Here is a 112100-nt window from a genome sequence, read left to right as displayed (position 1 = left end):
ATTTTTATTCCTTTTTGTAAAGCGCATTTTAGTTTATCACAATTTGAGTCGCAATTGATCGACTTTACCTTTTATGGTGGGTACTTTATCGGCTCATTAGGCTTGTATTTTGCTTCGGCTGCATCAAAAGTTGATATCCTTAACAAGATTGGTTACAAGAATGGTATCATTATAGGGCTCATCATTTCGGCTATCGGCGCATTGATCATGGTGCCTGCCATTAACTCTGGTTCGTTTGCCTTTATCCTGGCAACTTTCTTTGTTATTGCATTGGGTTTCTCGTTACAGCAAACTGCTGCCAACCCGTTTGTGGTTGCATTGGGCACGCCTGAAACCGGTTCAAACCGCTTAAACTTTACCGGTGGTGTAAATAACTTTGGCAGTATTATGGGCCCTGTTGTGGTAAGTATCGTGCTTTTCGGTTCGGCCAGTAAACTGATCAAACCCGAAGATGTACAAATATCATCAGTAAATAACCTATACTACATATTGGCGGGCTTATTCCTGGCAGTGGCATTGTTCTTTTGGTTATCAAAATTACCAAGCGTAACAAGTGATGAAAAGATAGAGGCAAGTAATAAAGCCAACCTGCCTTTAGGTATCATCTTTATTGCATTCCTTTTAATATTGATAGCAGGCCCTGCAAGTAAATCTACCGGCATCCCGCAATCATACTTTGTGTACGCATCATTAATTATCATCCTGGCATCGCTTATCGGCTCGGTTTCTGCAGCGGGTAAAAGTAAATCGGGATGGGGAGCTATGCAGTACCCTCAATTGGTTTACGGTATGATAGCCATCTTTACTTATGTAGGTACCGAAGTTACTATACAGAGCAATATGGGCGCATTATTAGAAACCCCGGCTTTTGGGGGCTACAAACCATCAGAGATAGCGCCTTTTATTTCTTTGTACTGGGGCAGTTTGATGATAGGCCGCTGGACGGGTGCCATCGGCGCGTTCAACCTGTCTAAAACAACCAAGATACTTTTAACTATTGTTGTGCCTTTTGTTGCATTTGGTGTGGTATTATTAGTTAACCACTTAAGCGGTACTAACGTAAGTAACCTTTATGTTTACGCAGTTTGCGTTGTGGTACTGATAGTAGGTTTCCTATACGGCGCACAAAAACCTATCCGCACACTGGCGGTATTTGGGATATTGGGTGTCATATTTATGATCGTAGGTTTAATGACCAGCGGTATGGTTGCCATCTTCGCCTTTATTAGCGGTGGCTTATGCTGCTCTATCATGTGGCCGTCTATATTCTCGCTATCGGTTACCGGTTTGGGCAAATACACCAGCCAGGGTTCGGCATTTTTGATCATGATGATCTTAGGTGGTTCCATCATCCCACCGGTGCAGGGTATCCTTGCCGATACCAGCGGTATTCACTTATCATACGTGGTGCCGGTTATTGGTTTTGCTTACCTGGCATTCTTTGCCTGGAAAGCAGGTTCGATCCTTCGCAAACAAGGCATCGATATCGATCATGTAGAAGTATCGGGCGGTCACTAATAATTTAAGTGATCAGGCATTCAGAGGTTAGAGATTAGGTAAACACTAATTTCTAACCTTTTTTGTTAAGACTAATCTCTAACCTCTAATCAACCAAAATGAAACCCACCTTCGATCATATTTTCATGAACCTGGCTACAGATCTGGCCAAGCGCTCACACTGCGTTAAGGCACAGGTAGGGGCGGTGCTGGCTAAAGATACGCGCATCATCTCGATAGGTTATAACGGGCCGCCTGCGGGTACGCACAATTGCGATGAGGAGTTCCCGGAGCATGGTTGCCCGCGCGACTCTAAAGGCAGCTGCTCACTGGCCCTCCATGCCGAAGAAAACGCGATATTATATGCTGTAAAAAATGGTGCTAATTTAGAAGGGGCTACACTTTACACAACGCTATCGCCGTGCCTGCCGTGCGCCAGGCTTATCTTTTCTGCAGGCATTAAACAAGTTTTTTACGATAAATCGTACGCCGAATACAAAGGCTTAACCAGCGACGAAGGGGTTGATTTTTTAAACAGGTTTGGCGTGAGCGCGATTAAGGCTGTTTGAATCAGGATTTTCAGAATTTTTAAATTAACAAGATGCTTAATGAATTCTGAAAATCCTTTAATGCTGTAAATTTTGATTCAGACCAACAACGGCTCTACCTTATCTAAAGCGAATTGTAGTTGCTGCTCAGGTGTCAGGTTGGTATTATCCAATATGATGGCGTCACTGGCCCTTACCAGCGGGCTTTCGGTACGGGTGGTATCCTGATAATCGCGATGGGCGATGTTCTCAAATATATCTTCCAGGGTGATATCGGGATTTTTTAGGTGGATCTCTTTGAAGCGGCGTTCGGCGCGTACTTTCGGGTCAGCAGTCATGAAGAGTTTTACGGGCGCATCGGGGAATACGGCGGTACCGATATCGCGGCCATCCATTACAATGTTTTTTAGCTTACCCATCCGCTGCTGCTGCTTCACCATTTCACGGCGTACTGCTTTAATGGCCGATACTTCACTCACCTTTTCAGATACCGGCATCAGGCGGATCTCGTCAGATACCTCCTCATCATTCAGCGTAATATGAGTTTCGTAATCACGTGAGTGGAAGTTGAGATGGATATTTTTTAATGCGTATTCTATCTGTTCAAGGTCTGTTGAGCTGATATTGTTGCGCAGAAAATACAGGGCAACAGCACGGTACATGGCGCCGCTATCCACATAAATAAAATGAAGTTTTTTTGCTAAGGCCTTGGCCAGTGTGCTTTTACCGCATGACGAGTAGCCGTCGATAGCTACCACAATATTTTTACCCATCAGGAAACGAAGTTACGGTTTTTAGTGATTAATTGAATGGCGATTAGTTGATTTGGTGAAAGGTTGACTCAGCTATTGATGACTATTAACCCATCAATAATAAATAAATCATTTACTATCTTCAACCCCATGAATTTAGATAAGGCCGCGCTGCAAAAAGAGATCTCGTACAAAACATCGCGCAGCGGTGGTGCAGGCGGGCAAAATGTTAATAAGGTATCTACCAAGGTGGAGCTGTTGTTTTCCATAAATGATTCGGCTTTGTTTGATAGCGAAGAAAAGCTTTTGCTGAATGAAAAGCTGCAAAACCGTTTTAATAAGGACGGCCTGGTGCAAGTGATCTGCGATGAGGAGCGCAGTCAGTTCCTGAACAAAGAGATAGCCGTGGAGCGTTTAATTGTCCTGCTGACCAAAGCCCTGCACAAACCCAAATTGCGAAAACCCAGTAAGGTTAGCCGCGCTGCCAAACTTGCCCGCCTGGGCGATAAAAAGATCCAGTCGGATAAAAAAGATAATCGTAAACGTAATTTTGATTACTAATCAAACCGGTACAGCAAAGTTAACGATCCCCACTGATGGGTGCTTTTTACCATTTGCTTCACCTCGCGGGTATTGATAAACACCGAAGCATCCAGCACAATGCGGCTGCTGGCCAAGCTTACGCCCAGTTTATTGCTGAATACAAAGTGGTTGATATCGCCCACTATTTCCTGCGTTCCAGGCTCCGGGTGGTCCTTGAAGATATTGCCCTGCGCGGTGGCATCATAAACCACTGCGTTTACCTGCGGTTTGTAATAGAAGAACAATTCTGTCTTGTGTAGCAGGTTGTTATTGACCTTGCTGGCCGTACTTTGTGTACTAACAGATTGATATAACTGATTAAAATTACCCAAGCGCAGCATAGGGCCTATACCTACGGCGTTAAAGCCGGTGCCCAAATTCAAATAACCGGAGAACGTAAGATCGGCGGCTGATGCGCGGGCGATCAACTTGTCTACATCAAGGTTCAGGTTTACTTGTGCGGCATTACGCACCTGGTATTGCCAGCTGTTGAGCTCATAAAAGCCAAAGGTATTATGAATGAATTTTTGAACGGTATAACCGCCGGCGGCAGGGCCAATAACGCCCACTTTAGCTCCTAACCTAACCGAAGTTTCGTTTTTGTAAAGCACATTGCCGGTCAAGCCTAAATACAAATAACCTGCAAATGGTCTATCCACATAATCTGCCGAGGGCAGGTTGCCCGATTGCGCATTATAGATCTTTTGCCCTAACTCGACCGTGAAAACTGAATTGGCAACCCTGTCCCGCATGCGCTTGCCCATGGTTAACGGATCTTTTGCGAAGCGATAGAACAGGAAAAAGCCGTTGGTGTAATACCGGTCAGACCCCTGGCCCAGGAAAGAATCGTTATCCGATTGAAAACCAATCTCATGACCGCGGTTTTGAGCAAACAGACTAACGCCGCTTAAAAGGCAAAGAGTTAAGGCAAGTAATTTTATTTTCATTCAAGGGGGCTTTTAAAATCGGTGTGCTAAAATAGAAAAAGCCCCGGTTTCTTGGGGCTTTTCTGTGTAATATTATTCTTTATGTCATCCCGATTTATTTTGGAATCTAACAGGACTGGCGGACATACGTAGTGCTTGCTTGCATGAGAGATGCTGAAATAAATTCAGCATGACCCGCGGTTACTCTACGACAACCGTCTGTTTTTCTTTCTCTTTAACGGTCAAATCTAAAGCATCCGTTACCTTTTCATCTAATAAAGCCAAGGTAACCACCTCGCGCATATCGGTTACGTAGTGAAATTGCAGATCGGTGATGTAATCCTCTTTTATCTCCAGGATATCTTTCTGGTTGGATTTGCAAAGGATGATCTCTTTAATATTTGCGCGTTTAGCCGCCAGGATCTTCTCCTTGATCCCGCCCACAGGCAACACGCGGCCGCGCAGCGTGATCTCGCCCGTCATGGCCAGGTGCGGTTTTATTTTGCGTTGGGTAAAGGCTGAAACCAATGCTGTAAGCATCGTAACGCCTGCCGATGGTCCGTCTTTTGGGGTTGCACCCGCTGGTACGTGCACGTGGACATCCCACTGCTCAAACAGCTTGGGGTTAATGTCAAAGAACCCGGCATGTGCCCTTAAATAAGCTAGGGCGATAGTAACAGATTCTTTCATGACATCTCCCAGGCTACCGGTTAGGGTAAGCTTGCCGTTACCGGGGCTTAAGCTGGCTTCAATAAACAAAATGTCGCCGCCTACAGATGTCCAGGCCAGGCCTGTTACCACACCCGCTGTGTCGTTACCCTCATACAGGTCCTTGTCGTAAATAGGGGCACCCAGTATCTTCTCTACCTCGTTTTTGCTCACGGTAGCATTGTAAGGCTCTTCCATGGCAATGTTCTTGGCCACGCCACGGATCACAGACCCTATCTTTTTCTCTAAAGCACGTACGCCCGACTCGCGGGTATAATCTTCAATGATCTTTTCAACCACATCGGGTTTTATCACCACATCTTTTGCGGTAAGCCCGTGCGCCTCGCGCTGTTTAGGCAACAAGTGCTTTTTAGCAATCTCTATTTTTTCTTCGATGGTGTAACCGTTTACTTCGATAATTTCCATACGGTCAAGCAGGGCAGGCTGGATGCTGCTCAATGAATTTGCTGTCGCGATGAACATCACGTTCGACAGGTCGAAATCCATCTCTACATAATTATCATAAAAGGTGCTGTTCTGCTCAGGGTCTAAAACCTCCAACAGGGCTGATGATGGATCCCCACGGAAATCTGTACTCACCTTATCTATCTCATCCAATATGAATACCGGGTTAGCTGCACCGGCTTTTTTTACCGACTGAATGATCCGGCCCGGCATAGCGCCGATATAGGTTTTACGGTGACCGCGAATTTCGGCTTCGTCGCGTACGCCGCCCAGGGCCATCCGTACATATTTGCGCCCCAATGCTTTGGCTATTGATTTTCCCAACGATGTTTTACCAACCCCCGGGGGGCCAACCAAACAAAGGATAGGGGCCTTCATGTTATGTTTTAGCTTCAGTACAGCCAGGTATTCGATAATACGCTGTTTCACTTTATCTAAACCGAAGTGGTCCTTATCCAGCACCTTTTGTGCGCGTTTAAGGTCAAAGTTATCTTTGGTAAATTCGTTCCACGGTAAATCCAGCAACAGCTCCAGGTAATTAATCTGTACCGAATAATCTGCCGCGGCAGGGTTGGTTCGGGTTAGCTTTTCCAGTTCTTTACCAAAATGTGCCTTCACCTCTTTATCCCATTTCTTTTTCAGGGCTCGCTGGCGCAGGTTCTCAATTTCCAGGTCGGGAGAGGTGCCGCCCAGTTCTTCCTGAATGGTTTTGATCTGCTGGTTCAGGAAATAATCGCGTTGCTGTTTATCCAAGTCGACCCTTACCTTGGTTTGGATCTGGTTTTTAAGTTCCAGCATTTGCAAGTCAAGCGTAAGGTGTTCCAGCACCATATTTATCCGGTCGCGAAGGCTTGCCGTTTGCAGTAAAACCTGCTTGGCAGCCATATCCGCATTCATATTTGATGATATGAAATTGATCAAAAACGAGGTGCTCTCGATATTGCGGATAGCGATACCGGCTTCGCTCGGGATATTTGGCGATAGCTGTATAATGTTCATGGCCATGTCTTTAACAGACGATACCATGGCTTTAAATTCTTTATCTTCTTTGGCCTTAATTTCTTTAAAAGGCTCTAAAGTGGCCTTAATATAGGGCTCGCTCTGTACTTCATCCTTTAACTTAAAACGTTTTTTGCCTTGCAGGATAACGGTAGTATTACCATCGGGCATTTGGAGCATTTTAATGATGAGGGCTATGGTACCAACCTGATGCAGCTGGCTGAATGAAGGGTCTTCAACACTCACATCCTGCTGGGCAACAACACCTATCAGGCGGCTGCCTTTATTGGCATCGCGGATCAGTTTGATTGACTTATCGCGACCTACCGTAATCGGGATCACCACACCCGGAAAAAGTACCGTGTTGCGAAGCGGCAGAATAGGCAGGATCTCAGGAACCTCCTCATTATTCATCTCGGCCTCGTCCTCTGATGACATCAGCGGGAAAAACTCCGAATCTTCGTTGATAGAGGGCATTGTATTTTTAAAATCGAACGGGTCGTAACTCATTAATCACCTTGTTATGCACAATAATAAAACGTCAAAATGTCAGCCGCTACAGCGAGCAGCATTGCCATTACATTAAATTACTATTAGTTATATATTCAAATATACTAATTCAAGAGCTATGCCAATATAAGGTAATCAAACGGACAAATTGCAGCATGATTGTAAACGCTTCATTATTTGCGTGTTAGTGCCGATTGGATAGGCGAGAAAGTTTTTATTGCTTTTGAAATAAGTGGAAAAAACGTCATGCCCCTGAGAGATAAGCTGTTCTGTTTGTAAATTCATTTAGATACATTAGATATATGAAAAATCGCTGTATAGTCTTGCTTGGATTAGCTTTATTGCTTGCATGCAAAAGGCGTGGGGAACAAAAGTCTGTGGCTTCAAAAAAAGATGTAATACATGTCCTAAATAAAGTCGTGATCAATTCGGACTCTGCAACCAAAATTATACATGAAAAACAAGAAGAAGAGGTTGACGAATTAGATAACAACCTAAAAATAATCTCTTTGGCAGAATATGATGCTATTGACAGTTTAAACAAGTCACGTTGTGGCTTAGACTCAAGTGGCTTTGTAAAAAACTTGGGGGTTACTTTAAAAAGTCGATGTGATCAAGTTTGCGAAACATATCTATATGAAATTAAAAGCGGCAAGACTATGCCTTTGCCCGCTGATTATGATGCCGGTCTTTTAGGATTATTGGTATCACCCCTATGCGATCGATTTGTAACTTACTCTTCCTATGATATGCCCGATTACGATAAATACTATAATCATCGCGCATTAATTGTTTTGTATTATATAAACAAGGGCGTTGGGATAAAAGTGATTACGGAAAAAATGAAGTTCGGCCTTAGGAAATGGTCTATCAACGAAGTTAAATGGCTTGATAATAAGTCAATTGCTTTGAAATTATATCAAGAAGCATATTCGGATAAAGTCAAATTTGCTTATTTTAAGGTTAGAATAGAAACAAGGTGAATTCCCCAAAATCTTATAATACGGGCTTTGGTTTCTCTTTATCCAGTTCTTCAAAATATTTTTTACGTACCACGCTGGTCATTTTATGATCGCCGGTATGGCTCCAGCCGGGGGGCATAAAAATATAAAGAAATTTATTTTTAATGCCTGGTGCACGGTAAACGTCTTTAGCAAGGGCAACGATCTCACCGAAATAGGCATCTAAAAAACTGTTCTTGATCATGGGCCTGCTGATACCATATTCTATCGGGATGTTCCGGTCTTCGGGGTAATAAGTGCCAAAGGCCCTATCCCATATATTAAGCAGGTTGCAAAAGTTCGTATCCATATACACCACATTACGGGCATGGTGCACCCTGTGGTGCGAGGGGGTAAGGATGATGTTATTTAAAAAGCCGAGCCTCCCGTCTTGAATAACATTTTCGCCTACATGGATCATAGCCCCCCAGGTACCATCAATAAACATGATCACAAACAGCATGGCAGGGTTTACGCCCAGCAAAATACAGATACTGGTGCGGATCAGATCGGCATAGGGTCCTTCCAGAAAGAAATGCGCATAGGTAACCGAAAGGTTCATGGTTTCGGGCGCATGATGGGTGGAGTGCAGGCACCACAGCAGGCGTACCTTGTGCGCCAGGTAGTGGTAAATAAAGTGGGCAAATTCCCATATAATGTACCCGTAAATAAACCAGTACCAGGTAAAGGTTGTTTTAAATATAGCAATGGGTAAAAACCATTTTATGCAAAGCCCTATCATCGCAATAGATATCACCCTGCCCACAAAGGCATTAAGCACATAAGTAAAAAACGAAATTTTGTAGTGGATAACCTTAAACCGCTTGTAAAAGGCGGCCCGGATGATCTCGAATAATAATAGGAGCGGGGTAAGCGGTACCAGCAAAGAAACCATACCCTCATAAGTCAAAAACTTGCCGTAATTGCCCGATCTGATGATTTCCAAGAACCCGCCAAGCCCCCAAAAGCCCGTAAATTCGTTGCCGATAGCCTTTAAAAAATCCATCTTAAAAATATAATTGGTTTACGCCCGTAGATAAGAATTAACGCAATTAACTCAACAATAGCGTAAAAAGCAAATCTAAATGGGTTGTGGGTGTTTCCTTTACCGCACAGAATTGTCATTATCCTAATTTGTTGTGCGCATTAAATAAATTATTAACAAATTGCGCGCAACGCATAATAATTTACCACATTGGTAGTTTATGTATTGTTTACGGTTAAACCCTTTAGTTACTAATGAGGCTGTCGGCTATAATTTCTTTGATTATCATTACCTCCCTTGAATCATCGGCGCAAAACGCCTATGTAAAAATGGGTCAGCAGGCCTTTATGGATGGTAATTTTAAGGCAGCAGTAATGCAGCTGGAGAAGGCATGCCTTATCGACTCAACCAATGCTAATGCTTATTGGATGCTGGGTTACTCTTATTATCACAGCGAAAACTATCGTAAATCCATCATCGCTTACACAAAGGCTATTTTTATTAACCCGGTTGACGCTACCGCTTATTATTACCGGGCAAGGGCAAAAGGTTACCTTGGTAAAGACCTGGCGCTATCGCCGCAGGAGCGTGAAAAGCACTTGTTAGGTGCTATATTTGACCTTACAAAAGCCATAGCCATTGATCCTTCTGAGCAAAACAAATCATACCAAACCCGTGGCATAGCTTACCGCGAATACGGGATGTTTAAGTTGCAGCCTAACCCGCATACCTATGATAAGGTGAGGGGTACCAACTCCCTGCGCGCATCTGTTACCGATTTAGAGAAGGTGCTGAACAGCAACCCCAACCGGTCGGATATCTCATCGTTATTGGAGCTTTCCAAAGAGAAGCTTGCATCTGCTGTTGGGCATCATTAATCTCTCTTTCCTGGAGGCCGGCTCGTTTGACAAGGGTATGCACTAACGCTAAATAACCTTTGTCTTAGAACTCGCCCTTGATCTTATAACTATTGCCGCCCATTACCTTTACATGCTGCATTTTCTCTATCTGGTAGAACGTACCCGGCAGGTAGGTTAATTTTTCGGTAGTGTTGTAAAGGATGTTTTGGGTATCGTTTTCTATTTCAATGGCAGTTACCTTGCCGTTTTCCCGGCAAATGGTGATGTATCGCGTTTTTAACTCCGGGTATTTGGCTTTATAGGTAATATTGGTTGCGGTAGAATCGACTGTGTAACTTTTGCTCCATGCGGGTTTGTTGATATCGCTTTCGGTAAACAGATTAAGCTCGCGCGCCCAGTTGCTAATCTTTACTTTCTTGCTTTCCTTATCACCATTATGGTCAACAGACTTGTTTACCTCATGATTGGGTTTGGTAAGCCTGGTGGTCTCGTGCTGAAAATATTCTTTGATATCGAAGAACTTTACCTGCGCGCCGGTTTCTTTAATAGCCGGTTTACAAGCATATCCGCAGCATAAAAGTGCAGCCATGCCTGTAAGTGAGCCATATTTTAAAAAGGGTTTATACCAATACATTCCCGGTCATTTCTGCAGGGATAGGTACGCCTATCATGTGCAATATGGTAGGGGCTATATCGCCCAGTTTACCGTCTTTAACCTGTTTAACATCACTGTCAATAATAATGCAGGGTACCAGGTTGGTGGTATGGGCAGTGTTAGGCGATCCATCCTCGTTGATCATATAATCTGCATTACCATGGTCGGCAATGATGATGAAAGAATACCCATGCTGTAAACCGGCCTCGACAACTGCCTTTGTGCAGGCGTCGGCTGTCTCGGCTGCCTTTACCACCGCGCTGAAAACGCCGGTGTGGCCAACCATATCGGTATTGGCAAAGTTAAGGCAAACAAAATCCGGCCATTCGGCAATCAACTCCGGGATGATCGCATCGCGGATCCCTTCGGCACTCATTTCGGGCTGCAGGTCGTATGTAGCTACCTTTGGTGATGGCACCAATAAACGTTTTTCGTTGATGAACTCTTTTTCGCGCCCGCCCGAGAAGAAGAAGGTGACGTGCGGATATTTTTCGGTCTCGGCTATCCTGATCTGGTTCTTTTGGGCGCCTTCCAATACTTCGCCCAGGGTTTTACTCAGGTCGTCCTTACGGAAAACCACCTTTACATTTTTAAAGGTTTCATCATACGATGTCATGGTCACATAGTCGATGTTCAGGGGCTTCATATCATACTCAGGGAACTCCTTTTGGGTAAGTGCCTGCGAAATTTCCCGGCCCCTGTCTGTACGGAAGTTAAAGCAGATCACTACATCGCCATCCTTTATAACGGCAACCGGTTGCCCGTCTTCGCCGGTTTTGATGATCGGCAAAATAAATTCATCGGTAATCCCTTCGGCATACGATTTTTTAATCGATGCTACGATATCGGCAGATGGCTCACCTATGCCTTTAACCATTACGTCGTATGCTTTTTTAACGCGCTCCCAGCGGTTGTCGCGGTCCATAGCGTAATAACGGCCAATAGCCGATGCCAGGGTAACAGCCGTATCGGCCATATGGTCTTCTAAACTCCTGATAAAACCTGCGCCCGAGTTAGGGTCGGTATCGCGGCCATCTAAAAACGCATGGATGAATACCTTTTGCAGGCCCAACGCTTCAGTAGCGTCAACCAAACCTTTTACGTGGTTAATGTGCGCGTGTACACCGCCATCACTTACCAAACCAATCAGGTGCACATCTTTATCATTATCCTTAGCATATTGAAATGTTTCGGCAAGTGTTTCATTTTGTACAAATTCTTTATCGGTAACGGCTTTGTTGATACGGCCCAGTTCCTGGTAAACCACGCGGCCCGCACCTAAATTCATGTGGCCCACTTCCGAGTTACCCATCTGCCCTTCGGGCAAACCTACCGCTACGCCCGAAGCTTCGAGCTTTGAGTTAGGGTATTGGGCAATCATCGAGTCAAAAAACGGGGTGTTGGCAGCCACAATGGCGTTCGATTGGTCGTTACGGCCGTAGCCCCAGCCGTCCAATATAATTAAAGCAACTTTTTTTCTGTTTTCCACAATGCAAATATAAAAGCAACGTTTAAACATTGTGGTTTAAAATTGGTTTATTTTTTGCTGCATCATTTCTTTAGTTTATTGGTCATATATGATAGCGATGAAACAAAGATATACGCCGTTACTTGTGTTGCTTTTGATGCTGCCTGCCATTTGCCATGCCGGCCCTATTGAAAAGATAACTGATTTGCTAAAGCAAGGCAACACGCACGAGTTAGCTAAGTATTTTGCTGCTAATGTAGATATGGCTGTTTTAGAGAACACCAATGTTTACTCCGCCACACAATCTGAACTCATTCTTGAGAAATTCTTTAAAGAAAATAAACCTACAGGGGCTAAAATTTTTCATCGCGTAAGTTCCAATGCTAACTACCAGTTTGGGGTGGTGATCCTTACTACTGATAAAGGTAAATTTCGCGTATCCTTTACCCTTAAGGAGGTGGGAGCCGAAACGACCATCATTGAACTGCGGATAGAAACCGAAAAAACCTAATCAGTCGTCAATTGTTCTTACTTTTGAAACTCAAAAAATCAAAGGTTTGGACAAGGAACTTATACATCAATTTATTACCGCATCATTAGCTGAGGACGTTGGCGACGGCGACCACACTTCATTAGCTACCATCGAGGCCGGTACACAAGGCAAAGCAAAATTATTAGTAAAAGATACGGGCATACTGGCAGGTGTTGAACTGGCGCTGGAAATATTTAGCGTTGTTGACCCAAACCTTAAAGTCACCGTGTTTTTGAATGACGGTGCCGAAGTTAAACCTAAAGACATTGCCCTTGAAGTTGAAGGCGATGCCCAAAGCATTTTGAAAGCCGAACGGCTGGTGCTTAACTGCATGCAGCGGATGAGCGGTATTGCAACCACAACCAATAATATCGTACGATTGCTAAAAGGCACCAATACCAAAGTATTAGATACACGTAAAACCACACCCGGCCTTCGCTACCTGGAGAAATGGGCAGTGCGCATCGGCGGCGGTGTAAACCACCGTATTGGCTTGTACGATATGATCCTGATTAAGGATAACCACGTTGATTATTCGGGCGGCATCCGCAGGGCTATCGAAAATGCAAACAACTATCTGAAAGAAACAGGCAGAAAGCTGGCAATAGAGATTGAGGTGCGTAACCTTGACGAATTAGAGCAGGTGTTGCAAACCGGTAATGTAAACCGCATTATGCTGGATAACTTCAATTTTGATGATCTGCGACAGGCCGTAAACATGATCGAGGGACGTTACATAACAGAAGCGTCGGGCGGTATCACTATCGATAACATTCGTGACTATGCCGATTGCGGTGTTGATTACGTATCGGTAGGGGCGCTTACCCATTCGGTAAAGAGTTTGGATCTTAGCCTCAAGGCTGTAAAATTATAACGATATATTGCGTAGTATAACATCAATTTAATATTATTGCATAGATGCTATCAGTCTACTCCATTGCAGCGCTTATTCTTGCATATCTCTTTGGCTCTATCCCTACAGCGGTTTGGATAGGACAGGCCTTCTATAATATTGATGTCAGGGAATACGGCAGTGGTAATGCGGGCGCTACCAACACTTTCAGGGTATTAGGCAAAAAAGCAGGAATACCTGTTATGCTGCTCGATATTTTAAAAGGATGGACGGCTACTAACCTTGCTTATGTAATAGGCGTAACTACCACCGGTCCTTACCATTCTGTAGCTTTTGTTAATTATGAACTGGCGCTGGGTATCGCCGCCGTAATGGGCCATTTGTTCCCGATATTTGCCGGTTTCAGGGGCGGAAAAGGTATTGCCACACTTTTTGGAATGATATTGGCTATTAACTTGCCGGCATCTTTACTTTGTGTTTGTATTTTTATTGTTACGTTGCTAATTACACGCTACGTGTCACTAAGCTCAATAATGGCGGGCTTTACTTATCCATTGGGGGTTACATTTATATTCCCGGTGTATATTAAATCGGTCATTATATACGGTATGTGTATATGTATTTTAATATTAGTTACGCATCAAAAAAATATTGAACGCTTATTAAAGGGTAAAGAGTCGAAAGTCAACTTATTTAAAAAGAAAACAACCGCCTAACTTACCATGAAAAAAATTAAACTTTTCGCTGCATTGGTTCTTGCCATTGCCTTCTACTCATGTTCTACAGTGCCGTTAACCGGCCGTTCACAATTAAGCTTAGTAAGCGACGACCAGGTGAACCCTGCGGCTGCTGCCAGCTATCAACAGTTATTATCAGACCCTAAAACGAAGGTTATTGCAACAGGTACAGATGCACAGCGCGTAAAGCGTATCGGCAGCCAGTTGGCAACTGCTATCCAACAATATTTGAATGCTAACGGGTACGCCAACCAATATAATTTTTCCTGGGAATTTAACCTGATACAAAGCCCTGAAGTAAACGCCTGGTGTATGCCGGGTGGTAAAGTGGCCGTTTATAGCGGTATTTTACCTATCACCCAAACAGACGCAGGCTTGGCAACAGTAATGGGTCATGAGATCGGCCATGCTATAGCCAAGCATTCGGCCGAGCGCATGTCACAGCAAATGTTATTACAGGCCGGTGGTGCCGCGGTTGGTGCTGCTACAGGCGGCAGATCGCAAATTACGCAGGCCGTGGTTAACCAGGCTTACGGTATAGGTGGCCAGGTTGCCTTGTTAAAATATTCGCGTAACCAGGAGTCGGAGGCAGACCGTTTGGGCCTCACCTTTATGGCAATGGCCGGTTATGACCCGCACCAGGCGGTTGCATTTTGGCAACGGATGGCTGCACAAAGCAAAGCCGGTGGCACACCTGAATTTTTGAGTACCCACCCAAGCGATGCGACCCGGATAGCCAACATACAGAGCCTGATACCCGAGGCGATGAAATATTATAAAGGAAGATAATATCGAATAAATAGATATTTAAAGGCTGCGAAGTTTATTCTCGCAGCCTTTTTTTATGTGATATTGGTGATAAACAAGACTTTGAATTAAACGTTCAACCTACATGGCCACATCTAAATCCCGCTTTCTTACCGCTCAATGGAAAAACCTGATCATGCTGAATTACGAGGTGCAACCAGAAATTTTGCGACCCTACCTGCCCGCCGGTACCGAATTAGACCTGTGGGAGGGCAAAGCACTGGTAAGCATGGTCGGCTTTATGTTTCAGGACACAAAAGTGCTGGGGATCAAATGGCCGTTCCATGTAAATTTTGAAGAAGTAAACCTGCGCTTTTACGTACGCCATTTTGATGGTAAGGAGTGGAAACGGGGCGCTGTTTTTGTTAGCGAAATAGTGCCAAAGCCAATCATAACGGTTATTGCCAATACGTTATATAAAGAGCATTACAGTTGGTATCCTATGCGGCATTCAACCTTTAAAGACGGCCCTAATCACACACAGTTTTTGTACGAGTGGAAAGTGAAAGGGAAATGGAATAAGATAGGCGCAACGGTGCGAAACAGTCTGGTAAAAATAGAACCCGGTAGCCCCGAAGAATTTATTTTTGAGCACTATTGGGGGTATAACCGCCTAACCGACTACAAGACAATGCAGTACCAGGTAGAGCATATATCCTGGCACGTTGCAGAAGTAACGGACTACGTATTTGAAGCAGATGTTGAAGAGTTATATGGAAAAGAATTTGTGCCTTATTTGAGTGGAAAACCCTACTCTGCTTTTTGGGCCAACGGATCTGATATAGGGGTGAGGATAGGGGATAAGTTAGTAGTGGAAAAGTAGAGAGAGACAATTACAATTCGTGCGGATTGAGTAATTCAAGATTTTTTATGCTCTTGAAATCATCCATGTTACGACTGATTAACGTATAACCATGAACTACTACAGTTGCTGCTATGATAGCATCTGGTAATTTTATTTTTTTAGTTCTGCATAACGCAATAGTTTGTTCGATAACTTCTTTATCTATCTGAATAACACCGGCAAGTTTTATGAAATTTTCCATTGCAGCTGTAGCCAACGGATACCCAAGAAACTCAATATAAGTTACGAATGAAATAGTAAAGGCCTGGTCGATAATATTTACCAGAAAACGTTTGCCATTTTGTGGCAGACGCTCCAGCTGAAAATCAATTAATACATTAGTATCAATCAGAAATTTCTTTCCAATTCATTTCTGCTTTGTTCTATATACTGTGAAAAAGTCTCGCCTTCTTCTTTGCTCATTGTTCCCGCGTAATCAGAAGGTTTTTTTGAAGTAGCTGGGTTTGCTTTTGGTGCTGTAAGTTCTTTAATATCTTCATGCCTGGCAGTTATTTCATTCCACTGGTTTATTGGAATCACAACAGCAGTTTGATTGCCAGCATCGTCAGAAATATATTGTAGTGCCATAATCGTTTGTGTTATGCGTAAAATTAAACAATTTAATAACGTTTGACAATTACATATTATTAGTTTGGCGAAGTTATACTATAAACTCAGTATTTAACTTTTGCGCGCTAAGACGCCAAGGAGCTATCCTTAAAATTGCGTCTTTGCGCCTTTGCGGGATATTTAATTCAACGAGGCTTTTAACTTTGGCTCGCAAAGGCGCTAAGACGCAAAGGAATTATTAAGTCGTTATATTCTTTTCGCGGTATCAATTTCTTGCTGTCCCAGTACTTCCAAAATAGCTTTTGCCTTTAATAAACACTCCTCATACTCCTGGGCTGCATTTGCGTGGTAAGTAATAGCGCTGCCTACCTGGAATGAAAGGTACTTATTTGATGAGTTATACAGTATCGTCCGGATCACTACATTAAAATCGAAATCACTATCGGGACTAAAATAACCGAACGCTCCGGAATACACGCCCCGCTTGCTGCGCTCATATTGTTCCATTAGCTGCATGGCGCTTACTTTGGGTGCGCCAGTCATGCTGCCCATAGGGAAGGTGTTCTTTAATGCTTGTACAGGTGTTACGTCATCTCTTATCTCACATACTACGGTAGATACCATTTGATGCACCTGCTTAAAGCTTTGTATCCCGAAGAGTTCCTCTGTCTTTACCGTACCCGGTTTGGCCGAATGGGTCAAATCGTTACGTACCAGGTCTACGATCATTACGTTTTCCTGCAGTTCTTTGGGGTGGTTGCGCAATTGTTTAATGATGTTTTGGTCTGTTTCCAGGTCAGCGTCACGGCGTGCGGTGCCTTTTATAGGTTGCGAGATCAGTTTATCGCCGCGTTTGGCCAAAAACCTTTCTGGCGATGCACAGATGATATAATTACCATCCCATTTAACAAAAGCGGAGAACGGGGTAGGCGAAAGCCCGTTTAAATTTTGGTAGATAAGTAGCGGATCTATCTTTGCGTGCTCTGCATAAAACTCCTGACAAAAATTGGTTACGTAGATATCGCCACGGTTGATGTGGTCTTTGATCCGATTAACCGTATCGATATATTCCGGGCGGGTGAAGCGCGATTTTAGATCAAGTTCATTGGCATTGTAAACCGTAGAGAGTTCGAGTCTCTCTATGGTCTTGAAAACGATATCTGCATCAGCGCCGGTTATTTCTACCGCATTACCCTTTATGCTGATAATTATCTCGGGCGCGAAAAAGTACAGGTCCGGGAAATTCAATCCGTAGTGATTGGATGATTGCAGATCTTCTATCTCATTCTTCAGATCGTAACCAAAAAAACCAAAGATAAACCCTGGATTATCCTCACGAAACTTTTCCAGTTGCTCAAAGGCGTTACCTGTGTTTGCAGTAATTTCTGCTTTTTTCCCAACAGCGATCAGGGTGTCAAACTTGCCGTAGGGGTCGGTGAAGTTGTTGCTGTCCAGGTAACAGGCCGTATCGAATTTGGCTGCCCATTGCAAAGCTTTCTGTTTAAATAGGGGGATGTTGATCACCTTGATATTCACCCGGTAAAGTTAAAACTATCTGTCCTTATCTAACTTCATGTTCTCGTCAATATCGCGGTTCTTATTGATCAGCCCGAAAGCCAGAAAAAAGCCCGGGAAAAGGCCTACCGAAAGATTGACGACCGCAAAAAGTACTACTAATACCAATATCACATAAATGTACCAGCCAATAACTTTAAAGTTGTTAGCGTATTGATGACGCCTTACGGCTTTGATTGCCTGATAGCTGGCCAGTGCCATCAACAAAGACGAAACCGGAGTGAAATAGTCTCGCCAGTCTTTCGATGGGTATAAAACATACATCCAATAGCCGAAACCTAAAACGCTTAATACTAAGCAGATGATAGCTATAACCAGGAGTGTTGCCGGCTTAAACATAGTTTATTTTGCTGTTTTAGTTAGCTAAAATACAAAAGGCCCCGTAAAACGAAGCCTTTGTAAAGTTATTTTTGAGGTTTTGCTTAGTGCAATACCAAAGTTTGCTTCCTGTCCGGGCCTACAGACAACCATTTGATAGGCACCTGCAACTCCGCTTCTAAAAATTCGATGTATGACTGCAACTTTTCAGGGATCTGATCTAATTCAGTAATGCCGGTAATATCTTCTTTCCAGCCGTCAATTTCTTTCAGTACAGGTACGGCATCAACAGAACAAATGTCGTAAGGCATATAGTCTATCTGCTCGCCTAAATAATTGTAGTGGGTACAAGCGTAGATCTTGTCGAACCCGCTCAATACGTCAGCCTTGGTCATTACCATTTGTGTGACGCCGTTAAGCATAATAGCGTATTTTAAAGCTGGCAGGTCTATCCAGCCCGTACGGCGTGGCCTGCCCGTGGTAGCACCAAATTCATGGCCTATCCGGCGTAATTCTTCGCCCAAGTCGTTATCTAACTCGGTAGGGAAGGGGCCGCCACCAACGCGGGTACAATACGCTTTAAATATACCTATCACATCGCCAATCTGGCGTGGGGCAATACCTAAACCTGTACAGGCACCTGCAGCAGTAGTATTTGATGAAGTTACAAAAGGGTATGAGCCAAAATCTATATCCAGCATAGCACCCTGCGCGCCTTCTGCCAATACCTTTTTGCCATCCTTAATGTAGTTGTTTACCAAATGCTCGCTATCTACCAGCGGGAATTGTTTAATCAGCTCTACCGCCTCAAAAAATGCAGTTTCACGCTCGCTAAAGTCGGCTACTTCGCCGTACATGGCTTGCAGCATCGAGGTGTGTTTATCAACCAGTTTCTGGTAACGCTCTTTAAAATCGGGCAGGGTAATATCGCCTATGCGTAAACCATTACGGCCGGTTTTATCCATGTAAGTTGGGCCGATACCCTTAAGGGTCGAACCAATTTTACCGTCGCCCATTTTCTTTTCAGAGGCAGCATCCAGCAGCTGGTGGGTAGGCAAGATCAAATGCGCTTTTTTAGCGATCATCAGGTTCTTTTTAGCCAACAGGTCGTGGCCGACATCCTTTAATTTATCCAGCTCTTTTTTGAGCGTGATTGGGTCAATCACCACACCATTACCAATCAGGTTCATGGTGTTGTCAAAGAAAATTCCCGACGGGATGGTATTCAGTACAAATTTTTTGCCTTCAAACTCCAAAGTGTGGCCGGCATTAGGGCCGCCCTGAAAACGCGCAATCAGATCGTACCCTGCGCTAAGCACGTCAACAATTTTACCTTTACCTTCGTCGCCCCACTGGAGGCCTAATAATACGTCAACAGCCATTAATAATATCTTGTAGTAAATGTTAAATGATTTTTTGATTGAATTTTTACGATACTTTTCGGTCACAAAAACCATCGCGCAGTTTTGCGCAGTTACCGTAAAGGTTTAACGAGTGGTGTTTGATCTCGAATTTAAGGATATCGCCCATCATGCTCTGAATCTGCTGGATGCGTGGGTCGCAAAACTCTACTACCTTGCCGCAATCGATGCAAATGATGTGATCATGCTGTTTGTAGCCATATGATTTTTCGAATTGGGCCATGTTCTTTCCAAACTGGTGTTTGGTAACCAGGTCGCATGATACCAGCAATTCTAAAGTGTTATATACCGTAGCGCGGCTAACCCTGTATTTTTTATTTTTCATGTGGATGTATAGCGATTCCACGTCAAAGTGATCAGTCCGGGAATAGATCTCCTCGAGTATGGCAAAACGCTCAGGCGTTTTTCTGAGGCTTTTATTTTCGAGGTAGGCCTCAAAAATCTTTTTTACCAGCGCAATAGTTTCCTGTACAGCCATAAAATTAAATTACCCACAAAGGTATTAATAAATATATAATTGCGCTAATTAAGATACAAGAGTAAGACGCAAGAAAGTAAGTTGAGGACAGTTACCAATTATACTTTTACTCTTACTGCCTGGCGTCTTGCTAAGAAGCCTTCTCCACCACCGAGTCAAACCTTACTACTGATGTGATGCCTTTGATCAGCAGGATCTTTTTGATCAGGTTATCCAGGTGCACGGTATCGTTAACGTAAACCATTATCGATCCTTCAAAAATACCGTTATCACTATCTACCGTTATCGAACGGATATTCACCTTAAAGTCGTTTGAGATTACGGTAGTCAGCTTGTTGATCAAACCCACCTCGTCAATCCCGCGGATGCGCAGGCCGGTTAAAAATGCCAGTTCCAGTTGTTTGGTCCACTTGGCCTTTACAATCCGGTAGCCATAGTTAGCCATTAGTTTGGCGGCATTAGGGCAGTTGGTACGGTGGATCTTGATGCCATCGCTCACGGTAACAAAACCAAACACGTCATCGCCCGGGATTGGGTTACAACAGTTAGAAAGCTTGTAATCTATCTTTTGCAGGTCCTCGCCAAACAGCAGCACATCGCTATCCTTGGTTTTAAGGTTACGGACGATGCTTTGCAATTGCTCGCTTTCTATCTTGTCTTGCGGTTTGTTCTCGATCACTTTTTCAGATGCCTGATACTCCTTCAGGTCTTTCATATCAATAAGCCCTTTAGCTACATTGTAAAAAAGGTCCTGCGTGGATGGCAGCTTGAAAAAGTAACTCAGCTTATGTATGTTCTCGGAGTTATAAGTGATCTTTAAAGATTTCAGCTTACGTTCCAATATTTCTTTGCCATCATCGGCAATCTTACGTTTTTCTTCCTTTAAGGCCGATTTGATCTTCGCCTTTGCTTTGGCCGTTACCACAAAGTTCAGCCAGTCTTCCTTAGGGCTTTGCTTGCTGGAGGTGATGATCTCCACCTGGTCGCCATTTTGTAGCTTATAGCTCAATGGCACCAGCTTGTGGTTCACCTTGGCGCCAATACAACTTGCGCCCACATCGGTGTGGATCTCGAAGGCAAAATCAAGCGCGGTAGCATTTAGCGGCAGCTGGATCAACGCACCCTTCGGCGTAAAAATGAAGATCTCGTCGCTAAACAGGTTCATCTTAAAATCATCCAGGAAGTCTAAAGCGTTCGAGTCGGGGTTTTTCAACATATCCCTCACTTTTTGCACCCAGTTATCCAACCCGTTATCGGTTGATGATTCTTTGTATTTCCAATGCGCGGCAAAGCCCTTTTCAGCAATTTCATTCATGCGCTTGGTACGGATCTGTACCTCTACCCATTGCCCGCGCGGGCCCATCACGGTGGTATGAAGCGATTCGTAACCGTTCGCTTTTGGCGATGAGATCCAGTCACGCAGCCTGTCAGGGTTAGGGCGATATAGATCGGTCACGATCGAGTAGGCCTTCCAGCAATCTGCCTTTTCTGATTCCGGCGTACTATCCAATATGATCCTGATAGCAAAAAGATCATATACTTCCTCAAAAGGTATCGACTTCTTTTTCATCTTATTCCAGATGGAGTGGATAGATTTTGGGCGGCCAAACAGCTCGGCATTTAGGCCTTGTTCTAAGATTACTTTATTAACAGGATCTATAAAATCCCGGATAAATTTCTCACGTTCGGCCTTCTTTTCGTTCAGCTTTACCTTGATGAACGAGTAGGTTTCGCGCTCCATGTATTTCATGGAAAGATCTTCCAGTTCAGACTTTATGGCATACAGGCCCAGGCGGTGTGCCAAAGGGGCGTATAAGTACACCGTTTCTGACGATAGTTTAAGCTGCTTATCGCGCGGCATAAATTCCATGGTGCGCATATTGTGCAACCTGTCTGCCAGTTTAATGAGTATCACCCTTACATCATCGGCAAGAGTAAGCAGCATCTTACGGAAATTCTCTGCCTGTAACGAGCTGTTCGTGTCAAATACGCCCGATATTTTGGTTAAGCCGTCAATGATCTTGGCCACTTTTTTGCCAAATTCCAGCTCGATGTCTTCCAGCGTAACGTCGGTATCTTCAACCACATCATGTAACAATGCGCATACAATTGATGTGGTACCCAGGCCTATCTCTTCGGCGGCTATCTGGGCAACGGCAATGGGGTGGTATATATAGGGCTCGCCGCTTTTACGGCGCATATCTTTGTGGCTCTCTAAAGCCATATCAAATGCCTTGCGTATCATGCGTTTATCTCCCTTTTGCAGGGTAGATTTACTTGCACGCAACAGGGTACGGTACCGCTTCAGTATCTCTTTCTTTTCAGCTTCCAGGTCAATCACTAAATCTTTCATGTATCAGCGTTAGTTCTCTCGTATATATCACTAACCTGCAACAATATTTATTATTGCGGGTTATTATAAAATAACAAAATAAAATGCGTTAATTTTGTATCAAGTAAAAATATGAAATTTATTGCCTTAATAGTGCTGTTTTGTTGTACGCTGGGTACTGCCAAAGCCCAGGACGATAAACCGGCACCTCCAGTACATCTTGGCAAAAATGATACCATCAAAACGTATATGACAAAGCTTGATGGCGAGCTGGTGCCCTGGATAGTTTTGCCGGACGTGGTTATTAGCGACACACGCATTTTTGCGAGTGCGCAAGACCGTGCAAACTACTTTAGATTAAGGTACAACGTAGTAAAGGTTTTGCCCTATGTGCGCTTTGCCGGCTCCCGCTACCAGAAACTGCAGCGCGACCTTGCACTTACCGGAGATAAGAAAAAACAAAAGGAACTCATCAAGGCCTGCGAAACCGAAATTAAGGACCTGTTTAATAAGGATATTAAAAACCTGACCATCACCCAGGGCGAGATACTGATCAAACTGATTAACCGGGAAACAGGTAATACCAGCTTTGAAATGTTAAAGGAATTGAAGGGCGGGTTTAAGGCCTTTGTTTTTCAATCTGTAGCGCAGGTGTTCGGGCATAATTTGAAGGAAACCTACGATAAGGATGAGCAGCGCGATATTGAAACAATACTGCAGCAGGTGGGTTATGTTTCCATGCAAAACTAATGATGGATACCAACAACATCTACCAATTTAACGTTGATAAAATAAGCGGCGAACAAATAAACCTGGCTGACTACAAAGATAAAGTACTGCTGATTGTAAATACTGCCTCGCAATGCGGCTTTACCCCACAACTCACCGACCTTGTACAACTTAAAAAGGAATTTACCGGGCAAGATTTCGAGATACTGGCCTTTCCGTCAAACGATTTTGGCGGGCAGGAGCCTTTGGAAGGTGCCGCTATTGAGCAGTTTTGTTCTAATTACGGTAACAACTTCCCGGTGTTTGAAAAGATTAGGGTGCGCGGCCCATACGCCGACCCATTGTATAAGTTTTTAAGCGATAAAAAAGAGAACGGAGTACTAAGCTGCACCCCACGCTGGAATTTTCACAAGTTTTTGATTGACCGCAACGGCACCGTGGTTGATTATTTTTACCCGTTCACTAAGCCCACTTCATCAAAAGTGAAGAAAAAAATTCAGCGGCTTTTGGGTGCCGATAAATAATTATCCTGTTTATGAAATTAGATATTTTAGTTTTACCGGTACACCCGGACGATGCCGAACTGGGCTGCGCGGGGGTTATCTTAAAACATGTAGCTTTGGGCCATAAGGTGGGCATAGCCGACCTTACCCGTGGTGAATTAGGTACCCGCGGCACTGCCGAAATAAGGGCGCAGGAAGCCGCCAAAGCCGCTGCCATTTTGGGACTAACGGTTAGGGATAACCTGGAACTGCCCGACGGCTTTTTTACCAATACGCAAGAGCATCAGTTGAAGGTAATTGCAGCCATCCGCAAGTATCAGCCGGAAATTATTATTACCAACGCTTATCATGACCGCCACCCCGATCATGGCCGCGCGAATGAGTTGGTAGAGGCTTCCACTTTTTTATCGGGTCTGCGCCGGATAGAAACTTTTGAGAACGGTGTATTGCAGGAGCCCTGGCGGCCAACCCAATTGCTCCATTTTATACAGGACAGATACATCCACCCTGATATTTTGGTTGATGTGACCGATTACTGGGATAAGAAAATAGAAAGTATTTACGCCTATGGATCCCAGTTTCATAACCCCGACTGGAATGAGGATGAACCGCAAACCTATATCTCATCGCCGGAGTTTATCCAGGTGGTTGAAGGCCGCGCCCGCGAATTCGGTAAAAGCCTTAACGTGAAATACGCGGAAGGGTTTACTTCAAGGAAGATATTGGGCGTAGATGATCTGTTTGATCTAAAATAAATTTTCCTGTCATTTCGAACCGAAGTACGAGGGAGAAATCTATTAGCATTTGGAAAACTATGCTGAACGCAGAAGATTCCTCGTCGCTTCGCTTCCCTCGGAATGACCAATTTATAGGTTTTTAATAACCTGCCTGTCATTTCGAACGATAGAGAGAAATCTTCTGCGACAGATGAGTTTACAACCTGGCAGGTTTAGGAGATTCCTCTTCGCTGCGCTTCCCTTGGAATAACTAAAAACAACAAAGGCCCCAAATTTCGGGGCCTTTGTTGTTAAACTGCTACGTATTCGAAGCGGTTGTTTTCGTTGCTTCGTTCGCGCTTCAACTTATTCTCTTTGGCAAGTTTTAGCAATATGCCCGATAGTTCGGAAGTCTTAAAGTCGGAGTCGAAGTTGTTTTTGCAATAATCCGCAATGGCAGATATAGAATGTGGCAGTGCGAAAAAGTCGCTGGCCATCAGCTGGTTAAGCACCTTGGTAGCGCCGGGTTTTTTACGCCCCGGTTCTGACGGGCGGCTTTCATCTTCACCTGCAAAACGTAAACGGCGGCTTCTTTTATTGAAAATTTCAGATCCTTCCGTTTCCACCCGCTCCCCATCCATAATCTCGTCTAATAAACGGTCCACAACTCGCACCTGCACCGCCTCAGACTGGAAAGAATTAACAACTTCAGCAATTTCTGTAAGCTGTTTTTTTAATTTTTCAATTTGTCTGTTCATTATAAATAAATACTCTTTTGGTATATGTAGAAAATTAATGTGTTACAACTATGTTTATTTAAAACAGCGTTTATTATATAACAAATAATATAATATATAACCGCCACTATGCAATTATAGTATACCTTATACCAAAAAAGCATCTGTTAGGTTTTAACACAGGTGCTTGTAGCAATATTATTACAATGATATTATAACTGAGGGAGTATTTTTTGCAGCATTTGCAGCCCTTCGTCAATATGCTGCTGCTCAATAATAAGTGCGGGCCTGAAACGGATGGTACGGTCGCCACAACCCAGGTACATGATGTTGTTTTCCAACCCTTTACTAATGAAGGTATCGCGGGTTTGCTTGTCCGGAAAATCAAACGCGGTGAGCAGGCCCTGGCCACGCACGTTAGCGATCATGCCATTTTCGGCGGCAATTGCTTTCAGTCCATCCTGCAAGTAACTACCTGTAGCGGCTGCTTTATCGCAAAGGTTATCCTCTTCAATTATCTCCAGTATTTTTGATGAACGTACCATATCTACCAAACTGCCGCCCCAGGTAGAATTGATACGCGATGATACTTTAAAAACGTTATTCTCCACCTCATCAACCTTTTTGCCGGCCAGGATACCGCACACCTGCATTTTTTTACCAAAGGCTAAAATGTCCGGTCGTGCTTTTTCACCAAAGTGCTGGTGCAGCCAAAATTTGCCGCTTAAGCCAACGCCGGTTTGTACCTCATCGTAAATCAGCATTACCTCATTTTCATCTGCTAACACACGTAATTGTTCTAAAAACTTCTGCCTTACGTGTTTGTCGCCACCCTCAGATAATACGGGTTCAATAATAATGGCGCAAATATCGTCCGGGTTATCGGCAAATGCTGTTTTGATCTCAGCAATAGATTTAGCCTCGCGGGCTATAAGGTCGCCCAGGTTAGTTTCAGTTAATGGGAAACGGATCTCGGGAGTAGAAACCCTTGGCCAGTCGAACTTTGCAAACCACTTTGTTTTAGCTGGTTGTGTATTGGTAAGGCTTAATGTATAGCCCGAGCGGCCATGAAAGGCATGCTCAAAATGAATCACCTTGAAACCTTTTTCGGTAGTATGCCCTTTAGCAAAGTTCTTTTGCACTTTCCAGTCCATAGCCGTTTTTAAAGCATTTTCTATAGCCAGCGTCCCGCCCGAGATAAAGAAAGCGTGGGGCAAATAATCGGGGATGCCTACGCGGGAAAATGTTTCTAAAAACTGGGCGTATTGCTCGGTATAAATATCAGAGTTAGATGGGTTGGTTAACGCGGCTAAAAGCAGGTTCTTTTTAAAAGCCTCATCATTTAGCATTTTAGGGTGATTGTAGCCTAAAGGGACAGATGCAAAGCAGGTAAAGAAATCTAAAAGCGTACGTCGGTTCTTCGCGTCGTAAATGTGCACGCCCTGGCTTTTTTCCATATCGAAAGTAAGGTCGAAACCATCGGCAAGGATGTGTTTACTCAGCGTGGCCTGGACGTTTTGTGGTGTTACCTGCAATTTGTACATAGGTGTATTGGTTTATACAAATCTAACAAAATGACCTCAAAAACAATAATTTAAAGGTTTTTGAACCGATTGGCAAAAAAGTAACTTTAAATTAACTAAACATGGTTTTTGAACTGACATGCGTTTTGGTATGAATTAAAAGCGGGAGTTTTGTTTGGCGCATCGGCGCTAAGAAGCGGTTTAAACACGATATCTGTTATTTGTAGAAATCCTAAAAATCGCAAACATCCGCTTAATCACGGTTAAATTTTTCCTTCATCCCCAATAACCCCCAAATGCCACCGGTATGGATGGCCAGGATCTTACTGCCGGGTTTAAAATGATCTTTTGCGGCAAGGTCGTATAAGGCATATAACATTTTGCCGGTATAAACCGGTTCGATGAGAATGCCGGTTCGGGAAATAAAGGCTTGGATAAATTGGATCAGTATGGGTGTGGTTTTGCCATAACCGCCAAAGTGATAGCCGGTATGCAGGTCATAATTTGCGGGGGCGGTGAGGTATCGGTCTATTTCCTCTTTAATAAACCCGCCATTCTTAAACACAGGTAGGGCATTAAATTGGGCGTTTAAACCTGCATCCATTAAGCCGTTAATAATCCCGGCTGCTGTGGTCCCTGTGCCGCAGGCGCAAAAGATGTGATCATAATTTTGTTCAAGTTCTGCAACTAATTCGCTGCAGCCTTTAGCCGCTAAGGCAGATGCACCTCCTTCATCTATAAAAAAGGCATCAGCATCACCGGCAAAATATCTATCAAATAAAGCCGGTTTGTCGCGATAGCTTTCGCGGTCGGTGAAGATCAGGTGCATGCCGTGCAAGCGGCATAAAAAAAGTGTGTCGTTCTGCATTTCTTCGCCGCGTACTATGCCGGTTGCCTTAAAGCCAAACCTTGCGGCGGCGGCAGCGGTGGCTAACAAGTGGTTAGAATATGCACCGCCAAAAGTTACCAGATGCGTTTTGCCTTCGGCTTGGGCCTGCAGTAAAACATATTTAAGCTTACGCCATTTGTTACCCGATATGATGGGGTGGATCATATCATCACGCTTGATAAAAACCTGCACCCCCTTATCTATAAATAACTGATCGTGGATTTGGTGAACCGGGCTGTAGATGTCGAGATGGATGTCCATACACGAAATTAAAATAATAACCTCTTGGTTGAGGCCTGTTTTCGGTATTAATAGATTAACCTTACTTTTGCGCCTGAAATGACAGAAGAAAACGACTTATTTGAGCAGGACGAGCAAGACCTGTATGAGCATTTACGGGTGGTGGTAGATAAGGGCCAGTCGTTATTGCGGATAGATAAGTTTTTGATGCACCGGGTAGAGAATGCCTCGCGTAACCGCATCCAAAATGCGATAGAACTGAACAACGTGCTGGTTAATGATAAGCCCATTAAGGCAAGTTACCGCGTTAAGCCGCATGATGTTATCTCTGTTGTTTTACCGCACCCCCCGCGCGATACCGAAGTATATCCCGAAAATATACCGATAGCCATTGCTTATGAAGATGATGATGTACTTATCGTAAACAAAGCCGCTGGTATGGTGGTGCATCCGGGTTTTAACAATTATCATGGTACGCTGGTGAACGCACTGGTATACCACTTCCAGCAATTGCCCACCTTGCCGGGCAATGACGGCAGGCCGGGGCTGGTACACAGGATCGATAAAGATACATCGGGCTTGTTGCTGATCAGCAAGAACGAGCGCAGCATGAGTTACCTTGCCCGCCAGTTTTTTGATCATACCATTAGCAGAAAGTATTTAGCATTGGTTTGGGGCGACCTGGAGCAGGATGGTACCGTGACGGGCTACATTGGCCGCAGCCCTAACGACAGGAGGGTAATGTCGATATACGATGACCCGGAGAAGGGTAAATGGGCGGTAACGCATTACCGGGTGTTGGAACGGATGGGTTATGTGACGCTGATAGAATGCAAACTGGAAACCGGCCGCACGCACCAGATCCGCGCACATATGCGGCATATTGGCCACCCGTTATTTAGCGATGCCATGTATGGCGGCGATAAAATATTAAAAGGTACTGTATTTAGTAAATACCGCCAGTTTGTTGATAATTGTTTTGAAATAATGCCGAGGCAGGCCCTGCACGCGCAGTCGCTTGGGTTTATGCACCCCTCATTAAAAAAGGTTTTACATTTTGAAGCACCACTACCGGCTGACTTTAAGGGTGTTTTAGAGAAATGGCAAAAATATACCAGCGCAAATGCACCCGGTCAGTTGCAAAATGACGAAGAAAAGATTTAAATTTTATCCGGCGACGGCAATCTTAATTAACAGATGTGCGTTAATAGCCTGTTAATATCGGAAGCAAATACGCAAATTTGCATAGTACTCAAATCTTTTAATGACGCCCAATTACATCAATTTTAACGGAGAGATAGTCCCAGCGGATACGCAGTTGCTTACCATTGCCAACAGGGCATTCCGGTATGGCGATGGCTTATTTGAAAGCATGCGCTTGATGAAGGGGAAACTTAAATTCCCCGAATTGCATGCCGACAGGCTACAGAAGGGGATGAAAGCCCTCAAGATAGACGGTTACTCGCAAGCCGATAGCTGGTTTTTGAAAGAAAAGGTAGAGGAATTGGCCCGCCGTAATAAAATTAAGCACGGCCGCCTGCGCTTAACCGTTTACCGCGACTCTGAGGGCTTATATACGCCTTCTCAAAATAAAATGGCCTACTGCCTGGAAGTTACCGAAGTGGATGAACCCCGCTATTTTATGAATGAGCGTGGCCTGATCATGGATGTGTACACAGAATTAACCAAGCCGGTTAGCTGGCTCTCTAATATCAAAAGCTGCAATTCGTTAATCTACACAATGGCGGGCATCTTTAAACAGCAAAATAAGCTGGACGAGGTTTTTTTGCTTAATCAAAACGGCTTTTTGTGTGAGGCGGGCAGTTCCAATTTGTTCGTTTTTTATCAAAACCATTTATATACCCCGGCGCTTAGCGAAGGTTGTGTGGAAGGGGTGATGCGGCAGGTAGTGATCAAATTAGCCCAGGAAAGCGGCATTTCCTTTACCGAAGCGCAGATCAACCCCGAAATATTAAACCAAGCTGATGAAGTATTTTTAACCAATGCCACCAAAGGCATCCAGTGGGTGATGGGTTACGGCGTAAAGCGTTATTTTAATCGAGTAAGTAAGGGGTTGATGGATGAGTTGAATAAGGCGTAGTTAAGATTGGTCGGGATGCTGCCTTGTATCAAATAATCTTAATACTATTAACCGATTGTCGTCAAACCGATAAAATACTTTGAGTCGACGATGTACTACAAATGCTCTCATTGAAGTATTATGCTCTTCCAAACTACCCATTTCGGGAAATACACCTATTAAATCTAAAAATTTAATTACCAAATTTTTGAAATTGATAGCATGCAAGCTACCAAAATCTTTCTTAATGTAGTTGAGAATATCATCGAAGTCTTTTTGAGCCCTTTTTGATAATACGACTTTAAGACCAGTTGGCATATTTGATTTTTAGTTCATCAAGTGTGATAAGCGTGTCGTCATTTTTGCTTTCCTCATAAGCGTCTATAACACTTTGCTGTTGGGCTGGTGTCAATGAATTCCACATAGCGCCGTCAGAATTAAACGACTGACTCATCGCATTATAAAATTGTTCAATTATTTCAGGGTCGTCTATCTGATCGATTAGATTGTGAAATTCTGATTTTAATTCTGCAAGGCTCATATTCTAAAATTAATGGATTGCATCCAGATTCGCAAATTCAAACTTACCCCTCTACACTCTCTGTCGCTTTAATTTTTGCTAAGATTCCATCCCATAAGGCTATCCTGGCGGTTAAGGCTTCTTTAACGGCTTGGGTCGCTTCGGCCCATTTGGCAGCGTCATCACCACAAAGTTCGGCGGTCATTTCATAAGCCAGGTTAGAGTGATGGTCGCCGTCTACCTCAATATGGCGCTCCATGTAATACAAGAAAACATCTACTGAGCCCGGTAATTGTTCGTTGGTCTTCTTAACCATCTCTATGAACATCCCGGGGATCAGATCCTCCCGGCCAAAGGTAAATACGGCAGCCTGCAAAAAACTTTTGCCGGTAGCAATTCCTTTAAAGGTGTGTTTAACAAATTCGCGCGCTGCGGTCGGGATCTCGGCATTCTCTAACGCTACGTTAAACTCCTTTACGGTGCTCAGTTGTTGAAATAACGATATGATACCCGATGCATCACAGTTTGCCTGGTCCATCGCTTTCAGGTACAGCTCAAAATGGCTGGTGCGTATACCGTTTTCGTCCACATCACTTTCTTCGCCGGTTACAATTTCATTGATCAGGTAGCGCGTATTGGCGGTGCCAACAGGCATCCAGGGTAGGGTGATACAGGTTAAGTTACGTTGTAACGCCTTTAATAACGACATGAAATCCCAAACGGCAAATACATGGTGCTGCATAAATATATGCAGGTCATCAAGGGTGTTAATATTATGGTATAAGGGGTGGGCAATTAACTGCCCGCGCAATGGTGCTATTTCGTTTTGCAGCTGCGCTAATCTTTCTGCACTATTCATTGTTTATAATTTATTTCCTCTTAAAAACTCTTCAATACTCATTCGTTTTTTGCCTTCTAACTGTACATCGGTAGGGCAAACGTAGCCGTCTTTTGTAGCAAATTTCAGGCTGGTTTTGTTGTTTGTTAAAAAACCGCCGGGTAAAATGCCGGGTTCTGTTTCCTGATATTCGGCGTTGTAGATCTTCAATACTTTACCGTTCAGTACAGTATATGCGGTTGGTGATGGGCTCAACCCGCGGATCATATTAAAAACAGCCCTTGCTGGCTGGTTAAAACTGATCAGGCAATCCGTCTTAAAGATCTTTGGCGCATGCTTTAATTCCATGCCCTCGGCCAGTTGCTCCTGCGGGTGCTCGTTGTATTTGTTGCCCTCAATCCCCTTTACGGTTTTTACCAGTAAGCCTGCGCCCTTATCCATCAGTCGGTCATGCAATTCCCCGGCAGTTTCGGTACCGGTAAGGGTTACCTTTTCGGTAAACAGAATATCGCCGGTATCAATATCGTGTTTCAGAAAAAAGGTAGTAACGCCGCTTTCCTTCTCGTCATTAATAATAACCCAGTTGATAGGGGCAGCGCCACGGTACTGCGGCAGCAAAGATGCATGTAAGTTAATAGTACCCTTTGCAGGCATATTCCAAACAGCCTCAGGTAACATGCGGAAGGCCACTACTACCTGCAAATCGGCTTTTAAAGCTTTAAGCTCTTCTAAAAATTCAGGGTTCTTCAGTTTTTCGGGCTGCAGTACCTTTAGCCCGTTGGCAACAGCGTATTGCTTTACAGCAGATTCGTTCACCTTTTGGCCACGGCCTGCAGGTTTATCCGGCGCGGTTACTACGGCTACCACATCGCAACCTGCTGTAATTAAGGCATCCAGCGATGCTACGGCAAACTGGGGGGTACCCATGAATATAATTCTCATAAGCTAAATACGATGTTTTAAATGAAACGGTTGCCAGGCTGCCCCTGTATAAACCCATTGTAATATTACTTATACAATAGATATTTACTGCGGATAGCTTTAAACTTAACCAATCCCGGTTCCCAGCTTGCGCGGATCTCGGCCTCGGTTTTACCGTCAATTATTTGCTGCTGCAAAATTTTGTTGCCGGCCAGTTTGGTAAAGTAAGGGATAAAAAAATGCTCCTTATCCGGGTAGGCCTTATACAACCCTAACAGCCAGGCTAAGTTAAGCCTTCCGGTTTTCTTAATTATTTCAGTATTGTAATCTTTTAAATTAAGCCCGTAGCAAACCTGGTCCTTTAATGGCGGGTCATCGCTCATGCCCGGGATGCTTACCGGTTTAAAGGAATAATCGTATTTGCCCTTCAATAAAGGCCCGCCTATCACCTGGAACGGAAACATAGTACCCCGGCCTAAACTCAGCTTGGTGCCTTCAAAAAAACAAATGTGCGGGTATAGCAATATCGACTGATCGGTATTTAAATTGGGCGACGGGTTAACCGGTAAATTGTAAACCATATCGCGGCTATAATTAGCCATTTTGATGATCTTGAGTTTGCATTTTACTTTGTTTTTTAACCAGCCCTCTCCGTTGATCATCTGGGCGTATTCGGCAATGGTCATGCCATGCAATATGGGTATGGTGTGCATGCCAACAAATGAGCGATAGGCGGTATCCAGTATCGGCCCGTCTATATAAACACCATTGGGGTTGGGTCTGTCCAGTATCATCAGTTCGATATTGTTTTCAGCGCAGGCCTCCATCAGGTAGTGTAAGCTGGATATATAAGTATAAAAACGGGTGCCAACATCCTGTATATCAAATATCATCAGGTTAATGCCTTTTAAATCGCCGGGTGTAGGTTTGTAATGTTTGCCGTATAAAGATATTACGGGTAATCCGGTAACAGGGTCGCGTTCGTCATCAATTTTGGCACCGTCCGAAGCATTTCCTCTAAAGCCGTGTTCTGGCCCGAAGATCTTTTTGATGCCGACACCCAATTTAACCAGGCTATCTACCAAGGGTGTTTTCTTGCTGCCGATGATGGATGTTTGGTTCACCATCATTCCAATACTTTTACCCTTCAGGTAATCGATGTAAACCGGCAGTTGCTCGGCAGCAGTTAGAATAGGTTTTGCAGCGATATTGTGCGGTCGGGGTACTACTTTAACAGCAGGCTGGGCAAAGTTGTCGCAGCTGATAAACAACGCGCCGAGCAATAAAAACGGGAGAAATAACTTTACACGCATCATAAATTATACAGTTAAAGCAAATTTAAAGGCGGTATGTTTAACACTAAAACCGCATATTTGCGAAGGTACAAAAATCATTCTGCATTGAGTTTCGCCAGGTTCATATCCAATCGTATAACGTTCAAGTCTAAGCGCACCTTCTCTAAACTGATCGTGCGGATCGCTATCATCGGCATTATGCTGGGGTTGGGGGTGATGATATTATCCATCGCCGTAATTAAGGGTTTTAAGGGCGAAATAAAGGATAAAGTGCGTGGATTTGCAGGCGATATACAGGTGGTGAAGCTGGATAATAATAACTCGTACGAAAACTCGTCCTTTACGGATAGTGCCGCGGTGGTAAAGAAGATAAAGGGTATCCGCGATGTGACTGATATTACCCCTTACGCCACTAAGGCAGGCATATTGAAGGCTAACGACCAAATTGAAGGCGTGGTGCTTAAAGGAGTTGATCGAACCTACAATTGGAATTATATCAAAAAATCGCTGGTATCGGGCACGGTGATCGACTTTAAAGACGATACTGAACAGATCCTGATATCGCAATACACAGCCAACCGGTTAAAGTTAAAAACAGGCGATGGCTTGCTGATGTATTTTATACAACAGGGCCAGTTGCCCCGCAAACGCAAATTTAAAATTAAGGGCATCTTTAGCTTAGGGGTAGATGAGGTAGACAAAACCTTTGTAATTGGTAAACTATCGCTTATTAAACGCCTTAACGACTGGACAAAGGGCGAAATTGGCGGTTACGAGATCCGTGTGAAGAATTTTGATAGGGTAAGTACCGATGGCAACGATATTGATGACGCGCTGCCGCTCACCCTAAAGTCGAATACGATTATTGAGAATTATCCAACTATTTTCGACTGGCTTAAATTGCTTGATGTCAACATAGTGGTGATGCTGGTGCTGATGACAGTCGTTGCTGTGATCAATATGATATCGGCGCTATTGATCATGATACTGGAGCGTACCGCCATGATAGGTATGCTGAAGGCTTTGGGAGCAGGCAATTGGGTTATCCAGAAGATCTTTTTATATAATGCAGCCTACCTGATTGGGGTAGGGTTGGTGTTGGGAAATGTTTTAGGGTTGGGCATCGGTTACTTTCAGCAGGTTACACATATTTTTAAACTCGACCAGGCATCGTACTACATGAGTTTTGTCCCCATTAAGTTTGATGCTATGGATGTCGTTTTACTTAACATCGGCACCCTGCTGGTTTGCCTGCTGGTGCTTATCATCCCGTCGACCCTGGTTACCCGCATTTCTCCGGTAAGGGCAATCAGGTTTAAATAAGCCTAATCTTATTTTTTTGATGAGGTAAAGTTGATTTTCAGGTTTAATCCGCCTGCGCCAAACTTCAGATCCTGTGCGCCCAGCCCCGCAAGCGGATATTTAAGAAAAGGCTCTATTATCAAACGGGTACTTTTACCCAATGGATAACCAACGCCGAAAGAAACGTTTAGCATTTTGCCAAAGTAGAAGTTGTTAAAACTATTGGTAGCGGTTTCATCTGCCGTTTGGGTGGTTACGGAACTGAAACCATTGGCGTTTACGCTGTTTGCCTGGTAACTGTAGCTGGATGTGTAGCGCTCGTCAATAAAAGTACCCGAACTTAAACCAGCAGAAATATAGGTATCGCTTTTTTGCGGGTTAAATTCATATTTGATATTTACGGGTACATCTAACCCAATCAATCGGGCATTGTAGCCTTTAAACGCGGGAGGCGCAAGGCTGTTATTACTCACAAAGCCGGCATCTTTACTTAATACGGCAGCAGCAGGCGCGGCACTATAGGCCTGGCCGCGGGCAACATTATCAGGCGGCATATTATTGTAACGTAATGTATTTTGCGCTAACGATACCCCTGTAGATAATTTAAAGTGATTGCCCAGTTTAATATCCGACGTAAAACCAGCACCGCCATTTACCTGGTTGGCACTGCCGGTTGCGTAATTGACATAAGTAGCCGCATATACGCTAAAGTTCACTCTTTTACTATCAACCCTTTTTGGTGTTTCTTTTTTAGCAACGATGTTTTTGTTTTCTTCCTGTAACAGTTGCGAGATAGTTTTTGCAGTTGGCACTTGTTGTGTGGCGGTAATTCCGTTGTTTACAGAAGGTGTTTCGTTAGCTGCTATTTGCAGTTTAGATGCGGTTTTTGAACCATCTGTAATATTCGGTGCAGGCGTAAGCGGCAAATCATGCTTAGGCACATTGGCCATTGCAGGTTGCTGAACAACAATCATCGTATTGTTCTGTAGTACTGCCGATTGGGCATCTGAACCATAATTGCCCGCCAAATTGCGGGTTTTAGTATTGCCGGTAAACGGCTTTTTAGTTACCTCTGTGTTTCTCTCAGCAGTATTGTCATCAGTTGATGTACCGGCAGTAGCAGCGTCATTTACAGTACTGTGTTCAGCAGTGGCATTTGCAAGGTTGCCTGTGGTGGCAGTATCCTTTAAAGTATGATTGGCTTTTGTTTGGTTAGAAAAATTTTCAGTGGTTTTTTGCGGGTTTAAGAACCACAAACCTATACCCAAAAACACAAGCAATACGGCCGCGGCACTGCCCCACCATAGCCAGGCCATCTTATCCTTCTTTTCTTCGGCCGGGAATTTTTTGCGCAGCTCCGCCCATCCGTCATTGGCAGGTGGGTATGAATAGTCTTCAAACACCTCGCTGATGCGTTTAATCAGATCGTTATCAAATTGATCATGCATGGCTTTGCGTCTCTGTTGTTATCAATTGTCTTAATTTTTCCTTTGCCCGGCTCAAATAAACCCGCGACGAACTTGCCGGCAGGTTTAATATCTTTCCTATTTCATCGTGGTTATATCCATCAATCTCGTACATGTTAAATATCGTAAGCTGTATCTGCGGTAACTGCTTCATCAGCTTCAGAATATCCTGTGCATTTAAATTTTCTATCGCGTTGGCATTGGTGCCTACGGCAACTGCCGTGTCAAGGTCTATGTTGGCCGTAAACTTTAATTCTTTCCGCCGCCTGTCAATAGCGGTGTTAACCACAATGGTGCGCATCCATGCCTTAAAGGGCTTGTCGGTATTATAACTTTTTATATTATTAAACACTTTTATAAAAGCGTCATTTACAACCTCTAAGGCGTCGTCGTTATTTAAACTATAGCGTACGCTAATACCCATAGCATAGCCATAAAACTGCTTATACAGCAGTTCCTGATGTTTAAGGCTACCGGATATGCACTTACTTACAATTTCGTCTTCAGTAAGGCGGTGAGATAATTGCATTAAAGTTGTTGATACAGCTTAGTTAATTAGCATTACGACACAATAAGTATGAACGCTACACACAGTACAAAATAAATATAAAAAAAGCCCCTGCAGCAAACAACCACAGGGACTTATATCACGCGACCAGGAGCTGGTGTTAATTTATCCGTTTAAAATCGTAACGGTAATTAAGTGTATCGCCCTGGTTAAATAAAAGTACCAATGTAGTGCCATCGTAGTTGTAAAAATAACTTCCGTACAAATGTATTTTATCATTTGGCGGGTTGCCGGTTTTAGGGTAGGTGGTATCGTCAAAGGCGATATAGGTTGCATTAATACCAAAGGGCCCTTTGCTGCCTGCGTGCACCGTAGCGGTGTCGCCCAGTACTTTGTAACCTGCCCCTGTTTCTAAAACCAGCTGGATGTTAGCCTTTTTTAAAGTGTCAACAACTGTTGCACCAACCTTACGGCGCAATAGTTTAAATGTGCCGCCAAAAGTACCCGTGGGTACGGGTACCGGTGTCGATGTGTTATTGTTGAAGCAGCCGGTAGCAAAAACTACTATGGCTAATAGAACCGGTAATAAAAAGATAGATGTTCTTTTCATAATACAATATTTGTGGTAGATGTTGTTATGTTTACGTTAACTTAAAGGTAAACGCTACACTTCAAATAATATTTCTAAACTTTTTTGGCCTCGTTCCAAAATACATCCATTTCGGCAAGGGTCATATCCTGCAATTGTTTCCCATTCTCTGATGCCTTACCCTCCAGGTATTGAAACCGTTTAATGAATTTGCGATTGGTTTTCTCCAGTGCGTCCTCGGGGTTAATATTAATGAACCTTGCGTAGTTAATTAGCGAGAAAAGCAGGTCGCCAAATTCGCCTTCCGCTTTTTCGCGGTCAATATCAGCTTCGTTAACGTGGTTAAATTCATCTTTAAATTCCTGAAGTTCCTCTTCAACCTTGGCCCAAACCTGGTCCTTGTTATCCCAGTCAAAACCCACGCCGCGGGCCTTCTCTTGTATGCGCGATGCCTTAACCAAGGCCGGGAGTGATGCCGGTACACCACCTAAAACAGATTTGTTGCCCTCTTTGAGTTTGATCTGTTCCCAGTTGCGCTTTACATCTTCTTCGTTGGCCACGATGGTATCGCTGTAAATATGCGGGTGCCTGTTGATGAGCTTATCGCAAATGCCATTGAGCACACCAGTGATATTAAAATCGTCAGTTTCTGAAGCGATACGCGAGTAAAATACCAGGTGCAGCATAATATCGCCCAGTTCCTTTTTTATTTCGTCCATATCGCCACTCAGGATAGCGTCAGATAGTTCGTACGTTTCTTCAATGGTTAAATGGCGGAGGCTCTCGAGCGTTTGCTTTTTATCCCAGGGGCAATTGATCCGCAGGTCGTCCATAATGGTTAATAACCTTTCGAAAGCGGCAGAGGGGGTATGAGCGGTAATTGGTGCTGTTATTGGCATACCGCAAAGATAGTTATCGGTTTGCGGTTTGCGGTAAACGGTTGGTGGTTATTATTGGCGGCTTGTAAAAGGACTGGGCAAAAATTTGCTTGCAAACCATCTTTCAGCTACAGTGAAAGTGCCCGTAGCATTTCTCTTTTACCCGGTGCGCCGGGGGCTTTTTGCACCTTTAACCCCAAAGCTTTTATGGTGCGCTTAAGGTTGCCGGTAATGGCATAGGTTACAAAAACACCGCCGGGCTTTAAAAATTTAAGGGTGTGGGTAATCGCCGCTTCATCCCACATTTCGGGTTGGTGGGCTGATGCAAAGGCATCAAAATAGATCACATCAAACAACTGCTCGCTTCTAAAATCGGCCAGTTTGCGGGCGGCTATCTTAAGGTGGCAATAAGGATTAACCTCCACTATGCTAAGCAGCGATTGGCGGTAACTGTTTAAAAAGCTATGCCAGATGCCGTTAGGTACATACCGTTCATAACCGGTTTTACCAATCATATCGGCTGTTAGGGGGTATGCCTCGATGCCCGCGTAGTTAAGTTGCAGCTGTTGATTGGTACAGTAAGCTGCGCTGAGCAAAAAGTTAAGCCCGGTTCCAAAACCAATCTCTAATATCGATACAGATGGCAGCGGGTCGCTGCTGTGTCCTAAAAAATATTGCAATCCTTGTTCTACAAATACATGCTGGCTTTCTTGCAATGCGCCGTTGCGAGAATGGTAATTTTCACCTACATGAGCATTGTAAATGGTGTTGGATCCATCGGCGGTGGTTACTATCTGTAAATGGCCGGGCGTTTCGTCGGGCTGCATATTAAAAACTAAATTGAGGCCGAATTTATGCAAAATCTAACCGCTTAAAAATAATTACATAGTTCAATTCAGCCGGAGATCAGGCTACTTGAGCCAACAGACGGTTTAAGCGGCTGCAATATTCAGGTAACGCAATCTCGCCCTTGTCATATCCTTCAACCAGCTCGTCTATTTGTTTAGCTACTTTCATTCGTACCTGGCTGTTTTCAACAGATACCGAATTTGATTTTATGGCGGTTAATTTATGTACAGCTGCTTTTTGCATAAACAACGGCTGCACATCTTTAGTCCCCGTCATCATGATCTGCATTTTGCGCCTTTGCAGTTTATCGAATTTTAATATCAGGAATACGATGATCGAACCAATCACTAAAAATGAAAAAGTGGTTAGCAAAGATGATGAAGTAATAGTAAGCGTTTCCATGTTAAAATAGTCTTAGTACTTTATTATGTAGACGTTTACGTGCCTGCGTACGCTTAGGTTACGCTGATTTTTCTTTAAAGAAGAAAAAATTATCAACATGCTTTTTTTGTTTAGCGGTTTTTAAACAATCCGTATACCTTTGCGCTATGCTAACAAAGCACTTCAGAAATTCTATCGGGTTAACGGGCAGTATGTTTGCCGTTTTTATCTTAACCATTTGTTCGGCACAGGCCCAGGGTAAAAAAGAAAAAATAAATAGCGATCAGCCTGAAAGTAATTTTAGGTTTAAAACTATTGTGATTGATCCTGGTCATGGCGGCAAGGACCCCGGTGCGCATGGCAGCTACTCCAATGAAAAGTCTGTGGCGTTAAGCATCGGCAAAAAACTGAAGGCGGCTATCAATAACGAAATAGCCGGTGTAAATGTGATTATGACGCGCGGCACCGATAAATTTATTGAACTGCACCGCCGCGCAGATATAGCTAATGAGAACAAGGCTAACCTGTTCATCTCCATCCACTGCAACTCTACGCCCGAACGGACGGGCACGCGCAAAGGTTCGTTACTATTGGTTTATGGTTTTCACCGCAAGGAGGAACAGATGGAAGCCCTGCGCGAAAATGCCTCGATCTTTATAGAAAAAGACTACCGTAAAAAGTACAACGGTTATGGCGATGATGCCGCCGTGAATGCTATTGTACTGGCAGCCTTTCAGCAGCGTTACCGCAAGCAAAGTGTGCAATTTGGCGATCTGTTGAACAAGGAATTTAAGAACAACGACCGCCGTAGCGCGGGTGTTAAGGAGCAAGGCGTGTTGGTTTTACAGCAAAGCGGGATGCCGGGCCTCCTCATTGAAACGGGCTTTATCAACAACCCTGATGATGAACGCTACCTCAATTCTGATGAAGGGCAGGACGTTATCGTTAGATCGATAATGAAGGCTATCAAAAAATATCGTGATAGCCTGAACCAATAAGGGAGCTCAAAATCTTAGCTTAATAGCTTCCGCTAAATAGGAGGGACTGTTAACACCATAGTGATATTTTTTAATGATATGGATTTTATTAACTTTAATAAAATCTACACATCGTTATTATGAAATCATCTATCAACACCAACCGCCGGGATTTTATACGCACAGGATCGTTAAGTGCCGCTGTACTATTACTCAGTTCAAAACTGTCTGCCTTAGCGGTACCCGGTAAAAAGCTGGGGGTAGCCCTGGTTGGTTTGGGTGGTTACAGTAGTGGACAGTTAGCCCCTGCATTGCAGCATACCAATAATTGTTACTTGGCAGGTATCGTAACCGGTACACCGGCAAAGGCCACAGAGTGGGCGCATAAGTACAATATTGCCCCGAAAAACATTTATAACTACCAGAACTTTGATGCGATTGCCGGGAATAAGGATATCGATATTGTGTATGTAGTGTTGCCGGTATCTATGCATAAGGAATATACTATCCGCGCGGCGCGGGCTGGTAAGCATGTGATTTGCGAAAAACCTATGGCCCTTAATGCCGCCGATTGCCGGGAGATGATCGCGGCCTGTAAAAAGGCCAACCGCCTGCTTTCTATCGGGTACCGCCTGCACTTTGAACCGCACACACAAGAGGTGATGCGACTTGGGCAGAAACATGTTTTCGGTAAGGTTACTAAAATTGACACAGGTAATGGCTTTGTTTATAATGGCGACCCCAACGCCTGGCGGTTAAAAAAGGCACTGTCTGGCGGTGGCGGGCTGATGGATATGGGTATTTATGCTATCCAGGGATCGCGCTATACATTAGGGCAGGAGCCTGTTGCAGTTAAGGCCACCCAGCAGAAAACCCGCCCGGATTTTTTTAAAGAGGTAGATGAAACCATATTTTGGGAGTTGAAATTCCCCGGCGGTGCTAAGGTTACAGGTAAGTCAAGCTATAACGATAATTGGGGATATTTAAATGTGGAGGCCGAAAAAGGCAAATTTGCGCTTGAGCCGGCCTATGGCTACGGCGGATTGGATGGGACTATAAACGGTAAGCCAATGAAAATTCCAAATATTATACAGCAAGCTGCGCAGATGGATGATTTTGCCATCTGTGTTAAGCTGAATAAACAAAGCCGCGTACCCGGCGAAGAAGGTTTAAAAGACATGAAGGTTGTTGACGCCATTTACAGGAGTTTGGATAGCGGTAAGTGGGAAAGCGTCGGATAAAAAACCGGATTATGCGTATAGGGGCTGTTTTGAATGTTTGTCCCCATTTAGTACCCATGCTGATTGTTGGTAAACGCAATTATGTCGCAATACTTAAGGTCAAATTGATATATTTACCACTCACAATTTATGCCTGAACTTTATATGCGTTTAAGACGGTTAGTTTTGTTAATGATAGTGCCGCACTTATTGCAGCTATTTGGGTGCAAGCCCAAATCTATCTATGGCAATAACCCCGCTGTTGGTAAATACTATGATATCAACGGCATCAAACTTTACGTAGAACAATATGGTAAGGGGCAGCCTCTACTGATGCTGCATGGTAACGGCGGCGATATGAGCGCCTTCACAGAAAATGTGCCTTATTTTGCCAAACGCTACCACGTGATATTGGTGGATAGCCGGGCGCAGGGAAAGTCCACAGATACCAGCCCAACCCTTACCTATGAGCAAATGGCCGACGATTTTGCCACCTTGCTTGATACCCTCAAACTACCTAAAGCATACGTAATAGGCTGGAGCGACGGCGGCATCAATAGTATTGTAATGGCGATGCGGCACCCGGATAAGGTGATCAAATTTGCATCAACCGGTGCCAACCTCTGGCCCGATTCGACCGCTATCGAACCTGCCGATTGGAAGCGGGAGTTTGAGTATTATAACCGGCACAGAAACCGGATCTGGACTACCGATGCCGCTAAAAACCAATGGAAGATTTTTATGCTGGATTGGGCAGAACCTAACATCAAATTAACCGATATTCAAAAGATAAACGTACCGGCAATGATCATAGCGGGCGATCATGACGTGATCAACGATGCGCATACCCGATTGATCCAAAAGAATATCCCCAATTCGAAACTATGGATAGTTAAAAACTCCGGTCACGGTACCCTTATAGAACACGCTGCTGAATTTAACAAGCAAGTAGACGCCTTCTTTCAGGAAAAATAGTATTTGTCATTTCTTTCTAAAATAAAGATGTTTAAACATCTTTTATGTTTGTTATGTGATCCCTTTATATATCTTTGAGCATAAATTATTAAACACTTAGATTTAAACACATGAAAAAGATTTTCTCAGTAGCTGCAGTAGCATTATTTATGCAAACAGCCGTTTTTGCACAAACAACTTACAAGGTTGATAAGGCACACTCACGCGTTACATTCACCATTACCCACTTAGCGGTAAGCGATGTTGACGGTGTTTTTAAAGATTTTGATGCTACTATGGTTGCTGAAAAAGCTGACCTGACCGATGCTAAAGTTAATTTTACAGCTAATACAGCTTCTGTTAATACAGATAATGATAAACGTGACGGCCACTTGAAAAGCGAAGACTTTTTTGATGCGGCTAAATACCCAACATTGGCTTTCGTTAGCACAGGCATTAAGCCGGCAGGCGCAGGTAAATTTAAATTAGCGGGTAACTTAACGTTACACGGTGTTACTAAACCTGTTGTTTTTGACATGCTTGCCCGTACAGGTGTAAACCCAATGAGCAAACAACCTGTTACCGGCCTTAAAGTAACCGGTACAATCAAACGTTCTGACTTTGGTTTTGGAAGCAAATACGGTTCTCCGATGTTGAGCGACGAGGTTACAATCGCTGCTAACGGCGAATTTGCGAAAACTAACTAAGCTTTAATTATCATAAAATTAAAAAGCGGTTCCCGGCTTAACGCCGGAACCGCTTTTTTTATGCTGAAAAGTTTTTAAATGCGTACGAAAGTCATGGTTTTGCCGATAAACTTAAAGTGCCAGTAGCCCTTTACCTTTAGCTTACCGTCTTTATCGATATAGGCCGATGAATTCCAGTGACGGCCGTTTTTGGCATCGTAAATAACGCCGTCTTCCCATGAATTGCTATTAGGTGAATAAGTTAATTTTTCCAGCACGTTCATACCTAATATCTTGCGTTCGCGCAACGTGGGGTCGGGATTTTTGATATCTTTCCATTCATCCATTTTTTTGGTGTCGCCTTTATCGCTGAACCAAATAATTTTTGCCCTGAATTCATCGTCGGCCTTGTAAACCTGTACGGTAAGGTTTTTTTCTTCGGTTTGCCATTTTCCGCATATCACATCCGCTGCAACCATAGTGTTGGTTGGCTTATCTGCATGGCTGGTAAAAAGCAGTAACGAAATAAAGCTTAACAGAAATTGGTGACTCATAAAAATTATAGCTTGCCTGTTAGTATATCGGTTACAATCTTAATGCCAATTTATGACTTAGTAATTACAAAAGCAATAGCCTGCACACATTTGGTTTATAGCTATTTGCTATGCTGTAAGATTTGTAAATATTGCACCTTTTTATTTAACTACATCAATTAAACCAGGGTGCATTCGCAAACGTTGTCGTATTCAAAAGTAGTCTGGCCTGTATGTATCACTGGTTTCTGATATATTTGAAAAGTAAACCTCCTATACAAACCTCTCTTTATGAAGAAATTTACGTTGTTATTGCCCTTGCTTGTGGTGAGCGTTACCGCTTCGGCACAAAAAACAAACATATACCATAAGGGTTGGGTAGATTTTAACAAAAATGGCCGTATGGACGTTTTTGAAGATCCTAAACAAACAACTGATAAGCGCGTTGCCGACTTGCTGAGCCAGATGACAGTTGACGAGAAAACCTGCCAGATGGCAACCCTTTACGGATACAAGCGTGTGCTTAAAGATGAGATGCCGACCGACCGCTGGAAAACTGAGGTTTGGAAAGATGGGATAGCCAATATAGACGAGGAGCTCAACAACCTTACCTCGCATACGGACGACGCCCCCACCCAATATTCCTTCCCGTACAGCAAGCATGCCTCGGCTATCAACACCATTCAAAAGTGGTTTGTTGAGGAAACCCGCATGGGTATCCCGGTTGATTTTACAAACGAGGGTATCCATGGGTTAAATCATGATCGTGCCACCCCTTTGCCCGCGCCGATAGGCATCGGTAGTACCTGGGATAAACAATTGGTACGCCGCGCGGGCCAAACCGTTGGCCGCGAGGCTAAAGCCCTCGGTTACACTAACGTGTATGCCCCCATATTAGACCCCGCCCGTGACCAACGCTGGGGCCGCGTAGTGGAATGCTACGGCGAAAACCCCTTTCTGATAGCGGAGATGGGCAAACAGATGGTATTAGGCATCCAGGAAGAGGGGGTTGCATCAACCCTTAAACATTATGCTGTATACAGTATCCCCAAGGGGGGCCGTGACGGCAGCGCCCGTACCGACCCGCATGTGGCTCCGCGCGAAATGCACCAGGTTTACCTGTACCCGTTTCGCCGGGTGATTCAAGAGGCGCACCCAATGGGCGTAATGAGCAGCTATAACGATTATGATGGTGTGCCTGTAACAGGCAGTTACTACTTTTTAACGCAACTGCTGCGCCAGCAATTCGGTTTTGACGGGTATGTGGTAAGCGATAGTGAGGCGGTGGAATACATTTATTCTAAACACAAGGTAGCCGCCGATTATAAAGACGCCGTACGCCAGGCAGTAGAGGCCGGATTAAATGTGCGCACCAACTTTACCCCGCCGCAAACTTTTATATTACCGTTGCGTGAGCTGATCAAAGAGAACAGGATCAGCATGAAAACTATCGACGCGAGGGTGGGCGATGTGCTTAGGGTAAAGTTCAGGTTAGGGCTGTTTGATTACCCTTATGTAAAGGACCCAAAAGCGGCTGATAAAGTAGTGCATACCAAAGCCGACGCCGCCATGAGCCTGCAGATGAACCGCGAGAGTATGGTGTTGTTAAAGAATGAGAACAACCTGCTGCCGTTAGATGTGAAAAAATACCCCCGTATTTTGGTAACCGGCCCGCTGGCTGCCGAAACCAATTACACTATTAGCCGCTACGGCCCGTCGCATAATAAAATGACGAGTGTGTTAGACGGGATAAAAAACTATATGGACGGTAAAGGCCTGGTGATATATACCAAAGGCTGTGATATTGTTGATGCCACCTGGCCCGAAAGCGAGATCATCGAAACTCCCCTAACCGATGCCGAGCAACGGGAGATCGACAACACCATTGAGCGTGCAAAGGAATCTGACGTGATCATAGCCGTGGTAGGCGAGGATGTGGATAGGGTGGGAGAGAGCCTGAGCCGCACCGGCCTTAACCTGCCCGGCCGCCAGTTAAAGCTGATTCAGGCCCTGCAGGCCACGGGTAAACCGGTTGTTATGGTCATGATAAACGGCCAGCCGCTAACTATCAACTGGGAAAATAAGTATGTGCCTGCCATTTTAGAGGCTTGGTTTCCGAGTGTGCAAAGCGGCCAGGTAATTGCCGAAACCCTTTTTGGTGATAATAACCCCGGCGGTAAATTGCCTATTACCTTCCCTAAAACTACCGGGCAAATTGAGTTTAACTTTCCGTTTAAACCAAACTCACAGGCCGGCCAAAGTGGCCCTAACAGCTGGGGTAAAACAAGCATAAATGGCGCACTGTATCCGTTTGGCTACGGCTTGAGTTATACTCAATTCGAATACAGTAATTTAATGGTATCGCCCGAAAAAGGTAACTCGCAGGGCGATGTTACCGTAACGGTTGATGTTACCAATACCGGCCAGCGCAAAGGCGACGATGTGGTGCAGCTTTATCTGAAAGATGATGTCAGCACGGTTACCACTTATGAATATGACCTGCGCGGTTTTGAACGCATAACCCTCAACCCCGGCGAAAAGAAAACCGTAAGGTTTACCCTGCACCCGGACGACCTGGCCTTGCTGGATAAAAACATGAACTGGACGGTTGAGCCTGGCACCTTCCAGGTATGGATAGGCCAGTCGTCAGAAGATATTAAGCTGAAAAAGACTTTTACCGTGGAGTAGGGGTTTGGAGCTAAAAGTATAAAGTTATAAGTAAAGCGTGGATGGCTTGTCTGTAATACTGCCGTAACCTTTCCTATTTAAAACTGTTACGATAATATGGCTGATAAATTAAAATTAGACAATAGCTGGTTAGGAGGCGACGGTATGGACAAAACCGGTACCACTGTAATGGTGCGCTACCGGCCAAACCTGCAAGGTTTTATCGATTCCAGCAAATACCAAACCCGTATCGATCTGGACTGGCTATATGATGATACCGGCGACGGGGCTTATATGCCATCGAGCGGCGAGCAAACCGGGATGGAAGAACTGGAAGAAGCCCTTGGCTTTACCTTTGCCGACGACAACCAGAGTATCTTGGTATTTGTTTATACCAGCCAGGGTACCCGCCGGTGGGTTTGGTACACGCAGGATAGCCACGAGGCAGAGCAGCGTATGCAAGAAGTAATTAACACCTTTACCGATTTTGATATCAGCATAACCCATAAGGAAGACCCGGAATGGAAAGAATATTTTGGCTTGATTGAAAGATATGAAGATAATTCCACGGTTCAATAACTGTTTTTCGGTGCTTTAAACCCAGTTAATTTATGAAAAATATAAAGATCCGCCCGGCCGAAATAAAGGATCTGGACACCCTGCGTCAGTTTGAGCAAGGGGTGGTTACTGCCGAGCGGTCATTCGATCCGACTATCAGGCCCGATAATGTGACCTACTACGATATTGAGGACTTGATCGTTGACCCGCATATTCAGCTCCTGGTTGCCGAATTGGACGGCGAAGTGATTGGCAGCGGGTATGCACGCATCGAAAATTCCAAACCCGAACTGCGCCACCGGCAGCATGCCTATCTGGGCTTTATGTACGTATTGCAACAATACCGCGGAAAAGGCGTAAATGGATTAATATTATCGGCACTAAAAAACTGGGCCGCAGCCAACGGTATTAGTGAGTTACGCCTTGAAGTTTACAATGCCAACGAGAGCGCCATTACGGCGTATGAAAAATTTGGTTTCGGAAGTCACATGCTGGTTATGCGAATGGGGTTATGAAAGCACATCACGCAATACAAGCGAAATTTAACCTTGTGGCCAGTGTATAGTAAACACTGATGTTGTACTTTGCAGCATTATTTTTAATTTTAACAAATAATTGATGCCCTAAAAATTCTACCGGGCATAAAATATTCTTAATGGAACTAAAAAGTAATAATGTTAAGGGCAGCTGGTTAAAAAACATGATCGTTAAGCGGCTGTACTTTGATAAAGCGATGTCATGTGCCGAGTTAAGCGAACTTTTCGATAAAAGCATCCCATCTATCGCTAAGGCAGTTAACGAACTTATAAAGGAAGGTTTTGTAGTTGAGCAGGGGTACGCACCATCAAGCGGTGGCAGGCGTCCCTTAATGTACGCTATCAACGCGCGCGCCATGTTTATTTTGGCCGTAGCGATGGATCAGTTGTCGGCACGCATTCAACTGGTTGATCTGCATAATAAGCCGGTGGCCGACCTGGCTACAGTGGAGTTGAAACTGGCCGATAACGAAAGTGCATTGCCTCAATTGATAAGCCATCTAAACACCTATGTTGAAGATAGCGGTATTGATAAAGGCAAAATAGCGGGTATTGGTATAGGAATGCCCGGCTTTATCAACGCAGCTGAAGGTATTAACTATACTTATATGGATGCCGATGGCCAAAGCCTGAGTGAATATATTACCAGGGCAACAGGCATTAATTCCTACATTGATAACGACAGTAGTTTGATAGCCCTTGCCGAGCAAAAATTTGGTATTGCCCGCTCGCAGCAGGAGGTGATGGTAATTAATATTGGCTGGGGTATAGGCTTGGGTATGATCATCGACGGGAAAATCTTTCGCGGGTACAACGGTTTTGCAGGCGAGTTGAGCCACATCCCATTGTCTGAAGACGGGGATTTATGTGAATGCGGAAAACGTGGTTGCCTGGAGGCAGAGGCATCTCTGCTGGTAGTGGCCAAAAAAGCCGAAGAGGGCATTAAACAAGGCCGGGTAACCAGCCTGAAACCGCATAACGGACAATCGAAATTAATGGGTGATTCGCTGATGGATGCTGCCAACCAGGGCGACCAGTTTGCACTCGAACTACTTTCAGACGCGGGTTACAAAATAGGTAAAGCGCTGGCCATCCTGATCCATATCATGAACCCGGCCAACATTGTACTGAGCGGCCGGGGTGCTAAAGTGGGCAAGATATTGCTTGCGCCCATACAGCAGGCCCTGCATAAATATTGCATCCCCCGCCTATCATCGGGTACCGAGTTATTAATATCCTCTTTAGGTTTTGATGCCGAGCTTATTGGCGCGGCGGTATTGGTGATGGAGAATTTTGATAAGGAAATGAAAGGGTAATTGCTTTAATTTTTTAAATATCAATAAATGAACGTATTGCTTTTAGGGGGCACGGGGCGCACCGGGAAGCTGATAGTAAAGCAACTGTTAGATCAGGGGCATACTGTTCATTTGATAGTAAGGGATAAGGCTAAAGTCAATATCGCACATGCCTCGCTTACTGTTTTTGAGGGATTGACATTAGATGACAACCTCCTTAAAGAAGCTTTACATGGCTGCCAGGCTGTAGTTAGCGCGTTAAACATCTCCCGTAAAAGCGAATTTCCGTGGTCGGCATTGCGTACACCCAAAACGCTGATGTCGGATACGATCAGTAAAATAATTGCCATAGCACCTCAATTTGATCTCAGGCGGGTAATTGTATTATCTGCGTGGGGTACGAGCGATACGCGAAAGGATATCCCCTTGTGGTTTAAGTGGCTGATAGAGAACAGTAACATCAAGTATGGCTACATGGATCATGAACGCCAGGAACATCTCTTAATGCAGTCTGGCCTGCAGTGGACGGCGATCAGGCCGGCAGCGCTAATCAATTCTGCAGCAAAAAAACCAGTTGTAGTTAGTTTAAGTAACAATCAAAAACTCTCGCTTTTAATAAGCCGTGCTGCCGTGGCTAATTTTACGGTAGATATACTGGAACAGGGTAAATTTATTTGTGAAGCACCGGCCATATCCTGGTAAAAACGGTGTTGCTTGCGGGTAAAGCGACAATTGGTGTTTACGTATCAAAAAAGCTGTTGAGTTACACGCCACAGGCGTGCGCCAGTATTGCTATTTCCTTATAGAATAATCGTCAGATCGGCAAAGTTATCAATTGTAGCCACCTGTCCGCTTTCAACAACGCCAAACCCGTAGGATGCGAAGATGAACGGTACACCTGCTTTGGCAGCCGCTTCATAATCGCCCATGGTATCGCCAACATACACCGGGGCCTTAAGGTTATGGTCGTTCACAATATCCTTAATATTATCGGCCTTAGGGTTGCCCTTGGTACCAAAACACTGGTGCGCCAAAAAATGCGGGTGCATCTGGTTCAGATCTAAAAACAGTTCGATATAACCGCTCTGGCAATTGCTTACAATGTATAATTTGTATTTTTTGCCCAGGTAGTTGAGGGTTTCTTTCAAAAGGGGGTAAAGTGTACCGCCTTGCTTATGTAGAATTTCCAGTTCGCTTACCGAGCAGAGCTGTTTAACCTCGGCACGTTGCGCATCATTTAAAAACGGGAAAAGTGTTTCAAAGATCTTATCATAGGTCATCCCAGTGATGGAACGCACACGTTCGCTAGTCATTACTTCATCCTTCATGTAAGGGGCCTGATTTAAGGCCGCCTGCCATGCACTCGTTATGGTGTCGGTGCTGTCCCAAAGGGTGCCGTCCAGATCAAAAATTATACTGTCGTATTTATCGTGTAAACTATCCATTGCTGCGTATTGTGGCGCAAAAGTAAACGTTTATTTGGAAGGAGGGGAACGATGGATAAAAATTGATCCTTGATTCGCAATATCCGCTTAATTAATGTTTTAGTAAACAAGAGCCTGCCCAAAGGCGAACAGTACCGCAAAGAACGGTACGGCCAGTACGGCAAATACCCTTGCTTGTGCTACTTTGTCCGAGTCGCCTTTAACAAATACATGATAAAGGTCGTTTTTTATTTTAGTGGTTATCGCTTTCATAGTAAACAGATTGATGATTGTATTTCTGTTTATTCTGACAGGGATAAAAGCGGAAAGTTTAAAATAGTAAGGTGATTTTTTGCGGGATTTTGCATCAAACGCTTTTCATCATCTGCAAATCAGGTTCGGTATCGTATAGCTTGGTGTTATGGATATTCCAATCTTCAATATCTATCAGGCCGGGCTTTGTCTGGTAATGGGTATCATCTGCAGGGCATTTAACCACATAACCACTCAGGCCTGCCAACACAATAATAGGCCTGCTGCCGCAGGTTTTGCAAGCCTTGCAGTAGATGGATTCAGGAATATTAACGTAGCCCCGCATACCGTTATATACGAGGGTTTATTCCGCTGGGTTGTATAAATTAAAAAATATTTGTTCTAAGAAATTATTTCGCGTCGTTCACCTCAATCAGGTACCCGTCGGGATCTTTAAAGTACACCTGGTTAACGCCATCCACACGGCGTTCTACTTTACCGGTTTCGCCTTTCCAGTTGCTGTATTCGACTTTCATATCGTTAAGGTGGTCAATAAATTTAGTTACTGATGGTACGCTAAAGCACAAATGCACACCACGCGGGTAATCGGCTTTCGGGCAGTCACCCTGTATCACGTGCATCGCCAGATTTGGCCCGATTTTGTACCAGGTATGAACGGTATCTTTAAACGGGTTAGGCATTATCTTGAGTTGCAGTACGGTGGTGTAAAATTGGTTACTCAACTTTAAATTTTGCGAGCATAAAGCCGCATGATTAAAGGTTGCCTGGGCATTACCAAATAGAGGGGCGCAAAAAATTGCTGTCGCGATAATGCCTTTAGCAAGGTTGGCCTTAACTAAGGCTGCTTTTTTCAAAAATGTCATAAATGCTTGTTATATTGATGTTATAAATATACAGTTTGCAAAAGAACGAAGCCATTTTTAGAAAACTATTTATTGCAAAGGTGCCGTTTAGCAGCAGGAGATGGATATATTTATTGCTTTTTAGAGTATATGGGCAGGCCTTACATTAAAACATACAGAGTTTGCGCAGGCATTATTGGATTGCTGGCATTGCTTGGTGTAGCGCTACAGTTTTGTACGGCCATCCCTGCATTCCTGGCAAACGGTCGTACACTTGCCGGATCACTTGTTGAGTTTTTTAGCTTTTTTACTATTCAAAGCAACCTGTTGGTGGCCATTTCGCTTTTTATAACGTCGGTTACCCCAATCAGGAAGAACCAATTTTTTAACCAGCCATCGGTTGTTACCGCTATAACCGTTTACATCAGCATTGTTAGCCTGGTTTATAATTTGTTATTAAGCCAGCTGGCTAACTATAAAGGTATGGCTAAACTTGGCGATGAGTTAGTGCACCTTATTGTTCCGGTATTAGTTATTGTATACTGGCTTACGGCTGTGTTAAAAGACAAAATAACCTGGAAAGATACTATTAGATGGCTGTGGTACCCGGCCGCCTACCTTGTTTATATATTTATCCGGGGCGCACTAAGTGGCTTTTATCCTTACTTTTTTTTAGATGCAGCTAAGTTTGGTTACCCTAAAGTTTTAGTGAATATTGTGGTGCTGATGCTGGTATTTTTTTGCTTTAGTATATTTTACGTAGCTATTGCCCGATTTATAAGCCGTACCTCTTAAGCGTTATAACGCAAATCGTCTATTTCCGCTGATCTTGCTATTTGTAACAAGTTAGTTATACGCCCTGTTGCGGACTAAACTTTGTGTGGCTGCTGTAGTTTAATATAAAAGCAACAGAGATAAACACACTAAAAATATTACCATGAAAAACGACTTGAAAAAATTAGCATTGCTCCTGTTATTCGGAGCAGTAGCCTTAGGGGGATGCGCGATTGAGAACCGTGGCCACCGCAGATATGACAGGGATGACCATGGCCGCTATGACAGAGGCCGCGATCGTAACCATTACAACGACCATCACTACAATAATTACTAAATACAATAAACAATCAAACCATTAACAATTTATAATAATAATAACCATGAAGTATCTAAAAGTATTAGCCGTAGCCATTATCACCATGTTTGCCGTTGAAGGCGCACAGGCACAAGTAGTAGTAAAAGCACGTATTGGCGCACCAGCGCAGCGCGTTTATCCGGCACGCCGTACAGTTGTGGTAAACAGGCCGGTTTATCGCCGCCCGTACCGCCGTAATGTAGTGGTAACCCGCAGGGCTTATCGCCGTCCGGTTTATCACCGTCCTGCACGCCGCACTGTAGTAGTGCGCCGCCGCTACTAAGTATAAAATTAAAATCAGTTATAGTTAGTTAAAAAAGAGCCTTTCAGCATAAGCTGAAGGGCTCTTTATTTGGTTACCAATACCCAGTCTACAATAGTGCGGGCCTTACCCGTTTTGATCTTATCCAAAGATTGCTGTGAAAGGCCGTAATAGGGCTTGTTTAACTTGTTAACAGAATTGGGGTAACCACCGCCGATAGCGAAGTTTAAGATCAGGAATTTAGGGTTATCAAATGCCCAGCGACCGTATTTTTCGGCCATTGCTTTAGTCATCGTATAAGTTATGCGGTCGTCAACCTTAAAGGTTAAACTGGCAGGTGTCCAGTCTACGCTGTAAATGTGCCATTGGGTCACGTCGGTGCCTTTAGCGAAAGTATCGCGTTTGGCAAACGGTGTGTTACCAAAATAACCGGGCCCGTGTACTGCGTTACTGATCCATAAGCCGTCGCCCACAGTTTCCATTACATCAATTTCGCCGCAATCGGGCCATTTGCCCTTGCCTAACGCCCAAAATGCAGGCCATAAACCTGCGCCATCGTCCATTTTCATGCGTACAGATGCCGTGCCGTAGGTAAACATCATCTTATCCTCGGTGTTTATCCTGCCCGATATAAAATCATACTTGCGGCCCTCCTTACTGGTATGCCCAGGATTGTATATGGGCTGTATAACAAGTGCGCCGTTCTTTGCACCTTCGGCTTTACCTTTGATCAGGTAAACTGTAGCTGCTGAATCTACATACGCCTGTTGCTCGTCATTATAGGTGTTCCCGGTTATCTCGATGTTCCATTTGCTGCGGTCGAGCGTTTTCTGGTTAAAGTCTTCAAAAAACACGATCTCTTTTTTGGTTTTCTGGGCTATTGCGCCGCCCATTAAAAACAGCAGGGCCGATAGCGTAAGCAGTTGGTTTTTCATCAATGAATAATTGGTGCACTAAAAATAGGCAATAGATTTTACAGCGCCTGCTTTTTTACATCACAATTACCTTAGCTTTTGTATTTTGCGGCAAAAAACAGCAACTATGCATGGTAACGGTTTATTTAAGGTTTTCTTTATCATAGCAGCTATAACGTTGCTGATGGACTGGTACGTTTTTAACGGTTTACGCACGCTGACAAATGATTGGCAATCAAAACCTGCAAAGGTTGCTGTTGTATGGGGCTTCCTAATTATCTCGGTTGGGGTAACAATCGTTTTTTTATTGGGGATGACCAGTTTTCGATCGGCAAAGGGGATGACCCCTTTTCACGAGTGGATGCTGAGCTTATTCTTAACCTTTTTTGTAACCAAGCTGATTTTTATCATCATACTTTCCTTGGGGGATCTGGGCCGGTTTATTTATGGAATTGCCAATAAAGCAAGCGGCCACCGAACAAATGGCGAACCGTACTTTGCGCCGCGCCGCAAGTTTATCAGCGAGATAGCCATACTCATCGCTGCGATTCCCTTTAGCGGGGCGCTCTATGCTATGATTCGTGGTAAATACGACTATAAAGTACACCGCCATACAATATATTTCGACGAATTGCCAGAAGCTTTTAACGGTTTTACCATTACTCAGTTATCTGATATCCATTCTGGTAGTTTTGATAATGTGAACGCCATGCAGCGCGGCATAGACCTGGCTAAAGCTCAAAAAAGCGACCTGTTTGTTTTTACAGGCGACCTGGTGAATAATGCTGCTTGGGAGATTGAACAATATATTGACCGGTTTAGCCAGATCAAGGCACCCTTTGGTCAGTTTTCTATATTAGGTAACCATGATTATGGTGATTATATTGAATGGGACAGCCTTGCAGACAAAGTGGCGAACCTGGAAAAGCTAAAACGACACCACGCCGAATTAGGCTATAGGTTATTATTGGATGAGCATGTTAACCTGGAAAAGAACGGGCAAAAGATTGCACTCATCGGCATACAAAACTGGGGTCGCGGTTTTGTACAAATAGGCGATCTGGATAAGGCGATGCAGGGTATAGACCAAGATGCCTTTAAGGTACTGCTATCACACGACCCTACTCACTGGGAAGAGCAGGTACGTTTTAACCCAACAGATATTCACTTAACACTATCCGGCCACACTCACGGTGCGCAGTTTGGTATAGAAGCAGCAGGCATCCGCTGGAGCCCTGTTAAATACCGCTACCTGGACTGGGCGGGTTTAGTTAAGGAAAAGAACCGCCACCTGTATGTGAACCGCGGCTTTGGCTTCCTGGCATTTTCAGGCCGTTTGGGCATCTGGCCCGAAATTACAGTGATTACGCTGAAGAAAAAGATAGCATAGCTGAGCAAAAATCAGGTTGTTTTAGAGAACATTGTTAGGTACAAAAAAACCCTTCAGCGCGAGCTGAAGGGTTTTTGAATATATGCTGATCCAATAATTTTAGTGCCTGCCGCGACCGTGGCCAAATCCACCGCGACCATGCTCGAAACCACGGCCCCTGAAAGCCGGGCGATAGCCGCCACCACGATAATATGCCGGGCGACCGTAATAGGCCCTACGGTAGCCGTAACCGCCTTTGTAAACTACAGTGCGGGGGTAATATGCAGGCTGATTATAATAAACCGGCTGCGGGTAATAAACCGGTTCCGGCTGATAAACTACGCGACGGTAGGGGTATGGGTCGCCAATATGGATGCCCACACCTACACGCACCTGTGCGCTTGCAAACTGAGCGGAGATAGTCAAAACGAGTGCTATTATTGAAAATTTAATCAGTTTCATGGTAAATGATTTTTAGTTAAACTTTGTTTCTTTTGTAGGTATGACACATATTTTGTGCCATGGTTTAAAAAAAACTTACCATTCACCTCTATATTAGCCCTCGTACAAACTTAATTTGCTGCGTAAATAGCTCACTTCCTGTTGCATATCATCTAATTTTTGCAGTAAATTATTTATGGTAGCAACGCCCGGTTCGTTTATATCCAGTTCGTTATGCAAGCGTACCAAACGCTCTAATTTCTGTATCTCGTCAATAGGGATGCAGTTAGTTTGGTTTATAGCTGTTACCGTAACCAGGCCGGCATCGGCCAGGTAATCAACAAAAGTGTACTCCACATTATGGAACACACAAAAATCACTGACGGATATTACGTTCTCTGTTCTCATAGCGTTAAGTTTAGTTTTATGATTTGGCTAATTCTTCAAATAATTCCTTTTGCTTATCGGTAAGGCTGGTAGGGATCTGGATGGTGTAGGTAAGATACAAGTCGCCCAGCTGGTCATCCTTTTTATATTTGGGCACGCCTTTGCCTTTTAGCTTAACCTTAGTATTGGTTTGTGTGCCGGGTGCAACCTTCAACTTAACTTTGCCGGTCAAGGTATCGGCGGTGATCTCGCCGCCTAAAACTGCAGTATAAAGATCAAGGCTAATGTTTTTATACAGATCGCTGCCCACCCGTTTAAATTCCGGGTCTTCGGGTATCGAAAACTCTAAATACAAGTCGCCGGCCGGTGCACCATTACCGCCTGCGCCGCCATGCCCGGCAATTTTAATGGTTTGCCCGTTCTCGATCCCTGCCGGGATGGTTAGCCGGATATTTTTACCATTAACGGTAATGGTTTGCTTTTTTGATTCCATCACATCACGCAGGTTTAGCTGTAACTGGGCATTCATGTCCTGCCCGCGGTATTTTTGCTGCCTGCCACTGCCCGCCGGGCCGCCGCCAAACATCGAGGTGAAGAATTCGGAGAAATCGCCGCCGCCTCCAAAACCACCGCCACCAAAGCCCTGTTGACCGCCGCCGTAGCTGCGTTGCTGGCTTTGCTGCCGGGCTTGTTGCTCATAGGCTTCGCTATGCTGCCAATTCTCGCCGTACTTATCATATTTTTTGCGTTTTTCTGGGTCGCTTAAAACCTCGTTGGCTTCGTTAGCCTCTTTGAAAAGCTTTTCAGCTTCGGGGTTGTTGGGGTTAAGGTCGGGGTGGTGTTTGCGCGCCGTTTTACGATACGCGTTCTTGATATCTTTTTCGGAGGCGCTTTTGTCGACGCCTAAAATCTTATAGTAATCTATAAATGCCATGTCAGTATAGGGATGTCTGTGTGTAAAACGACGAAGCCGAAGCTAAGTTTTAATTTCGATATAAAATTACCTGTCAATTATTAAATTAGCTTCCCAATTATTTACAACAAATGCCCAACAGCAATACAACGTTTAAACCCAGCCCCACGGCGTACCTTAACGTACTACGGATCTTTGCCTGCTTAATGGTACTTGCCGTACACTCCGGCGAGTTCTTTTACATTGGCGCGAGTAATGCCATCGTTCGCGAAAATCACGTATGGGTGAATAACTACGGCAGCTTTATGCGGGCGTGTGTGCCACTGTTTGTGATGATATCTGGCTACTTGTTGCTGCCGATAAAGGAAGAGCCCAACGTGTTCTATAAAAAACGTTTCAGCCGCATATTGATCCCGTTCCTCATCTGGTCATGTATGTATGCCATAGTGCCTTACCTGTTGGGTAATAATACCCTGTCACAATTATGGCATAACCTGTACATCATCCCCCTGAGTTTTAGTGATAATGCGGGCCATCTGTGGTTTTTGTATATGCTTATTGGCATTTATCTGTTTATTCCCGTGATCTCGCCATGGGTGCAATCGGCATCCAAGCAATTCAAGCAATTTTTCTTGTTGTTGTGGATAATTACCCTGTTCATCCCCTACATCAAAACTATACAGCCCGATCTTTGGGGCGAAGTATTCTGGAATAAATTCCCTGCAGGATACTATTTCTCCGGTTATATTGGTTACCTGGTTTTAGGGCATTATCTTAAAGCATACGTCAAGTTATCTAAGGCAGCAGCCTTAAGCATCGGTTTAGCGATGGTGATTACCGGGTATGCAATTACGCACATGGTTTTTGACCATCAGTTGCCTTTCGCCAAAAGCCTCCCGGAATTGGAACTATCGTGGGCGTTCCCTACGATAAATGTTGCCCTGATGGCTATCGGTTTGTTCCTGATGTTCAGCCTGATTAGTTTTAAAAGCGCGGTAACGGAAAGCTTGATAGCCAAAGTATCTGGCCTTACCTATGGCATGTATCTGGCGCATATCCTTGTACTTAATCAACTGTTCCCAATCATTAATAATTGGCTGCACGATGTAGTGCTGGTGATCCCGGTATTAGCTATCTGCACATTTTTAGTAACTTATGTATTGATCAAATTATTATCATACCTGCCGGGCAGTAAGTATATTGTTGGATAAGCTACTTGTTTTAATGGGTTTATTGTTCTGGTGATACTTTGACGCAGGACTAACGCCAATATGCCATAGTTTTGATTGGGGCTGATATTTGGTTAATTTTAAATCCTCAAACACGCACCTATGGATACTACCATCTTCCAATATTTTAAAGATATTCAAACCAAAGAGATAGCCCCGGGCTATTTTTCTAAATTGATTCATACGGCTAATAATACCATTAATTTTATCGAGGTAAAAGCGGGGTGCGTGTCGCCATATCATACCCACGTGCACGAACAGCTGGCGTTTATTATCGAAGGGCAATTTGAACTGACGATTAACGGTGTACCTCAGATATTAGATGCAGGATTGTTTGCGGTGATCCCGCCTAACGTACCGCATGGCGGCAAAGCCATTACCGACTGTAAACTGATTGATGTTTTTAGCCCGGTACGGGAAGACTTGAAAGCGCTTTAATTTTTTGCCCGATATTTTTAGATTTGCCGCATGGCTATAACAACTGCTACCCTTACCGATGTACCCGAATTGGTTGTTTTGATAAACGGTGCCTATCGTGGCGAAGGCTCCAAAAAAGGCTGGACAACGGAGGCGAACCTGATAGACGGGCAACGTATTGACGAGCAAAGCCTGACCGCCCAAATGGGTGACCCTAAGGCGGTGATTTTGAAGAATACTGATGAAGATGGTTACATAACCGGATGCGTTTACCTGCTTAAACGCCCGGACAAACTATACCTGGGCATGCTCACGGTATCGCCATTACTGCAGGCTAATGGCCTGGGAAGAAAATTACTTCAGGCAGCCGAAGACTATGCCCGCAGCATTGATTGCCATACCATCACCATGACGGTTATTACCACACGTTTAGAATTGCTGAACTGGTATGAACGCCGCGGCTACCAAAAAACCGGCGAAGTTATCCCGTTGATCATCCCCGAAACGTTCGGCATTTTGAGGCAGCCTGTAGAAATGTACAAACTGGACAAAGAGGTTTAACCTTTGCGCGAATAAATGTGAATTAATCAACCGATCAATGCAACGCAGTTAATAAAAATGTGTCTGTTGGTTGTATGGATCAGCTCGACCCCCGTTTAAAAACCTTTATTATTGATTATTGCAGCAAATATAAAGTGCATGGCATCAATCCTAACGAGCTGCATACCAATACCAGTATTGACCTTGACCTGGATATTGTAGCTATTGAGATAGACCTTTTCTTGGCCGAGTTTGCCGAGCAATTTAATATAGATAGTTCTAAGTTTAGCTGGTACAGGTACGGTTATCCAAAAGGATCAGCACGGGTGCGTATCATTAAAATGCTATTTAACTATGACCGCAAGTGGGTAAAAGTATTGGCGGGGTGTTGTTATAAGCCCAAATTTAAAGCGCAGGTTTTACAGGAGGCTTTGCAAACCGGTAAGTTGGTGTAATGGTTACTATTCGCTACATTTAAGCTTTATCCGCAATCATCGGAAAAACCTAAATAATGCCATTTTTAAAACAAACCATCAGCCTGCTCTTGGTGCTGCTTGCCGCTGCTGCATTTGCAAAAAGGCCTGTAACTGTAATTTCGCCTGATAAAAAAATCAGCTTCAAACTAAATACTGATCAAGTCGGGATGTTTTACAGCGTAGCTTATAAAGGCATAATATTGGCCCAAAATTCCAGGTTAAACATCAGTTTTAAAGAGGGTGGTGCTTTTAACAAAAGTCTCGTTCTGTCATCGGCCAAAATGGAACGCCTAACCGACGACTATGATCTGATAGTGGGAAAAACCAGCAAGGTGCATAGCGAATGCAATCGCATTATTATCCCCGTATCGGAACAAACCGGCTCTAAACGCAAACTAAATTTGGAGGTTAGAGTGTTTAACGACGGATTGGCCTTCCGTTATAGGATACCCGCGCAAAGCGGATGGAAAACGGTAAACGTTACCGACGAGATAAATACATTCAACTTCATTCAAAACCCCAGGGTTACGGCTTTACTGTTGCCTAATTTTACTACGTCGCACGAGGGGGAATACACTAAAACCACCCTAAAAGAGTTAAAAGCCGATAATTTGATGGACATGCCTGTGCTGTTAGGATTCGCTAATGGGGTATACGTGTCGTTAACAGAAGCCGCTCTGCATGATTATGCCGGCATGTACCTTATTAAGCACAACAATGTGTTAGAAACACGCTTATCGCCCTTGCCTAATCAACCGGATATTAAGGTAAAAGCCACCCTGCCGCACAACAGCCCATGGCGGGTGATGATGATGAGCGACCGGGTAGGGGCGCTGATAGAAACCAATATCCTAACCAACCTGAACGAGCCCAATAAGATAAAGGATGTATCGTGGATAAAACCGGGCACCACTACCTTCCCCTGGTGGAATGGCAACGTTACGCCCGACAGCCTGAACGCCCCCGGCAATAATTACGTGACCAATATGTACTATGTTGATTTTTGCAGCAAATATAACATTGCGTACCACTCAGTAGTTGAGTATGGCCTGCACGAATGGTATGTGAACGATGGCGAGGGTTTCCAACCCGGCCCGCATGCCGATCCGTCCAGAGCGGTACCGGGCCTGGATATGCAAAAGGTATGCGATTCGGCAGCGGCAAAGGGTGTGGGCATCCGGGTTTGGGTGCATTTTTACGCGCTTTATCCAAAATTGGAGCAGACTTTCGCCCAGTACGAAAAATGGGGCATTAAGGGCCTGATGTGTGATTTTATGGACCGCGACGACCAGGAAATGGTAAACATGCAGGAAGAGATCTTACAATGTGCTGCTAAACATAGGCTACACATTCAATTTCATGGCGCGTACAAACCTACGGGCATGAACCGCACTTATCCTAATGAGTTTACCCGCGAGGGCACTTTAAACTACGAGAACGACAAGTGGGGAACCCGTGTAACACCCGCGCAGGATATCGATATTCCATTTACCCGGATGCTTGCCGGGCCTACCGATTATCATTTAGGGGGTTTCCGGGCGGCTACCCCGCAAAATTTTAAAGTGAATTATACCCGCCCCATGGTGGTAGGTACGCGTTGCCACATGCTTGCGATGTACGTAGTATTAGAGAATGCCTTAGGGATGGTTTGCGATGCGCCTGAAGCTTATATTGGCCAGCCCGGTTTTGAGTTTTTGCAGCAGGTACCCACTACCTGGGATGAAACGCGCGTGGTAGATGCCGAACCCAGCCAGCGCATTGCAATTGCCCGCCGCAAAGGTGATAATTGGTATATTGGTGCAATTACCAATAATAATGCCCGTGAACTGAATTTAAAACTCGACTTTTTAGGTGACGCCACTTATGGGGCCGAGGTTTACAGCGACGCGCCGGATGTAGGCATAAATGCCAATCACTTGATAAAGGAACTTAAACAGGTATCCCGGCAAACGGTACTAAAAATGATACTGGCTGGAGGTGGCGGGCAGGTGGTGCATTTGTACCCGTTAAAGAGGTAGGTGCCGCTGTCGCGTCATGCAGAACTTATTTCCGTATCTCTCTTATGCAAGGTTGTCCACTCGTCCTGTGAGATCCTGAAACAATTTTAGGATGACGGGTCTAAGATTGTCATACCGAGCGGAGCAATTCCCTCCCTGCAAGTATGGCTGCCTGGCTAAGAGCGGCGCAAAGATTCTTCGTTTCTCAGAATAGAAAGTTGGAAGGTATTACTCTATCCTCAAACCGTTTTCACTGGCGGCTATTAACTTTTCCAAACGGCTGAGTTGCGTTTTTTCCTGCTTGGCGGTCATTACCCGGTGTATGGATAATTTAATATACCCCGGCGGCTGTGATTGAAAGAATGCCCAGGCCGTTTTGTTACGCCTGAATATTTTTTCATATTCAGTGCTGAACACTTTCGCCTCGTTCTCAAAGGCGTAAATGCGTGAGCGGCTCTCGTCGCGTAGTGCATAGGCGGCTACGCCCGCAGGTTGCATCAACCCTTTTTTGGTTAGTTCTTCAATTTTATTGATATTGACCGCGCTCCAGATGCTTTTGGCTTTTCGTGGTGTAAAGCGGATGGTATAACGTTCCTGGTCCATTGATTTGCGAACGCCATCAATCCACCCGAAGCAAAGCGCCTCATCTACCGATTGCGGCCAGGTAATACTGGGTTTACCGCTGCCTGTTTTGTAGAAACCAACCAGCAGCTCCGTTTCCTTGTGCGCATTATGCTGCAGCCAGTTGCGAAAACTGGCCGGTGTTTCAAAAAAGGTGGGTTCCATACCCACTAATGTAGTGCTTTGCTACGATTTTTTAGAGGTAGCTATAATCACTATACCTCCTACCAGCAAGATGCCGCCCAGATAAGGTGGCCAGTTAACTGTTTTTTGCCTGTCGGCCGAGATCTGAATAGGGCCGGCATCTACAATTTTCTCTTTTTTGGTATAAGTAAAGCCTGTCCATATCAGCATGGCTGCGCCGATAACGATGAGTACTATTCCGATAGTTTTATTCATGATGTTAGTTTATTGGTTGATTGGTACTTAGTTCATTAGTTGAATGCATTTTTTTGAGAATTGTTTGTATAGAGACCACAATCTTAAAACAAACGGGCTTCAAGCCTGCTTATATGGGTATGCAACAGAAAAAGATAGGTAGGGGCAAAGCCGAGGCAGCGAAGAATAATGACAATGGATTAATAGAAACCATGAAGCCTTTTGTAACTTTCGGTGTTAAGGCGTTGGCTGTTTTAGGCAGCGCGCTGGTTCATATTGTGAAGAATATCCCCAAGCCGGAAGACCATCGGCCCGCCAATAAAAATGATAAGGTAATTAAGATCTAAAATTTAAGGAAGCGAGGTGTCGTATCAAAGCTTTTTTCTCTTGCCTCTTTTAATCTTGACTCCCCTTCAGAGCCATTTTCCAAATTCGTGGAACTTTTTGATGCTGATGCTTACTTTGTCGCCCACACTATATTTACCGCGGGCGTAGTTAAACATGCGCAGGGAAACCTCCTGTCGCTCAATGATCAATTCTTCGTAAAAGCCTTTAAATAACACTTGTTTAACAATCCATTTTTTACCCATCCCCATCACATCTACCCTGATGTTTTCTGCATAGATCACTACACTACCGCGTTTGGATGCAATGCCGCAAACTTCGGCCTGGGCGGCGGTAAGTTCTGTGCTGGCTACGAGTATTTTTGATGTGTAAAGCAATTTGGGCGAATGGTAAAGTTCTTGGGGCGAGCCATGCTCAACAATTTCGCCCTCTTTGATCACGATCAGTTCGTCGGCCATAGAAAGCAGTTCGGCAGGGTCATGCGATACCAGTATTACAGTAACGCCCCATTCGTTTACAATCTGCCTGATGTCGTGCTGCAAGCCTTCGCGGTAATTGGCATCAACCTGGTTAAAGGGTTCATCAAGCATCAGTACTTCGGGCCGGTTAATTAACGCTTTGGCTATGGTTACCCGTTGTTTTTCGCCGCCGCTTAACTTGCCAAAAGGCTGATCCCGCAAATGGAAGATGCCCAATAGGTTTAGAGCCTGGGTTGTTTTCTGGATCTGGTAATTTCGGTCTTCCGTAGGTAGTCCGTTACTTACGTTTTTCCATACGTTGGCACTCGCATCCATTTCCTGGCTGTCCTGGCTCACCATAGTGATTACCGCATGTGTTGCTTTAAAGGCAGCGCCACGCTGCGGCAAAGGCTGGCCATGAAAAAAAACATCGCCCGAGTCGGGCTTTATCATGCCTGCAAGCAGCTTAAGCAGCGTGGTTTTACCACTGCCGCTTTCGCCTACAATGGCGGTGATTTTGCCCTTGGGCACAAAAACGGTTATGTTGTTTACACCCGACGACTTATCTCCAAAAAAATTCTTGGTAACAGATATGGTTTCCAGTATCAGTTCGCTGTTTGCAGTTTGTGGTTCGGGTGTGGTGGTAAAAAACATAATTATCAAACCTAATCTAATAAAACTTATACGCCAAGAAAAAGTAAAAAGTTAATAAGGTTATAGAATTACAACCCTGTTCTCTAATAATTACCGCCGACAAGCACAAGCCAACCGCCCACTCCGGTCCCGATTATATGACGCGCGGTATTTCAGTCTTTTATTTGTTTAAAAACCCATGTAAGGCTTGTTGGGTAAACTCAGATAAAACCAGTTCGCCACTAATGGCGGCGCGATGTGCCAATAGCTGGTCCCAGTTTTCGGTGCCTTCCCAAAGGATCTGTTTAAGGCCTGCCAACGCTTCGGGATGGTAAGTGGCTAATTTGTTAGTCAAGCCGGCCACCCCTTCATCTAATGCAGCAATATCGGCATACACCTCATTATAGAGTCCCTTTTCTTTAGCCCATTGTGCCGACTGAAAATCTGCCGCGCGAATGGTAAGTTGCGAAAATGCAGGCAGGCCAATTTTGCGTGTTACGGCGGGCGATATTACAAAAGGTCCTATGCCGATAGCCAGTTCGCTTAGTTTGATAGATGCGGCTTCTGTAGCCAGGCAATAATCGGCAGCGGCAGCTAAACCAACCCCTCCACCAACAGCTTTACCCTGAACGCGGGCGATGATGATCTTTGGCGATTTACGGCAGGCATTAATCACGTTGGCAAAACCCGAAAAAAATGCAGCTCCGGCTTCTTTATCCTTTATCTGCAGCAGCTCATCAAAACTGGCACCGGCGCAAAAGGTACGGTCTCCTTCGCTTTTTAATACGATAACACGGGTTAGCGGGTTGTTGCCCGCTGCATCGATAGCATCGGCAAGTTTTTTAAGCAGTTGTGCAGGTAAGGAGTTTTGCGCCGGGTGATAAAAGCTAATGGTGGCAATACCGTTAGCACTTGTAGTAAGCGTTACATTTCCGTTTGGGCTGTCGGTCATCATTGGTAAATTGGGAATACGCCAATATCCGCAAATTTAGCGTAGATGCAATGGGAATTTATTTGGAATAAATGGTGCCAGTGGTATGCTATGAATGTTTTTTTGGAAAGAGAGCGGTTTTTTACTACACCAGCGGTAACACAAAATAAAAAGTAGACCCTACTCCCGGTTCGCTTTCAACACCTATAGCACCGTTATGGTTACGAATGATCTCTTGCGAAATGTACAGGCCCATGCCCAGGCCGCTGGTCATGTTATGTCTGTCCTCCACACGGTAAAAGCGTTCAAATACTTTACTTTTCTGATCGCTGGACAGGCCTATGCCATGGTCGGTAACGGCGACACGTACTTTATCGTTCTGCTGAACAGCCGCCACCTCAATTTCTTTATTATGAGGCGAATACTTTACCGCGTTGTTGAGCAAATTCATCAGCACCTGTTCTAAACGTTCCTGGTTGCCCTGTACGATAAAGCCGGGTTGCAGGCTCAAGTTAAAGGTGTAACCGGGATTAATATGGCGGGCGTTTTCAATACACTGGCTCACCATATCTGTAATGTCAACATCTGTTATGGCATACTGTAAACGGCCGGCTTTTATTTTGCTTACGTCTAACAGGTCATTGATAAGGCTTTGTAATTTATTGATAGAGCCCAACGCCTTGGTGATATATTGTTTTACAACAGGGGGTAGCTCTTCCTTTTTATATCCTGCAATTAATTGCAGGTAGCCCTTTAAACTGGTTAAGGGCGTTTTAAGCTCATGGCTGGCTATACCTATAAACTCATCCTTACGTTCCATTTCTTTACGCTGCTCTTCAATATTGGTGGCGGTGCCCACCCAAAAAATAATATCCCCGGCATCATTCAACAACGGTTTGGCCCGGTTAAGGTGCCAGCGGTAAACGCCGTCGTGGCGTTTATATCGGTTTTCTATCTCAAACATTTCGCCGGTAGCCAGGCTGTGGGTGTATTTTTCGAGTGTAGGGGCAAGATCATCAGGGTGAACTAGCATTTCCCAGTTTATTTCATGCTCATCGTCGGCAGTAAGGCCTGTATAATCAAACCAGCGCTGGTTGTAAGATATAAATTCGCCTGTGGGCAAATTTGTCCAGGTCATCTGGTCGATATTATTAGTAAGCAGTTTAAAGTGTTCCCTGCTGATAACCAGGTCATGCGTGCGCTGGCGCACGGTATCTTCCAGGCTATTGTTTAATTTTTCGGTTGCGGCGTGGGCCTCAAATAATTCAGCATTACGGGCTTGTAACGCACTTTCTGTATTTTTTAGTAAGGTTAAATCCGTTATGATAATACTTAAAGCAATACCATTATCCAACTCGATAGTATTGCAGGAGAACAGGCATTGCATATCCTTACCGCCACCGTCTTTTAAAATAATCTCGGCGCGGCATTCGTTAGTCCAGCTGTCTTTAATTATATGTTCCAGTTGTGCCTTAGATTTTTCGGGTACAAAAGATACCAGCGGCTGCCCTATAGTATGTTCCAACGGGGTATCAGCCATAATAGCAAAGCGTGTATTGCAATAAAGAATTATACCTTGCTTATTAATAGTTACTGCGCCTTCGCTCATCTTTTCAATGAAGACACGATAGGTCTGATCGGCAGTTTTAAGGGTATATAGTTGATGGCCTGATCCATCTTTGACAATAAGCGCATCAACCTGCCCGGTGCGGATGGCATCGATAGTTTCATGCGCTTCATCTAATTGGAAACGCAGTTCCTCAATTTGGCTTAATAAGCTTTCTTGTGAATGTTGCTGTTCCATATTATTTAATTAACCCCAGTCCCTTTAATACGCGGTTCGTATCGCTCAGGTCACCAATCATACGGCGTTCAGTCCCAGGCGACTTTTTGATGAGCAGCGGTAAAGCAATTACGTTATCAAACTCCGCGAGTTCTTTTTGTTGATGAATATCGATGATCTCTAACTTATACCGCCCGGGAAGGTGCTTTTCGCAAATTGCCTTTAAGTTTTCTACGGCACGGATAGAATTGGGCGATGCTCCCGATATAAATAACCTAAGCTCATAGGCCAGGGCCGGTGTATCCTCTCCGCAACTTTCTAAAAACCCTTCCGAATCGCCCATAACTAACTATTATACAATTAAGCCGGGCGAATGTTCAGGCCAACCAATACCTTTTCTTCATTACTCAAGTCGCCTATGATCTTCCTTATCGGTTCAGGTACTTTACGTACCAGGGTAGGGATTGCGAGAATCTGGTCGCCTTCAGCCAGTTGGGGGTGTTCCAGCAGGTCAATCACTTCAATGCGGTACTGGCCTTGCAGATGTTCTTCACAGTACTTTTTTAAGTTAGCTAATGCGGTAACAGATTTTGGTGTTTTGCCGGCTACGTATAACCTTAACTCCCATTTTTTATCGGGTTCACTCATTCTTTATCTTTTTTGCGGCTTTTGTTATCCGTTTTTTCTTTTGTTTTCTCAATTTCTTCACCACCTCTAAAACGCGTTACTTCGGCACGGCTTTTATCTAAAATTTGTTTCTTTAACTCCTCTTCAATATAGATTTTGTTTAACTCTTCTTCAACAGATTCATATTCAGTTTTCAGGCTGGCAATTGTTGATTCCAACACTTTGCGCTTGCGCAGGATCTCCCTGTCTTTACGGCTAACCGCTTGCGTGCGGATCGCTTCGCCGGTTTGTTCCAGTAATATTTGCTCCTGCCTTGCTGATCCGGTAAGCACACCATCGGGGCCCAGATAAACTTCAACCAGGTTAAGGCCATTATCGGTGATGGTAAACTCACGCACCTGGTTTGAATGTTTCATGCCCCGGGCCTTCATTACATACAGGCCACGGTTACGTTCGCCGTTAAATTCAATGTCACGTACCAGTATCCAGGTATCTACTAATGATGATACCCCCTCGTCCGTTTGTTCATTTACAATTGTGTTTAAGGTTAAGGCAGTAAACATTACAGAGATCTGCTCTTCCTGCAAAAAGTCTATCATTCTCACCAACATATTTTTTACCTCGCTTACCGATGCAATGTTGATGAAGTTGGTAATGGGATCAATGATCACGGCGCGCGGCTGGTATTTTGTTATACATTTATGCATGGCCACGAGGTGCATTTCCAAACCGTATAGGTTAGGCCTTGAAGCGTTGAAAAAAAGCAGGCCGCTATCAACGTGTTTTTGCAGATCGATACCGATTGACCGCATATTGCGGATGATCTGGCTGGGTGATTCTTCCATTGCGAAATACACGCATGATTCGCCCCGGTTGCAGGTTTCATTTGCGTAAGATGCTGCCAGGCTGGTTTTGCCTGTGCCCGCCGTACCGGATACCAATGCGCTGCCACCTCTGAATAACCCTTTGCCGCCCAGCATATCATCAAGTGCCGGTATGCCGGTTGATACCCGTTCTGACGATACCTCGTTGTTCATTTTAAGTGAGGTAACAGGCAATACGGAAATACCTTCTTCATCTATCAGGAACGGGTATTCGTTGGTGCCGTGCACTGTACCACGGTATTTAATAACGCGTAGCCGGCGGGTAGAGATCTGATTAACTACGCGGTGGTCTAACAAAATCACACAGTCTGAAACGTATTCTTCCAGCCCCTGGCGTGTAAATGATGAACCATCGCCGCGTTCGCCAGTTATGATGGCAGTGACACCTTTTTCTTTTAAGAAGCTAAACAGCCTGCGAATTTCTGTGCGCAATATAGCCTGGTTCTGTAAACCCGAAAATAAGTTCTCTAAAGTGTCAAGCACCACACGTTTAGCGCCAATACTGTCAATGGCATACCCAAGGCGGATAAATAACCCTTCCAGATCATACTCGCCCGTTTCTTCTATTTCGCTCCGGTCAACGTGTACATGGTCTATCCGTATTTTTTTCTCGTCCTGTAGTTTCATCAGGTCGAAACCAAGTGAGGCCACATTATTGGCCAGTTCATCTATTTTTTCTTCAAAAGCTATAAATACGCCGGGTTCGCTGTATTGAATAGCCCCACGTACGATAAATTCAATAGACATTAAAGTTTTGCCGCACCCTGCTTCGCCGCAAATAAGCGTAGGCCTGCCGGTTGGTAAACCGCCTTCGGTTATCTCGTCGAGACCAACAATGCCTGTAAGCGTTTTAGCAAGTGTAGGGTAAGGGCGTTTATGGTTTTTTTTAATTTCACTCATTAAATCGGGGAGTATTAATCGATAAGTATCGTAAAAATATAAAATATACCTTGTTAAGCAATTTAATTGCCTCCAATAAGTTTGAAATACACAAATACGTTGTAAAGTATCGTGAAAAATTATATTCCACAAATAACTAAACAGTTAAATAAATGTTTGATTTTGAATGAATTTAATGCAAAAAAAATATAATCTGCCGCGGGGCGGTTAATTTTGCTTGAGGGGAAGCGAGACAAAGAACGAGCAGCCTTTATCCTTCCCGTCGCTGGTAGCCCAGATCTTGCCGTTATGCAGCTCAACCAGAATCTTGGCTATGGAGAGGCCAAGCCCGTTGCTTGTTTCTTTATTTGTAGGTATGGCACTTAAGCGGGCAAACTTGGTAAATAGTTTTTGCATATCATCCTCGTTTAAACCCTGGCCCTGGTCTTTAAACTCCACAATCAGATTTCCGTCTACTTCGTCCGAGCGGACGTTGATCCAGCTATTGTGGTGCGAGTATTTGATGGCGTTGCTAAGCAGGTTCTCAAAAATCTCCAGTACCCGGCTCTCGTCAAACCGGGCTATTGACTTGCAATTAAGTTGCATCAATATTTTTTGGTCCTTTTGATTAGCCAGCACTTGTAAATTATTAACCGCCTTGGTGATCAGTTGGGCAGAATCAACATCTTCAAACTGCAACATCATCACGCCGTTTTCGGTTTTTGCATGACTTAATAATTCTTCAAGATCGCCTAAAATCCGTTTTGCAGCATTGAATATTTTGCCCGCCATCGACTTAACCGTATCCTGACCGCTTCTTTGTTCAATAAGGTTGCTGAATAAGGAGATGGCCGTTAAGGGGTTTTTAATATCGTGCACCGCAATGTTCATCAGGTCGGTTTGTACGCGTACGATGTTGCGGGTGGTTTGGCGCAGTTCCAGCTCATCCAAAATAATGTCTGACAGACATTTGAGCATGTCGAGTTGTTTAGCCGTAGCCTCACGGGGTACATCATCCACCACGCTAACAGTACCCAGCAGGAAACCGTCTGGTGTTTTTATAGGAGTGCCCGCATAAAAGCGTATAGAATTATCAGCTATCGGTAAAAGGGTATCCTTAAGTTTAGGCTCTGTTAAAATATCGGAAAAAACGGTAGTATCGGCACTTAAAACGGCAAGGGTGGCAATAGTATCTTCAGGCAATTCATTATCGCCTGCAGTTTTGCCTACCTTGGCCTTGAAAAAAACGCGGTCGCGGTCAACAAAGCTTACAAATGCTATAGGTGTATCAAAGATCTGGGCCGCAAGTGTGGCTATCTTATCGAAAGTCTTATCTGCCGGTGTATCAAGTATTTCGTATTTATATAATTTCCTTAGTCGCTCTTCGTCATTTAGCGGGATAAGAGATACCGTTTTTAAAAAAGGATCCATAAGGGTAAAATCAAAAGTATCTAAGTCGTATCGATAAGCGCAGCTAAATGTATGGTTAATAAAGCACAATATATTTATTATAAAATGTATGCAAAAACAAAGCAGTTATGCTAAATTCGCGTATGTAAAGCGGCATATTCCCTAATTGTCGCAACCAATACTAACGTTTTACGGCCCCCGATGGAGAACCATTACCTGCAAACTCAAAATATTTTTAAAACCCTTATCGAAGAATCGCCCTCTCCGGTTGGTTTATACGTTGGCCCTAACCTGGTGATACAACTGGTGAACAAGGCTATCCTAAAAGTTTGGGACAGGGATGCATCGGTAATAGGCAAAACTTTTATAGAGGCCCTGCCAGAAATGGAGGGCCAACCCTTTGTAGACATCTTAAAGGGAGTTTACAACACGGGTATACCTTATTCGGCAAAAGCCGCCAGGGTTGAGCTTTTTGTTGACGGCAAACTGCAAACCTTTTATTTTAATTTTGACTATAATCCTCTAAAAGAAGACGATGGCAAAGTTTGGGCCATATTAAACACTGCCGACGATGTTACCGAACTGGTATTTACCCGCCAAAAGTTAGCCGAGAGTGAAGAACGTACGCGTTTCTCCCTCGAATCGGCCGGGTTGGGCACCTGGGATCTGGACCCTGTGAATGATGTGGTGGTTTGGGATGCGCGTTGTAAAGAGTTATATGGCTTTAGCAAGGGCGAGGATGTGGTATCCTACAAATACGTATTAAAATATATACATCCCGACGACCGGGAGCGAATAGATCAAACAGTACAGGAATCGCTTAAGCCGGAACTTGGAGGCTTTTACGACAGTGAGTTCCGTACGATAGGCGGCGAGGACAACCAGTTAAGGTGGTTACGCTGCAAGGGTAAGGCCTACTTTAATGACGAAGGCCGCTGCATCCGTTTTGCGGGGACGGCTTTAGATATTACCGAAGAGGTTTTAAATCGCGAGGAACAGCGTAAATTGATCACCCTGATTGAACATACATCAGATTTTGTAAGTCTGAGCGATCTGGACGGTAATGTAAGCTTTATTAACGCCGCCGGCCGCCGGATGGTTGGTTTGCCCGATGGCGATATAAACCGCCACAACAGTGAATTTATAATGCCCGCCGAATTAGCCAGGCTAAAAGATACGATTAATAAAACCTTAATGAACAAAGGCCGCTGGAGCGGCGAGGTGCTATATCGCCATTTTGAAACGGGCGAGGCTATCCCGGTATCCGGCACATCTATGCTCACATATGATCCGTTAACAAATAAGCCACTGGGCCGGGCCACCATCGTACGCGACTTGCGGGCAGAAATTGCCGGCAAGCAGGCTTTGATAAAAAGCGAACAGTTATTGCAAAATATTACCGGCGCATCGCCAACAGCATTGTGGATGAGCGATGACCAGGGGCTAATAACCTACGCCAATAAAACCTGGGGCCAGTGGACGGGGCAAACGTATGAGCAAACGTTAGGTAGGGGCTGGCTGGACTGTCTTGTAGACGAGGACCGAGAGCGCGCGGGAAATAAGTTTGTTCAGGATCTTGGCGCACGCGCCGCCTACAAGGTTGAATTCAGGATACGGCATAAAAATGGCAAAATTCACTGGTGTGTGGCCACCGGTAACCCGCAGTATAACGCACAATCGGAATTTATAGGTTATGTAGGCTCCTGCACAGATATTACCGAAACTATACAGAAAGATATTGAATTGCAGCTTAAAAATACTGAGCTGAAAGACCGGATAAGCCAATTTGATTTTGTAACTGATTTTATGCCGGTGCAGTTGTGGACCGCTAAACCAACCGGCGAACTGGATTACGTAAATAAGCCAACCATCGATTTCTTCGGTTTACCTGTAGCTGATATAATTGGCCCCGAATGGCTTGGAAACGTACACCCCGAAGACAGGGAAGGCTGCATTGAGCGGTGGACACGCTCATTGCAAACCGGCGAAGTATACCAGTACGAATTCCGCCTGCGTGACAGGTTTGGTAATTATAAATGGCACCTTACCCGTGCCTTACCTTTTATGACCGATGGCGTAATTGCCAAATGGTTTGGTACAAATACAGATATTGACGAGCAAAAGCAGATGCAGCGCCAAAAAGACGATTTTTTGGGTGTTGCCAGCCATGAATTAAAAACCCCTGTTACCAGCATTAAGGCCTACGCACAGGTTTTGGGCGCTATGTTGAGTAAAGAAGGCGAAGGGAAGAAAGCTGCTATGGTTGAGAAGATGGATGCGCAGCTAAACCGCCTCACCAACCTGATAGGCGATCTGCTGGATGTTACCAAGATCAACTCGGGCCGGATACAATTCAATAAAACCTGGTTTGATTTTAATGCCGCCATACAGGACAATATCCAGGACCTGCAGCACACCACTAACAAACACATTTTGGTGATGGACTTTAAAGAGTGCGGGCAGATGTTTTCTGATAAAGACCGGATAGGACAGGTGATAACAAATTTGATCACCAACGCCATTAAGTATTCGCCGCATACCGACCGCATTATCATCAGTACCGAGCGGGAGAATGACGAAATCACCGTTTGCGTACAGGATTTTGGAATTGGCATCCCCGAAGATAAAAGGGGCAGGGTTTTTGAGCAGTTTTACCGGGTAAGCGGTAGTAAGCAACACACCTTCCCCGGTTTGGGTTTGGGGTTGTATATCAGTAATGAGATCATCCGCAGGGAAGGTGGCAAAATGTGGGTAAATAGTGTTGAGGGGCAAGGGTCTACCTTTTGTTTTTCATTGCCAATAAACCAGGATACGATAACAGATACTAAATAAGTTATTTAATAATTAGTTAAACCTTGCGGTAGTTTGGGCATCAAACTACATAGTAAAATGAAACAAAAAAAAATAATGATAGCGGACGATGATCCGGGGATAGTGGATGCTGTGGAGATGCTGCTTGAATTTGAGGGTTACAAAGTAACCAGTACGGTAGATGGATCGACTGTGCTGGATATGAAAGAAGAATTGCCCGACCTGCTGCTGCTGGATATTTGGATGAGCGGCGAAGACGGCAGGGATATATGTAAAAAGCTAAAAAGTACTGCCATCACAAAAAACATCCCCGTAATTATGATCTCGGCGAGCCGCGACATCAGGGAATCGGCCATGGCTGCCGGTGCCGATGATTTTTTAGCCAAACCCTTTGAAATGGATGAGCTATTGAAAAAGATTGAGGTTTTGACCCATCAGTAATCGTCTAAAAATGAACGTAGATGTCGATATTTTTGAGCGGATGAAGGCGGGCGAACCTATCAGGTTAGACGATGAGCAATATTTTAAGATACATGATGTTGTTTCAAAAACGATCAATCTGGTTACGGAAATGAACGCGACTTCTAAGGACGTTGACCAGATACGGGACCGGTTAAGCGTAATCACCGGTACTTCGATAGATAAATCTACAATTGTATTTGCCCCTTTTTACACAAATTTCGGCATTCATATCCATATAGGTAAAGATGTGTTCATCAACCATGCCTGCACTTTTTTGGATATGGGTGGCATCACTTTAGAGGATGGCGTACTTATCGGGCCCAAAGCCAACCTCATTACAGAAAATCATCCCATTAAACCCGAAGACAGGAAGGCTTTGGTATGTTGCCCAATTGTGATAAAACGTAACGCCTGGATAGGTGCGGCGGCAACTATATTACCCGGTATAACCATTGGCGAAAACGCTGTGGTAGCCGCGGGTGCAGTAGTAACGCGTGATGTTGCCCCAAATACCATCGTTGCCGGGGTACCTGCCCGCAAGGTGAAAAGTATCTAAATCACTATTCCCCTATTAAGCTTCATTATTTCTGTGCCGATAAACGTTTAGCATTTATACGGCTACTCTTTATCCTTAACCGCAACCTTATTCATATCCTCGCCCCGCCATGGTTCGTAATTTAAGCCTGGTGTTAGCCAATACAATAAGATCACCCTTGAGTAGCGGTAATTGAACGGCGACAAGATAAATATTACCCCCATTAATACCGCAACATACAACCACGGCGAATTTGAACCTGTTAGCACATGCGTTGCTACAGCAAAGGTTACCATTTCGGCAACGTTAAAGGCATAGCTTACAAACATAGCCACATACCAGTATCCCGGTTCGCGCTCATATACCAGCCCGCAGTGCGCGCAACGTTCGTGCATTTTTTGGCCGCTAAAGCTGTAGGTAGGGGTCGAATAAATATCCCCGCGGCGGCAGCGCGGGCATTTGCATTTGACAATGCCCATCAGGGCAGATACCGGCTTGTTAGGTTTTATATTATCGGGTGTCATGGGTCAGTGTTTGTTTTCTAAATTCGTCGGGCGTGGTGCCGGTATGTTTTTTAAAGAATTTGGTAAAATAAGAGTTGTCGGCAAAGTTGAGCTTACCGGCTATGGTTGCAATATTTAGGTCGAGGTTCACCAACAGGCGTTTAGCCTCTAAAACAACCCGATCGCGTATCACTTCGCCGGCGGGTAACCCCAGCATATCGTTACAAAGCGCATTTAAGTGGTTTGGGGTGATATACAATAATGCGGCGTAGTCTTTGGGTAATTTAAGTGTTGTAAAGTTCAAGTCGACCAGTTTTCTGAAGCTTTGTAGCAGCGTATAATTATAGGTTGATGAGGCTACATGGTTGCTGTTAACACCTTGTCGTGCTACGGTAATAAATAATTGCAGCATCAACACCCTAATGAGGTCCATTCCCGGTTTATCCGGCGCAGCACTTTCCTGCACCAATTGATCAAACAAGTCAGTAATATGGTCCCTGCTTTTAATGTCGAGGTTAATCACTTCATCGTTTACATTACCGCTAAAGAATGGAAAGGTGTCCAGGTAGTCGGGCCGTAACAAAAACGACTGGAAAAACGCTGCCGAAAAGTTAATGATGTAACCGTCTACCGGACCCTCAAAATTCCAGCGGTGCACCTGGCCGGGGGCCATAAAATAGATCTGGTGAGGCTTTACAGGAAACGTTTTGAAATCGATGGCATGCGTACCGCCACCTTGTGTAAATAGTACTACGTGATAAAAAGTATGCTTGTGTGGCAAACTCAGGTTTTTATGCTTTTGCAGATAAGGGGCAAAGCGGCTCACCAGCAGGTCTTCATGCTGATGATCAGACAATGCGCAAATATCATATACCGGGAATGCCTTTTTCACTATGATACAAAGATACTTAACAATTGCGCCGCCTAATGGTGACGGATATCACTTTTATGGTACTATTTACTTATATAATCAAACGAAAAGCTGACAGAAAAGAATTGCAGTGCGGGAGACGATTTTCGCCCATAATCTTTCCGTAAAATCTATGCGTACTTTGTGGTTAAAAAACTAAAGATTAATTTCACCAACATTATGCAAAAACCCGATAGCCTGATCTTTGATATGGATGGTACCCTTTGGGATGCCGTTGACACTTATGCCCACTCCTGGAATGTTGTTTTTGGCGAAATGGGGATCGACAAAACTATTGACCGCCATATACTTGCGCCTATGGTGGGCTGGGAAGGTAAAAAGGTGATCGAAACCCTGATGCCCGAGTTTGACCACCAGAAACGCCTGGATATTTATGCTACCGTAAACAACAGGCGGCACTCATTGATAGGTGATATGGGCGGCATTATGTATGACGGTGTGATGGAAGGTTTACCTAAGCTGGCAGAAAAGTACAAGCTTTTCATCTTGAGTAATTGTGCCAAAGGCATTATCCGCCAGTTTATCAATTGGGCGGATATTGACGCCTATATTACCGACGAGATTGCGTACGGCACCAACTTTATGCCCAAGAATTTTAATATCAAACAACTGATAGATAAACACGACCTAAAGTCCCCGGTTTATGTGGGCGATACCGCCGGCGATGGCGAGCAGACACGGTTGGCGGGCATCCCCTTTGTATTTGTAAGTTACGGTTTTGGTGATACAGATGACCATGATGTTAAATTTGATGATTTTACGGCATTGACCAATTATTTTTTAAACTTATAACCGGTTTATCCGTTAGCTTGATAAATAAAAACACAACACTATGAACAGACGCGTTTTACCTATAGTTTTAATTGTATTGTTACTTGTAGTAACCGGGGTAGTTTACTACCGGTATTTCTTTGTTTTTGGCGAAGGTGTAAAAGCCGGAACAATGAATTACTTTGTTAAGAAGGGTAACCTTTTCAAAACTTATGAGGGCCGACTGATCCAAACCGGCATCCGTTCGCAAACCCAGGGTAATATTCAATCTAACGAGTTTATGTTTTCGGTTACAGACGAAAAGGTTGCCGATAAACTTAACCACAGTGCGGGCGCAATGCTTGATCTGCATTACAAAGAATACAAACACACCCTGCCCTGGAGGGGTGTAAGTGTATTTGTTGTTGATAGCGTAATGTTGGCAACGCCTGTAACGCCAACAGCACCTTGATAATATTGAGGGTGAAAAGAGAAAAGACTTGACGATAAAAGATCAAGGATAGAAATAGGATCGAAGAAGTTTGATCTGAGAAAAGTTTAACAAAAAAGGGAGAAGCATTGTAACGCTTCTCCCTTTTTTGTTTGTGCTACGGCGAGGGCTTTAAAATAACTCGTCGGCTTTGCCGGAGTTCTGAGTAAGTATCTTACTCAGGTTATATTGCCTTTCGGGTTCATTATCTCCCTTTATCAAGCCTTTATTAAACAGCGCGACTAATATATTCCGTGCATCATCCTCGTGGATATGCGGGTCGGTAGCGGCGTCTAATTCGTTTAATTTCGCAGCTACCTGCGGCGCTGTGGCATATTCTAATTGTGCCAGTGCGTAAATAACGTTATCCTGAAATGATGCACCTTTTTCATATTTGTGCGGTACATGCAATGGCTTATATTCTTTTAAAAAATCCTGATCCGGGCTGTCCATAATTATGCTGATAGTTTAATTGAGTCGCGCAGGGCTTTAACCGCATCATGCGCTATATTTAATCCGTGTAGCTGGTTGGTTAAGATAGTAACCACCTTATCGTCTTCCCATATCAGTTCCTTATCATCTAAAGCTTTGCGGTAGGCGCTTTTGGCCACGTCTTCGCCGTATTCACAGTCAGATAATATTGAATGCGCATCTTGTTTAGAGAATGCCGCTTTTACGTCCATCCAGGTGTTATGAAACTTGCCTGATAACGTAGTACCATCGGCAGGCGAGCCGCCTAATACACGGATATAATCGTTCAATTGGTTTACGTAACCTGTGCTTTGATCAGCATAACTTTCAAATATTCCCTTAATAGAGCTGTCTTCGGTGCTTTCCAAAGCTTTTTGGTAGCCTGCAATGCGGTCGTTATTTATTTTGATCAAGTCGTTAAGGGCCGAGATCTGGTGTTGGATGTGCTGTAATGTTCCCATGGTAGTATATATTAGTAGTCTATATATGTGTGTGTTGTTATTAAGGAAACACTGTATTTAGGTTAAAAGTTTTAAGTATAGCGAAAAAATTCATCAAAAAATCATGTCCTATAAGGAGTGGGAGCATAGGAGATACTCGGGGCCGATACTTTATGTATACAACTCCTGTTCTTCTGTATAGTAGGTTTTCCGGGTTGCTTCTTTGATCAGGATCTCTTTGCCGGTAGGGCTTTGTTTCTTTTTAGCGTTATGGATCAGCATAAAATCGCGGATCTCGCCGGCGATGATATCGGGGTTCGATTTGATGATCTGTTCTTCGGCGTTCTTTAAGACAGAGTGGATCGACTTCAGGAGTGCTGCCACCTTATCATCCGGGATCTTATTCGCAGCGGAAAAAGGCGAGATCCGGGCATCCCATAGGATCTCATCCGCGTAAGCATTACCTATCCCGCGGATTATTTTCTGGCCCAGCAATACTGTTTTTACGTTGGTTTTAGTTTTGCCCAGTTTGGCTTTTAGGTAGGTTAGATTTGCTTTATCGGCATCAGGGGCATCTTTATCAGCCGGGTTTAAGGTTGGGTTGGCAATCCCCTGGAAATCCGTTAGCACCAGTCCGGTATCATCTGTAAAAACTATTTCGATGAGACTATACTTCTGCTCGTTTTTGCCCTTAAATAAAAACAGTTTACCGTGCAGCATCAGGTGCAATGCCAATACATCGCCTTTACTAAACTTAAAATACAACTCCTTCCCGTCGCGATATACCTTATTCAGTTTTTGACCGTTTAAGGTATCATTCAGCTCACGATGCGTCACATTCAATTTAGGCGCTTTATGCACGGTGATTGTTTGAACGGTTTTATCGGCCAGCATTTTATCAAGGTTGCGCGCAAATACTTGCAGGTCGGGTAGTTCGGGCATCTGAATTAACTTTTAGGTGGTACAATTTAATAAGCTTACAGTAATTGAAACAATAGTATTTAATAAAAGTTATCAACCATACGATAGTTTCTTTCGTATTATCTATATTGGAGCAATTCCTCCCCCAAATTTTATAATGTACAATGCCATTTATAACAGCAGTATCTAAAATTGATTTGCCTAACAGGGTGCCGCAGCACGAAGTAAAAGAACAGGCGCGTGCCCTCTTTTCGGTGGATTTCCCTCAGGTAGACCGGCTCATCCAGGCGTTTGACAATACCGGGATTGTTACCCGCAACTTTGCCAAACCGATAAGTTATTATGCTGAAAATACCACGTTTAAAGAGCGTAACGATGCGTATATAAGCCTATCGCTGCAGTACGCTGTTGAGGCTGCAGAAGTGGCGATCGCAAAAGCCGGGATCGATAAGGACGAGATAACTGATGTGCTTTTTGTATCGACCACCGGGCTGGCCACGCCAAGTATAGATGCCATGGTTATCAATAAAATGCGGCTAAACCAGCATGTAAACCGTACACCAGTATGGGGTTTGGGTTGTGCAGGCGGTGTAGCCGGTATGGCTAAGGCAAACATGGCGGCAAAGGCAAACCCGGATGCGGTTGTGTTACTGATTGCAGTCGAGCTTTGCTCGCTTACATTGATCAAAAGCGATTATAGCAAAAGTAATTTCATTGGATCCAGCTTGTTTTCTGATGGGGTAGTGGCAGTGATTGTTAAAGGCGATAACCATGCTCAACAAGCAAAGCAATTGAATATATTGGCTAATAGCAGCAAGCTATATTACGATTCTGAAGAAGTAATGGGCTGGCAGTTTCAGGATGATGGGTTTAAGGTGGTGTTCTCTAAAGATATCCCTACATTTATCCATACTAATATCAGCGGTGATGTTGCCGATTTTTTGGGTAAACAAGGGTTACAGCTAAGCGACATCAAAAACTTTATCTTCCATCCCGGCGGTACTAAGGTCTTAGATGCTTACGTGGATGCGTTAAAGATTCCCGGCGATTTTTTAAAGAACACCCGCCAGGTTATGACTGATAATGGCAACATGAGCAGTGTTACCGTGCTATACGTATTAGAGAAATTTATGGCCGAAGGCTTTGCCGATGGTTACGGGCTAATGCTGGCCATGGGCCCTGGCTTTAGCAGCGAAATGATCCTGTTAAAAATGCAAAACTAACCCTAACAATGACCTTTATCCTTTTTATCAGCTTCCTGATCATTCAGCGCATATCTGAATTACTGGTAGCTGCCCGAAACGAAAAATGGCTGCGCGCTAACGGTGCGGTTGAGTATGGTAAAGAGCACTACCCGTACATTGTATTGCTGCATACGGCTTTTATCATATCAGTAATTGCTGAGTATATTTACAGCGACCATACCGGCACCAATTATTTTTTCATCGTGCTGTTTTTTGTGTTGATAGTGATCAAGGTAGTGGTGATATCAACCCTTGGCCATTACTGGAACACTAAGATTTTTAAAGTGCCTGGTTCTAAACCCGTGGCTACAGGCATTTATAAATACATTAAGCACCCCAACTATATCATCGTTATTTGCGAGATAGCCATTATCCCGCTGGCCTTTAACTTGTATTATACGGCTGTAGCATTCACTATTTTAAACGCCATTATGCTATCGGTGCGCATCAAAAAAGAGAATGAAGTGCTGGCGATGTAAGTGGCGTTTTAAATATTTTGTATATTTGATATATGGTGAGGACAATTTTAAAACCGGAAAACCAAAGTGTTTTACTCAACGTTCCTGAGAACTTTGTTGGTAAGCAGGTAGAAATTATTGCATTTACTATTGATGAGGCGCAGTCGAAAGATATCGTTCGGGAGGAATCACTTACTTTTCAGGCAAGTGAAAAGGCGCTTTCAAAAGACTGGCTTACCATTGAAGAAGATGTTGCATGGCAAAATTTGTAAAAGGGGATGTTGTTGTAATTCCGTTTCCTTTTTCTGATCTTTCTGGATCGAAGCGCAGACCCGCCTTAGTACTTGCAGATCTACCTGGTGATGATATCATTCTTTGCCAAATAACCAGTCAGCAAAATTTAGATAACTTTGCTATTCCATTAATACATTCGGACTTTGTTTCGGGTAATTTACCAATTATATCTTATATCCGCCCAACACGAATATTCACTGCAGATAAAAATATGATTATTCGGATTTCGGGCTCTGTAGATAAATCTGTTAGCTCGAAAGTTGCACATTTACTTTCAAACCTTTTCAAATAAACCGGCTCAATTTAAGTAAATTACTACTATACGTTGTGTAGATGTATAGCAAGCCCTAACTTGCCCTACAAACACATCCAACATGAAAACAAAAACTTTTTTTTCTGCGGCAGCTATCGCATTGTCATTATCTGCATTCACTACTTTTAGTACTGCCGAAAAAGATGTGCTGGGCACCTGGAAACTTGATGAGGCATCAATCCCCCAAATGGTTGACGGTATCATAACTAAAGCCGTTGCCGCTGCGCCGGATGCCGAGGATAAAATTAAGGAAAGCAAAGGTGAAATTGTTGAACTGGTCAAAAGCCTTCAGGTAACCTATAAGGCTGACGGTACCTACGAGTCGGCATCAACGCAAGGCCTTAAACATGGTAAGTGGGTTTTAACAGATAAAAACCATAATATTCAAATAACCAAAGCCGACGGTACTACCCGTAAGGATAGTATTTTGGAATTGACAGCATCTAAATTTAAATTACTCAACCGCGAACTGAAGGTGACTACACTTTATGTAAGGCCGTAAAATTAAAATTTATACCCCCCTCCGAATAAATCTTACGTCATGCCTAATTTATTTTGGCATCTCACAGGACAAGTCAATGGCTGTTGTAGTTTAAACATTGTATGAGAGATGCTGAAATAAATTCAGCATGACCTGATTACATAAAAAGAGCCATTCAGCATTTGCTGAATGGCTCTTTTTATTAATGTATGCCTTAATTATTCCTTCCCTAAAACAGGGGCAAATTTGGTGGCGTAATCTTTTAACTGTGCCCCCAATTTTTTACTCAGGGCATCCTGGTGGCCGGCTTTACTAAACTCGGTGATACCGTTTAGTACCTGTATGCCTATCTGTATATCGCGCACACTCATGTTACCGCCGCCTTGCTGCAGTTGGTAATAATTGTAGTTTAACTGATCTACCAAAAAGGTATCAATAGCGTTGATAATCTTGTTCCCCAGGGTAGGGTCGCCTAAGCGATAGGCAATTTGCGCCATAAACAGTTTACGGCCCGCTACATCAATGTACGGATTCAAATCGGGCAGTTCGTCGTCAGCCTTGTGTAACACCTTAAGAGCAAGGTCACCGTCGCCTTCCTGCTCCAGGTTGCGGGCCAGGTCTAAGAAAGTGGTAAGCATTACCGGGTAAAACATATTGGTCGATTCATGGTCCAGGTATTTAGCCGTTTTAAACTTGCCGAATTTAAACTTGTTCATCACGTTGTTGTACATCACCAGGCTATTGGTTTTGCTTAACTGGTCCTGATTGGTGGTGTCGGGTTTTAGCGGTAATAAGCGGTAAGTAAAACCTTCTTTATACAAATACGGCTGTAAACCTATCAGATTGCTGTTCCCGATTGTGGTGGTAAAGCAAATAGGGCGTTTCCAGTTATTATGCGCCAGGATATCCAGTATGGCCAAATTCTCTTTGGTCACGTAGTTAGAGGTATATGTCCAGTGCATGGCCGTGTCCAGCTTGCTTTTTTGCTCGGGTGTGATGACATTGTTCTTCATCACATCGTCCGGGTTTATCTTCAGGCTGAACTTTTTGGTAGGCAGGTAGTTCACGCTTTCGCCCGCATTGTTTTGCCCTTGCATCGCCTTGTCGTCCGATGTGATAAAGTCAAACACATCCTTTACTTCGCTGTAGCCGGGTATTTTGGCATCCTGGTAGTAAATAACGTCTCTTACACCTTCTTTATACTTATCAAAAGGCATGGTGATAGGCAGCGGAGCACTTTGGTTCATTTGCTTTTGCATCTGGCGGATATACCAGTCGCCAGTAAACAGGCTCAGGTTAACAATGCGCACATCCGGGCGGATGCCTTCCACTTCCTGGTCGTACCATAACGAGTAGGTATCATTATCGCCGTAGGTAAACAAAATAGCATTTGGCGGGCAGCTGATGAGGTAGTTGTAAGCCATGTCATGCGGTGTCATTTTAGTCGAGCGGTCATGCGCCTTCCACTCTTTTGACGCCATTAAAATAGGTGCTAATAATAAACAAAGGCCTGTAGCCGCGTAGGCAGAGATTTTGATATTAACTTTGGCCCAGTTTTTCATCATATCGGCAATGGCAATAACGGCCAGGCCTATCCATATAGCAAAGGCATAAAACGAGCCCACGTACGAGTAATCCCTTTCGCGCGGCTGCACATTGGCCTGGTTAACGTATAACACTACAGCAATACCGGTAAAGAACCAAAGCATCAACACAATCAAGGCATCGCGTTTTTTATAGCTGAAATGGTAAAACATCCCCAATAACCCCAAAATTAAAGGAAGGGCATATAGCGGTGTGTAAGTTGTACCGTGGATAACCGAGTTGGGCAGGTGTTTGCCGCCGTCAAAGATCCCGCTTGTCCAGTTACCATCATATCCCTCTGTGCTGGTTTGGCCGTCTTGGTCGTTATAGCGGCCAACAAAGTTCCATAAAAAGTAGCGGCCATACATCTGGTAAATCTGCCAGCTAAACATATAGCGCATGTTATCATAAAACGTAGGCGATTGGGTATCGCTCATTTGCAGCCACTGGCGGTAAAATTGTACATCCTGCGCATCATTGCTATACATACGTGGCAGCAGGGTGGTCTTATCGTATATGTAATTTGTTTTTTTGCCGGCAACCTCATAGCTTTTTTCGCCTTTACGGTAAATATTTGCTCCCTCGGTTTGATCTATAATTTTCGAATCAAAGAGCTGGCCTGTAAGCAGCGGGTTTTCGCCGTATTGAATGCGGTTTAAGTAGCCGTACATCACAAAGGCATTATCCGGATGCGAGTTGTTGAGGTTAGTATTAGCAGTTGCCCGGATAGGGATATAAGCAAACGAGCCGTAGCCAAAGTATATAAAGGCAACACACAGTAACGCAAGATTAAGCGTAGGCATGTTGTGTTTGATACTGTAGCGGATGCCAAATACCAGTGCCGCGACAATCAGCAGGAAAAAGAAGATGGCACCTGTCCAGAAGCCCAAGCCTAACGAGTTCACAAAGAATAGATCGAAATACGCAGCAAACTTAATAGTATAACCACGGATGCCATATTGTACAAAACCCAGGATAACAACGCTGATTAAAAAAGCGATGATGGCGCTCTTAGTATTAATATTTTTATACCTGCGGAAGTAATATACCAACGCCAGCGCCGGGATAGTTAACAAGTTTAAAAGGTGGATCCCGATAGAAAGACCGATAACGTAAGCGATAAAAATGATCCACTTGTCGGCACGGGGCTCATCGGCATGTGCCTCCCATTTTAATATCGCCCAGAATATAATAGCGATGCATAGCGATGAAAGGGCAAAAACGATAGTCTCTACAGCCGAGAACCAAAAGGTATCGGTGTAAGTGAACGCCAATGCGCCCACCAAACCTGCACCCATAATAAGGGTGGTTTGGGAGTCGCCAAATTCCTTGTCGCGGCCGGCTAATAATTTTTTAGCGATAGCGGTTATGCTCCAAAACAAAAACATTACCGTAGCACCGCTGGCAATTGCCGAGCCCATATTGGTAAAATAAGGCACTTTGGCATTATCGCCGAAGGACAACAGTGAAAACACCTTGCCCAGCATGGCAAACAAAGGGTAACCCGGCTGATGCGATACCTGCAAACGGTAAGCACATGATATAAATTCACCGCAATCCCAAAAGCTTACAGATGGTTCTAAAGTTAGAATGTAGGTTGAGGAGGCTATCACAAAGCAGAGCCAGCCTAAAAGGTTATTGATCTTGTTGTACTGCATGTATCAGGGTAATGTGTAAACGCGGCAAATATCAGTAATTTTATAACTAAATTGTAATTATTAAGCCACAGGGTCTTGAAAATTAACAGTTTTTAACGGATAATTTCGTCCTGGTAGCCAACAGCGGTCTACCTTTGGGTAAGCGCTAATAAGGTAAGAAAACCCCCTCTTTGCGGATCAGAAAGAGGGCCGGAGGTGTAGTTTTTAAAGCGTGACCTTGTAAAGCGTGTATTTAACATTATAGTCGTAAGGGTTAAAACTTTCGGCTGCACTCAGGTAGATGGTCCCCGAATTATCTACTGCTAATCCCATGATATTGCCGCCGGCCGGGTTGGCAAAAGTGTTAGTAACTACGCCATCTTTAATTTGATATAGGTTGTTCCCTAAAGCCAAAAAAAGCGTACCCGATGCATTGACCGCCAAATCGGCGGGCAAAGCTTGCCCGTAAACTGATGTTGTAGTAAAAGTTGTACCTGTTGCAACGGTAAAAGGCGTAGTAGTAATTACCCCGGCAGGTGTAATTTTGGCCAGATAGCGGGACGCGTTATCAATAAGGTAAACATCGCCGGTGGTGGTCTGTAATGCCATAGCGTTAACTCCGATAAAACCAGGTAGGGTCACCGGTGCCTTATCAACCCGTGCATTAGCGACTGTACTTACCAGCCCGGACGGTGTAACTTTCCGGATAATTGACGCATCATTAATGTAAAAATTGCCGGTAGCTGCGTTAAGGACAAGTTTAGTAGGGCCGATAAATTTAGCTTCTGCACCTTGTCCATCCGCATAAGACGAGTAGCTTCCCCCTGCAATAGCATTAAAGGAACCGTCTGGCAATACTTTCATCAATCTCAAGGTGAAATCAGGATAGGTATAAGGTTTTGCGCCGTTGGATTGAAACGGCGATGTAAAATACATGGTGCCGGATGCATCTGCTACGGCCCCACCAAAATTTACCCCGAAAAAGCCATTACTAATATATTCAGTGCCTGCTTTAGTTAACACGGTCACCGCTCCCGCCGGTGTTATCTTAGCTATCCTATTTTGGTCCGTGCCATAAATATTACCTGCGGCATCAAATGATATAAGCCTTAAACCAACGTTGTTAACAGTTGTGAAAGTTGATGAAGTAATTTTAAAATCGTCTTTGTATGTTAAAGTTTTACCATGGGTGGTCAATACAATTTTACCGGAAGCTGCGTTTGAAGGTGTTTTTAAATATATTGCCTTAAGTGTAGCTGAATCTACAACTGCTGGAATTCCGTTAACACTAACACTCGTTTTAGACGCAGTAGTGCTAAAATTTACGCCCAATATAATTACCCTGCCACCACGCATACCCGCAACTACATTAAGCCCTGTGATTTGCGGATCGGGTGTTTCAACGGTAAATTTGCCTGGGTGAACATAGCTTTTACCATTTGTATAGATGGTAAGCGTTACCGGGCCCGGGGGTACTTGATCCGGTATCATCACCTGGATACTGGTAGAGTCACCGAAAATAACAGGCGCGATTATATTATTAAATAGAACCGTACTTTCTTTAAAATCCTGGCTAAAATTATGACCATTGATCAGGATCACGCTATTGGGCACGCCCAAATTATTGAGAATGTATTTGTTGTAATAGTGCGGCCCGTCGGAGTAGCGCTCTCCATTATAGGTATAAAACTCCATGGTGGTAATTACCGGTAGTGTGGCAGTGTTCACAACAAATTGTTTATCTTTTTTACAGCCGAAACCCAAAATCTGGAGTATTAAAACAAGAGCAAAAATTGCCGGGCGTTTTAAAATGCTTGATGCGATAAACATGGTAGTTGTGATAAACGATAAAAATAATAACAAAATAGCAATAATAAAATTCCTTTTTACTTGATAATGAAGCTAATGCCCTTTCATGACCACAAGCCGTGTGCGTTCATGAACAAAAGATATGGTATGAGCTATTAGTTATCAGAAGTGGGCGCATTGACACTTTATTCTCCCGCCAATTTCTATCTTACAATAAATAATACTTATTTTGCTGCGTATGCAAAAAATCTACTCCCTTGTTGCGGGTAAAACGGTGTTAACGCTATTCTTGCTTATTCTTACCGCCGGATTGGCCAAAGCGCAATCGGTTTATTTGCCGCAGTCGTACCAGTTTTATCAAAAGTTTAACGGGCAAATCTATTCAAAAGGGAGTTTGAAGCATACCTCGCTCAGGCCTTTTTTAATAGACAGTACGGTCAGCACCCGATATACTGAACTGATGAACATAGGGGTAGATACCACCAGAAAAAGCTGGGTATCGCGCAAATTGTTTAATGAGCACCTGATCCAGGTAAATAAAAAGGATTTCACATTCTACGGCGATTTCCTGTCTGAGAATATCTGGGGCCATGACTTTGATGACCCTAACACCAAACCCGCCTACTTCCACCCGATCGGGGTAGGGCCAAAGGCTAAACTGGGGCTCAATACCCGTGGTTTTCAATTTGGCGGTACGGTGGGCAGTAAGTTTTCCTTTTACACCAGCGGTTACGAGAACCAGGCGGTATTCCCGTCATACTATAATCGGTATGTGGATAGTTTAGGCTTTGTGCCGGGCCAGGGATATGACCGCAGCTTTGGTAAAACCACCAAAGATTATTCGTACGTAACAGCTTTACTCTCGTACACACCCATTAAAGAACTAAATATTACCCTGGGGCAGGATAAAACCTTTATTGGCGATGGGTACCGCTCGCTGCTGCTGTCAGATTTTGCGGCTAATTACCCTATGCTGCGGGTAACGGCCAACGTAAGCAAATTCCAGTATATGATGATGTGGACGATGCTACAGGATATCAACGAAAAAAAGTTTGACTCCTTTGGTAGCAACCGCCGCAAGTACGGCCTGTTCCATTATCTGGATTATAATGTTACCAATAGCCTTTCGCTGGGTTTCTTTAACGCGGTGATCATTCCCGAGGCTGATGTAAACGGCAACCGCCGCGGTTTCGATATTAATTATATTAACCCTATCGTATTTATACCAGGCTCGGGCCCATCATCACAACCCGCCAATACTATGGTAGGTTTTACCGGTAAATATAAATTTTTGGATAAAAATGCTATTTATGCCCAGTACCTGATAGATAAGCTGCAATCGGGCAGTGGTGGAAAAAATCGTACTGGTTTACAATTAGGTGCCCGTGGCGGCGATATTTTCGGGGTGAAGAACCTTAGCTATATTATGGAATATAATACGGTACAGCCCGATACTTATTCAGATAATCAAACCCTAACGTATTATACCTTTTACGGGCAGCCGCTGGGCCACCCGCTGGGGGCAAATTTCAAAGAGTACCTGGGTATTATGAATTATACCGCCGGAAGGTTTGATTTTCAAGGGCAGCTAACTTATTCGCGCTACGGGTATGATGGCACCGTGTTTGATTACGGCTACAACCAGTCTATGCGCCAATACCCGGCAGCAGTCAGGTTTCCATTAGGCCCGGGTGTTACTACCAGTGTAAGGTATGCCGAGGGTACGGTATCATTTATGGTTAACCCCAAATACAACTTCCGCTTTGAGTTAGCCGGTCTGTACCGCGACGAAAGGAACGCCCTGGGCAGCAAAAAAACAGCCATGATTTCGTTCGGGCTGCGTACTACGTTCAGGAATTTATATCACGATTTTTAAAGCGCTCCTAAATCCTCCCCGGTAGGGAGGACCTAAAAAAATGGACGAAACTAAAGCCATCTTCTTTAAAGGGAATGCTATTCTGATTTTAAAAAGTCCTCTCCTTTGGAGAGGATATAGGTGAGGCTTTTCCTATCTTTGATTTTCTCTAATTATTATTATGGCTACAGAAGTTAAGTGCCCAAGCTGCGGACATGGTTTCCCTATTGAGGAGGTTATGGCCGAGGAATATAAGCAGCAGCTAAGGCTGAAGATGCAGGATTATACCCGCCAGAAAGAAGACGAATACCGCCGCAAGGATGACGAATTTTCTGCCCGCGAAAAGCAGCAGCAGGACGCCTTTGAGCAAAAACTGGCGGCTGAAAAGAAGACCTTACAATTGTCGCTTGAAGAGAACCTCCGCAAATCTATCGCATCCGATTTTGAGAACCAGTTGCTGATGCTGCAAAGCTCGGTAAATGCCAGTGCCGAAAAATTAAAGGAGTCTCGCCAGAAAGAACTGGAGTTTATGCAGCGCGAGCAATCCCTTAAACAAAAAGAGGAGGAGATGGAGATAGCCATGCAGCGCAAACTGCAGGAGCAACGTATCGAAATAGGCGAGCAGATCCGTAAGCAGGAAATAGAAAAGTACAGCATCAAAGATACCGAGCATCAGCTAAAGGTTAAGGAGATGGAGAAGCAACTGGAAGACCAGAAAAAACTGGTGGATGAGATGAAACGCCGCGCCGAGCAGGGGTCTATGCAATTACAGGGCGAGGTGCAGGAACTGATATTGGAAGAGCAGCTGCGTACTTACTTCCCGTTTGATCTCATCAGCGAGGTGGGCAAGGGCGTACGCGGGGCCGATTGTGTGCAAACCGTACGAAATCAGTTTGGGCAGGAGTGCGGCCGCATCATTTATGAAAGTAAGCGTACATCGGCCTTTGGGGGCGACTGGATAGAGAAGTTGAAGAAGGATATGCGGGCATCTAATGTAGATGTAGCTGTTATAGTAACCCAATGCTATCCAAAAGGAATGGATTGCTTTGGCGAAAAGGACGGTGTTTGGATCTGTAGTTTTGATGAGGTAAAGGCGGTATCGTACATCCTGCGGGATGGGGTGCTTAAACTGGCCGCGTTGGCCAAATCACAGGATAATAAGGGCGATAAGATGCACCTGCTGTATGATTACCTAACCAGCAGCGAATTTTCTGAACAATGGAAGGCCATCCGTGAAGGATATATGAGCATGCGCATCTCGATCCAGAAAGAGCGAGACGCGATGGAGAAAATGTGGAAGGCGCGCGAAAAACAACTGGAAAAGGTTTTACTGAATGCCGCCCACATCAAGGGCTCGATAGAAGGTATTGCCGGTAACGATATGATCCAACTCAGTTTGGGTGACGAGGACGACGCATTATTGTTAGAATAAACCGCCTCATTTTAAGCTAACTGCAATTTTATACTGTTAATACAAACCATTATATGTAGATTTATTTTTTTGCTACTCACCCATATACTTCCCGGTCAGTTTTCATAAACTCATTTTTAACATTCCTGTAATGATTAAAGTTTTATTGGCCGAAGACCATAACATGGTTCGTGATGGTATTAGGTCATTGTTAGAAAAAGAAGAAGACATACAAGTTTTAGCCGAAGCCTCTAATGGTAAGGAAGTATTGAAATTTCTGAAGGATGGTTTAAAACCCGATATCATCCTCACCGCTATCAACATGCCGCAAATGAGCGGCGTAGAAGTTATTATCCGGCTCAAACAAACCTATCCCAATGTCAAGGTTATAGTGCTGACCATGCTTGACGACGAAAAGCATGTTGTGCAGGCATTTAAAGCGGGTGCTACAGGTTACATTCTCAAAAGTGCCAACGCTACAGAACTTACCTTCGGCATCCGCCATGTAATCAGCACGGGCGAGCGTTTCATTTGTACCGAACTATCATTAAAATTATTGGATAAACTGGTGCGCATCCATGACCATAGTTTTGAAGTAAATGCTGAAGAGATAGACATTTCAGAACGTGAGGTAGAAGTGCTAAACCTGATAGCTGCAGGCCTTACCAACCAGGAAGCGGCAGAAAAGCTGCAAACCAGTAAACGAACTATAGAAAGCCATCGTAAAAGCCTCACTGATAAAACGGGTACCCGCAACACGGCCGCCCTGGTACGTTATGCCATCCTAAATGGTATTATATCTTAATAGGATATTACACTGTTTTTTAATTACGTAGTAATTAATTAAAAGTTGTAATAGTATAAATACGAATAGTTCATGTGTTAATATTCTATATTTGAGTATTTGTACTGACTGATATTGAATCGGAATAAACAAATTTTGCAGCATATTCATCTTGCACGATTTATGCTCAGCAACACAGGTATTAACAAGGTCATTCTATTAGGTCAGGTTACTAACGATCCGCACTCAGGTATTTTAGGAAAATTAAAGTTTAGCTGTTTTACGATAGTTACCAACGAGGTGATTAAAAAGGGTACGGAAAATACAGAACACAACGAGTACCATAACATAAGGGTACCCGAAAAGTTAATGGAGCAAGAGAGTTTGCAAATTGCGATTGGGCAAACCCTGTACATTGAAGGTAAGATCCAAATGAGTTCTTTTGTAGATGAAACAAGAGTGAAAAGGTATCTATCGGATATTGTAGCCAACAAGGTTGAGATCATTAATTTTGTGATGGTTAATGCTTAAGCAGATCTGTGGATTTAAATAGTTATAAAAAGAGCCGCTTCACGCGGCTCTTTTTGCTTTATGACGATATCGCCCAATTGCACCCTTATATAAAAAACTGTAATTTTACCGTTTTATCATTAGGGTGTATACCCGTAACCTATGGCAGATATAAAAGCATTATCGCAACTGGCTTTACAGCTATTACAGCAATTAATTTCTATACCATCTTTTAGTAAAGAGGAAGACCGCACCGCCGATCTGATCGAACAGCTTTTGCAGCAGCACGGCGTTATTACGCATCGCAAACTCAATAACATCTGGGCATGGAACAAGCATTTTGATGCTGCCAAGCCAACTATATTGCTCAACTCACACCACGATACGGTTAAGCCCAATTCCGGCTACACCCGCGACCCTTATGATGCCAAAACAGAAGACGGCAAATTATTCGGCTTAGGTAGTAATGATGCCGGGGGCTGCCTGGTATCGCTGATAGCCGTATTCCTTTATTACTTTGAGCAAGAAAACTTAAAATATAATTTTTGCCTGGCTACCACCGCCGAAGAGGAAATCTCCGGCGTAAATGGCCTGGAATTAATTATTCCAGATTTAGGTAAACTCGATTTCGGCATAGTAGGCGAACCTACTTTGATGGACCTGGCCATTGCCGAACGTGGTTTAATGGTCTTAGATTGTACTGCGCATGGCCGCGCCGGCCATGCAGCCCGGGAAGAAGGTGATAACGCTATTTACAAAGCCCTGGCAGATATAGAATGGTTTCGCAATTTTAAATTCCCAAAAGAGTCGGAAGTATTTGGGCCGATTAAAATGTCGGTAACCATCATTAACGCCGGCTCGCAGCATAACGTAGTACCCGCTACTTGCACCTTTACGGTAGATGTACGTGTTACTGATGCTTACCGCAACGAAGAAGTGTTGGAGATTATCCGCGAGCATGTAAGTTGTGATGTAAAGCCACGCGGCATCCGCTTAAAACCATCGTCGATAGTTAAAAACCATCCCTTTGTACAGGCAGGCGTAGGCCTGGGCCGCAAAACATACGGCTCGCCAACTACTTCAGACCAGTCGTTATTAGACATTCCATCTATTAAAGTTGGCCCCGGCGACAGCGCCCGCTCACACATGGCGGATGAGTTTATTTATGTAGAGGAGATTGCCCAGGGAATCGAATTATATGTGCAGATGCTGAGTAAGATCGTGTAAAGCAAAGCCTAATTTCATAGTCATTTCGAGGGAAGCGCAGCGACGAGAAATCTTCTTCGTTGTACTTGTTGATAGGCAAAGTCATAGACCTTTCAATGCAACAGGATTTTTTAACTTCGTTCAAGAGATAGTTCTCCTCGCCATCGCTGGTTCGAAACGACAGTTGTCTTATAAAAGCCTCATTGTCATTTCGAGGGAAGCGCAGCGACGAGAAATCTTCTTCGATTTGCTTTTGGGCTAAGCATAGTCCGTTACATATTTATCTAAGAGGATTTCTCCTCGCTATCGCTCGTTCGAAATGACAGTTATTTTAATAATCGCTCTATCGGGGCTATCTCTTTTGCTCCGGCAGGAACTATCCATCCAATCTGCGGTTTTTAAATAAACCACCTATAACATTAAGCAGTAAAATTAATTGCCCGGCAAGGGGTATAGCGATTAACGTTGCATAGATCAAGTTCCAATTAACGCTGCTTTCTTTCTTGGTAAACGTAAAATATCTTGTTGGCAGCGCCTCTTGCGGTGTATAGAAACCTAATATAATTAACAGAGCAATCAGCGGTAAAATTGAAAGGAGGATATGCGCCCACGTTAACCTGATTGAAAGTAATACGCGATTGCTAAGCAGGTAAATTATCCAGATGATAAGTAAGATCAAGGCGAGGAGGCGGCAAATAACAGCGATGGTGATAACAAAATAAGTATCACGCAAATTGACGTCGACAGTTTTGTGTGGTGAAATAAACGAAGCGATAAAGAATACTGCAGCCATTAACAAAAACAATCCAAATGGTTGGGTTTTCAGGTTAATAAAGCGCAGTTGTGTATTGGGCATAGGGTTAAATTTAAAACAAATAAAGATAACAGATTCTGTTCCTATCGCTACTGGCATATTGTTAAGCTATTATGAACATACTGTAACGGTTGTGCCCCATCGGGGCAACCGCTTTGTAGCACCAAACAACCCCCTGATTTTTGCTCCGTTAGGAGCTACCCATCTACCCCATTTAATTTTATATTTGCAGCATGAGCAAGCTTTGGCAAAAAACCACAAACGTTGATGCACTGGTAGAAAATTTTACGGTGGGCCGCGACCGTGAGCTGGACAGGCAAATGGCCGCCTTTGATGTGCTTGGTTCACTGGCGCACACTACCATGCTGCAATCTATCGGTTTAATGGATGCCGCCGACCTTGCCCTGGTTCAACGCGAATTGAAAGCCATCTACGCAGATATAGAAAAGGGTAATTTTACCATTGAAGATGGGGTAGAGGATGTACACTCGCAGGTAGAGATGTTGCTTACCCAGCGCATTGGCGATGCCGGTAAAAAGATCCATAGCGGCCGCTCCCGTAACGACCAGGTACTGGTAGATCTGAAACTCTTCTTCCGCTATCAGCTACAGCAGGTAGTGGAGCAAACTGATAAACTATTCCGCCATCTAATTGAACTGAGCGAAGAACATAAAAACGTTTTATTGCCGGGCTATACGCATTTGCAGGTGGCTATGCCCTCCTCATTCGGCTTATGGTTTGGTGCGTATGCCGAAGGATTGGTTGACGACCTGGAGATGGTGCTTGCCGCCTGGAAGATCACCAATAAAAATCCTTTAGGTTCGGCAGCCGGTTATGGCTCGTCGTTCCCGCTTAACCGCACCATGACCACGCAATTGCTGGGTTTCGAGAGCCTGAACCATAATGTGGTTTACGCACAGATGGGCCGTGGAAAAACAGAACGGATCATTGCGCAGGCCTTATCATCTATTGCAGCTACGCTGGCCAAAATGGCGATGGATCAATGCCTTTACCTGAGCCAGAATTTTGCCTTTGTAAGCTACCCCGAAAACCTCACTACCGGCAGCAGTATTATGCCGCATAAAAAAAACCCGGACGTTTGGGAAATTATGCGTGGTAAGTGCAACCGACTGCAAGCATTGCCAAACGATGTGGCTATGATGACCACTAACCTGCCATCGGGCTATCACCGCGAATTGCAATTGCTTAAAGAGTTATTGTTCCCTGCGTTTACGGATCTGATAGATTGCCTGCAGATGGCCACCTTTATGCTGCAAAACATCAGCGTAAACAAAAATATATTGGACGACCCTAAATACGCCTACCTGTTTAGCGTAGAAGAAGTGAACAAATCGGTATTGAATGGTACGCCGTTCCGCGATGCTTATAAACAAGTTGGGCTGGCAATAGAGCAGGGCAATTTTTACCCCGATAAAAATATCAGCCATACCCACGAAGGCAGCATAGGCAACCTGCAAAATGCAGAGATAACCGCAGCGATGAACAAAGTGATCGGCAGCTTCGACTTTAAAAAGGTGGAGCATGCGATAGAAGAGTTAGTCGGTAAGTCCGAAAGTCGGTAAGTCCGAAAAGCAAACACAAAATTATAAATGTAATCTTCCGGACTTTCCGTCTTCAGACGTCCGGACTCCATAAAATCATGAACGGACAAAACAGAGCAGACATATACCCCGGTTTGGAGGTAGATATCATACTGAAGAAAGATCAGCGCAGCGGTAAATTAACGCGGGGCTTTGTAAAAGATTTGCTAACCAGCAGCTCTTTTCATTCCCGCGGAATTAAGGTACGTTTGGAAGACGGCCAGGTAGGCCGTGTTGCCGAGATAGTTGAAGAAGATTAATTGGTCTATAAGCTATAGTCGATATTAAAACAAATACCATGGTCTGTTGTCTATCGACCAAGTACTTATAAAAATGAAACCAGTAGCCGACCCTAAAAAGCATTTTTTCTTCCGGATGGAGGCGCACACACGCTTTACGATAGCGTTGGTTGTAGCAGCCGTCACTTTTGTTTTGAACAGGCATATGCAATCTATACCTGCGCTTGCATTAGTTACCTGGATAGGCTTTTCTTTAACCATCATCATTTTAAGTTGGATAGTGATCCTGTGGGCGCACCCAAAGGATATCCGTAAAATTGCCAGTCTGGAAGATTCCAGCCGTTATTTGATCACCTTGTTTGTACTCACAGCTTCGCTGGTAAGTTTGCTGGCTATTTTTCTGCTGCTTAAATCATCCAAAGGGGAATCGGAGGAGAAAGTGGCTGGTTACGTTATCCTGGCCATGGGGGCGGTTATTACATCCTGGTGGATGGTGCATACCATTTATACGATGCGCTATGCACACTTATATTATAGCGTAGATAAAGGCAACCGCAAATTTGCTGGTGGTTTGGAATTCCCCGGTGATGACAAAGAGCCCGACTATATGGATTTTGTTTACTTCTCGTTCGTGTTGGGGATGACGTTCCAGGTATCAGATGTCGAGATCTCTTCTAAACAGATCCGCCGCATTGCCTGGGCGCACGGGCTCATTTCCTTCGCGTTCAATACCGCTATTGTGGCGTTGAGTATCAATATCATATCTGGGCTGGTATCGAAATAGTCGTGAGATCAAATAAAACATGTCATTGCGAGCGATAGCGTGGCAATCTCAGAGGACAAGCGGATATGCTAAGATTGCCACGCCGTTATCACTCCTCGCAATAACACAGAAATAAAATATTCTACTCTCCCTCTATCTTCGAATGCTTCTGCGTATCAATTATGGTAGTGTAAACTAGTAACGATATGGCTATGCAGCCCGTTACGTACCAATAAAACCATTCTTCGTGGCCGTTTTGCTTAAATAGCAACGCAAGGTATTCTGCCGAGCCGCCAAATGCCGATACCGCGATGGCATAGGGGAAACCCACGCCCAAAGCCCTGATATGAGCCGGGAAGAGTTCGGCTTTTACCACCGCATTGATAGAGGTATAGTTACTTATGATGAGCAGCGCCAGCATGATAAGCCCGAAGGCCACCCAGAAGTTATGTGTTGCGCTTAAATAGGTAAGGATAGGGATAGTAGTCAGTGTGCCCAGGATGCCGAATACTTTGAGCATCGGCTTGCGGCCTACCTTGTCCGAAAGGAGGCCGTACAATGGCTGGATGAGCATAAAAACAACAAGAGTGAGCGTTGATATCAGTGTGGCTTCGTTCTTGCTGAAACCGTTGGTATTCACCAAAAACTTTTGCATGTAGGTAGTAAACGTATAAAACGCAACCGTACCGCCAATAGTTAATCCGATAACAGTCAGTACCGCTTTAGGGTGCTCGGCCAGTGCCTTTAGTGAGCCGCGGGCACTGTGATGGGTATCGCCCTTTTTATCCAGGTCGACAGACTCCTGTAGGCTCCTCCTCAAATACATCACGATAATGGCCAGTGCCGCGCCAATGCCGAAGGGGATGCGCCAGCCCCAGCTGTACAATTGCGTTTCTGTCAGGAATACGCGCTGTAATAATATCAGCACCGCTAATGCAAGCAACTGCCCCATAATCAGCGTAACATATTGGAAGCTGGAATAAAAACCGCGGTTTTTTTTGGTGGCCATTTCGCTGAGGTAGGTAGCGCTGGTGCCGTATTCGCCGCCAACGCTTAAACCCTGTACAATTCGCGCCAGCACCAGCAGGATAGGGGCGGCAATGCCGATGTGTTTAAAATCGGGCGTGATGCAAATGATCAACGAGCCGGCACTCATCAGCAAAACGGAAAAAGTCAAAGCCTTTTTGCGCCCGTGTTTATCGGCAAATGTCCCCATTAGCCAGCCGCCAATGGGCCGCATTAAAAAGCCTATGGCAAAGATGCCCGCCGTATTCAACAGTTGCGCGGTAGGGTTGCTCTTCGGGAAGAATGCCCCGGCAAAGTATAGCGAAAAGGCCGAGTAAACATACCAGTCGTACCACTCTACCAAATTCCCTAACGACCCGCCAACAATCGACCATACACGGCTTTGGGTGGTTTGGGTTTCGGCGATGTTGGAAATGGTCATGGATAGTGGATTGGAGTCAGCAAGATAGGTAAATTTGTAGAGGTTTGGTAAAGCAGGTAGGCGAGCTTGACAGACGGAACGATTAGCTCATAAATCCGGCATAGCGTAACACACGGTTATCACAGGCACTGAAAACTCACTTACTTTCAAAGAGTGTTACCAAGCCGGCAGTTTTCTTTGGTTCGTTTCTTTTTTGCGGAAAAAGAACGGCGAAGCCCTCTTGTGTACCTAATAGAAAAATTAAAACACGAAAAAATGAACATCCACTGACTGTTTAAATAGCAAAACCATTACTAACGGAGCACTAATCAAATCGGGGATTGCTTCGTACGTCGCAACGACGCGCTTAAACGAACTGCAATAATTTTTATTAGCTATTTGTTTTAGTCCCATTCTTCCCTAACTTACATCATGCTTTTCACCGAAGATTTTTTGCACTACGTATGGAAGTTTCGCCTGTTCGACAGGCTGAACCTGCAAACTACCGAGGGCGAAGAGTTGGAGGTTTACTCGGCAGGATTGCATAACACCCATGCCGGGCCCGATTTCCAGAATGCCCGCATCCGGATAGGCGAGACCACCTGGGCGGGGAATGCCGAGCTGCATTTATCATCATCCGACTGGCAGCGCCACGGCCACACTACAGATAATGCTTACGATAATGTGATCCTGCATGTGGTTTACCGCGATGACGAGCCGCTGATCCGTAAGGATGGCAAACGTGTACCCACGCTGGAATTGAAAGACCGTATTAACCCCGACCTGTATAATCGTTACCATAACCTGGTATTCGGGACGCAAACCATTATCCCCTGCGAAGCCAGCATCGCAAAAGTAGATGGCCTTACGATGGAAAATTGGCTCACCCGGATCTTGGTAGAGCGTTTAGAGAAAAGGTCGGAGACAGTCATCGCCGCCCTCAACCAAAACCGAGGTGATTGGGAAGAAACTTTTTACCAATTCCTGGCGGCTAATTTCGGGTTCAAAACGAATGCATTGCCTTTCGAGCTGATGGCCAAATCGTTGCCGCAAAGTATTTTGGGTAAACATAAAAACAGCCCGATGCAGATAGAGGCACTGATATTTGGGCAGGCAGGTTTTTTGAATGAAGACTTTGCCGATGAATATCCGCAGAAGCTAAAAAACGAGTATGAGTTCCTACAGAAAAAGTTTAGCCTTACACCGATAGAGAACCACCTTTGGAAGTTCCTGCGGATGAGGCCGCAGAACTTCCCAACTATCCGGCTGGCGCAGTTTGCTGCTTTGGTGGTACAGAGCAACCATTTGTTCAGTAAGATACTCGAAACGAAAGAAGTAAAACAATTGCGCGATCTATTTAGCAATTTACAGGTAAACCCTTACTGGGAAACACATTACAGGTTTGATAAGGAGTCAAAACCTGCGGGCAAACATTTAGGTGCCTCGTCAGTTGACACTATATTGCTGAATACGGTTGCATTGTTTCTTTTTAGTTATGGCCGGCACCTGCAACAACAATATTTTATAAGCCGTGCGTTAAAGTTGTTAGAAAATATTCCGGGCGAGCAAAATAATATAACCGCAGATTTTGCTAACTTAGGACTGAAAATAAACACAGCCTTTGAATCGCAGGCTTTGTTGGAGCTAAAAAATAACTACTGCGATCATAAGAAATGCCTGCAATGTGGCGTTGGAATTAAAATACTAAAACCCGCTTGATATGTTACAACGGATCTTCACCTTTTTTGAGCGTTACTCTTTTGGGGTATGCACTTACCTTGGCGAGCGTTTTAATATCTCGATCTCCAAAATCCGCTTGTTTTTTATTTATACCTCGTTTTTAGCAGTCGGCTTCCCGCTGATATTTTACTTCTTTGCAGGCATAGTGCTCGATCTGAGGAACTACATTAAGCGCCAGCATACTTATTACAGGTAATTAGAAGTATCATTCAAATTGTCATTTCGAACGAGGAACGAGGAGAAATCCTCTTCCAGAGCAATATCTACACCTTTCATTCACAGAGGATTTCTCGTCGCTACGCTTCCCTCGAAATGACAGCGTGAGTCATTTTATCCAAACAAATCCTTTTGCTTACCAATAAATTGCGGGCGGTGTACGTTGATATTTAGCTTCTTATTTAGTTGTTCAATCACATAGTCGCATAACTCGGGCGAGTAGCGTTCATCGTGCTGGTGCATAAAAAACCATAAGTTTTGCAAGCCCATATCCTTCCATTCCACAATTTTATCCACCCACTCGTCACACCTCACATAATCGGTAGGGTGCAAGCCGTTACCAACAAAGCGGATAAATGCGCTTGGGGTGGGCAGCATCATGTGTACCACATCCCTCCGGCCCGACGCATCGGTAATGATTGAGCCGATATTGAGGCGTTTAAAAAGATTAAAAGCAGCTTCCTTATTTTCGGGAACAGCAAACCAATCTTTATGCCTTAACTCCACATATACGGGCACATCGGTAGGCAATTTCTCAAGGTAGGCGGTCAGTTCGGGCAGGCTTTTGAGTGTAAAATTATCGCTCAACTGCAAAAACAAAGGCCCCAGCTTTTCGCCGAACGCCATGATGCCCTCATAATACTGAGTAGTAATGTCATCTGCATTTTTTAACCTGCGGATGTGGCTGATACTTTGCGAAAATTTAGGGCAAAATTTAAAGTCGGGATTGGTATCTGCCTTCAGTTTCCATTTGGCAATGGTTTCCGGGCCGTAGACCTGGTAAAACGTGGCATTTAACTCAATGCAGTTAAAATGCTTCACGTACTCATCCAAAAAGTTGGCGTCTTTGGTTTTTAGCGGATAAATCTGGCCCACCCATTCCTTACGGCCCCATTTGGCACAACCTACATGCACCTGCAAAGGCTTGTTTTTATCGGCAGCAGCGAGGGTGTCTATAGTAAATTGAGGGTTAGCAGGTAAGCGGAAATCTACACTGCTTATTTGCTCATCGGGTACACGGCCAAATTCCATAATGATCATTTAAAACATTGCAAGTTACCGTTTATCGGCGCTTTTTTAAATTACCCTGGCAATAAAATCAAAAAAGGAGGGGTAGTTATAGCAACATCCCTCTTTTTAAATTCGGTTGGTACTACAAGAACATACCGCCCGAAGCTTCGATGCGTTGCGCGTTGATCCAGCGGGCATCTTCGCTGCATAAAAAGGCAATCACACCGCCTATATCATCCGGCTGGCCCGGGCGGCCTAAAGCGGTGATTGACGAGATAAAATCATGCATGCCGGGGTGGCTATCGAACGCCCTTTTGGTAAAGTCGGTTTCGATAATGCCGGGTGCAACCAGGTTTGCCGCAATGCCCCGGCTACCTAATTCTTTAGCCAGATATTTGGTAAATACCTCGATAGCGCCCTTCATAGACGCATAAGCCGCATAACCCGGCGTAGCAAAACGGGTTAAACCTGTTGACAGGTTGATGATGCGGCCACCATCGGCAATGGTGGTGAGCAGGGTTTGGGTTAAAAAGTAGACGCCTTTAAAATGTACGTTAAAAAGGTTATCAAAATCTTCTTCGGTAGTTTGGGCAAATGGCGATGCGGCATCTATACCGGCATTGTTGATCAGGAAGTCGAAAGTATCCCTGTTCCATTTTTGCTTTAATACTGCTGTTAATTCATCTTTAAACGCCGCGAAAGTTGATACTACGCCGGTATCTAACTGTAAAGTAGCAGCGCGTAAGCCTAATGATTCAATTTCTTTTACTACCTCGTCTGCCTCTTCCTTTTTACTGCGGTAAGTGATAATCACATCATTACCCTTATGTGCTAATTTTAACGCGGCGTTTCTACCAAGGCCCCTGCTGCTGCCTGTTATCAATGCAATTTTGTTTGTCGGTTCCATTTTTTGTTTGTTTTAGATGATGGTACAAAGGTGCATCATCAAGCTGCTCAAAAAATGGTATCAACATCGGATAAAATGGTGTCACCTTCGGAATGTGAGGAGGGTGTTAAACTATGTCATTGCGAGGAAGCGTAGCGATGTGGAAATCTCAGCATGCCCGCTTGTCCTCTGAGGTTGCCGCGCTATCGCTCGCAATGACACATTTACTACGCAAATAGCCCCGTCTTAAATTCCGGCTTTAAACGTTTCTTAGAAGCCTGTTCGTAAGCGTATCCTATTTTGATCAGTTCGCCCTCACTCCAGGCGGTGCTGAAGAAGGAGAGGCCCATCGGCAAATCGTGCCAGGCACCCATCGGTACAGTAATGTGCGGGTAACCAGCCATTGCGGCGGGGGTAGAGAAAGAGAAACCGTTGTCATAATCGCCGTTGATGAGGTCGATACATACCGCAAAGCCATTGGTTGGCCCGGCTATGGCGTCCAGCTTATTATTTTTCAGGATTTTATCGATAGCCGCGCGGCTAACACCAGTCGATTTTTTTAATGCGTCCAGGTACTCTTTGCTGTTCAGGTCGCCTTTGGTTTGGGCGAGTTCCAGCGTTTCCTGTTTAAAAAACGGCATGGCCTTGTCTTCATTCGCTTTATTGTAGGCAATCACATCTTCCAAGTTTTTTACTTTGGCGCCTGCTGTGCTAAGGTATTGGTTCAGCCCATCCTTAAACTCGTAAAGCAGCACCAAAAACTCTGATCCGCCGGCTTCCTTCATTAACTTTGATAATTCTACTTCTACTACCTCTGCACCTTGTTTTTTAAGCGTTGCAATAGCGTCCTGCATTAATTTTTCGGTGCCTGCATTGGGGTGTTCTAATTTTTCAACGCCGATGCGCTTACCTTTCAAGCCGTTTGCATCTAAAAATTTGGTGTAGTCTTTTTCAGCTTTGCTGGTTAGGGTGTAGCTGTCCTTCGGGTCGATGCCGGCTAAAGCGGTAAGTAGTATGGCCGCATCTTTTACGGTGCGGGTCATCGGCCCGGCGGTATCCTGTGTTTTGGAGATGGGGATGATTCCTGTTCGGCTCAATAAGCCTACAGTAGGTTTAATGCCCACCAAACCGTTTACCGACGATGGTGAAACAACCGACCCATCCGTTTCGGTACCAATGCCTATGGCGCACAGGTTAGCGGCCACAGCTGATCCCGTTCCCGCGCTCGATCCGCTTGGATTCCTGTCCAACACATACGGGTTTTTGGTTTGCAGCCCGCGGCTGCTCCAGCCGCTGGTGGAGCGTGATGAACGGAAGTTGGCCCACTCGCTCAGGTTGGTTTTACCTAAAATTACGGCACCAGCTGCGCGGAGTTTATGCACAATAAAAGCATCCTGCTTGGCAAAATGATCACCTAAAGCTAAGGAGCCAGCGGTGGTATGCATGTTATCGCCGGTATCAATGTTGTCTTTGATCAGTACCGGAATGCCGTGTAACGGGCCGCGGATCTTTCTAGCCTTACGTTCCTTATCCATGGCATCGGCCATATCTAAGGCGCTTTTATTCAGTTCGATAACCGCGTTAAGCTTTGGGCCGGCTTTGTCAATGGACTCAATTCTTTTTAAGTATCGCTCGGTTATGGCTCGGGACGTGTGTGTGCCATCCTTCATCATTTTCTGCAGACTGTCAACCGTGGCTTCGTTCAGCTCAAAATCGTCTATGGTGTTTCCGTTGGCGTCGGTTTTGTTTTCTGCCGATGGTGTGCTGCATGATGTTGCCGTTACCAGTGTAGTTAAGGTTAACCCGGCTAATGATCCTGTTTTTAAAAAGTTTCTGCGTTGCATAAAAGAGGCTGATAAAATTTACCCCAATTTAATAAAATATCAGTCGGTTATTACTTAGTCGTCAAAATAAACCGGTTTTGGCGATTCGGGTATCACCAATTCATTATTAAAATCAGGCAGCAGTTTATGCAGGATGTTTGGCGGCATGCTGCCCACATCTAAAAATTTCCATTTTTTGCCTTTATCATCGCTTACGCCCAGCAAATACGATTGGCCTGCGTAATGGCCTTTAGGCATTTTAAAGATGATGTATTCGGGGATGAGGCAATGGATCTGGCTCCCCGCCTTGTAGAATTTACCCGGCGAGCCTACAGTGCCGTCAAAACGGGTGACGCCGCGTTTGCGCAGGGTTTCTATTTTATCTGTAATGAGTTTCTGCATAAGCTCGGGCCCGCCGGACAGGTCTATCAATACCGGATAAGTAAGTTCGATTACCGTTTTATGGTCGCCGTCAAATGTTGCCACGGCATAGCGCATGGCTTGTTTTTTAAACGCAGTAGTATCTTGGGCCAAAAGCTGAAAAGGCAGGAGCAGGCACATTAAAACACGATTGATCCTCATTAAACTAAATTAGATTTATTCCCGGTGATCAGTTGATCAACTGAGTACCTGTTATGATCGGCAAATAAATAGAGCAAGGCAAAATAAGCTCCATAAATTATCTGGGTAAATACAGCATCCCACTTTTCGAGCATGGTTGATCCGAAAATTAAACTGAGTACAATAGCCACACCCAGTATGTTCGCAAAGCGGGTAAATAAACCTAAGATCAGCAAGATGCCGGTAAGCAGTTCCAAAAATGGCAGTACGATGCTGTAAGGATATACTAACGCATGCGGCAGCATGGTATTTGTAAATTGTTTTTCGATGCCCGCACTGAATTTAACTAACTTAGGTATCCGTACTAAACCATGTCCAAGCATACTCATGGCTATGGGCATGCGGGCAAGTAAGTAGGCTATATTGGTGTTCCTCATTCTTCGTTAACAATGTAAATACGCCGATGTTTAGTTAAAAACCCGGCGTTTTTGGTTCGGGGATCTTTAGATCTTTATTAAAGTTTGGGAAGATCTTCGGTATGGCTTGGATGGTGTTTTTGTTAAGATCCAGGAAGGTCCAGTTCTTTCCGCCATCGCGGCTTACAGCCAGCAGGTTGCTATTACCTACAATGCTGGATGTTGCAGTGGCCACTCTGATGCTTTGCGGCACCAGGCAATGAATTTCGCTACCAGCCTTGTAAAACTTGCCCGGCTCACCAACGGCTGCGCTTTTTATGGACATACCGCCCGCTTTCATCTGGTTCATACCTGCAGTTAGCAGTTGTACCAACTTTTGTTTACCACCCGACATTTCGATCACTTTGGGGTAAGTGTAATTTACTACCGTATTATAGTCGCTAGCCATGATCGCGTTTACAACTATGTTCGCCTGCTTTTTTAGTGCCACCTTGCTCTGCGCAAAAAGGCTTACAGGCAGCATCAGCAGTATGAATATTTTGATAGATAATTTCATGTTCTTTTTTTTAAATACTCTTTGTACTTTTTAACTAAAATTATCGCTTTTTTAAGAGAATTTCATCTGCTAATTTTTTAGTGCCGTCTACCTTATCATCCGGGTTTATTTTAAGCCCGAGAATACTACTGACCATGTTAAAAACATCCACATTTTGAAAAGCCGGGATGGTCAGTCCCTTTTTAAACGCCGGCCCCCAGGCATAGAACGTGGCGTGCATGTCTTTAACTAAAGTAGGGTCGTAACCGTGCCAGCCGGGATTAATGGTTTTACGGTTGCTCAGGTTAAATACCTTTGGCCAAGCCGGTATCAGCAAGATGTCGCCAATACGATTGTGCCAATCGTCTGCCGCACCGTAATGCAACCGGGCAGGTACGTTGGTTTTCAAATAAACCTGATAATCTTTAGCCTCCTTCTTCAATTCTTCATAAGTGCTTTGTATAGATGTTTTGTCCTTCGCGTATAACTCCACTAAAATACCGTCGCCGGAGATGGTGAATTTTGAGGTATCGATAGCTGCCGGAATTTTGATCTGTTCTTTGGTGTCAACCTTCGTCATCCCGTGGTCTGATACGAACACAAAGTTTACATCAAGCCCGGTAGTTTTAACGGCTCTGGTTAGCTCGTTTACAGCCGAATCTACAAAATGAACCTCATGCGCGACTTCCGGCGACTCCGGCGTAAATAAATGCCCGGCATGGTCTACCTGCGGGAAATAAAAGGTGATGAGATGGGGGCGTTCTGCTTCGGGTAGTTTCAGCCAGTCAACCACAGCGGCAATCCGGTCATGAATCGCTATTTTTTCGTTATAAATATAGGAGTAAGTAGGGCGGATACCTTCAATGGCCGATTCGGACGCTACCCAGTAAAAACTGGCGGACAGCATTTGCTGTTTCTCGGCCAGTACCCAAAGCGGGCTGCCGCCGTACCAGGTGCCATCGGCAACTTTCTTTTTATTGCCCATGCTGTAAAAATCTTTTCGGTCGCGGTCATAAAAAGTATTGTTTACCAGGCCCGAGTGCGATGGATACAGGCCGGTTACCATCGCGTAATGGTTAGGGAACGTTACCGATGGGTAAGAAGGCAGCATAGAGGTAGCCGCCACGCCTGTTTTACGTAGGCGGATCAGGTTGTCTGCATGGTATTTATCTGCATAATCCCAACGGAAACCATCGGCCGAGATTAAAATAACGTACGGCTTTTTTTGCTGGGCGGGGCTGTTTTTGCGGTTGGGTTCTACTTTTTGTGTGGTATCAATTACCGGCATCGCTATCTGGCCAAAGCTGTTTAGGCAGGCCAGCGCAAGAAATATCAGGAGGCTATACTTTTTCATGCTATGTGTTAAGTGGTAAAAATATGCAATTTAAGGTTAAGCAAAGGGTAGCGCAGTGTAAAATGTTCGTGTAATTCTCGCAATAATCTTACAATAAAAGGTGGTTTGAGATAGGGGCAAATGCCTACCTTGTATGACCATTAAAAAGCAATTTGATGTTTACGGATAAATTAATATTTGTTGGGATAATAGCGGCTTTGGCCCTGGCATCATGCAGCCGGCCACAAAATATCTACACCAGCGAATGCTCTGAAGGGGTTATCTACAAAAAGATTACTTTTTCGCATTTGGTAGATAGCCTTAAATATTATGACAAGCAATATGTTGAGGTTACCGGTAAGTATGTGGAGGGTAAGCAACTATCGGCATTGGTAAACGACAGCACCTTTGCCGAACATAGTAACCGCCGGTCTGTATGGGTGAATTTTTCGCAGGATTGTGCACTGGTGTTGCCAGGCACTAATACTGGTCTTTTTCAGTTCGGAGATGGTAACTTTTCCAAGATCAATAACCGTTTGCTCACCATCCGCGGCAGGGTAGATAAGCACCAGAAAGGCCCGGGCAAAGATTACCGTGGCGCCATCGATATGGTAAGCTACGTCAGGATTTATTGAAATAACTAATTTTATTAGCAAACAATTTAATTGATATGATGGTTACTATCATACAAATTAAATATTATGACTGAAGAAAATAAAGATCAGGAGCTGTTTGATGATGCAGCAGATCAAAATGAAATTAAAGGCTCAAACATGGTAAAGGATCCGGATGAATGGACAACCGGCGATGAGCCCATGACGGGCGCACAACATTCCTACCTCACCACATTATCTGCCGAAGCGGGGGAGGAGTTTGATGAAACCCTGAGCAAGGCCGATGCATCTAAAAAGATTGACGAACTGCAACATAAAACCGGCAGAGGATTGGATAACGATCAGTAACTGATATTAAGCTGATTGCTTTCGAAAAAAGCTTTGATGGTGGCAACAGACGCACTGTTGCTGCCATTATTATCCCAATTACCCGGTGGCCGCAAGTAGCCTAACAGGTTTGCTGCTTCCTGTTCTTCCAAAGATGAAAACCCCATTAACCAATCTGCAAAGCTACGGTGATTGATAGGGCCATCGATAAGTTTGATAATGTTTTTATGCCTGTTATCAGTAATTATCTGGCCGAAAATATGATCTACCTCGTTGTCGTCGCCTTCCAATACTTGTATAAATGTGCCTTCGGCATAGAGTAATATACCTGATATATTGTGTGTTTGGTTATACAAACGTGAGGTTACCAAAATTTCCATTAAAATATCTTTGGGCAATGGCTTGATAGCGGTACTTACGTAGACAATATTTTTCATCAGAGGGGCAATTTTATTATTTATATACACCCTACGAATTAACTTAATAAGTTATGAATAAATTAAATTGTTGTTATTGCTTTGACAATTAAAAGATATTTTTTAATTAATAGATAATTTCGAGTTTATTGCGTTCTATAAAAGTTTTGAGCATAGCCGCGCCGTACTGTCGCCATTATCTAAATTTAACTTATTGCCCGGCATAAGGTAACCTGACAGGTCTATTGCCTGTGATAAGGATACGGATGTAAAGCCCGAAGACCAGTTTGCAAACTCCCTTTGATTTATCGGCTCGTCTGCCAGTGTTACTAAATTTTTATGCCGCGGGTCTTTCGCAATTATATTAAATATTTTATCCACGTCGTCTTCGGCACCTTCTAAAACCTGTAAAAAAGTACCCTCGCTGTAAAGTAAAATACCCGACACATTCCTGAACGCGTTGTTTTTACAGGCAACCGTTAACAGGTCTGTTAACGGTTGGTCGGTCATTAATTCAACGGCGGTACTTAGGTATACAATGGGTTTCATGAGGCAACAATAGGTTGCCGCAATTTACCGGTTTGCGCCGCTTGTAAAAATAAAACCGTTAAATAAACAATTTGGGAATGCTTTTTAGATGGTGATCTGCAGTCCGTCGTAAGCCAGTTCTATCCCGGCGGGCAGTTCTTTTGAAACGTCGGCATGTTTGCCCAGGCGGTGGCTGATGTGGGTAAAATAGGTTGTTTCGGCACCGATATCCTGTGCAAAAGCAATGGCTTCGGCCAGCGTAAAATGCGAAATATGCTTATCTTTTTGCAGGGCGTTAATCACCAGTATTTTTGTCCCGCGGATCTTTTCCTTTTCATCGACAGAAACTGTCTTGGCATCGGTGATATAAGTGAAATCTTTTATTCGGAAACCCAGCACCGGCAATTTATAATGCATCACCTGGATAGGCGTAAAGTGCACGCTGCCCACAACAAAGGGTGTTAAGCTAATGGTGTTTAAGTTTATTTGCGGGATACCCGGGATGCCCTTATCGTCAAAAATGTAAGGGAATTCGCGGCGCAGGGCTTTTTGAACGCGCTCATCTGCATAAATATCAACCGGGCCGTTTTGCTTGTAATTAAACGCGCGGATATCATCCATCCCGGCAACATGATCTTTATGCTCATGGGTAAACACAATGGCATCCAGGTGCTGCACGTTAGCCCTCAGCATCTGGTACCTGAAATCGGGCCCCGAATCAACCACAATGGTTTTATCATCAGCCTCTATCAGTATTGAAGAGCGCAAGCGTTTATCATGCGTATCGGCAGATAAACAAACTTCACAATTATCACCTATAACGGGTACGCCTTGCGACGTGCCTGTACCTAAAAAAGTAATGATCACAGCTGCAGTTGGGTTTGTTTTATCTGGTGCAAAAATGCAGCCTGTTTTTCATCAAGCAGTTTATAATCTATCTCTAATGTGCGGGCAAGGTCGGCTACTGATGCAATTTTACTATCCAGGTTGGCGAATTTATTTACTACAACCACACGGCTGCTTTGCAGCAGGCAGGCCCCTGTTTTAAAATTACCTTTCTCATACCTTACGCGGTAACCGGCTGTTTTTAACAGCAATTCCAGTTTTTCAAGCGTATGGGCGGTCATGGTAAGCATCAAGTTCAAAATTAAAAACATTTAGGCATTTAAAAGGGTGATTTAGCAAATTGATTTGGAATAAAACGCCTTTATATACTTATTAAATTAATTTAATAACCTTAATAGCGCTGTATTAATTGCCGTGATAAATTTATATATTGTACCCATAATCCTGAGTACCATTAACCTTTATTGACTATGCCCCAAAAGCCCGAACGGTTCCTTTCGCTGGATGTTTTCCGCGGCATGACCATTTGTTTCATGATCATTGTAAACACACCCGGCAGCGGGGCACACCCCTTCGCACCTTTAGAACATGCGGCCTGGTTTGGCTTTACCCCAACCGACCTGGTGTTCCCATCGTTTTTGTTCGCGGTAGGTAACGCCATGAGTTTTACCAGCAAAAAGTTTGACAGCTTAAGCACTGGCGCGGTGTTGGCGAAAATATTTAAGCGGGCGATATTGATATTCCTGATCGGTTACCTGATGTACTGGTTCCCGTTTGCCGATCTGCATGAAGGGCACTGGGTTTTAAGGCCCATCAGCGGTACACGTATCATGGGCGTGCTGCAACGCATTGCGCTATGCTACCTGTTTGCATCGCTTATTGTATACTTCATCAAATCGGCACGTACCATCATAGCACTGAGCATATTGATGCTGGTGGGTTATCAGGTAATATTACTGGTTTACGGTGATCCGGCGGCTCCCTATGACATGCTGACCAATGCAGGTACTTATCTGGATAAATACCTTTTGGGCGACGGCCACCTGTACCATGGCGAACATGTTGCTTTTGACCCGGAGGGTATTTTGAGCACGCTGCCCGCGATTGTGAACGTTATTTGCGGCTACTTTGCCGGTAAATACATCCAGGAAAAGGGCAAGGGCTTTGAAACCATTGCCAAAATGTTGTTAACGGGCTGCCTGTTCCTGTTCATTGCCTGGTGCTGGAATATGACTTTCCCGATGGGTAAAAAATTATGGTCGAGCCCGTTTACTTTGCATACGGTTGGGTTAGACCTCATCATCTTATCTGCCCTAATCTACGCCGTAGAGATCCAAAAATGGAACGGCTGGAACTGGACGGCATTCTTCACTACCGTAGGTAAAAACCCACTGGCCATCTACATCCTGTCGGAGATATTGATCATCGCTTTCTGGATGATCCCGGTAGGCAAACACAACTTTTTCGACTGGATCAACAGTACGGTTTACCAGGTGATAGCACCGGGGGCGATAGGTTCATTACTATTCGCGATCAGTTACATGCTGATATGCTGGTGTGTGGGTAAAGTATTGGATCAGAACAAGATCTATATAAGGGTGTAATTGTCTTTATGTCTCGCAAAGGCGCGAAGACGCTAAGAAAAAAAATTGCGTCTTTGCGTGAGAATACATCTGCGTTTGTATCGCATGACAAGGCTCAGAAAAAAAATGCGTCTTTGCGAATAATATAATTATCGAAATGAAAAAACTAACGCTCCTCACCATCGCGCTTTGCGCCGCCATAGTCACCAACGCCCAAACCTATGCCGAAAAACTGGGCTGGCCTAAAGGCGCAAGGGTAATAATCCTGCATGTAGATGATGCGGGTATGTCGCATGAATCTAATCTTGGGGTAGAGAACGCAACCAGCGCAGGTGTGGCTAATTCAACCAGCGTGATGATGCCCTGCTCGTGGGTGCCGGAGTTTAAAGCTTACTTGGATAAACACCCAACGCTGGACGCTGGCTTGCACTTAACGCTCACCTCCGAATGGGATAACTACCGCTGGGGGCCGCTTGCCGGTAAAAACCAGGTGCCGGGTTTGGTTGATAAGCAGGGGGCAATGTACGCCTCGGTAGGGGCGGTATACTTTTCGGCCAAGCCGGATGAAATAGACAAGGAAATCCGTGCGCAGTACGACAGGGCTATTGCGATGGGTTTTGTACCTACGCATCTCGATTCGCACATGGGGACACTTTTCGCTAAAGACGCCTTTATGGAAAAGTACCTGCAATTGGGGATCGAAAAGAAAGTACCCGTAATGTTCCCCGGTGGGGATGATCTTTTTTATCGTGCCGAAGCAAAGGCCGCAACTATCGCTGAGCTAATAAAACAAGGAAAATATATAGAGGGAATGACCATACCCGAACCTGCGCCTTTAGTAAAGGCAAAAGCCGTTGGCGAAATGTTGTGGAAGAATGGCCTGCCGGTTTTAGATGACCTGCACAACAGCAGTTACGACTGGAATATGCCGGATATCGCGCACAAAACTGATCAGCAGATTCAAAAATGGTATACCGACCATTATATTGAAAGTATCGGCCGCCTCTCACCCGGGTTAACCATGGTAATTATGCATTGTACCGATCCATCGCCAAATTTTGACCAGATCTCCGACACCGGCAAGAAACGTAAAGGCGACCTGCTGGCCATGACCGACCCGCGCTTGAAAGCGTTTCTAAAACAAAAAGGTTTTATCCTCACTACCTGGAGGGAAGTGATGGAACGTAGAATGAAAGTGAAAGAGTAAGCAGATATTTAAAATTATTTGTCGCTGGCTTAATCTTTGCATCATCAGCATAAACTAATTTTATGCCGGAAGGGCCAAGCATCCTCATTTTAAAAGAAGCCGTACAGCAGTTCAAAGGGAAAAAGGTTATAAAGGCCAGTTGCAATAACAAAACATTGGATGCCAATATCCTCAAGGGCCAAACCATTACCGATTTTAAAAGTTGGGGCAAACATTTTTTGATCTGCTTCCCCAAGTTTACCGTCCGCATCCACATGATGATGTTTGGCAGCTACCGTATTAATCAGCATACCGAAAAACCACCGCGCCTGAATTTGCAGTTTGAAGATGGTGAACTGAACTTTTATGCCGTATTGCTGCATCTGATAGAGGAGCCATTAAATAAAGTCTACGACTGGCAGGCCGATATTATGAGCGACAAGTGGGACAGCAAAAAGGCCGTTAAAAAGATGAAAGCTATCCCCGAGTTGCTTGCCTGCGATGCGTTGATGGATCAGCAAATCTTTTCGGGTGTGGGGAACATCATCAAAAATGAAGTACTATTTCGCATTAAAGTACATCCGGAAAGCGTGGTAAGCGCTATGCCACCAAAAAAAGTCAAGGAAATGATCAACGAGGCCATCAAATACAGCTATGAATTTCTGGAGCAACGCAACGCCGGCACGTTAAATAAACACTGGAAAGCATATAATCAAAAGATCTGTCCGCGTAATCACATCCCGTTTAGAAAGGAAAATACAGGCCGCTCGCATCGCACAAGTTTTTATTGCGAGGAGTGTATGGTGAAGTATGAGTAGTTTCTCATTGGCTTACGAACCAATCAGCTGGCTAAGTCTTTGACAGGCTCAGACTGACAATATACTGTAAGGGTCATGGTGAGCTTGTCGAACCAAACAGCTGGCTAAGTCTTCGACAGGCTCAGACTGACAATATACTG

125 protein-coding genes (1 of these 125 only partly in view) are annotated in these 112100 nt (G+C 44.3%); 60 read left to right on the top strand and 65 right to left on the bottom strand.

All coding sequences use genetic code 11. The features are described 5' to 3' along the window. Together IDJ76_RS15705 and IDJ76_RS15700 are read left to right on the top strand one after the other, a co-directional pair. A protein-coding gene (locus IDJ76_RS15705; protein ID WP_191164293.1) for an MFS transporter crosses the window boundary here: on the top strand, positions 1 to 1518 show its 3' portion. It extends 93 nt beyond the left edge of the window; the window shows 1518 of its 1611 coding nt (coding positions 94–1611); its start codon lies beyond the left edge, outside the window; its stop codon occupies positions 1516 to 1518. A gap of 98 nt (positions 1519 to 1616) precedes the next feature. Next, entirely contained in the window at positions 1617 to 2066 is a 450-nt protein-coding gene (locus IDJ76_RS15700; RefSeq protein WP_191164292.1) for a deoxycytidylate deaminase, read from the top strand. 77 nt (positions 2067 to 2143) lie between these two features. Here the strand turns inward: IDJ76_RS15700 and cmk are convergent, their stop codons facing one another. Beyond that, entirely contained in the window at positions 2144 to 2818 is a 675-nt protein-coding gene (gene cmk, locus IDJ76_RS15695; RefSeq protein ID WP_191164291.1) for a (d)CMP kinase, read from the bottom strand. A 129-nt stretch (positions 2819 to 2947) separates the two neighbouring features. On the opposite strand from cmk, the gene arfB reads away from it, so the two are divergent. Next, the gene (gene arfB / locus IDJ76_RS15690; protein WP_191164290.1) at positions 2948 to 3358 is read left to right on the top strand and encodes an alternative ribosome rescue aminoacyl-tRNA hydrolase ArfB; all 411 of its coding nucleotides are present in this window, start codon (positions 2948 to 2950) and stop codon (positions 3356 to 3358) included. On the opposite strand, the gene IDJ76_RS15685 is transcribed toward arfB, so the two are convergent. Next, positions 3355 to 4326 carry a lipid A deacylase LpxR family protein gene (locus tag IDJ76_RS15685; protein WP_191164289.1) on the bottom strand — a complete coding sequence of 324 codons (972 nt, stop codon included), beginning with the start codon at positions 4324 to 4326 and terminating at the stop codon, positions 3355 to 3357. The two genes, arfB and IDJ76_RS15685, sit on opposite strands and share 4 nt — an antisense overlap. A gap of 180 nt (positions 4327 to 4506) precedes the next feature. Continuing rightward, positions 4507 to 6987, bottom strand: coding sequence for an endopeptidase La (gene lon, locus IDJ76_RS15680; RefSeq protein ID WP_191164288.1), 2481 nt, complete (start codon positions 6985 to 6987; stop codon positions 4507 to 4509). 302 nt (positions 6988 to 7289) lie between these two features. Here lon and IDJ76_RS15675 point away from each other — a divergent pair, with 302 nt between their 5' ends. After that, the gene (locus tag IDJ76_RS15675) at positions 7290 to 7970 is read left to right on the top strand and encodes a hypothetical protein (protein WP_191164287.1); all 681 of its coding nucleotides are present in this window, start codon (positions 7290 to 7292) and stop codon (positions 7968 to 7970) included. A 13-nt stretch (positions 7971 to 7983) separates the two neighbouring features. Here IDJ76_RS15675 and IDJ76_RS15670 read toward each other — a convergent pair whose 3' ends face one another. Then, positions 7984 to 8994, bottom strand: coding sequence for a sterol desaturase family protein (locus IDJ76_RS15670; protein ID WP_191164286.1), 1011 nt, complete (start codon positions 8992 to 8994; stop codon positions 7984 to 7986). Positions 8995 to 9251: 257 nt separating this feature from the next. On the opposite strand from IDJ76_RS15670, the gene IDJ76_RS15665 reads away from it, so the two are divergent. Then, on the top strand, positions 9252 to 9851 hold the full coding sequence (locus tag IDJ76_RS15665) for a tetratricopeptide repeat protein (RefSeq protein ID WP_224746355.1): 600 nt from the start codon (positions 9252 to 9254) through the stop codon (positions 9849 to 9851). 64 nt (positions 9852 to 9915) lie between these two features. Here the strand turns inward: IDJ76_RS15665 and IDJ76_RS15660 are convergent, their stop codons facing one another. Then, a complete protein-coding gene (locus IDJ76_RS15660) occupies positions 9916 to 10422 on the bottom strand; it encodes a hypothetical protein (RefSeq protein WP_191164284.1) in 507 nt (168 codons plus the stop codon). A 31-nt stretch (positions 10423 to 10453) separates the two neighbouring features. Next, positions 10454 to 12007 carry a 2,3-bisphosphoglycerate-independent phosphoglycerate mutase gene (gpmI, locus tag IDJ76_RS15655; protein ID WP_191164283.1) on the bottom strand — a complete coding sequence of 518 codons (1554 nt, stop codon included), beginning with the start codon at positions 12005 to 12007 and terminating at the stop codon, positions 10454 to 10456. A 67-nt stretch (positions 12008 to 12074) separates the two neighbouring features. Between gpmI and IDJ76_RS15650 the strand changes: the two genes are divergently transcribed. From IDJ76_RS15650 to IDJ76_RS15630, 5 genes are all read left to right on the top strand, one after another. Continuing rightward, positions 12075 to 12467 carry a DUF4783 domain-containing protein gene (locus IDJ76_RS15650; protein WP_191164282.1) on the top strand — a complete coding sequence of 131 codons (393 nt, stop codon included), beginning with the start codon at positions 12075 to 12077 and terminating at the stop codon, positions 12465 to 12467. A 46-nt stretch (positions 12468 to 12513) separates the two neighbouring features. Further along, entirely contained in the window at positions 12514 to 13362 is an 849-nt protein-coding gene (nadC, locus tag IDJ76_RS15645; protein ID WP_191164281.1) for a carboxylating nicotinate-nucleotide diphosphorylase, read from the top strand. Positions 13363 to 13406: 44 nt separating this feature from the next. Next, positions 13407 to 14057, top strand: a complete 651-nt coding sequence (gene plsY, locus IDJ76_RS15640; protein ID WP_191164280.1) for a glycerol-3-phosphate 1-O-acyltransferase PlsY — start codon at positions 13407 to 13409, stop codon at positions 14055 to 14057. Positions 14058 to 14063: 6 nt separating this feature from the next. Beyond that, on the top strand, positions 14064 to 14867 hold the full coding sequence (locus IDJ76_RS15635; protein WP_191164279.1) for a M48 family metallopeptidase: 804 nt from the start codon (positions 14064 to 14066) through the stop codon (positions 14865 to 14867). A gap of 103 nt (positions 14868 to 14970) precedes the next feature. Continuing rightward, on the top strand, positions 14971 to 15708 hold the full coding sequence (locus tag IDJ76_RS15630; protein ID WP_191164278.1) for a YqjF family protein: 738 nt from the start codon (positions 14971 to 14973) through the stop codon (positions 15706 to 15708). Between the two features lie 10 nt (positions 15709 to 15718). Here IDJ76_RS15630 and IDJ76_RS15625 read toward each other — a convergent pair whose 3' ends face one another. The 7 genes from IDJ76_RS15625 to IDJ76_RS15595 all read right to left on the bottom strand — a co-directional run bounded on the left by IDJ76_RS15625 (position 15719) and on the right by IDJ76_RS15595 (position 22444). After that, positions 15719 to 16039 carry a type II toxin-antitoxin system VapC family toxin gene (locus IDJ76_RS15625; protein WP_262892228.1) on the bottom strand — a complete coding sequence of 107 codons (321 nt, stop codon included), beginning with the start codon at positions 16037 to 16039 and terminating at the stop codon, positions 15719 to 15721. A 38-nt stretch (positions 16040 to 16077) separates the two neighbouring features. Then, on the bottom strand, positions 16078 to 16317 hold the full coding sequence (locus IDJ76_RS15620; protein ID WP_224746354.1) for a hypothetical protein: 240 nt from the start codon (positions 16315 to 16317) through the stop codon (positions 16078 to 16080). A gap of 228 nt (positions 16318 to 16545) precedes the next feature. Next, positions 16546 to 17835: an anthranilate synthase component I family protein gene (locus IDJ76_RS15615; RefSeq protein WP_191164277.1), complete on the bottom strand. Its 1290-nt coding sequence runs from the start codon at positions 17833 to 17835 to the stop codon at positions 16546 to 16548. A 15-nt stretch (positions 17836 to 17850) separates the two neighbouring features. After that, positions 17851 to 18213: a hypothetical protein gene (locus IDJ76_RS15610; RefSeq protein WP_191164276.1), complete on the bottom strand. Its 363-nt coding sequence runs from the start codon at positions 18211 to 18213 to the stop codon at positions 17851 to 17853. 83 nt (positions 18214 to 18296) lie between these two features. Further along, entirely contained in the window at positions 18297 to 19574 is a 1278-nt protein-coding gene (locus IDJ76_RS15605) for an adenylosuccinate synthase (RefSeq protein ID WP_191164275.1), read from the bottom strand. 46 nt (positions 19575 to 19620) lie between these two features. Next, the gene (locus IDJ76_RS15600) at positions 19621 to 20091 is read right to left on the bottom strand and encodes a Fur family transcriptional regulator (protein WP_191164274.1); all 471 of its coding nucleotides are present in this window, start codon (positions 20089 to 20091) and stop codon (positions 19621 to 19623) included. A 130-nt stretch (positions 20092 to 20221) separates the two neighbouring features. Continuing rightward, a complete protein-coding gene (locus IDJ76_RS15595; RefSeq protein ID WP_191164273.1) occupies positions 20222 to 22444 on the bottom strand; it encodes a RelA/SpoT family protein in 2223 nt (740 codons plus the stop codon). A 111-nt stretch (positions 22445 to 22555) separates the two neighbouring features. On the opposite strand from IDJ76_RS15595, the gene IDJ76_RS15590 reads away from it, so the two are divergent. From IDJ76_RS15590 to bshB1, 3 genes are read left to right on the top strand one after another with little or no spacing between them, the layout of a single operon-like run. Next, the gene (locus tag IDJ76_RS15590) at positions 22556 to 23173 is read left to right on the top strand and encodes a DUF4294 domain-containing protein (protein WP_191164272.1); all 618 of its coding nucleotides are present in this window, start codon (positions 22556 to 22558) and stop codon (positions 23171 to 23173) included. A 2-nt stretch (positions 23174 to 23175) separates the two neighbouring features. Beyond that, entirely contained in the window at positions 23176 to 23676 is a 501-nt protein-coding gene (locus tag IDJ76_RS15585) for a glutathione peroxidase (protein WP_394367928.1), read from the top strand. Between the two features lie 11 nt (positions 23677 to 23687). Beyond that, positions 23688 to 24410, top strand: coding sequence for a bacillithiol biosynthesis deacetylase BshB1 (bshB1, locus tag IDJ76_RS15580; RefSeq protein ID WP_191164270.1), 723 nt, complete (start codon positions 23688 to 23690; stop codon positions 24408 to 24410). Between the two features lie 272 nt (positions 24411 to 24682). Here the strand turns inward: bshB1 and IDJ76_RS15575 are convergent, their stop codons facing one another. The 3 genes from IDJ76_RS15575 to IDJ76_RS15565 form a co-directional block, all read right to left on the bottom strand. Further along, positions 24683 to 25129 carry a hypothetical protein gene (locus tag IDJ76_RS15575; protein WP_191164269.1) on the bottom strand — a complete coding sequence of 149 codons (447 nt, stop codon included), beginning with the start codon at positions 25127 to 25129 and terminating at the stop codon, positions 24683 to 24685. A 191-nt stretch (positions 25130 to 25320) separates the two neighbouring features. Further along, the gene (gene lat, locus IDJ76_RS15570; protein ID WP_191164268.1) at positions 25321 to 26652 is read right to left on the bottom strand and encodes an L-lysine 6-transaminase; all 1332 of its coding nucleotides are present in this window, start codon (positions 26650 to 26652) and stop codon (positions 25321 to 25323) included. A 232-nt stretch (positions 26653 to 26884) separates the two neighbouring features. Beyond that, positions 26885 to 27781: a 1-aminocyclopropane-1-carboxylate deaminase/D-cysteine desulfhydrase gene (locus IDJ76_RS15565; RefSeq protein WP_191164267.1), complete on the bottom strand. Its 897-nt coding sequence runs from the start codon at positions 27779 to 27781 to the stop codon at positions 26885 to 26887. 78 nt (positions 27782 to 27859) lie between these two features. Here IDJ76_RS15565 and IDJ76_RS15560 point away from each other — a divergent pair, with 78 nt between their 5' ends. After that, positions 27860 to 28924: an RluA family pseudouridine synthase gene (locus tag IDJ76_RS15560; RefSeq protein WP_191164266.1), complete on the top strand. Its 1065-nt coding sequence runs from the start codon at positions 27860 to 27862 to the stop codon at positions 28922 to 28924. A 100-nt stretch (positions 28925 to 29024) separates the two neighbouring features. After that, positions 29025 to 29861, top strand: a complete 837-nt coding sequence (locus IDJ76_RS15555) for an aminotransferase class IV (RefSeq protein WP_191164265.1) — start codon at positions 29025 to 29027, stop codon at positions 29859 to 29861. Here the strand turns inward: IDJ76_RS15555 and IDJ76_RS15550 are convergent, their stop codons facing one another. The 5 genes from IDJ76_RS15550 to IDJ76_RS15530 all read right to left on the bottom strand — a co-directional run bounded on the left by IDJ76_RS15550 (position 29862) and on the right by IDJ76_RS15530 (position 33435). Beyond that, positions 29862 to 30158, bottom strand: coding sequence for a type II toxin-antitoxin system RelE/ParE family toxin (locus IDJ76_RS15550; RefSeq protein WP_191164264.1), 297 nt, complete (start codon positions 30156 to 30158; stop codon positions 29862 to 29864). Then, positions 30142 to 30381 carry a hypothetical protein gene (locus tag IDJ76_RS15545; RefSeq protein ID WP_191164263.1) on the bottom strand — a complete coding sequence of 80 codons (240 nt, stop codon included), beginning with the start codon at positions 30379 to 30381 and terminating at the stop codon, positions 30142 to 30144. Before IDJ76_RS15545 ends, IDJ76_RS15550 begins: the two co-directional genes overlap by 17 nt. A gap of 43 nt (positions 30382 to 30424) precedes the next feature. Beyond that, entirely contained in the window at positions 30425 to 31219 is a 795-nt protein-coding gene (locus IDJ76_RS15540; protein WP_191164262.1) for a DUF3050 domain-containing protein, read from the bottom strand. Positions 31220 to 31222: 3 nt separating this feature from the next. Then, positions 31223 to 32140 carry a methionyl-tRNA formyltransferase gene (gene fmt / locus IDJ76_RS15535; RefSeq protein WP_224746353.1) on the bottom strand — a complete coding sequence of 306 codons (918 nt, stop codon included), beginning with the start codon at positions 32138 to 32140 and terminating at the stop codon, positions 31223 to 31225. 65 nt (positions 32141 to 32205) lie between these two features. After that, positions 32206 to 33435, bottom strand: coding sequence for an exo-beta-N-acetylmuramidase NamZ family protein (locus IDJ76_RS15530; RefSeq protein ID WP_317173972.1), 1230 nt, complete (start codon positions 33433 to 33435; stop codon positions 32206 to 32208). 84 nt (positions 33436 to 33519) lie between these two features. Here IDJ76_RS15530 and IDJ76_RS15525 point away from each other — a divergent pair, with 84 nt between their 5' ends. After that, entirely contained in the window at positions 33520 to 34737 is a 1218-nt protein-coding gene (locus IDJ76_RS15525; RefSeq protein WP_191164261.1) for an ABC transporter permease, read from the top strand. 8 nt (positions 34738 to 34745) lie between these two features. Here IDJ76_RS15525 and IDJ76_RS15520 read toward each other — a convergent pair whose 3' ends face one another. The 6 genes from IDJ76_RS15520 to IDJ76_RS15495 all read right to left on the bottom strand — a co-directional run bounded on the left by IDJ76_RS15520 (position 34746) and on the right by IDJ76_RS15495 (position 39408). Beyond that, positions 34746 to 36164: a hypothetical protein gene (locus tag IDJ76_RS15520; protein WP_191164260.1), complete on the bottom strand. Its 1419-nt coding sequence runs from the start codon at positions 36162 to 36164 to the stop codon at positions 34746 to 34748. Next, positions 36157 to 36711: an RNA polymerase sigma factor gene (locus IDJ76_RS15515; RefSeq protein WP_191164259.1), complete on the bottom strand. Its 555-nt coding sequence runs from the start codon at positions 36709 to 36711 to the stop codon at positions 36157 to 36159. The genes IDJ76_RS15520 and IDJ76_RS15515 overlap by 8 nt, the downstream gene beginning before the upstream one ends. Positions 36712 to 36850: 139 nt before the next feature. Beyond that, positions 36851 to 37300, bottom strand: a complete 450-nt coding sequence (locus IDJ76_RS15510) for a hypothetical protein (RefSeq protein WP_191164258.1) — start codon at positions 37298 to 37300, stop codon at positions 36851 to 36853. A 74-nt stretch (positions 37301 to 37374) separates the two neighbouring features. Then, entirely contained in the window at positions 37375 to 38178 is an 804-nt protein-coding gene (gene mazG / locus IDJ76_RS15505) for a nucleoside triphosphate pyrophosphohydrolase (RefSeq protein ID WP_191164257.1), read from the bottom strand. A gap of 107 nt (positions 38179 to 38285) precedes the next feature. Then, positions 38286 to 38984: a tRNA (5-methylaminomethyl-2-thiouridine)(34)-methyltransferase MnmD gene (mnmD, locus tag IDJ76_RS15500; RefSeq protein ID WP_191164256.1), complete on the bottom strand. Its 699-nt coding sequence runs from the start codon at positions 38982 to 38984 to the stop codon at positions 38286 to 38288. A 79-nt stretch (positions 38985 to 39063) separates the two neighbouring features. Then, the gene (locus IDJ76_RS15495) at positions 39064 to 39408 is read right to left on the bottom strand and encodes a hypothetical protein (RefSeq protein WP_191164255.1); all 345 of its coding nucleotides are present in this window, start codon (positions 39406 to 39408) and stop codon (positions 39064 to 39066) included. A gap of 146 nt (positions 39409 to 39554) precedes the next feature. Here IDJ76_RS15495 and IDJ76_RS15490 point away from each other — a divergent pair, with 146 nt between their 5' ends. The 4 genes from IDJ76_RS15490 (at position 39555) to IDJ76_RS15475 (ending at position 43245) form a co-directional block, all read left to right on the top strand. After that, positions 39555 to 40385, top strand: coding sequence for an N-acetylmuramoyl-L-alanine amidase family protein (locus tag IDJ76_RS15490; protein ID WP_191164254.1), 831 nt, complete (start codon positions 39555 to 39557; stop codon positions 40383 to 40385). A 119-nt stretch (positions 40386 to 40504) separates the two neighbouring features. Next, on the top strand, positions 40505 to 41605 hold the full coding sequence (locus tag IDJ76_RS15485; RefSeq protein ID WP_191164253.1) for a Gfo/Idh/MocA family protein: 1101 nt from the start codon (positions 40505 to 40507) through the stop codon (positions 41603 to 41605). 129 nt (positions 41606 to 41734) lie between these two features. Next, the gene (locus tag IDJ76_RS15480) at positions 41735 to 42559 is read left to right on the top strand and encodes an alpha/beta fold hydrolase (protein WP_191164252.1); all 825 of its coding nucleotides are present in this window, start codon (positions 41735 to 41737) and stop codon (positions 42557 to 42559) included. A 110-nt stretch (positions 42560 to 42669) separates the two neighbouring features. Continuing rightward, the gene (locus IDJ76_RS15475) at positions 42670 to 43245 is read left to right on the top strand and encodes a YceI family protein (RefSeq protein WP_191164251.1); all 576 of its coding nucleotides are present in this window, start codon (positions 42670 to 42672) and stop codon (positions 43243 to 43245) included. 74 nt (positions 43246 to 43319) lie between these two features. Here IDJ76_RS15475 and IDJ76_RS15470 read toward each other — a convergent pair whose 3' ends face one another. Then, the gene (locus IDJ76_RS15470) at positions 43320 to 43778 is read right to left on the bottom strand and encodes a DUF2147 domain-containing protein (RefSeq protein WP_191164250.1); all 459 of its coding nucleotides are present in this window, start codon (positions 43776 to 43778) and stop codon (positions 43320 to 43322) included. A 270-nt stretch (positions 43779 to 44048) separates the two neighbouring features. On the opposite strand from IDJ76_RS15470, the gene IDJ76_RS15465 reads away from it, so the two are divergent. From IDJ76_RS15465 to IDJ76_RS15445, 5 genes are all read left to right on the top strand, one after another. Continuing rightward, positions 44049 to 46445 carry a glycoside hydrolase family 3 N-terminal domain-containing protein gene (locus tag IDJ76_RS15465; RefSeq protein ID WP_191164249.1) on the top strand — a complete coding sequence of 799 codons (2397 nt, stop codon included), beginning with the start codon at positions 44049 to 44051 and terminating at the stop codon, positions 46443 to 46445. A 96-nt stretch (positions 46446 to 46541) separates the two neighbouring features. Then, complete coding sequence (locus IDJ76_RS15460; RefSeq protein WP_191164248.1) at positions 46542 to 47003, top strand: DUF695 domain-containing protein; 462 nt, start codon at positions 46542 to 46544, stop codon at positions 47001 to 47003. Positions 47004 to 47035: 32 nt separating this feature from the next. Next, on the top strand, positions 47036 to 47497 hold the full coding sequence (locus IDJ76_RS15455) for a GNAT family N-acetyltransferase (protein WP_191164247.1): 462 nt from the start codon (positions 47036 to 47038) through the stop codon (positions 47495 to 47497). 140 nt (positions 47498 to 47637) lie between these two features. Next, complete coding sequence (locus IDJ76_RS15450) at positions 47638 to 48834, top strand: ROK family transcriptional regulator (protein ID WP_191164246.1); 1197 nt, start codon at positions 47638 to 47640, stop codon at positions 48832 to 48834. A 27-nt stretch (positions 48835 to 48861) separates the two neighbouring features. After that, positions 48862 to 49515 (top strand): NAD(P)-dependent oxidoreductase, encoded by a 654-nt coding sequence (locus tag IDJ76_RS15445; protein ID WP_191164245.1) that lies wholly within the window; start codon positions 48862 to 48864, stop codon positions 49513 to 49515. A gap of 98 nt (positions 49516 to 49613) precedes the next feature. On the opposite strand, the gene IDJ76_RS15440 is transcribed toward IDJ76_RS15445, so the two are convergent. From IDJ76_RS15440 to IDJ76_RS15425, 4 genes are all read right to left on the bottom strand, one after another. After that, complete coding sequence (locus IDJ76_RS15440; protein WP_191164244.1) at positions 49614 to 50258, bottom strand: HAD family hydrolase; 645 nt, start codon at positions 50256 to 50258, stop codon at positions 49614 to 49616. 99 nt (positions 50259 to 50357) lie between these two features. Next, a complete protein-coding gene (locus IDJ76_RS15435; RefSeq protein ID WP_191164243.1) occupies positions 50358 to 50510 on the bottom strand; it encodes a hypothetical protein in 153 nt (50 codons plus the stop codon). Positions 50511 to 50604: 94 nt separating this feature from the next. After that, positions 50605 to 50835, bottom strand: a complete 231-nt coding sequence (locus tag IDJ76_RS15430; RefSeq protein WP_191164242.1) for a hypothetical protein — start codon at positions 50833 to 50835, stop codon at positions 50605 to 50607. Between the two features lie 64 nt (positions 50836 to 50899). Further along, the gene (locus IDJ76_RS15425) at positions 50900 to 51373 is read right to left on the bottom strand and encodes a VOC family protein (protein WP_191164241.1); all 474 of its coding nucleotides are present in this window, start codon (positions 51371 to 51373) and stop codon (positions 50900 to 50902) included. Between the two features lie 129 nt (positions 51374 to 51502). Between IDJ76_RS15425 and IDJ76_RS15420 the strand changes: the two genes are divergently transcribed. The 3 genes from IDJ76_RS15420 (at position 51503) to IDJ76_RS15410 (ending at position 52767) form a co-directional block, all read left to right on the top strand. Continuing rightward, positions 51503 to 52147 (top strand): Pr6Pr family membrane protein, encoded by a 645-nt coding sequence (locus tag IDJ76_RS15420; RefSeq protein WP_191164240.1) that lies wholly within the window; start codon positions 51503 to 51505, stop codon positions 52145 to 52147. A gap of 142 nt (positions 52148 to 52289) precedes the next feature. Next, positions 52290 to 52463 (top strand): hypothetical protein, encoded by a 174-nt coding sequence (locus IDJ76_RS15415; protein ID WP_191164239.1) that lies wholly within the window; start codon positions 52290 to 52292, stop codon positions 52461 to 52463. 46 nt (positions 52464 to 52509) lie between these two features. Then, positions 52510 to 52767 (top strand): hypothetical protein, encoded by a 258-nt coding sequence (locus tag IDJ76_RS15410; RefSeq protein WP_191164238.1) that lies wholly within the window; start codon positions 52510 to 52512, stop codon positions 52765 to 52767. Between the two features lie 65 nt (positions 52768 to 52832). Here IDJ76_RS15410 and IDJ76_RS15405 read toward each other — a convergent pair whose 3' ends face one another. After that, positions 52833 to 53681, bottom strand: a complete 849-nt coding sequence (locus IDJ76_RS15405) for a glycoside hydrolase family 16 protein (protein WP_224746352.1) — start codon at positions 53679 to 53681, stop codon at positions 52833 to 52835. A gap of 106 nt (positions 53682 to 53787) precedes the next feature. On the opposite strand from IDJ76_RS15405, the gene IDJ76_RS15400 reads away from it, so the two are divergent. Further along, entirely contained in the window at positions 53788 to 55050 is a 1263-nt protein-coding gene (locus tag IDJ76_RS15400; protein ID WP_191164237.1) for a metallophosphoesterase, read from the top strand. Positions 55051 to 55149: 99 nt separating this feature from the next. Here IDJ76_RS15400 and IDJ76_RS15395 read toward each other — a convergent pair whose 3' ends face one another. The 3 genes from IDJ76_RS15395 to IDJ76_RS15385 all read right to left on the bottom strand — a co-directional run bounded on the left by IDJ76_RS15395 (position 55150) and on the right by IDJ76_RS15385 (position 56791). After that, a complete protein-coding gene (locus IDJ76_RS15395; protein WP_191164236.1) occupies positions 55150 to 55491 on the bottom strand; it encodes a hypothetical protein in 342 nt (113 codons plus the stop codon). A 93-nt stretch (positions 55492 to 55584) separates the two neighbouring features. Next, positions 55585 to 55878 (bottom strand): chaperone modulator CbpM, encoded by a 294-nt coding sequence (locus tag IDJ76_RS15390; protein WP_191164235.1) that lies wholly within the window; start codon positions 55876 to 55878, stop codon positions 55585 to 55587. Positions 55879 to 55894: 16 nt separating this feature from the next. After that, positions 55895 to 56791, bottom strand: a complete 897-nt coding sequence (locus IDJ76_RS15385) for a DnaJ C-terminal domain-containing protein (RefSeq protein ID WP_191164234.1) — start codon at positions 56789 to 56791, stop codon at positions 55895 to 55897. Positions 56792 to 56901: 110 nt separating this feature from the next. Here IDJ76_RS15385 and IDJ76_RS15380 point away from each other — a divergent pair, with 110 nt between their 5' ends. The 5 genes from IDJ76_RS15380 (at position 56902) to IDJ76_RS15360 (ending at position 61450) form a co-directional block, all read left to right on the top strand. Further along, the gene (locus IDJ76_RS15380; protein WP_191164233.1) at positions 56902 to 57981 is read left to right on the top strand and encodes an acyltransferase; all 1080 of its coding nucleotides are present in this window, start codon (positions 56902 to 56904) and stop codon (positions 57979 to 57981) included. 120 nt (positions 57982 to 58101) lie between these two features. Further along, positions 58102 to 58437: a cupin domain-containing protein gene (locus IDJ76_RS15375; RefSeq protein ID WP_191164232.1), complete on the top strand. Its 336-nt coding sequence runs from the start codon at positions 58102 to 58104 to the stop codon at positions 58435 to 58437. 30 nt (positions 58438 to 58467) lie between these two features. Continuing rightward, entirely contained in the window at positions 58468 to 58977 is a 510-nt protein-coding gene (locus IDJ76_RS15370; RefSeq protein WP_191164231.1) for a GNAT family N-acetyltransferase, read from the top strand. Between the two features lie 74 nt (positions 58978 to 59051). Continuing rightward, positions 59052 to 59411, top strand: a complete 360-nt coding sequence (locus tag IDJ76_RS15365; protein WP_191164230.1) for a DUF1493 family protein — start codon at positions 59052 to 59054, stop codon at positions 59409 to 59411. A gap of 56 nt (positions 59412 to 59467) precedes the next feature. Further along, on the top strand, positions 59468 to 61450 hold the full coding sequence (locus IDJ76_RS15360; protein WP_191164229.1) for a glycoside hydrolase family 97 protein: 1983 nt from the start codon (positions 59468 to 59470) through the stop codon (positions 61448 to 61450). A 207-nt stretch (positions 61451 to 61657) separates the two neighbouring features. Here IDJ76_RS15360 and IDJ76_RS15355 read toward each other — a convergent pair whose 3' ends face one another. Both IDJ76_RS15355 and IDJ76_RS15350 read right to left on the bottom strand, forming a co-directional pair. Further along, the gene (locus tag IDJ76_RS15355) at positions 61658 to 62215 is read right to left on the bottom strand and encodes a YdeI/OmpD-associated family protein (RefSeq protein ID WP_191164228.1); all 558 of its coding nucleotides are present in this window, start codon (positions 62213 to 62215) and stop codon (positions 61658 to 61660) included. Positions 62216 to 62236: 21 nt separating this feature from the next. Further along, positions 62237 to 62449 (bottom strand): hypothetical protein, encoded by a 213-nt coding sequence (locus IDJ76_RS15350; RefSeq protein ID WP_191164227.1) that lies wholly within the window; start codon positions 62447 to 62449, stop codon positions 62237 to 62239. 119 nt (positions 62450 to 62568) lie between these two features. Here IDJ76_RS15350 and IDJ76_RS15345 point away from each other — a divergent pair, with 119 nt between their 5' ends. Continuing rightward, positions 62569 to 62775 carry a hypothetical protein gene (locus IDJ76_RS15345; protein WP_191164226.1) on the top strand — a complete coding sequence of 69 codons (207 nt, stop codon included), beginning with the start codon at positions 62569 to 62571 and terminating at the stop codon, positions 62773 to 62775. A gap of 66 nt (positions 62776 to 62841) precedes the next feature. On the opposite strand, the gene IDJ76_RS15340 is transcribed toward IDJ76_RS15345, so the two are convergent. The 7 genes from IDJ76_RS15340 to IDJ76_RS15310 form a co-directional block, all read right to left on the bottom strand. Further along, on the bottom strand, positions 62842 to 63885 hold the full coding sequence (locus IDJ76_RS15340; protein WP_191164225.1) for an ABC transporter ATP-binding protein: 1044 nt from the start codon (positions 63883 to 63885) through the stop codon (positions 62842 to 62844). A 160-nt stretch (positions 63886 to 64045) separates the two neighbouring features. Further along, the gene (locus IDJ76_RS15335; RefSeq protein ID WP_224746351.1) at positions 64046 to 64819 is read right to left on the bottom strand and encodes an enoyl-CoA hydratase/isomerase family protein; all 774 of its coding nucleotides are present in this window, start codon (positions 64817 to 64819) and stop codon (positions 64046 to 64048) included. Positions 64820 to 64940: 121 nt separating this feature from the next. Beyond that, on the bottom strand, positions 64941 to 66599 hold the full coding sequence (locus IDJ76_RS15330; protein ID WP_191164224.1) for a PAS domain-containing sensor histidine kinase: 1659 nt from the start codon (positions 66597 to 66599) through the stop codon (positions 64941 to 64943). A 1-nt stretch (position 66600) separates the two neighbouring features. Continuing rightward, positions 66601 to 66921, bottom strand: coding sequence for a circadian clock KaiB family protein (locus IDJ76_RS15325; RefSeq protein ID WP_191164223.1), 321 nt, complete (start codon positions 66919 to 66921; stop codon positions 66601 to 66603). Between the two features lie 17 nt (positions 66922 to 66938). Then, positions 66939 to 67226, bottom strand: a complete 288-nt coding sequence (locus tag IDJ76_RS15320; protein ID WP_191164222.1) for a circadian clock KaiB family protein — start codon at positions 67224 to 67226, stop codon at positions 66939 to 66941. Beyond that, positions 67223 to 68989, bottom strand: coding sequence for a circadian clock protein KaiC (gene kaiC, locus IDJ76_RS15315; protein WP_191164221.1), 1767 nt, complete (start codon positions 68987 to 68989; stop codon positions 67223 to 67225). The genes IDJ76_RS15320 and kaiC overlap by 4 nt, the downstream gene beginning before the upstream one ends. A 207-nt stretch (positions 68990 to 69196) precedes the next feature. After that, positions 69197 to 70399: a GAF domain-containing sensor histidine kinase gene (locus IDJ76_RS15310; protein ID WP_191164220.1), complete on the bottom strand. Its 1203-nt coding sequence runs from the start codon at positions 70397 to 70399 to the stop codon at positions 69197 to 69199. A gap of 180 nt (positions 70400 to 70579) precedes the next feature. Between IDJ76_RS15310 and IDJ76_RS15305 the strand changes: the two genes are divergently transcribed. The 3 genes from IDJ76_RS15305 to IDJ76_RS15295 are packed head-to-tail and all read left to right on the top strand — an operon-like array spanning position 70580 to position 74207. Then, a complete protein-coding gene (locus IDJ76_RS15305) occupies positions 70580 to 73210 on the top strand; it encodes a PAS domain-containing protein (RefSeq protein WP_191164219.1) in 2631 nt (876 codons plus the stop codon). A 57-nt stretch (positions 73211 to 73267) separates the two neighbouring features. Next, entirely contained in the window at positions 73268 to 73630 is a 363-nt protein-coding gene (locus tag IDJ76_RS15300) for a response regulator transcription factor (RefSeq protein ID WP_191164218.1), read from the top strand. A gap of 10 nt (positions 73631 to 73640) precedes the next feature. After that, positions 73641 to 74207, top strand: a complete 567-nt coding sequence (locus IDJ76_RS15295; protein ID WP_191164217.1) for a DapH/DapD/GlmU-related protein — start codon at positions 73641 to 73643, stop codon at positions 74205 to 74207. Between the two features lie 62 nt (positions 74208 to 74269). On the opposite strand, the gene IDJ76_RS15290 is transcribed toward IDJ76_RS15295, so the two are convergent. Continuing rightward, positions 74270 to 74710, bottom strand: coding sequence for a DUF983 domain-containing protein (locus IDJ76_RS15290; RefSeq protein ID WP_191164216.1), 441 nt, complete (start codon positions 74708 to 74710; stop codon positions 74270 to 74272). Further along, on the bottom strand, positions 74697 to 75581 hold the full coding sequence (locus IDJ76_RS15285) for an AraC family transcriptional regulator (protein WP_191164215.1): 885 nt from the start codon (positions 75579 to 75581) through the stop codon (positions 74697 to 74699). Before IDJ76_RS15285 ends, IDJ76_RS15290 begins: the two co-directional genes overlap by 14 nt. A 198-nt stretch (positions 75582 to 75779) precedes the next feature. On the opposite strand from IDJ76_RS15285, the gene IDJ76_RS15280 reads away from it, so the two are divergent. Both IDJ76_RS15280 and IDJ76_RS15275 read left to right on the top strand, forming a co-directional pair. After that, positions 75780 to 76412, top strand: coding sequence for an HAD family hydrolase (locus IDJ76_RS15280; RefSeq protein WP_191164214.1), 633 nt, complete (start codon positions 75780 to 75782; stop codon positions 76410 to 76412). A gap of 40 nt (positions 76413 to 76452) precedes the next feature. Beyond that, positions 76453 to 76842: a hypothetical protein gene (locus IDJ76_RS15275; RefSeq protein WP_191164213.1), complete on the top strand. Its 390-nt coding sequence runs from the start codon at positions 76453 to 76455 to the stop codon at positions 76840 to 76842. Between the two features lie 150 nt (positions 76843 to 76992). On the opposite strand, the gene IDJ76_RS15270 is transcribed toward IDJ76_RS15275, so the two are convergent. The 3 genes from IDJ76_RS15270 to IDJ76_RS15260 all read right to left on the bottom strand — a co-directional run bounded on the left by IDJ76_RS15270 (position 76993) and on the right by IDJ76_RS15260 (position 78713). After that, positions 76993 to 77313, bottom strand: coding sequence for a hypothetical protein (locus IDJ76_RS15270; protein WP_191164212.1), 321 nt, complete (start codon positions 77311 to 77313; stop codon positions 76993 to 76995). 2 nt (positions 77314 to 77315) lie between these two features. Next, a complete protein-coding gene (locus IDJ76_RS15265; protein WP_191164211.1) occupies positions 77316 to 77792 on the bottom strand; it encodes a ferritin-like domain-containing protein in 477 nt (158 codons plus the stop codon). A 150-nt stretch (positions 77793 to 77942) separates the two neighbouring features. After that, on the bottom strand, positions 77943 to 78713 hold the full coding sequence (locus IDJ76_RS15260; protein WP_191164210.1) for a DNA-formamidopyrimidine glycosylase family protein: 771 nt from the start codon (positions 78711 to 78713) through the stop codon (positions 77943 to 77945). Positions 78714 to 78856: 143 nt separating this feature from the next. On the opposite strand from IDJ76_RS15260, the gene IDJ76_RS15255 reads away from it, so the two are divergent. The 5 genes from IDJ76_RS15255 to IDJ76_RS15235 all read left to right on the top strand — a co-directional run bounded on the left by IDJ76_RS15255 (position 78857) and on the right by IDJ76_RS15235 (position 81503). Beyond that, a complete protein-coding gene (locus tag IDJ76_RS15255) occupies positions 78857 to 79915 on the top strand; it encodes a type III polyketide synthase (RefSeq protein ID WP_191164209.1) in 1059 nt (352 codons plus the stop codon). 8 nt (positions 79916 to 79923) lie between these two features. Beyond that, positions 79924 to 80415 (top strand): isoprenylcysteine carboxyl methyltransferase family protein, encoded by a 492-nt coding sequence (locus tag IDJ76_RS15250; protein ID WP_191164208.1) that lies wholly within the window; start codon positions 79924 to 79926, stop codon positions 80413 to 80415. A gap of 32 nt (positions 80416 to 80447) precedes the next feature. Further along, positions 80448 to 80666: a hypothetical protein gene (locus IDJ76_RS15245; protein WP_191164207.1), complete on the top strand. Its 219-nt coding sequence runs from the start codon at positions 80448 to 80450 to the stop codon at positions 80664 to 80666. After that, on the top strand, positions 80651 to 80980 hold the full coding sequence (locus IDJ76_RS15240; RefSeq protein WP_191164206.1) for a type II toxin-antitoxin system PemK/MazF family toxin: 330 nt from the start codon (positions 80651 to 80653) through the stop codon (positions 80978 to 80980). Before IDJ76_RS15245 ends, IDJ76_RS15240 begins: the two co-directional genes overlap by 16 nt. 82 nt (positions 80981 to 81062) lie before the next feature. Next, positions 81063 to 81503 carry a hypothetical protein gene (locus IDJ76_RS15235; protein WP_191164205.1) on the top strand — a complete coding sequence of 147 codons (441 nt, stop codon included), beginning with the start codon at positions 81063 to 81065 and terminating at the stop codon, positions 81501 to 81503. Between the two features lie 197 nt (positions 81504 to 81700). Here IDJ76_RS15235 and IDJ76_RS15230 read toward each other — a convergent pair whose 3' ends face one another. Together IDJ76_RS15230 and IDJ76_RS15225 are read right to left on the bottom strand one after the other, a co-directional pair. Further along, a complete protein-coding gene (locus IDJ76_RS15230; RefSeq protein WP_191164204.1) occupies positions 81701 to 84724 on the bottom strand; it encodes a DUF2723 domain-containing protein in 3024 nt (1007 codons plus the stop codon). A 204-nt stretch (positions 84725 to 84928) separates the two neighbouring features. Next, positions 84929 to 86533: an IPT/TIG domain-containing protein gene (locus IDJ76_RS15225; RefSeq protein WP_191164203.1), complete on the bottom strand. Its 1605-nt coding sequence runs from the start codon at positions 86531 to 86533 to the stop codon at positions 84929 to 84931. A 217-nt stretch (positions 86534 to 86750) separates the two neighbouring features. On the opposite strand from IDJ76_RS15225, the gene IDJ76_RS15220 reads away from it, so the two are divergent. The 5 genes from IDJ76_RS15220 to IDJ76_RS15200 all read left to right on the top strand — a co-directional run bounded on the left by IDJ76_RS15220 (position 86751) and on the right by IDJ76_RS15200 (position 92299). Further along, positions 86751 to 88388 (top strand): gliding motility protein RemB, encoded by a 1638-nt coding sequence (locus IDJ76_RS15220; protein ID WP_224746350.1) that lies wholly within the window; start codon positions 86751 to 86753, stop codon positions 88386 to 88388. Between the two features lie 160 nt (positions 88389 to 88548). Continuing rightward, positions 88549 to 89799: a DUF2130 domain-containing protein gene (locus tag IDJ76_RS15215; RefSeq protein ID WP_191164202.1), complete on the top strand. Its 1251-nt coding sequence runs from the start codon at positions 88549 to 88551 to the stop codon at positions 89797 to 89799. Positions 89800 to 89929: 130 nt separating this feature from the next. Continuing rightward, positions 89930 to 90583: a response regulator transcription factor gene (locus IDJ76_RS15210; protein ID WP_191164201.1), complete on the top strand. Its 654-nt coding sequence runs from the start codon at positions 89930 to 89932 to the stop codon at positions 90581 to 90583. A 162-nt stretch (positions 90584 to 90745) separates the two neighbouring features. After that, complete coding sequence (gene ssb, locus IDJ76_RS15205; protein WP_191164200.1) at positions 90746 to 91093, top strand: single-stranded DNA-binding protein; 348 nt, start codon at positions 90746 to 90748, stop codon at positions 91091 to 91093. 141 nt (positions 91094 to 91234) lie between these two features. Further along, positions 91235 to 92299 carry a M20 family metallo-hydrolase gene (locus tag IDJ76_RS15200; protein WP_191164199.1) on the top strand — a complete coding sequence of 355 codons (1065 nt, stop codon included), beginning with the start codon at positions 91235 to 91237 and terminating at the stop codon, positions 92297 to 92299. A gap of 355 nt (positions 92300 to 92654) precedes the next feature. Here the strand turns inward: IDJ76_RS15200 and IDJ76_RS15195 are convergent, their stop codons facing one another. Next, positions 92655 to 93134 carry a hypothetical protein gene (locus IDJ76_RS15195; RefSeq protein ID WP_191164198.1) on the bottom strand — a complete coding sequence of 160 codons (480 nt, stop codon included), beginning with the start codon at positions 93132 to 93134 and terminating at the stop codon, positions 92655 to 92657. 191 nt (positions 93135 to 93325) lie between these two features. Between IDJ76_RS15195 and argH the strand changes: the two genes are divergently transcribed. The 3 genes from argH to IDJ76_RS15180 all read left to right on the top strand — a co-directional run bounded on the left by argH (position 93326) and on the right by IDJ76_RS15180 (position 95716). After that, positions 93326 to 94675: an argininosuccinate lyase gene (argH, locus tag IDJ76_RS15190; RefSeq protein WP_191164197.1), complete on the top strand. Its 1350-nt coding sequence runs from the start codon at positions 93326 to 93328 to the stop codon at positions 94673 to 94675. Positions 94676 to 94752: 77 nt separating this feature from the next. Then, entirely contained in the window at positions 94753 to 94953 is a 201-nt protein-coding gene (locus tag IDJ76_RS15185; RefSeq protein ID WP_191164196.1) for a YwbE family protein, read from the top strand. A gap of 73 nt (positions 94954 to 95026) precedes the next feature. Further along, positions 95027 to 95716, top strand: coding sequence for a DUF1345 domain-containing protein (locus tag IDJ76_RS15180; protein WP_191164195.1), 690 nt, complete (start codon positions 95027 to 95029; stop codon positions 95714 to 95716). A gap of 121 nt (positions 95717 to 95837) precedes the next feature. Here IDJ76_RS15180 and IDJ76_RS15175 read toward each other — a convergent pair whose 3' ends face one another. Continuing rightward, on the bottom strand, positions 95838 to 97142 hold the full coding sequence (locus IDJ76_RS15175) for an MFS transporter (protein ID WP_191164194.1): 1305 nt from the start codon (positions 97140 to 97142) through the stop codon (positions 95838 to 95840). 411 nt (positions 97143 to 97553) lie between these two features. On the opposite strand from IDJ76_RS15175, the gene IDJ76_RS15170 reads away from it, so the two are divergent. Next, positions 97554 to 98840 carry a DUF2851 family protein gene (locus tag IDJ76_RS15170; protein ID WP_191164193.1) on the top strand — a complete coding sequence of 429 codons (1287 nt, stop codon included), beginning with the start codon at positions 97554 to 97556 and terminating at the stop codon, positions 98838 to 98840. A gap of 1 nt (position 98841) precedes the next feature. Further along, entirely contained in the window at positions 98842 to 99057 is a 216-nt protein-coding gene (locus IDJ76_RS15165; protein WP_191164192.1) for a PspC domain-containing protein, read from the top strand. Positions 99058 to 99191: 134 nt separating this feature from the next. Here the strand turns inward: IDJ76_RS15165 and IDJ76_RS15160 are convergent, their stop codons facing one another. From IDJ76_RS15160 to IDJ76_RS15130, 7 genes are all read right to left on the bottom strand, one after another. Beyond that, entirely contained in the window at positions 99192 to 100118 is a 927-nt protein-coding gene (locus IDJ76_RS15160; protein ID WP_224746349.1) for a DUF72 domain-containing protein, read from the bottom strand. Between the two features lie 112 nt (positions 100119 to 100230). After that, complete coding sequence (locus IDJ76_RS15155) at positions 100231 to 100995, bottom strand: SDR family oxidoreductase (protein WP_191164191.1); 765 nt, start codon at positions 100993 to 100995, stop codon at positions 100231 to 100233. 206 nt (positions 100996 to 101201) lie between these two features. Continuing rightward, positions 101202 to 102818 carry an amidase gene (locus tag IDJ76_RS15150; RefSeq protein WP_191164190.1) on the bottom strand — a complete coding sequence of 539 codons (1617 nt, stop codon included), beginning with the start codon at positions 102816 to 102818 and terminating at the stop codon, positions 101202 to 101204. 54 nt (positions 102819 to 102872) lie between these two features. Then, positions 102873 to 103379, bottom strand: coding sequence for a hypothetical protein (locus IDJ76_RS15145; protein ID WP_191164189.1), 507 nt, complete (start codon positions 103377 to 103379; stop codon positions 102873 to 102875). Next, positions 103379 to 103795, bottom strand: coding sequence for a TQO small subunit DoxD (locus IDJ76_RS15140; RefSeq protein WP_191164188.1), 417 nt, complete (start codon positions 103793 to 103795; stop codon positions 103379 to 103381). The genes IDJ76_RS15145 and IDJ76_RS15140 overlap by 1 nt, the downstream gene beginning before the upstream one ends. Before the next feature lie 34 nt (positions 103796 to 103829). After that, positions 103830 to 104330: a hypothetical protein gene (locus IDJ76_RS15135; protein ID WP_191164187.1), complete on the bottom strand. Its 501-nt coding sequence runs from the start codon at positions 104328 to 104330 to the stop codon at positions 103830 to 103832. Positions 104331 to 104370: 40 nt separating this feature from the next. Further along, positions 104371 to 105663: an alkaline phosphatase family protein gene (locus tag IDJ76_RS15130; RefSeq protein WP_191164186.1), complete on the bottom strand. Its 1293-nt coding sequence runs from the start codon at positions 105661 to 105663 to the stop codon at positions 104371 to 104373. Positions 105664 to 105818: 155 nt separating this feature from the next. On the opposite strand from IDJ76_RS15130, the gene IDJ76_RS15125 reads away from it, so the two are divergent. Together IDJ76_RS15125 and IDJ76_RS15120 are read left to right on the top strand one after the other, a co-directional pair. Further along, a complete protein-coding gene (locus IDJ76_RS15125) occupies positions 105819 to 106277 on the top strand; it encodes a hypothetical protein (RefSeq protein WP_191164185.1) in 459 nt (152 codons plus the stop codon). A 66-nt stretch (positions 106278 to 106343) separates the two neighbouring features. Further along, positions 106344 to 106604 carry a DUF3072 domain-containing protein gene (locus IDJ76_RS15120; RefSeq protein ID WP_191164184.1) on the top strand — a complete coding sequence of 87 codons (261 nt, stop codon included), beginning with the start codon at positions 106344 to 106346 and terminating at the stop codon, positions 106602 to 106604. Here the strand turns inward: IDJ76_RS15120 and IDJ76_RS15115 are convergent. From IDJ76_RS15115 to IDJ76_RS15100, 4 genes are all read right to left on the bottom strand, one after another. Then, positions 106598 to 107020, bottom strand: coding sequence for a BLUF domain-containing protein (locus tag IDJ76_RS15115; RefSeq protein ID WP_191164183.1), 423 nt, complete (start codon positions 107018 to 107020; stop codon positions 106598 to 106600). The two genes, IDJ76_RS15120 and IDJ76_RS15115, sit on opposite strands and share 7 nt — an antisense overlap. A gap of 135 nt (positions 107021 to 107155) precedes the next feature. Then, positions 107156 to 107548 carry a BLUF domain-containing protein gene (locus IDJ76_RS15110; protein WP_191164182.1) on the bottom strand — a complete coding sequence of 131 codons (393 nt, stop codon included), beginning with the start codon at positions 107546 to 107548 and terminating at the stop codon, positions 107156 to 107158. 84 nt (positions 107549 to 107632) lie between these two features. After that, on the bottom strand, positions 107633 to 108394 hold the full coding sequence (locus IDJ76_RS15105; RefSeq protein WP_191164181.1) for an MBL fold metallo-hydrolase: 762 nt from the start codon (positions 108392 to 108394) through the stop codon (positions 107633 to 107635). Next, complete coding sequence (locus IDJ76_RS15100; protein ID WP_224746348.1) at positions 108391 to 108684, bottom strand: hypothetical protein; 294 nt, start codon at positions 108682 to 108684, stop codon at positions 108391 to 108393. The genes IDJ76_RS15105 and IDJ76_RS15100 overlap by 4 nt, the downstream gene beginning before the upstream one ends. A gap of 159 nt (positions 108685 to 108843) precedes the next feature. Here IDJ76_RS15100 and IDJ76_RS15095 point away from each other — a divergent pair, with 159 nt between their 5' ends. From IDJ76_RS15095 to IDJ76_RS15085, 3 genes are all read left to right on the top strand, one after another. Then, a complete protein-coding gene (locus IDJ76_RS15095) occupies positions 108844 to 109977 on the top strand; it encodes an acyltransferase family protein (RefSeq protein ID WP_191164180.1) in 1134 nt (377 codons plus the stop codon). Between the two features lie 136 nt (positions 109978 to 110113). Next, positions 110114 to 111163, top strand: coding sequence for a polysaccharide deacetylase family protein (locus IDJ76_RS15090; RefSeq protein ID WP_191164179.1), 1050 nt, complete (start codon positions 110114 to 110116; stop codon positions 111161 to 111163). Positions 111164 to 111225: 62 nt separating this feature from the next. Then, positions 111226 to 111960, top strand: coding sequence for a DNA-formamidopyrimidine glycosylase family protein (locus tag IDJ76_RS15085; RefSeq protein WP_191164178.1), 735 nt, complete (start codon positions 111226 to 111228; stop codon positions 111958 to 111960). The last annotated feature ends 140 nt before the right edge of the window (positions 111961 to 112100 follow it).

The organism is Mucilaginibacter glaciei, from assembly GCF_014773245.1.
GTDB classification, from domain to species: domain Bacteria; phylum Bacteroidota; class Bacteroidia; order Sphingobacteriales; family Sphingobacteriaceae; genus Mucilaginibacter; species Mucilaginibacter glaciei.
The sequence above is the reverse complement of the archived record's forward strand: the minus strand, read 5'-3'. Positions and strand labels throughout refer to the sequence as shown.

Excerpts from the sequence above, each read along its gene's own strand:
- IDJ76_RS15700 (WP_191164292.1), top strand. The coding sequence starts at position 1,617 with ATGAAACCCACCTTCGATCATATTTTCATGAACCTGGCTACAGATCTG.
- cmk (WP_191164291.1), bottom strand. The coding sequence starts at position 2,818 with ATGGGTAAAAATATTGTGGTAGCTATCGACGGCTACTCGTCATGCGGT.
- arfB (WP_191164290.1), top strand. The coding sequence starts at position 2,948 with ATGAATTTAGATAAGGCCGCGCTGCAAAAAGAGATCTCGTACAAAACA.
- IDJ76_RS15685 (WP_191164289.1), bottom strand. The coding sequence starts at position 4,326 with ATGAAAATAAAATTACTTGCCTTAACTCTTTGCCTTTTAAGCGGCGTT.
- lon (WP_191164288.1), bottom strand. The coding sequence starts at position 6,987 with ATGAGTTACGACCCGTTCGATTTTAAAAATACAATGCCCTCTATCAAC.
- IDJ76_RS15675 (WP_191164287.1), top strand. The coding sequence starts at position 7,290 with ATGAAAAATCGCTGTATAGTCTTGCTTGGATTAGCTTTATTGCTTGCA.
- IDJ76_RS15670 (WP_191164286.1), bottom strand. The coding sequence starts at position 8,994 with ATGGATTTTTTAAAGGCTATCGGCAACGAATTTACGGGCTTTTGGGGG.
- IDJ76_RS15660 (WP_191164284.1), bottom strand. The coding sequence starts at position 10,422 with ATGGCTGCACTTTTATGCTGCGGATATGCTTGTAAACCGGCTATTAAA.
- gpmI (WP_191164283.1), bottom strand. The coding sequence starts at position 12,007 with ATGTTTAAACGTTGCTTTTATATTTGCATTGTGGAAAACAGAAAAAAA.
- IDJ76_RS15650 (WP_191164282.1), top strand. The coding sequence starts at position 12,075 with ATGAAACAAAGATATACGCCGTTACTTGTGTTGCTTTTGATGCTGCCT.
- plsY (WP_191164280.1), top strand. The coding sequence starts at position 13,407 with ATGCTATCAGTCTACTCCATTGCAGCGCTTATTCTTGCATATCTCTTT.
- IDJ76_RS15635 (WP_191164279.1), top strand. The coding sequence starts at position 14,064 with ATGAAAAAAATTAAACTTTTCGCTGCATTGGTTCTTGCCATTGCCTTC.
- IDJ76_RS15630 (WP_191164278.1), top strand. The coding sequence starts at position 14,971 with ATGGCCACATCTAAATCCCGCTTTCTTACCGCTCAATGGAAAAACCTG.
- IDJ76_RS15620 (WP_224746354.1), bottom strand. The coding sequence starts at position 16,317 with ATGGCACTACAATATATTTCTGACGATGCTGGCAATCAAACTGCTGTT.
- IDJ76_RS15610 (WP_191164276.1), bottom strand. The coding sequence starts at position 18,213 with ATGTTTAAGCCGGCAACACTCCTGGTTATAGCTATCATCTGCTTAGTA.
- IDJ76_RS15605 (WP_191164275.1), bottom strand. The coding sequence starts at position 19,574 with ATGGCTGTTGACGTATTATTAGGCCTCCAGTGGGGCGACGAAGGTAAA.
- IDJ76_RS15600 (WP_191164274.1), bottom strand. The coding sequence starts at position 20,091 with ATGGCTGTACAGGAAACTATTGCGCTGGTAAAAAAGATTTTTGAGGCC.
- IDJ76_RS15595 (WP_191164273.1), bottom strand. The coding sequence starts at position 22,444 with ATGAAAGATTTAGTGATTGACCTGGAAGCTGAAAAGAAAGAGATACTG.
- IDJ76_RS15590 (WP_191164272.1), top strand. The coding sequence starts at position 22,556 with ATGAAATTTATTGCCTTAATAGTGCTGTTTTGTTGTACGCTGGGTACT.
- IDJ76_RS15585 (WP_394367928.1), top strand. The coding sequence starts at position 23,176 with ATGGATACCAACAACATCTACCAATTTAACGTTGATAAAATAAGCGGC.
- bshB1 (WP_191164270.1), top strand. The coding sequence starts at position 23,688 with ATGAAATTAGATATTTTAGTTTTACCGGTACACCCGGACGATGCCGAA.
- IDJ76_RS15575 (WP_191164269.1), bottom strand. The coding sequence starts at position 25,129 with ATGAACAGACAAATTGAAAAATTAAAAAAACAGCTTACAGAAATTGCT.
- lat (WP_191164268.1), bottom strand. The coding sequence starts at position 26,652 with ATGTACAAATTGCAGGTAACACCACAAAACGTCCAGGCCACGCTGAGT.
- IDJ76_RS15565 (WP_191164267.1), bottom strand. The coding sequence starts at position 27,781 with ATGGACATCCATCTCGACATCTACAGCCCGGTTCACCAAATCCACGAT.
- IDJ76_RS15560 (WP_191164266.1), top strand. The coding sequence starts at position 27,860 with ATGACAGAAGAAAACGACTTATTTGAGCAGGACGAGCAAGACCTGTAT.
- IDJ76_RS15555 (WP_191164265.1), top strand. The coding sequence starts at position 29,025 with ATGACGCCCAATTACATCAATTTTAACGGAGAGATAGTCCCAGCGGAT.
- IDJ76_RS15550 (WP_191164264.1), bottom strand. The coding sequence starts at position 30,158 with ATGCCAACTGGTCTTAAAGTCGTATTATCAAAAAGGGCTCAAAAAGAC.
- IDJ76_RS15545 (WP_191164263.1), bottom strand. The coding sequence starts at position 30,381 with ATGAGCCTTGCAGAATTAAAATCAGAATTTCACAATCTAATCGATCAG.
- IDJ76_RS15540 (WP_191164262.1), bottom strand. The coding sequence starts at position 31,219 with ATGAATAGTGCAGAAAGATTAGCGCAGCTGCAAAACGAAATAGCACCA.
- fmt (WP_224746353.1), bottom strand. The coding sequence starts at position 32,140 with ATGAGAATTATATTCATGGGTACCCCCCAGTTTGCCGTAGCATCGCTG.
- IDJ76_RS15530 (WP_317173972.1), bottom strand. The coding sequence starts at position 33,435 with ATGATGCGTGTAAAGTTATTTCTCCCGTTTTTATTGCTCGGCGCGTTG.
- IDJ76_RS15520 (WP_191164260.1), bottom strand. The coding sequence starts at position 36,164 with ATGCATGATCAATTTGATAACGATCTGATTAAACGCATCAGCGAGGTG.
- IDJ76_RS15515 (WP_191164259.1), bottom strand. The coding sequence starts at position 36,711 with ATGCAATTATCTCACCGCCTTACTGAAGACGAAATTGTAAGTAAGTGC.
- IDJ76_RS15510 (WP_191164258.1), bottom strand. The coding sequence starts at position 37,300 with ATGAAAAGAACATCTATCTTTTTATTACCGGTTCTATTAGCCATAGTA.
- mazG (WP_191164257.1), bottom strand. The coding sequence starts at position 38,178 with ATGCCAATAACAGCACCAATTACCGCTCATACCCCCTCTGCCGCTTTC.
- mnmD (WP_191164256.1), bottom strand. The coding sequence starts at position 38,984 with ATGCAGCCCGACGAAACGCCCGGCCATTTACAGATAGTAACCACCGCC.
- IDJ76_RS15495 (WP_191164255.1), bottom strand. The coding sequence starts at position 39,408 with ATGGAAACGCTTACTATTACTTCATCATCTTTGCTAACCACTTTTTCA.
- IDJ76_RS15490 (WP_191164254.1), top strand. The coding sequence starts at position 39,555 with ATGCTAACAAAGCACTTCAGAAATTCTATCGGGTTAACGGGCAGTATG.
- IDJ76_RS15485 (WP_191164253.1), top strand. The coding sequence starts at position 40,505 with ATGAAATCATCTATCAACACCAACCGCCGGGATTTTATACGCACAGGA.
- IDJ76_RS15480 (WP_191164252.1), top strand. The coding sequence starts at position 41,735 with ATGCCTGAACTTTATATGCGTTTAAGACGGTTAGTTTTGTTAATGATA.
- IDJ76_RS15475 (WP_191164251.1), top strand. The coding sequence starts at position 42,670 with ATGAAAAAGATTTTCTCAGTAGCTGCAGTAGCATTATTTATGCAAACA.
- IDJ76_RS15470 (WP_191164250.1), bottom strand. The coding sequence starts at position 43,778 with ATGAGTCACCAATTTCTGTTAAGCTTTATTTCGTTACTGCTTTTTACC.
- IDJ76_RS15465 (WP_191164249.1), top strand. The coding sequence starts at position 44,049 with ATGAAGAAATTTACGTTGTTATTGCCCTTGCTTGTGGTGAGCGTTACC.
- IDJ76_RS15460 (WP_191164248.1), top strand. The coding sequence starts at position 46,542 with ATGGCTGATAAATTAAAATTAGACAATAGCTGGTTAGGAGGCGACGGT.
- IDJ76_RS15455 (WP_191164247.1), top strand. The coding sequence starts at position 47,036 with ATGAAAAATATAAAGATCCGCCCGGCCGAAATAAAGGATCTGGACACC.
- IDJ76_RS15450 (WP_191164246.1), top strand. The coding sequence starts at position 47,638 with ATGGAACTAAAAAGTAATAATGTTAAGGGCAGCTGGTTAAAAAACATG.
- IDJ76_RS15445 (WP_191164245.1), top strand. The coding sequence starts at position 48,862 with ATGAACGTATTGCTTTTAGGGGGCACGGGGCGCACCGGGAAGCTGATA.
- IDJ76_RS15440 (WP_191164244.1), bottom strand. The coding sequence starts at position 50,258 with ATGGATAGTTTACACGATAAATACGACAGTATAATTTTTGATCTGGAC.
- IDJ76_RS15435 (WP_191164243.1), bottom strand. The coding sequence starts at position 50,510 with ATGAAAGCGATAACCACTAAAATAAAAAACGACCTTTATCATGTATTT.
- IDJ76_RS15430 (WP_191164242.1), bottom strand. The coding sequence starts at position 50,835 with ATGCGGGGCTACGTTAATATTCCTGAATCCATCTACTGCAAGGCTTGC.
- IDJ76_RS15425 (WP_191164241.1), bottom strand. The coding sequence starts at position 51,373 with ATGACATTTTTGAAAAAAGCAGCCTTAGTTAAGGCCAACCTTGCTAAA.
- IDJ76_RS15420 (WP_191164240.1), top strand. The coding sequence starts at position 51,503 with ATGGGCAGGCCTTACATTAAAACATACAGAGTTTGCGCAGGCATTATT.
- IDJ76_RS15415 (WP_191164239.1), top strand. The coding sequence starts at position 52,290 with ATGAAAAACGACTTGAAAAAATTAGCATTGCTCCTGTTATTCGGAGCA.
- IDJ76_RS15410 (WP_191164238.1), top strand. The coding sequence starts at position 52,510 with ATGAAGTATCTAAAAGTATTAGCCGTAGCCATTATCACCATGTTTGCC.
- IDJ76_RS15405 (WP_224746352.1), bottom strand. The coding sequence starts at position 53,681 with ATGAAAAACCAACTGCTTACGCTATCGGCCCTGCTGTTTTTAATGGGC.
- IDJ76_RS15400 (WP_191164237.1), top strand. The coding sequence starts at position 53,788 with ATGCATGGTAACGGTTTATTTAAGGTTTTCTTTATCATAGCAGCTATA.
- IDJ76_RS15395 (WP_191164236.1), bottom strand. The coding sequence starts at position 55,491 with ATGAAACTGATTAAATTTTCAATAATAGCACTCGTTTTGACTATCTCC.
- IDJ76_RS15390 (WP_191164235.1), bottom strand. The coding sequence starts at position 55,878 with ATGAGAACAGAGAACGTAATATCCGTCAGTGATTTTTGTGTGTTCCAT.
- IDJ76_RS15385 (WP_191164234.1), bottom strand. The coding sequence starts at position 56,791 with ATGGCATTTATAGATTACTATAAGATTTTAGGCGTCGACAAAAGCGCC.
- IDJ76_RS15380 (WP_191164233.1), top strand. The coding sequence starts at position 56,902 with ATGCCCAACAGCAATACAACGTTTAAACCCAGCCCCACGGCGTACCTT.
- IDJ76_RS15375 (WP_191164232.1), top strand. The coding sequence starts at position 58,102 with ATGGATACTACCATCTTCCAATATTTTAAAGATATTCAAACCAAAGAG.
- IDJ76_RS15370 (WP_191164231.1), top strand. The coding sequence starts at position 58,468 with ATGGCTATAACAACTGCTACCCTTACCGATGTACCCGAATTGGTTGTT.
- IDJ76_RS15365 (WP_191164230.1), top strand. The coding sequence starts at position 59,052 with ATGGATCAGCTCGACCCCCGTTTAAAAACCTTTATTATTGATTATTGC.
- IDJ76_RS15360 (WP_191164229.1), top strand. The coding sequence starts at position 59,468 with ATGCCATTTTTAAAACAAACCATCAGCCTGCTCTTGGTGCTGCTTGCC.
- IDJ76_RS15355 (WP_191164228.1), bottom strand. The coding sequence starts at position 62,215 with ATGGAACCCACCTTTTTTGAAACACCGGCCAGTTTTCGCAACTGGCTG.
- IDJ76_RS15350 (WP_191164227.1), bottom strand. The coding sequence starts at position 62,449 with ATGAATAAAACTATCGGAATAGTACTCATCGTTATCGGCGCAGCCATG.
- IDJ76_RS15345 (WP_191164226.1), top strand. The coding sequence starts at position 62,569 with ATGCAACAGAAAAAGATAGGTAGGGGCAAAGCCGAGGCAGCGAAGAAT.
- IDJ76_RS15340 (WP_191164225.1), bottom strand. The coding sequence starts at position 63,885 with ATGTTTTTTACCACCACACCCGAACCACAAACTGCAAACAGCGAACTG.
- IDJ76_RS15335 (WP_224746351.1), bottom strand. The coding sequence starts at position 64,819 with ATGATGACCGACAGCCCAAACGGAAATGTAACGCTTACTACAAGTGCT.
- IDJ76_RS15330 (WP_191164224.1), bottom strand. The coding sequence starts at position 66,599 with ATGGAACAGCAACATTCACAAGAAAGCTTATTAAGCCAAATTGAGGAA.
- IDJ76_RS15325 (WP_191164223.1), bottom strand. The coding sequence starts at position 66,921 with ATGGGCGATTCGGAAGGGTTTTTAGAAAGTTGCGGAGAGGATACACCG.
- IDJ76_RS15320 (WP_191164222.1), bottom strand. The coding sequence starts at position 67,226 with ATGAGTGAACCCGATAAAAAATGGGAGTTAAGGTTATACGTAGCCGGC.
- kaiC (WP_191164221.1), bottom strand. The coding sequence starts at position 68,989 with ATGAGTGAAATTAAAAAAAACCATAAACGCCCTTACCCTACACTTGCT.
- IDJ76_RS15310 (WP_191164220.1), bottom strand. The coding sequence starts at position 70,399 with ATGGATCCTTTTTTAAAAACGGTATCTCTTATCCCGCTAAATGACGAA.
- IDJ76_RS15305 (WP_191164219.1), top strand. The coding sequence starts at position 70,580 with ATGGAGAACCATTACCTGCAAACTCAAAATATTTTTAAAACCCTTATC.
- IDJ76_RS15300 (WP_191164218.1), top strand. The coding sequence starts at position 73,268 with ATGAAACAAAAAAAAATAATGATAGCGGACGATGATCCGGGGATAGTG.
- IDJ76_RS15295 (WP_191164217.1), top strand. The coding sequence starts at position 73,641 with ATGAACGTAGATGTCGATATTTTTGAGCGGATGAAGGCGGGCGAACCT.
- IDJ76_RS15290 (WP_191164216.1), bottom strand. The coding sequence starts at position 74,710 with ATGACACCCGATAATATAAAACCTAACAAGCCGGTATCTGCCCTGATG.
- IDJ76_RS15280 (WP_191164214.1), top strand. The coding sequence starts at position 75,780 with ATGCAAAAACCCGATAGCCTGATCTTTGATATGGATGGTACCCTTTGG.
- IDJ76_RS15275 (WP_191164213.1), top strand. The coding sequence starts at position 76,453 with ATGAACAGACGCGTTTTACCTATAGTTTTAATTGTATTGTTACTTGTA.
- IDJ76_RS15270 (WP_191164212.1), bottom strand. The coding sequence starts at position 77,313 with ATGGACAGCCCGGATCAGGATTTTTTAAAAGAATATAAGCCATTGCAT.
- IDJ76_RS15265 (WP_191164211.1), bottom strand. The coding sequence starts at position 77,792 with ATGGGAACATTACAGCACATCCAACACCAGATCTCGGCCCTTAACGAC.
- IDJ76_RS15260 (WP_191164210.1), bottom strand. The coding sequence starts at position 78,713 with ATGCCCGAACTACCCGACCTGCAAGTATTTGCGCGCAACCTTGATAAA.
- IDJ76_RS15255 (WP_191164209.1), top strand. The coding sequence starts at position 78,857 with ATGCCATTTATAACAGCAGTATCTAAAATTGATTTGCCTAACAGGGTG.
- IDJ76_RS15250 (WP_191164208.1), top strand. The coding sequence starts at position 79,924 with ATGACCTTTATCCTTTTTATCAGCTTCCTGATCATTCAGCGCATATCT.
- IDJ76_RS15245 (WP_191164207.1), top strand. The coding sequence starts at position 80,448 with ATGGTGAGGACAATTTTAAAACCGGAAAACCAAAGTGTTTTACTCAAC.
- IDJ76_RS15240 (WP_191164206.1), top strand. The coding sequence starts at position 80,651 with ATGGCAAAATTTGTAAAAGGGGATGTTGTTGTAATTCCGTTTCCTTTT.
- IDJ76_RS15235 (WP_191164205.1), top strand. The coding sequence starts at position 81,063 with ATGAAAACAAAAACTTTTTTTTCTGCGGCAGCTATCGCATTGTCATTA.
- IDJ76_RS15230 (WP_191164204.1), bottom strand. The coding sequence starts at position 84,724 with ATGCAGTACAACAAGATCAATAACCTTTTAGGCTGGCTCTGCTTTGTG.
- IDJ76_RS15225 (WP_191164203.1), bottom strand. The coding sequence starts at position 86,533 with ATGTTTATCGCATCAAGCATTTTAAAACGCCCGGCAATTTTTGCTCTT.
- IDJ76_RS15220 (WP_224746350.1), top strand. The coding sequence starts at position 86,751 with ATGCAAAAAATCTACTCCCTTGTTGCGGGTAAAACGGTGTTAACGCTA.
- IDJ76_RS15215 (WP_191164202.1), top strand. The coding sequence starts at position 88,549 with ATGGCTACAGAAGTTAAGTGCCCAAGCTGCGGACATGGTTTCCCTATT.
- IDJ76_RS15210 (WP_191164201.1), top strand. The coding sequence starts at position 89,930 with ATGATTAAAGTTTTATTGGCCGAAGACCATAACATGGTTCGTGATGGT.
- ssb (WP_191164200.1), top strand. The coding sequence starts at position 90,746 with ATGCTCAGCAACACAGGTATTAACAAGGTCATTCTATTAGGTCAGGTT.
- IDJ76_RS15200 (WP_191164199.1), top strand. The coding sequence starts at position 91,235 with ATGGCAGATATAAAAGCATTATCGCAACTGGCTTTACAGCTATTACAG.
- IDJ76_RS15195 (WP_191164198.1), bottom strand. The coding sequence starts at position 93,134 with ATGCCCAATACACAACTGCGCTTTATTAACCTGAAAACCCAACCATTT.
- argH (WP_191164197.1), top strand. The coding sequence starts at position 93,326 with ATGAGCAAGCTTTGGCAAAAAACCACAAACGTTGATGCACTGGTAGAA.
- IDJ76_RS15185 (WP_191164196.1), top strand. The coding sequence starts at position 94,753 with ATGAACGGACAAAACAGAGCAGACATATACCCCGGTTTGGAGGTAGAT.
- IDJ76_RS15180 (WP_191164195.1), top strand. The coding sequence starts at position 95,027 with ATGAAACCAGTAGCCGACCCTAAAAAGCATTTTTTCTTCCGGATGGAG.
- IDJ76_RS15175 (WP_191164194.1), bottom strand. The coding sequence starts at position 97,142 with ATGACCATTTCCAACATCGCCGAAACCCAAACCACCCAAAGCCGTGTA.
- IDJ76_RS15170 (WP_191164193.1), top strand. The coding sequence starts at position 97,554 with ATGCTTTTCACCGAAGATTTTTTGCACTACGTATGGAAGTTTCGCCTG.
- IDJ76_RS15165 (WP_191164192.1), top strand. The coding sequence starts at position 98,842 with ATGTTACAACGGATCTTCACCTTTTTTGAGCGTTACTCTTTTGGGGTA.
- IDJ76_RS15160 (WP_224746349.1), bottom strand. The coding sequence starts at position 100,118 with ATGATCATTATGGAATTTGGCCGTGTACCCGATGAGCAAATAAGCAGT.
- IDJ76_RS15155 (WP_191164191.1), bottom strand. The coding sequence starts at position 100,995 with ATGGAACCGACAAACAAAATTGCATTGATAACAGGCAGCAGCAGGGGC.
- IDJ76_RS15150 (WP_191164190.1), bottom strand. The coding sequence starts at position 102,818 with ATGCAACGCAGAAACTTTTTAAAAACAGGATCATTAGCCGGGTTAACC.
- IDJ76_RS15145 (WP_191164189.1), bottom strand. The coding sequence starts at position 103,379 with ATGAGGATCAATCGTGTTTTAATGTGCCTGCTCCTGCCTTTTCAGCTT.
- IDJ76_RS15140 (WP_191164188.1), bottom strand. The coding sequence starts at position 103,795 with ATGAGGAACACCAATATAGCCTACTTACTTGCCCGCATGCCCATAGCC.
- IDJ76_RS15135 (WP_191164187.1), bottom strand. The coding sequence starts at position 104,330 with ATGAAATTATCTATCAAAATATTCATACTGCTGATGCTGCCTGTAAGC.
- IDJ76_RS15130 (WP_191164186.1), bottom strand. The coding sequence starts at position 105,663 with ATGAAAAAGTATAGCCTCCTGATATTTCTTGCGCTGGCCTGCCTAAAC.
- IDJ76_RS15125 (WP_191164185.1), top strand. The coding sequence starts at position 105,819 with ATGTTTACGGATAAATTAATATTTGTTGGGATAATAGCGGCTTTGGCC.
- IDJ76_RS15120 (WP_191164184.1), top strand. The coding sequence starts at position 106,344 with ATGACTGAAGAAAATAAAGATCAGGAGCTGTTTGATGATGCAGCAGAT.
- IDJ76_RS15115 (WP_191164183.1), bottom strand. The coding sequence starts at position 107,020 with ATGAAAAATATTGTCTACGTAAGTACCGCTATCAAGCCATTGCCCAAA.
- IDJ76_RS15110 (WP_191164182.1), bottom strand. The coding sequence starts at position 107,548 with ATGAAACCCATTGTATACCTAAGTACCGCCGTTGAATTAATGACCGAC.
- IDJ76_RS15100 (WP_224746348.1), bottom strand. The coding sequence starts at position 108,684 with ATGTTTTTAATTTTGAACTTGATGCTTACCATGACCGCCCATACGCTT.
- IDJ76_RS15095 (WP_191164180.1), top strand. The coding sequence starts at position 108,844 with ATGCCCCAAAAGCCCGAACGGTTCCTTTCGCTGGATGTTTTCCGCGGC.
- IDJ76_RS15090 (WP_191164179.1), top strand. The coding sequence starts at position 110,114 with ATGAAAAAACTAACGCTCCTCACCATCGCGCTTTGCGCCGCCATAGTC.
- IDJ76_RS15085 (WP_191164178.1), top strand. The coding sequence starts at position 111,226 with ATGCCGGAAGGGCCAAGCATCCTCATTTTAAAAGAAGCCGTACAGCAG.